A 114,324-nucleotide genomic window follows, 5' to 3' on the forward strand; every position below is an offset into this window, starting at 1 on the left:
CGGCGACCGGCGCGGCCGCCTTCTCCGGCGCGGGGGCATTCGGCTGGTTTTCGGGCAGCACCGCCCCAGGGGTGTTGAGATAAGGGGACGGGCTGGAAATGGGCGGGCCGACCAGGACTCCGAGGACATCGCCGATACCATCGACGATGTCTTCGAAGAATTCGGTCTTCAGGGGCTGAGTCCGGGCCACGGGGTCCTCGGCCCAGGCCGGAACGGCAGAAGCCGCGGCCAGGCCGAGCAACACTCCGATGATAAGCGGCCGCACCACCACGCTCGGCTCAATCCACCAATTCGATGGCGTAGTTCTCGATCACGGTGTTGGCCAGCAACCCCTTGCACATGCGTTCCACCGCGTCCTTGGCCTTGGCCCGGTCGGTCTCGGCCAGATCGAGTTCGATGTACTTGCCCTGACGCACGTCGTTGACGCCGCCGAAGCCGAGCGAGCCGAGCGCGTGCTGCACCGCCTTGCCCTGGGGATCGAGAACGCCGTTCTTGAGGGTGATGTGGACTTTGGCTTTCACGTCGGTCTTTCCGTTTCTTGACGAGTGGGAACGTAAAAGAGGCGAGTGCCCCTACTGCATCGGCGCGGGGTCCTTCAGGTCGCCGCCTGCTTTGCAGGCTTCCATATCGGTATAGCGACCTGAAGGGCCAAACGCCATCGGGGGCCTCATTGCATCAGTGCGGGGCCCTTCAGGTCGCCGCCTGCTTTGCAGGCTTCCATATCGGTATAGCGACCTGAAGGGCCAAACGCCATCGGGGGCCTCATTGCATCAGTGCGGGGCCCTTCAGGTCGCGGGGACCGCCCTCGGGCAGGATGCCGAGGCGGCGGGCCACTTCCTGATAGGCTTCCTCCACACCGCCGAGATCGCGGCGGAAGCGGTCCTTGTCCATCTTGTCGCCGGTACGGATGTCCCACAGGCGGCAGGAATCGGGGCTGATCTCGTCGGCCAGGACGATCTGCATGTCGTCGCCGTTGTACAGGCGCCCGAACTCGATCTTGAAGTCCACCAGCCGGATGCCGACCCCCAGGAACAGGCCGCACAGGAAGTCGTTGATGCGCAGGGCCAGCGACATCATCTCGTCCAGGTCCTGGGTGGTGGCCCAGCCGAAGGCGGTGATGTGCTCTTCCGACACCATGGGGTCGTTCAGCGCGTCGGACTTGAAGTACCACTCGACGATGCAGCGGGGCAGCGGCGTGCCCTCGGACAGGCCGAAGCGCTGGGCCAGCGAGCCGGCGGCCACGTTGCGCACCACCACCTCGAGCGGGATGATCTCCACCTCGCGCACCAGTTGCTCGCGCATGTTCAGACGGCGGACGAAATGGGTGGGAACCCCGATCTCGCCCAGGCGCAGCATCAGGTACTCGGAGATGCGGTTGTTCAGGACCCCCTTACCGGTGATGGTGCCGCGCTTCTGGTTGTTGAAGGCGGTGGCATCATCCTTGAAGTATTGGACCAAGGTGCCGGGCTCGGGTCCTTCGAACAGGACCTTGGCCTTGCCCTCGTAAATCTGTCTGCGTCTTGCCATGGAAAAAATCCAAATCAATGGCGCCCGCGGCACATCCCCCCACGGAGGTCGGATGGAGGAAACGCACGGACGGCGAAGGGGCGGCGGACGAGTCCGTCACCCGGTTCGAGCTTGGTATAGCAGGCTCGGTTCCGGGAAACAATGAAACGAAGCGGTAACGCGGGAGGCCCGCGCGCCCTTCACCCCTCGACGGAAGAGTACCCCACCTGATCGGGCCGTCCGGCGGCGAAGCGCCAGACCCGTCCCGTTTCCGCCAGGGACGGCGCCGGCAGGGCGATCAGCGAGGCCGATACCGTGCCGAAACCGTCAGGGCGGAGAAAGCACATGGCGGGCGTCTCCTCGCCATCGGGGCCGCAGCCGCCGGTGTCGGCCATCAGGGTCTGCCATGCCGCCCAGTCGCCCCCCTCCGCATGGGACGGATCGGGCATGGGCGCGGCCACCGCGCCGAAGCGGTCGAGATAGGCGGCGATGCGCGGGCTGGCGCGGTCGTCCAGGTCCAGGGCGCTCAGCATGTGCAATCCCGGGGCGATGGGATGGACCTCGACCCGGCGGCCATCGGCCCGCACCCAAAAGGCGTCGCGATTGTCGGCCACCACCATGTTGAAGGACCGGTAGGAATCGCCGTTCAGCTCGGCCAGGGCCTGGGCAGCGTCGGCGGCATCGGCATGCTCCAGGGCCTCCAGCACCAGTTCGCCCCGCGACCGCTTGCCCGGCGCCGGCCCCAAGGTACCGATGCGGTTGAGGATGGCGGCCATCACGCCGGTATCGTTGACGCCCAGCCAGGTGCCGCCGGCCAGCTCGTCCAGCCCGGCCACCACCTCGGGGCGGTCATCCCACCAGCGGCCCGGCGGCTTCCACGGCCGGGTGTTCATCTCGTCGCGATTGGCGGCGACGATCAGCGGCCAGTCGTGACCGGGGCGGCGAAGCAAAACAAGAGTGCACATGCGCAAAAATCCGTTTCTAGCGGCGCTTTCGCCCGTTATAACACGCCTTGCGTCCGCAGATTTCATCTGCTGGACGCCAGTTGTCACAAAGGATACGGAACGCGGCGCGCCATGACTGCCTTCGACGATCGCGAAAAAGCCTTCGAAGCCAAGTATCGGCTGGATCAGGAACAGGAATTCAAGGCGAAGATCCGCCGCGACAAGCTTCTGGGCCTATGGGCCGCCGAGCAGATGGGGATTTCCGGCGACGCCGCCAAGACCTATGCCCTGTCGGTGGTCGACGTGGAATTCGACGCCACCGACCGCGATGCCGGGCACAAGATTGCCCGCGACTTCATCGCCAGCGGCGTGGCGCTGGACGAGCACACCATCCGCCATCAGATGGCGGTGCTGCTGGAAGTGGCGCGCGAGCAGATGATCACCGAGATGAAGGCCTGATTCCGACAGGCTTTCGATCCACACCTCGTCCGCCGCGGCCCTCAGCCGCCGGCCGGAGCCTCGGCCAGATCGATCTCGTCGACCGGCACCGAGTCGGAATAGAAGCAATAGCCGTTGCGGCCCGAGTGCTTGACCCGGTACATGGCCACGTCGGCCGCCTTGCTGACCTCGTCCATGGTGTTGCCGTCATCGGGAAACACCGCGATGCCGATGGACGCCCCCACGTGACAATCGTGCCCCTCGTAGGGAATGGGAGTGCCCAGGGTCTCGATGATCTTGCGCGCCACCATGGCCGCCTCGCCGGGGCGGCCGATCTCCTCGACCACCACCACGAATTCGTCGCCGCCGACCCGGGACACGGTATCGGAACTGCGGACGCAATTGTTCAGTCGCCGCGCCACTTCGCGCAGGACGGCGTCGCCGGCTTCGTGGCCCAGGGTGTCGTTGATGGGCTTGAACTTGTCCAGGTCCACATAAAGCACCGCCATCCGGCCGCCGTGGCGGCGCACACGGGCCAAAGCGTGGCTGATGCGGTCGTTGAGCAGATTGCGGTTGGGCAGCCCGGTCAGGGTGTCGTGATGGGCCAGGCGCTTGATGCGCTCCTCGTTCTCCTTGCGCTCGGAGATGTCGCGCAGGATACCGGTGAACAGCCGCCCCTTGCCGTAACGCAGTTCGCTCACCGAGATTTCCATGGGGAAATGGGACCCGTCGGCCCGGTGCCCCAGGCTTTCCACCGACCGGCCCATCAGCTTGGCGGAACCGGCCATGTACTGGGCGAACAGCTCCTGATGCTGCTCCCGCAGCTCCGAGCCCATCATCACACCGATGTGCTGGCCGACCAGCTTGCCCTTGCCATAGCCGAACATGCGGTCGGCGGCCGGGTTGGCGGTCTCGATGATGCCGCGCTCGTCCACGGTGATGATGCCTTCGGCCACCGAGGCCAGCACCCCCTGCAGCCGCTCCTCGCGCTCGCGCAGCGCCTCGGCCGACTTGACGAATTTCGAGATGTCGCGGGCCTCGACCAGGAAGCTCTCCTCGGGTCCGGGAATCAATCGGACCCGGATTTCCGCCTCGAACAGGGTGCCGTCGCGACGCATCAGCTTCAGCGGCAGGAACTCTTCCTCGGCCAGCAATTCCCAGCCGGCCTCCACCAGGAAGCGGTAGTCGGTCTCGACGAATTCGACGAAGGCCATGCCCACGGCATCGGCCTGCGAACCCAGCCCGAGGACCCTGACGCCGGCCTGATTGATGAAGACCACATTGCCCTGGCGCAGGACGCAAACGAGCGCCGACACGAGCTCGAGCAGCTCGTGATCCGCAACCACCTTCCCAGCCCCGGCAACAACGGACGAGGGCACGTTTTCCCCCACGACAATAGTCTGGTGATGGTCCGTCGAATGGAGGGGGGTTGTCAATATCTGCGAGGATAATCGGTGATTTTAATCAACCTTTAGAGTCGAAACCCAACCGTACCGACAATTCCGCGAGCCGGGCGAAGGGCGACGCCCCCATCCGCAGGGAAAGGTCGCCAGCCCGGCGCACGCCTTCGCGGCCGAAGCGCTCGCGCACCGCCTCCTCCAGCCAGGCCTCGGCCTGGGCGTGGCGGGCGGCGGCCAGACGCCCCCCCTCTCCCAGCCAGCCGGCATGGGCGTCGATGGCGGCGACCAGGGAGTCCATCCCCTCGCGCCGGGCGGAGGAGACCATCAGCACCGGCGTCTCCCAGCCCTCGTGATCGCCGCCGCCGCCCAGACCCAGGGCTCCCTGCACATCGGCGCGGGCACGGACCGCCGCCGCGCCCATGTCGGCCTTGGTGACCACCACCACATGGGGAATCTCGGCGATGCCGGCCTTCATGAACTGCAGCGAATCGCCCGAACCCGGCTGGACGCAGAACAGCACGGTATCGGCCACGCCGACCACGTCGGTTTCGCTCTGGCCCACACCGACCGTCTCGATCAGCACCACGTCGTAAAGCGCCCGCATCAGCACCATGGCCGAAACGGTCAGCGCCGCCAGCCCGCCCAGGCGGTCACGGGCCGCCATGGAACGCACGAAGATGCCCTGATCCTCGGGATCGGTGGTCAGCCGGGTGCGATCCCCCAGCAGAGCGCCGCCCGAGCGCCGCGACGAAGGATCGACGGCGATGCAGCCCACCGTGCGCCCATCGGCGCGCCAGCCGCCGATCAGGGCGTTCATCAAGGTGGACTTGCCGACGCCTGGCGGCCCGGTCATGCCCACCACGTGGGCGCGCGGTTCGGCATAGGCGCTGTCCAGCAGGGCCACGGTGGCGGGCGCGTCGGGAAAACGCTCCAGTTCGGCCAGGGCACGGGCCAGGGCGGCCTTACCGCCCGCCCGGATGTCGTCAAGGGTCACGATCGGTCCTTTCGCCAGAGGCGGCGGCGCCAAAATTCGCGGCAATTGTGTTCGTCCCCGAGAGGGTGGTCAAGCGCGGCGCTCGGGCCTATAGTGCGGTGCAATGAAGACCGCGTCCCGCCCCATCGCCCTCTCGGTGGCCGGCATCTGCCTGGCCTCCCTGGCTGTCGCCCTGGTCGCCCAGTACGGGTTCGGCCTGCGTCCCTGCAATCTGTGCCTGATCCAGCGGGTGCCGTTCGTCCTGGCCGCCCTGCTCGGCCTGCTGGCGCTGAGGGACGGCCAGCCCGCCGCCCTGCTGCTGCGCCTCGCCGGCACTGCCCTGCTGATCAACGGCGGCATCGCCGTGTATCACGTGGGCGTGGAGCAGCATTGGTGGGCCTCGGCGGTCTGTTCCGGCGGTCAGCAAGGCGCCGTGGCGGTGGCCGACCTGCTGGCCGAGATGAGCAAGCCGGCGGAAGCCCAGTGCGATTCTCCGGCCTGGTCATTCCACGGCATCACCATGGCCGCCCTCAACGTACCGTTCTCGGCCCTGCTGGGCCTGGGTATTCTGTGGGCGGTGAAGCGTTCGGAGGCCTAGCCATGAAGACCGCGGATAAACGCATTCCCGGCGACCTGGACCATGCCGGCCTGATCGACCGCTTCCTGCGGGTCAATCAGGCGGGTGAGTTGGGCGCCGTGCGCATCTATGAGGGACAGAGGGCGATCCTCGGCCGCAAGGGGGGTAAGGCCGCTCCACTGCTCAAGCGTATGGCAGAGCAGGAACAGGAACATCTGGACGCCTTCAACCGTCTGATCGCCGAGCGCCGCACCCGGCCGACCGTCCTGTCGCCGCTGTGGCATCTGGCCGGCTTCGCGCTCGGGGCCGGTACCGCCCTGCTGGGCGAGAAGGCGGCCATGGCCTGCACCGTGGCGGTGGAGGAGACCATCGACGAGCACTACGCCCGTCAGGCCCAGCAATTGGGCGAGGACGAGGCGGCGCTGAAGGAGACCATCCTCAGGTTCCGCGACGAGGAGATCGAGCACCGCGACATCGGGCTGGAGCACGGCGCCGAGCAGGCTCCGGCCTATCCCCTGCTGTCGGCGACCATCAAGGGCGGCTGCCGTCTGGCCATCTGGCTCAGCGAGCGGATCTGACCCGCCACCCGGCCGGTTCGATCCGGGTGATCAGGCCGTTGCGCGACGGCATTTCGGGCAGCATCTCCACCGGCCAGCCCAGGTGATGCAGCGCCAGCGAGCGCACCACGTTGCCGTGGGATACCACCAGCACATGACCATCCGCCGCCAGGGGCAGGATGTCGGCCTCGAAGCAGGTGACGGAGCGCTCCAGGCAATCCAGCATGGACTCGCCGCCTTGGGGCCGGAACGCCACGTCGAAGGCCACCTGGCGGCGGACCGGATCGGCCGCCAGGGCCGCCTCGTCGTCGGCCACACCCTCGAACACGCCGAAATTCCGCTCGTTCAGCCGCTCCAGGCCCCTTCGGCGGCCGACCACCCGCGCCTGGGCGGCCTCCAGCAGCAGGTCGCAGGTGTCCACCGCCCGCGACAGGCGGGACGTCAGCACATGGGCGAAACGCAGCCCGTACAGGGCGCGGCCGGCCTCTTGCGCCTGGGCACGCCCCAGCTCGGTCAGCGGATGATCGCTGACGCCCGACAATACCCGGTCGCGATTGCCCTCGGACTGGCCGTGGCGGACGAGATAGATGGTCACGGCAACAACCCTTTCAACCGGGCCATGTAGAAGGCGTTGATGGCGTGGGCGTCCTCCACGCCGCCCTCGGCCACCATCCCGACGAAGCGGGCCGGCGTCACCTGGACGATGTCGAAGATGCCCTCGGACAATTGCGGTTCTCCCACTCCCGACAGTTCCGCCAGGAAATAGTCGAGGCGGGCATTGGACAGCGAGGTGTCGCAGAACGTCCGGCCCAGATGGATGGCGCCGGAGGCCCGGCCGCCGGTCTCCTCGGCGACCTCGCGCAGCACGGTTTCCTCCAGCCCATCCCCCACCTCGACCGAACCACGGGGAATTTCCAGCAGGAACCGGCCGATGGCATGACGGAAGACCCGCAGCAGGACGATCCGTCCCTCGAACAGCGGCAACACCGCCACCCCCCCGGCATTGTTGACGTAGACCACCCGATTGTGGGTGCCGAGCGAACCGTCGGGAAAACGCACCGCATCGCGCAGGGCCAGAATATAGGCATCCTCGGCCAGGACGCCCACCGAGGCCGAGGCGGGCGGCAGGCCCTTGGCCCGGTTGCGCCGCTCCACCACCCTCGAGGCGGCGGCAATGTCCGCCTCGTCGAGCAGGATGGCGACGCCGTCCCCCGGCCGGTGAAACAGCTCCGGCCGGGTCGCCATCAGGTCACGATAGCGGCGGTAATCGGCCCGCCGCCGCGATCCCTCCAATCCCATCAATGGCACATCAGCACGTGCAGCGGCGCGTGGGAGATGACGTGGCGGGTGACGCCGCCCATGATCAGCTGGCGCAGGCGCGAATGGGTGTAGGCCCCCATGACCAGCAGGTCGGCGCCGGTCTTGCGGACCTGCCCCAGCAATTCCTCGCCGGCATGGGAGTTGGGGGCGTGGATGACGGTGGTGGTCGCGGCGATGCCGTTCCAGGCCAGATAGCTCTCCAGCTCTCCGGCAGGGGCGGGACCGCCGGCATGCTCGGCCACGGTCAGGATGGTCACCGATGCCGCCCCCCTCAGGAAGGGCATGGCGAAGGCCACGGCACGGGCGGCCTCGGCGCTGCCGTTCCAGGCGATACACACATTGGTGCCGGGCAGCGGAGCCGGATCGGCCGGGCACAGCAGCAGCGGACGGCCACAGGCCATCAGCGCGGTGTTCAGGGTGATCTTGGCCGCCACCTCGGCCTCGCCGCCGGGATGGCCGAACACCACCAGGTCGGAGACCCGGCCGCGCCAGGTGACCACGTCCTCCTCGCGCCCGACCACCTCGACCCACTCGGCGGACAGGCCGTCGACCGGCGGCGCGTCGGCCAGCGGCGCGCCGTTGCGGGCCAGGGCGGCGTCGAAGGCGGTCCGCGCCAGCTTGGCGCGTTGGGCGGCCTGGGTCTCGGCGATGCCGATCATCTCCTCGACCATGGCCCCCGACATTCCCTCGCCCACCAGCGGCACCGCGTTGGTGGGGTCGCTGCGCACGTGCAATCCCGTCACATGGCCCGAGAAACGCCCGGCCAGACGCAAGGCGGTGTCCAGCGGAAGGGCGGCGGACAGCTCGTCCTCGACCGGGACGAGAATGGATTTGAAGGCGGACATGACGGCTCTCCTTGTCACGACATCCGGATATTATGCGCCCGATCCGGTGGGTTGGAAATCTGCAGACTCCGACGAGGGCTATACTCCCAGCGCGACCCTGCCGGCCGCCAGGGTCACGTCCTTGGGCGGCGAGGAATCGATGCGCGTCCAGGTGATGGCCCCCAGATCGTAGGACAGTTGCCGCTCCAGCACCTGGGGCGTGGCGTCGGAGACGTTGGCCTTGCGTCCGGCGATACGGAGCTTGGACAATTCGGCCGGGGCCTCCAGCCACAGGCCGTCGAAACGCACCCCCGCCGCCTTGGCCACCCGCTCGATGGCCTCGCGCTGCTCGGGCCGGGCGAACACCGCGTCGGCCACCGCCGAATGGCCGTCGGCCAGCAGGGCGGCGCAGGTGTCGTAGAGCCGCTCATAGGTCCGCTCCGTCACCTCGGGCGCATAGCCGTCGGGGCCGAGCTTCTCGTGGATGGGGACGCCCATCAGGTGCTTGCGCAGTGAATCGCTGCGCACCACCGCCGCGCCGGGCACCGCCAGGAAGGGGGCCAGTTCGCGGCCCATGCGCGACTTGCCGCTGCCCGAAAGCCCCCCCACCGCCAGCAGCCGGGGAGAAGGCGGCGCGAGATAGCGCCGCGCGGCGGCCAGATACGAGCGGGCGTCGCCGACCAGCCTCTCCCCCGCCTCGCCACTCGCCCCCGCCGCCATGGTGGCGCACACATGGGCGCGCACCCCGGCCCTGGCCGACAGATAGAGCGGCATGGGGGCGATGCCGGCGAAATCGGCGGTTAGGTCCAGGTAGTGGTTCATCACCCAGTTGGCCTGCCGCCGCGCTCCGCGATGGTCCAGGTCCATCAGCAAAAAGGCCAGATCGTAGATCACGTCGATGCAGGCGATATCCTCGGAGAATTCGATGGCATCGAACAGCGCCGGCCGCCCCTGCCACAGGCAGATGTTCCCCAGGTGCAGGTCGCCGTGGCACTGGCGCACCAAACCCGCCGCCCGCCGCGCCTCCAGCCGGGGGGCAAAGCGTTCCAGGGCGGCGAAGGAGAGCCGGGCCAGCTCCTCCACCTCGTCCACCGGCAGGATGGCGGGCGCCCCTCCTTGCCCCTGAGCATGGGCCAGCATGGACAGACGGTTGGTGGCGACGGTCCAGTCCAGCCCGGCCCGCCCACCCCGGTCTCTGCGTATCGGCGCCACGCGGTGGAAATCGGCGATGGCCTCGGTCAGGGCGTTGCAGCGCTCGCGGTCCAGTTCCCCCCGCCGGACCAGCCGGTCGAACAGGGTATCCTGGTCGAAGCGGCGCATCTCCACCGCCCAATCCACCGCCTCACCCTTGCCGTCCAGTTCCAGCCCGCCGCCGGAGGCACGGGTCAGCGCGCGGACACCAAGATAGAGGTCGGGGGTGGCGCGGCGGTTGATCTCCAGTTCGGCCTCGCAGGCTTTCCGGCGCGCCGCCAGGGTGGAGAAGTCGAGGAACGGCAGGCGCACCGGCTTCTTCAGCTTGAAGACGCGGTCGCCGGCCAGGAACAGGGTCGAGATATGGGTGTCGATACGCTCCACCGCCCGGCCGCCATGGCTGCGCGGGTCGGCCAGGAAGGCCTCGGCCTCCGAGGGGCTAGAGCCTGGGCAGGGTGACACCCTGCTGCCCCTGATACTTGCCCGACCGGTCGCCGTACGAGGTCTCGCACACCGAATCGCCCTTGAGGAAGATGAACTGGCAGGCACCCTCGTTAGCGTAGATCTTGGCGGGCAGCGGCGTGGTGTTGGAGAATTCCAAGGTGACGTGGCCCTCCCACTCGGGCTCCAGCGGCGTCACGTTGACGATGATGCCGCAGCGGGCATAGGTCGACTTGCCCAGGCAGATCACCAGCACGTCGCGGGGGATGCGGAAATACTCCACGGTACGGGCCAGGGCGAAGCTGTTGGGCGGAATGACGCAGACGTCGGTTTCGCGGTCGACCAGACTGTTGGGCGCGAAGGACTTGGGATCTACCACCGCCGAATCCACGTTGGTGAAGATTTTGAATTCGCGGCTGACGCGGGCGTCGTAGCCGTAGGAGGACAGGCCGTAGGAGATGACGCCTTCGCGCTGCAGCTTCTCGGTGAAGGGCTCGATCATGCCCTTCGTCGTGGCCATCTCGCGAATCCAGGTGTCGGGCATGACGGACATGAGGCGCTCCCCCTTTTCAACTCTCGCTGTCTTGTACTCCAGGGTCCGGGACGGGGCAAGGCTCGCCCCCGCCGTCACCGTCCGTCTCGCCCTCGGCGCGGGCGCGCCCCTGGGCCTTGCGCCGGGCCAGATTGGCACGCAGAGCCTCGGCCTGGCGGCGCTGGCGGGCGGCGGCCTCGGCATGGCCCCTGGCCGAGAATTTCGGGTTGGAATCATCATTCATGGCCGCCAGTTTTGGCCCCTGGAGAAAAGCGCGTCAAGAGCCCCGGAAAGACGCTTGCGTCGGCATATCGAGTGTGGCATAAAGCGCCCCTCTTCACGGGGTGGCCCGCCGCTCCTTGAAATTGCTGCCGTAGCTCAGTCGGTAGAGCATACCCTTGGTAAGGGTAAGGTCGATGGTTCGATTCCATTCGGCAGCACCATGAAAGGCCTCAGGGAAACCTGAGGCCTTTCGCCTTTCCGGGACACCGCCTTTGCGGGTTCCCCCTCGGGTCAGCCCGTTCCGGTCGCTCCGTTTTCCGGTTCCACATAGCGGTAGAGGGTCGAGCGGGAGATTTTCAGCTTCTTGGCCGCCGTGCTGATGTTGCCGTCGCATTGGGCCAGCACCCAGCGGACATAGGCGCGGTCCATCTCGTCCAGGCTCATCATGTGGTCGAAGCGGGGCGAGCCGGCACTGCGCCCCCGGTCGGTCGGCTCGCTGATCAGCGAGGTGACGAGATTTTCGGTGACGCGCGGCCCCTCCACCAGCATCAGCATGCGTTCGATGACGTTGCGCAGCTCGCGGACGTTGCCCGGCCAGGAATAATCCACCAGGCGGGCCATGGCGGCGGGCTCGATATCGCAGATCTGGGCCTGACTGCGGGCCATCAGATGGGCGATCAGCAGCGGGATATCGGAGCGGCGCTCCCTGAGCGGCGGCACCTTGATGGTCAGGACGTTGAGGCGGTAGTAGAGGTCCTCGCGGAACCGCCCGGCCTTGACCTCGGCCTTGAGGTCGCGGTTGGTGGCCGCCACCACCCGGGTCTCGGTGCGCCGCAGCGCCGTCTGGCCCAGGGGACGGAACTCGCCGGTCTCCATGACCCGCAGCAGCTTGGCCTGGCCGCTGGGCTGCAACTCGCCGATCTCGTCCAGGAACAAGGTGCCGCTGGAGGCCACCTGGAACAGCCCCTCCTTGTCGGCCATGGCCCCGGTGAAGGCGCCGCGGCGGTGGCCGAACAGCTCGCTTTCCAGCAGGTTGTCGGGCAGCGCCCCGCAATTGATGGGCACGAAGACGTTGCCGGCGCGCTGGCTCCACTGGTGGAGGGCGGCCGCGATCACCTCCTTGCCCGAGCCGCTTTCGCCGGTGATCAGCACCGGAGCGTCCTGGGCCGCCGCCTTGCGGGCCAGATTGATGGTGCTCAGCCAGGGCTGGCTCTCGCCCACCATGCGGTCGATGCCGCGCCCGCGCAGATGCTCCACCTGGGCGACCAGTCCGGCGCAGCGGTGATTGAGGCGGCGACGCTCGAAGGCGCGGTCCACCACGATTTCCAGCTCGCTCAGCTTGTAGGGCTTGGACAGGTAGTCGAAGGCGCCCAGCTTCATGGCCTTGATGGCGGTATCCACGTTGGCGTGGCCGGTCAGGATGATGCCCTCGATGGCCGGGTCCATGCGCCGCAGATGCTCGAACAGGGTCAGGCCGTCCATGCCGGCCATCATGATGTCCACCAGGGCGACGTCGACGCCCACCGTCTCGGCGATGGCCAGCGCCTCCTGGGCATTGGCGGCGGTGAAGGTCGCCCAGCCCCGGCGGCTCAGCCGCTCGCTGAGCAGTTGGCGGTAATGCGGCTCATCGTCGACGATGAGCAAGCGGGCGTCCGTCATCGCTCGACACTCCCCTCGGGTGCAATTATTGGCAGCGACACGCGGAACCAGGCCCCCCCGGCCGGGCGGTTGCCGCAGGTGATGGTCCCCCCCAGGGAGCGGACGATGCCGTAGCAGATGGACAGGCCGAGGCCGGTTCCCCTATCGGGCTCCTTGGTGGTGAAAAACGGATCGAAGACCTTTTCCATGATCTCCGGCGCCAGCCCCGGCCCGTCATCGGCTACTTCCAGGCGGATACGGCTGCGGAAACGGCCCAGCGACACCATGAGGCGGCCATTGGATTCCGTCGCCTCGACGGCATTCTTCAGCAGATTGAGCAGCACCTGGCCGATCAGGCTGGGATCGGTGCGGACCGGCGGCAGGTCGTCGTTGATGGTCAGGCGGATGTCGAGGGAAGCCCCCCCGGCCCGGTCGCTGAAGAAGGCCACCTTGTCGCGCACCAGGGCGCCCAGGTTGGTGGGCTCCAGGTTGACCACCTGATCGCGGGCGAAGGACAGCACGTTCTGGGTGATGTACTTGCAGCGGTAGGCCTGTTCCTGGATGGTCGCCAGCCCACGGCGCAGACGCTCGACGTCGACCGCCTCCCCGCCGCCGCCATCGCCGATGGTGTCGAGCAGATCCTCGGCATAGGCCGAGATCAGCCCCATGGGGTTGTTGATCTCGTGGGCGATGCCCGAGGCGAACTGCCCCAGCCCGGCCAGACGGGTGGCCTGGGCCAACTGGCTTTCCAGGCTGGAGGCGTATTCGGTCAGCTTGCGCTCGCGGGCCTGACGCTGGGAGATGTCGATGGCCAGACCGCGATAGCCGGCCAGCCGCTCGCCGTCCATCACCGGGCTGATCTGCATCTGGGCGGGAATTTCCTCGCCGTGCAGGCTGCGCAAGGCGGTCTCGATACGGCCCTCGGACCCGCTGTCGCCCACCTGACGCAGGAAGCGGGCCAGACGGCGGCGGTGGGGCATGGTCATCAGGCGGGCCAGCGGCACCATCTCGCCGTCGGCCGACAGGCCCAGACGGCGGCGCCCGGCCCGGTTGAGGTGAACCAGCTGGCCATTGCCGTCCAGGCTGAAGACGATCTCCGACAGGTTGTCCACCAGATCGCGGTAGCGGGATTCCGAGGCGGCCAGATCAGCGGTGCGCTGCTGCACCTTCTGCTCCAGCAGGTTGATGTGCTGCTGCAGATTGAGCGGCATGAACAGGCGGCGATGCTCGTCGTGCTCGGGGCCGCAGATATCGGCCGAGATCAGGCGCCACGAGCATTCGGCATGGCCGCGCCCCACGCATTGGTCCTCGATGCAGATCATCGGCGTGTCGAAGGCCACCGACGAGAAGCCCGAGGCATAGCCCGACACCGTCCAGCACACCGGATCGGAGGATGGCCCGAACAACCGCACGTGCTGTTCCGCCTCGTACGAGTTCTTCCACACCCCGGCCATGTCGTAATGGCCGGTTTCCGGATCGATGAGCAGGGCATGGGTCTCGACGCACACCACGCCTTCGAGCATGTGCAGCTTCGGCCCGGCCAGGACGAATTCCGATACGGCATCGTCGCCCATCAGGGCGTGCAGGTGCCGTGCGTCACTCTGGCCGCAGCTATAGCCGAAGCGGGTCAGGATCACCTTGGCGATGTCGACGCCCAGGGTGTCGATCAACTCCTTGCGCAAGGCTCCCATGGCGTCGGCCTGGACCAACACCGCACGGCGTCCACAAAATGAAATCAAGCCACGATCCGGATCAAAGCTGACCAGATCGGGCAACATCATATCCCGAGGTTGCACCTCATAGTTCCTCCCAAAAACATTATTCTTATTTTTCCGCGCATCGTTTTTCGGCGCGTGATTTGTCGTTTCTACACTGGCCTACTTGGTCGATTCAACATGCTCCATCATCCGAACCGCAATCAAATTCATGCTGGCGCGGATGTCCGGACACAACTCCGCCACCCGCAGCGCCAGATTGCGGGCAGCGGGGGGATCGAAGCGGCCGCCGGCGATCTCGGCCTCGAGGATATCCGCCATCTGGTCGATCTCTTCCCAGGTATAGTCCACGGCCACCTCCCTATTCCGGCGCGAACAGGTCGCGCACCCGGAAACGCTGCAGCTTGCCGGTGACGGTGCGCGGCATCTCGTCGACGAAGCGGATGCGGCGCGGACATTTGTAGATGGACAGGCTGCGCTCGAAATGCTGGCGCAGATTGGCCTCCAGCACCTCGGTCCCCGGAGCGAAATCGGCGCGGACCACGGCAAGGCCCAGGCGCACCAGCCCGTCCTGGTTGGTCACCCCCACGGCGGCCACCTCGGCGATGCCCGGCAGCTTCAGGGCGTGCTCCTCGATCTCGGCCGGGCTGACCCACTGGCCGGAGATCTTCAGCATGTCGTCGCCGCGCCCGTGATGCTCCCACCAGCCCTCGGCATCCACGGAAAAGACGTCGCCGGTACGGTACCAGCCCTTCTGGAAGGCCTCGGCGGTCTTGTCGGGGCGGTTCCAGTAGCCGGCGGCCACCGAGGCCATCTTCAGCCACAGGATGCCGGTGCGGCCGGGCTCGCGCACCGGCTTGCCGTCCTCGTCCAGCAGCTTGACCCTGGCCCAGGGCTGGGGGCGGCCCGATGAGCCCATGCGATAGGCCGAAGGCGTGTTGGCGATGGCGAGGAAGACGATCTCGCTGGTGCCGATTCCCTCCAGGATGGGCTGGCCGGTGGCCTGGAGCCATTCCGAGAACACCGATTCCGGCAGCCGCTCCCCGGCCGAGACGAAGTGGCGGATGCGGCGGAAGGCCGGGCGGCCGACCACGTCGCTGCGCAGCAAGTTGCGGTAGAGGGTGGGTACGCTGAGCAGGATGGTCGGCGCGTGGCGCTCGACCACCTGGGCCACCGCCTCGGCGTCGGGCCAGCCATCGTGCAGGATCACCGTGGCGCCGCATTTCAGTGCGCCGATCAGGCTGTGGCCCAGGGCGTAGGCGAAAAACAGCTTGGAAGTGGAGAACACCCGGTCGCCGGGAGCGACGCCGAAATTCTGCCGCAGGTGCAGGTCGCCGATCTCCACGTCGCCGTGACGGTGGATGGCGCCCTTGGCGGCGCCGGTGGTGCCCGAGGTATAGATCATGAAGGCATGGTCGGTGGGCAGCACCGCATGGGCCGTCAGTTCACCGGAATAGCCGTCGGCGAAAGCGGCCACGTCGTCCACCACCAGGGGCGGACGGTAATCGGTGCGCTCCAGGGCGGATTCGAACAGGGAACGCAGGCCGTGATCGGTCAGCAGGGCGGCGCAGCCGCTGTCTTCCATGGCGTGGCCGATATCGCCGGAGCTGCCCCGCGTGTTGAGCGCGATGGCCACCGCGCCGATCTTCATCACCGCCAGATAGGCGGCGACCAGTTCGGGCGTGTCGGCCATCAGCAGGATCACCCGGTCGCCGGGCCGCACACCGCCGGCCAGCAGGCCGTTGCCGACCCGGTTGATGCTCTCCGCCAGTTGCGAGAAGGTAACGGTGCGCTCGGCGGCCAGGATGGCGGCCTTACCGCCCAGGCCGGCGGCCTCCTGCCAGCCGGCGATCTGTTCGCTGGCGTTGTTGAGCGGGCTTTTGCGGCGATTGCATTCGGTCATGTCGGAGCCGTCCTGGGGAGAAAATTGGCCGGATCGCGAAGCGGGGACAATGCGATCCGGCCCAGTATGAGCCGGGAAGGATGACGGCTCAGAACGGGAAGTGGCGCTTGCCCATCTGGATGGTGATCCACTTGATCTCGGTCATCTCCTCCATGGACCACTTGCCACCCTCGCGGCCCATGCCGCTTTCCTTGATGCCGCCGAAGGGCACGTGCGGCTCGTCGTAGATGGTGCAGTCGTTGAGGTGGACGGCTCCGGCTTCAAGGCGCAAGGCCAGATCCATGGCCTTCTGCAGGTCGTTGGTGATCACCGCCGACGACAGGCCGTAATTGCTGTCGTTGGCGATCTCCAGGGCTTCCTCGGAATCCTTGGCGCGGATGATGGAGACCAGCGGTCCGAAGGTCTCGTCGCGGTAGACCACCATGTCGTCGGTGACCCCGGCCAGCACCGTCGGCTCGTAGAAGGCGCCGTCGGACTTGCCGCCGTTGAGCAGGCGGGCGCCCTTGGATACCGCGTCGTCCACGTGCTTTTGCACTACCGCGCACTGGCCCTGATTGATCAGCGGGCCGATGACGGTGTGGGGATGGTGGGGATCGCCCACCTGCAGAGTGCGGACCTTGGCGGTGAAGGCCGAGCAGAAGGCGTCGAAGACGGGCTCTTCCACGATGATGCGGGAATTGACCATGCAGACCTGGCCCTGGTGCAGGAAGATGCCGAAGCAGGCGGCATCCACCGCATAGGGGATATCGGCGTCCTTGAGCACGATCAGCGGGCTCTTGCCGCCCATTTCCAGGGTGCACTTCTTGAAGTGCCTGGCGGCCATCTCGCCGATGTGGCGGCCCACCTCGGTGGAACCGGTGAAGGTCACCATCTTGACCCGGGGATCGGCGATCAGGGCGTCGCCCAGCTTGCCGCCGGGGCCGGGAATGACGTTCAGCACGCCCTTGGGCAGGCCGGCGGCCTCCATCACCTCGGCGATCATCAGGCCCGAGATGGGGGTATAGCCCGCCGGCTTCAGCACGAAGGCGTTACCCGCCGCCAGGGCCATGGCGACCTTCTTGAAGGCCAGCAGGAAGGGGAAGTTGTAGGGCGCGATGCCGGCGATGACGCCCAGCGGCCGGCGCACGCTCATGGAGAACAGGCCGGGGGAGTCGGACGGCATGGTCTCGCCGAAGATGCGCCGGCATTCGCCCGCCGCGCTGCGCAGCAGGTTGACGCAGAACGACACCTCGAACATGGACTTGCCGAAGGTCGAACCGGATTCGTAGCGCAGCACCTCGGCGATTTCCGGAATGCGCCCGGCCAGCACGTCGGCGGCCTTGATCAGGATGGCCTCGCGCTGGTTGGCCAGCGTGTTGCCCCATTCCTTGGACGCGGCATGGGCGGCGGCCACCGCCTTCTCCAGATCGGCCAGCCCGGCCTGGTGCACGCGGGCGAAGGCCTTGCCGGTGGCCGGGTCGATGTTGTCGGCGACGGTGTTGCCCGACGAGGCAACCCACTCGCCGCCGATGAACAGCTTGTATTCCTTCATGATTCCTGTTCCTCCCTTAGTTCCAGATGCCGGACTTGCCCGGCGCGATGATACCGTTGGGGTCCAGCGCCCGCTTGATCTTGCGGTTGACCTCCTTCTTCACCGGGCCGTAGGTGTCGGCGACCTTGTCCATGAAGGCGGTGTTGACGCGGTAGGTGCCGTAGCCGTGCTTGGAGAACTCGGTCAGCAGCTCCTCGAAACAGGCATGAGCCGCCTGCATCTGGGCCGGGTCGGTGCGGTCGTAGAGCAGATCGACGATATGGTGCATGTCGCGCCAGCCGACGATGAACTCCGAGACGTAGTCGAAGCCGTACTTGCCCAGGATGCGCTTGGTCATATCCATCTGCTTCAGCGTCTCGCTGCCGCGCGCCTGACTGACCGGGGCGAACCACGCCGAACCGCCGCCGCCCCGCCAGTTGTAGAGGCCGAACTCGGCGGTGTTCATCTTGCCCTGCATCAGGTCGGCGCGGTACTTGAAGACCGGATCGTCGCCCACCTGCTCGGCGGTCAGCAGTTCACCCTTGCCCGACGACTTGACCACATGCTGGATGATGTTCCAGTTGACCTCGTTCTGCTCGGGCGTGCCGTACAGGCCGCAATAGACGTTCCACATGCCGACCTTGTGCTTCTTCACCATCTCCTTGACCACGGAATCGGGGATGGAGCCGGGGCCGTTGTAGTAATCGGCGCGCTTGAGGAACGAGCCCAGCTCCCACAGGGCATGGACGATCACCACCGCGTTGGGGATGACCATGGCCATGCGCAGCGGCCGCAGCGTCTCGACGATGTCGACGATGTCGGTCTCTTCCGGATAACGGATGACGTAGGGCTTGAAGGCGGGCGGGGCCGGCATCAGCCAGAAGCCCATCTTGGTGATGATGCCGTAATTGGACTGGGTGAAGATGCCGTCCAGATAGGGGCCGTAGCCCCACTTGAACACCTGGGCGGTGTTGGAGTTGGGCAGCCCGCCCATGCCGGTCTTCAGCACCTCGCCGGTGGGCATCACCACTTCCATGCCGCACGAGAACATGAAGTGCTCGCCATAGGGCGTGTAGCCGACGCCGCGATCGGCGGCGTTGCCCAGCGGGCCGGCGATGGAGGACGGCGCCGGGCACGACAGCCACAGCGGAATCTTGTTGTCCTGCAGGTAGTCATAGAGTTGCTGGAAGGTGACGCCGGGCTCGACCAGGGCGGTCCCCAGATCGGCGTCCACCTCGATGATCTTGTTCATGCGGCGCAGGTCCATGACCACCTGCCCGCGCGAGCCGGGCGCCGCCGAGCCGTAGCCCAGGTTGCGGCCCGTCGAGATCGGCCACACCGGCACCTTGTACTTGTTGCACACCGCCACGCAGCGCTGGACTTCCTCGGTCGAGGCCGGGCAGATGGCCGCCGACGGCTGGTGGTTGTCGTTGCTGTCGGGAATCATGATCTTGTTGTAGGACACCAGATGCTCGGCATCGGTGAAGACGTTGGCGGCGCCCAGAATCTCGCGGTATTCGCGGATGGCGGCGTCGAAGTTCTTTTCCGAAACGCCCTTGGGCAGGGCGACATACTTGCTGGCCATGTTCCTCTCCTGATTTCTTTATGGTTAGCCGGCCACCACGAAGGACATCCGGGCCACCAACGGGCCGCCCGCATCCGGACTTCCACCCGTGCCGCGCCCGGCGGCCATGCGGCCCAGGCCGTCGCCCAGGGCGATCTCCCAGTCCGCTCCGGCGGTGGAGCGCGGGGCGTGATGAATGGCGGACAGCCAGGTGGCCCGGCCGCGCGGCACCATTTGCTGGAACAGCACGCCGTCGGCGTCATCGACCAATCCCACCACCCGCCGCCCGGGAGCCGCCGCCAGCCAGCGGGCGGCATCGGCCAGGGTCTGGGGACCGGCCACGGTACGGACGGAACCGCCGGTCCAGTTGCGGACCGCCTCGGCGAAGGCTGGGCTCACCGACGGATCGGCCAGGACCAGGGTGGCGCCGGAGACCGGAGCGGTCATGGCCGCCGCCGGCAGCCCGCGCAGGGCGGCCAGGGTGCCGCCGCCCAGGGCGGCTCCCAGCACGGCGCGGCGCGACAGCCTCATTTCGCCCCTCCCGTCGCCGGGCTCTTGGACAGCATCTCGGCCACCTGCCGCAGCATGGCGTCGTCCACGTCGGTGGGGCGGAAGGCGGGCATGGCCCGCATGCCGTGGCGCACCACGCTCTGATAATAGTCGGGGTCGAGGTTGCGGCCCTTGATCACCGGGCCGACGCCGATCTCGTGACAGTTGGCGCAGATCTTCGAATAGACATGCTGGGCGTCGCGCCACTGCCCGGCGGCTTGCGCCCAGGCATCTCCGGTCGCGGCAGAAGCAACGAGACCGATGGCGAGCGCGCCGATCAGCACGGCTGCTTGATTTCTTTTCTTCTTCACTTGGGACCTCCCCCAACTTGCCGTTGCCCGACCCTCCATGCATTGAGGCCGGTTTGCGCAGCATGGCACTGCAAGGGTGATGCCAGATTCCCGATGGGCCGGGATCGCCATTCTCCGCGCCTGCCGGGCGGCAAGGAGTGTCGCGAAACGAGACATTGCGCCGAAACGGGACAGCCAAAAACGCGACACCCGCCCCCGCTGGCCGCCGCTCCGCCGGGAACCGGGGGATGGCATGGGGGTTGCTACCCAAGGGGCAACGCGCTCGACGCGACAACGGAACTCGATGGGGGAAACCATGCCGAATTCTCTTGGGCTGAAGCAGCCCGTTCTCGGAATCGTCACCGCCCTGGTGGCGGTCAGCCTGTCCCTGGGCATCTGCGCCCAGTTCGATCCCGCCACCTTCGGCAGTTGGGTGGCGTTGCTGATCATGAGCGCCATCCCGGCCCAGATCGTCATCGGCCTGGTGTGGCAGAGCGCTTATCCCGGCTTTCTCGGCCGCCTGTCCCAGCCGGTGAAGGGCGTGGCCATCCTGGGCCTGATGCTGGCGGCCGCCCTTGTCATGACGCCGACCATCCTGGCCCTGGTGGATGGCGGCTTCGGCGTGCCCAAGCCCTTCGCCATCATGTTCACCATCGTCTCGGTGTGCTGCGCCTTCTGGCTGGTGGCGGTGTTCCAGTGCTGGCCCATGGCCGCCATGAGCAAGCACCCCGGCGTCATCGGCCTCGGAGTCTTCGTCCTGGCCTATGTCACCGCCCTGATCACCTTCCGGCTGGGCTTCGATTTCGGCGCCATGAAGGACGCCCCCTTCTACGCCGCCGCCCTGGACCCCAAGGGAGCCTTTCCCGCCTGGAAGGCGCTGGCGTTCATCGTCACCACCGTCTCGGTGATCATGTGGTTCGTGCTGCTGGACTTCTGGCCGTCGGCCACCATCGCGGCGGCGATTCCCGCCCTGGGGCGCCAGCCGCTGTTTGGCCTGCTCAACGCCGTGCTGGTGCTGGCCGCCTCCTGGGTCGTCTGGACCCTGGGCATCAAGGTGATGGGCATGGACGTGGTGGATTACATGGTCCGCGTGCCGGTGTCGGGCCTGTTCGGCGAGTTCATCATGCTGGTCATGATGCAGACCGCGCCGTTCCAGACCATCCGCCAGCCGGTCAAGGGCCTGCTGCTGCTGGTCCTGGTGGTGGTGCTGGCCGTGGTGATGTACCGGGTCTATGCCGCCGCCGCCGTCATGCTGGTCGGCGCCATGCCGGGCGGCGCCCCCACCTACGGCCTGGATCTGTGGATCGCCACCGCCATGCTGTCGGTGACCTTCCCGGTGTTCGTGGCTCTGGGCGACGGCTTCGCCTTCTGGCCGCTGTCGCGCCCCGCTCCCGACGCCGCCCAATAGGCGCCGGGGCAAAAGAGAACCCCGGAGCGGTCGCCCGCTCCGGGGTTTTTCATGTCCGCGATCCGAAGATCAGGCCATGCGGATGATCGGCTTGATGGCCTTGCCGGTTTCGGCGTCCTCGACGGCCTGGTTGATCTTCTCATAGGGATAGAAGCTGACCAGCTTGTCGAAGGGGAAACGCCCCTGGCGGTGCAGTTCGATCAGTTGGGGAATGAACACGTCCGGGGTGGAATCGCCCTCGACGATGCCCCGGATGGAGCGCCCGGCCGTCATCAGGTGCATGGCGTTGAGCGTGATCTCCGTGTCCAGCGAGGCGGCGCCGACGATGCCGCAGGTACCGCGCGGCGCCAGGCTTTCCATAGCGTTGCGGATCACCGCCGGGATGCCGGTGGATTCGAAGGAGAAATCCACGCCGGTACCGGTGATCTTCATGATCTCGGCCACCACGTCCACGTCCTTGGGATTGAGGGTATGGGTGGCCCCCAGGGTCTTGGCCATAGTCAGGCGCTCGGGCACCACGTCGACGGCGATGATGGTGATGGCGCCCACCACGCGGGCCGCCATCACGGCCGACAGGCCCACCGAGCCGGCGCCGAACACCGCGATGGTGCGCCCCGGACCGACCTTCAGCGCATTGATCACCGCGCCCGCTCCGGTCTGGATGCCGCAGGCCAGCGGCCCGAGCAGTTCCAGCGGCGCGTCCTTGGAGACCTTGACCACGTTGCGCTCGTGGCACAGGGCGAAATTGGCGAAGGACGACTGGCCGAAGAAGTTGCCGTGGATGACCTCGGTCCCCTTGCTCAGCGCGCTGGTTCCGTCGGGACGCACGCCGGCGAAATTGTGGCCGAAGAAGTCGTGGCAATAGTTGGGAGCGTGCTCGTTGCAGCTGTCGCAATGGCCGCACGAGTTATAGGACATCACCACATGGTCGCCCACCGCGACCTTGGTGACGCCGCGCCCCACCTTCTCCACCACGCCGGCCCCCTCGTGGCCCAGCACGATGGGCTGGGGCACCGGATAGGTCTGGTCGCGCATGGCGATATCGGTGTGACAGACGCCGGTGGCGACCACGCGGACCAGGATCTCCCCGTCCCGGGGCTCGGCCAGATCGAGAACTTCCAGGGACATGGGGGCGTGCTTGGCCCGGGTAACGGCGGCATTGACTTTCATGGACGGTCCTCCCGTTTGGAGCTGTTTGTCCCCGGTCCGCTGCAATCTGGATGCCACCGCCTCCCGCCCCGCCAGCCGGGCGGAACCCGCCGTGGCAGGCCATCGGGACTGACTGATTTCGCGACACTGACCGAAAACGATCCACACCGGTTGCGGGAAGCGTTTCGACGCGCAGTGTACAGATGCAAGACAGTGTCGCCATTTGGAACAAGATATATCGATTCCAGAGACATTCCTTAAATAGATCCCGGAACGCAGAATCCGGATGTATCCGACCAATACTGTTATTTATTGCACCGCAACATCGAGAGACTTCGCGATTTCGCCAACACTGGCATAGCGGTTGCTACTCCCCTCGGGTCACCACCCGACCACGGTCAACGGTTCCGGTGGTGATCACGCCCCCCGCCCAATCGATGGGGGCCGGTCAAGAAAGGGGAGGACATGTCTTATCGCTTGAGAATGCTGGCCGTGGCGCTGGCGGTGCTGGGCCTTGGCGGCTGCCAGGACGACCAGCGCCACGGCGGGGTGGCGGCCGAGATGGCGAAGGCGGTGCGGCGCATCGACCATCTGCAGTCGGTGGCAAGCAACGGCAAGGCGCTGGTCGCCGTGGGGTCGTTCGGGGCGGTGATCGTCTCGGGCGATGACGGCGCCACCTGGAAGCGCCGGGACCTGGCCGAGGGCGGCGCGCTGATCAAGGTCGCCACCTGCGGCGACGGGTCGTTCGCGGTGCTGGATTTCGGCGGCCGGCTGTGGCTGGGCACGCCCGACGGCGCCACCTGGGCGCCCCGCGACCTGCCGCCGTCGGATGCCCATCTGGACGTGGCCTGCGCCCCCGACAACCGCCTGTGGGTGACGGGAGCGCGCGGCCTGCTGGTGACCAGCGGCGACAGCGGCAAGAGCTGGACATCCAAGTCCCTGGACGAGGACATCCAGTTGCTCAACGTCCAGTTCCCGACGCCCGCCTTCGGGGTGGTGACCGGCGAGTTCGGCCGGGTGCTGATCACCACCGACGGCGGCGCCACCTGGGCGCCGGGCGGCGGGCTGGGCGAGGATTTCTATCCCCAGGGCATGCATTTCCAGAACGAGCGGCGCGGGCTGGTGGTGGGCCTGAGCGGCGCCGTCATCGAGACCCAGGATGGCGGCCGGACCTGGGTTCGGGGCAAGGCGCCCGTCGAGGCGCCGCTTTACGGCGTCCTCGCCCTGCCCGGCGACGAGGCGGTGGTGGCGGGTGCAGCCGGCATCGCGGCGCGGCGGGCCGGCGGCGCCTGGACGCCCATCCCCGGCGTTCCCATGGCCGATCTGCGCGGCCTGGCCGTCACCGGGACCGGGCTGGTGCTGGCCGGCACCGGCACCTTGATGCCGATCCCCGCCACCAAGAGCAATTGAGGACCGCCCCATGAAAAGCTTCATCGAGACGCTGCCCGACCGCCTGTTCGCGCGACGCGGACTCGTCCTCACCCTGGTGCTGCTGGTGACCCTGGCCTTCGCGGCCAAGATTCCGGCGCTTCGCATCTACACCGATTTCGAGGGGCTTTTGCCCCAGCAGCATCCCTTCATCAAGGTCCACAACGAGATCAGGGGCCTGTTCGGCGGCGCCAACGTGCTGACCGTGGCCGTCGAGGTCAAGGACGGCACCATCTTCACCAACGACAACCTGGCGGCCATCGACCGGGTGACCAATGCCATCGACAACCTGCCGGGCGTCAACCACAACCTGGTGTCGTCCATCACCCACCGCACGGCGCGCTTCATCTCGCTGACCGAGGAAGGCAGCGTGCGCTCGGAGGTCTATTACAACCCGGCGCTCGGCGCCATGACGCCCGAGCAACTGGCGGCCATGAAGGCCAAGGTGCTGGTCGATCCCCGGGTGTTCGGGCTGATCGTCTCGCCCGATCTCAAGGCGGCGCTGATCAAGGCCCAGTTCATCGACGGTGGCCAGTTGGACTACCTGGGCATCTTCCAGGGGCTGCAGGACATCCGCGCGCATGAGAACAAGGGCGGCATCCGCATCCACACCACCGGCCAGCCCGCGCTGATCGGCTGGGTCTATTCCTATTTGCCGCAAAGCCTGCAGGTCTTCGCCTACACGGCGGTGATCGTGCTGGTGCTGCTGGTCGCCTATTTCCGGCGCTTCCACGGGGTGGCGCTGCCGCTGGTCGGCATCTTCATCTCCACCGTCTGGGGCCTGGGCTACATCGTGGTGCTGGGCTACCACCTGGACCCGCTGATGCTGGTGATCCCGTTCCTGATCGCCGCGCGCTCCATGAGCCACGGCATCCAGATCGTCGAACGCTGGTACCAGGAGCTGGCCCGGGTCGGCGACGGGCGCAAGGCGGCCGAGCAGACGCTACGCGAGATGTTCCATCCCGGCACGCTGGGCATCACCTGCGACGCCATCGGCCTCGCCCTGCTGGTCACCGGCTCGGTGCGGGTCAATTTCGAGCTGGGCGTGTTCACCGCGCTGTGGGCCCTGTCGGGCATGCTGAACGTGCTGGTCACCGTGCCGCTGCTGCTCAGCTACATGCCGACGCCCAAGGCGACGGTGCGCAAGCACTCGGTGCTGGGTGCCGCGCTGGGTCGCCTGGGCCATCTGGTGGCCGGGCGCCGCAGCGCCATGGCCATGAGCGCGCTCGGCGGATTGCTGGTCCTGGGCTCGCTGGTGGTGGCCAAGGGCATCACCATCGGCGAGTCCGAGCCGGGATCGCCGCTGCTCTATCGCGACCACGACTACAACCTGTCCTCGGCGGCGGTGAACGCCCTGTTCCCCGGCTCGGAGCAATTGCTGCTGGTGGCCAAGGCCGACAAGCCCGGCGGGCTGAAGGACCCCGAGGCCATGAAGGCCATCGAGGCCTTCAACAACCACATGCTGCTCGACCCCGAGCTGGGCGGCATCAAGTCGGTGCCGACCCTGGTGCGTCAGGTCAACAAGCTGATCCACAACGGCGACCAGCGCTGGGAGCAGATTCCCCACGACGCCCAGCTGGTGGGCGGCGTGCTGTTCGCCTACATGGCGTCCAGCCCGATCCCCGGCACGCTCAACGACTTCATCACCTCGGACTATTCCAAGGCCAACCTTGCCCTGTTCTACAAGGACCACAAGGGCGAGACCGTGGACCGCGCCATCGCCATGGCCGCCGAGGGCGCCAAGGCGGTCGCCGCCCTGGCCAAGGGGGTGACCATCGAGCTGGCCGGCGGCGTGCTGGGCGTCACGGCGGCGGTCAACCGCGAGATCTTCTCGGACAACCTGAAGGTCATCCCCATGGTCTTCGTACTGATCTGCTCCGTGGTGGGCTTCACCTACCGCTCGTGGCACGCCGGCCTGTTGATGTTCATCGCCATGCTGGTGCCCACCGCCATGACCTACGCCTACCTGTCGGTCAACCGCATCGGGCTCAACATCAACACCGTGCCGCTGATCTCGGTGGGCCTCGGCATCGGCATCGACTACGCGGTCTACATCATCGACCGCATCAGGGACGAACTGCACGAGCACCTGGACTTCCAGGCGGCCATCGGGCGGGCCATCGCCACCACCGGGCTGGCGGTGACCTGCACCGTCACCACCCTGGTGGGCGGCATCGTCGCCTGGGTGTTCGTCTCCGATCTCAGGTTCCAGGCCGACGCCGCCAAGCTGCTGATCTTCATGATCGTCGTCTGCGCCGTCTCGGCCATGGTCTTCGTGCCGGCCTGGATCGCCGCGTTCCGTCCGAAATTCATCACCCGTGAGGCCGATCAGGCCGCTTGAACCAACTCGCCCAAGGGGGGCGACAACAGGGAGGGAGTCCAATGAGACGTCGTTTGACCATAACCGCCATGGCCTTGATCTGGCCGCTGGTGCTGGCGCTGCCGGCAAAAGCGGACGAGAGCGATGGCTGGGTCGTCAAGAACAAGGTGGACGAGGAGGTGCGCTTCCGGCCCACCACCGGCCTGTCCAAGGCCCGCAGCATGGGCCAGAGCGATCTGGACAAGAAGCTCAACGTGGGCGGCCCGTTCAGCATGATGAAGATCCACGCCACGCTGCGCGCCTCCTATGACGGCGTCTACGACCTCAACCCCAGCGAATACGGCAGCCGCGCCGGTTCCTCGGTGAGTTTCGCCAACAACGACGGCTCGAAGGCGACGTCGTGGGGCGGCGGCAATACCCTGCCCATCGCCGACATGGTGCTGGGTGCCGGCAATCCCAACGAGGGCATGGCCATCGTCAACGGCTGGCGGCGCCCCGACAACGGCCTGATCTTCGCCACCCCGGTCCGTCCCTGCGACGTGGACAGCCGCGGTTGCATCAAAGACTACATGGATTACAGCAAGAACGACCTGGCGGCCCCCGAGCTGAATTCCCGCGCCGACGTGGTGCGCGAACTCTTCGTCGACGCCGAAGTGCCGGTGGGCAGCAACACCCTGGCGCTCCGGGTGGGCCGCCAGCAACTGGTGTGGGGCCGCACCGACCTGTTCCGGGTGCTCGACGTGGTCAACCCGGTCGATTACTCGCGCAACAACATCTATGACGAACTGCAGGACATCCGCATTCCCATGGGCATGGTCCGCGCCGATTACCGCATGGGCGCGCGCGGTCCCTTCGACGATCTGAACGTCCAGGGCCTGTGGATGTTCGAGAAGTTCCGCCCCAACAACCTGGGACAGGCCGGCAGCCCCAACAATCCCGCCGGCGCCGCCGGCATGTTCCGCGCCCTGAAGAACTGCTGGGACAACGGCTGCACCGTCGGCAATTACAACGGCGGCAACAACGCCCTCAACTTCGGCCGTCACCAGATCGGTATCCGCGAGGCCAACATGCCCGAGTGGAACCTGTCGAACATGACCTATGGCGGCAAGGTCGAGGGCGAGGTCAAGGGCATCGGCTTCTCGGTCAACGCACTCACCATGCGCTCGCAGATGCCGTCGCTCAGAGGCGGTATCGTCAGCCGCAACGGCCTGAACGGCAATTACGGCGTCTGGGACTACGCCCCGGCCTTCGACATCGAGTTTCCCCGCCTGAACATCTTCGGCGGCTCGCTCGACTTCACCGTCGACCCCATCGACACCGCCTTCCGCTTCGAGAGCGTCTACACCCAGGGCGAGGAGTTCGCCGACACCGCCCAGAAGCAGCTCTACAAGAAGTCCGACGTGGTCCGCTACGTCATCGGCGCCGACCGCAACACCTTCATCCCCTTCCTCAACGAGCGCCGCGCCTTCCTGATCAGCGGCCAGGTGTTCGGCCAGCACATCTTGCAGCATGAGCTCCACAAGACCCGCTTCAACGGCACCGTCGGCATGCCCGATTGGGACATGAACTGGATCGGCACCCTGATGGTCAAGGGCTGGTACATGGCCGACACCGTCAGCCCCCAGATGGTCTTCGCCCGCGACTTCCGCGCCGGAGCCAACGTGCTGGAACCCTCGGTCGAGTGGATTCCCGCCGCCGCCTGGCGCTTCCGCCTGGGCGCCAACGTCAAGTTCGGCGAGTACCGCAACACCTTCGGCAACAACGCCGACGCCGCCACCGGCGTGCCGTGGGACGGTCAGGCCTCCAAGGGCGCCTGGCTCGGCACCGAGCCCTTCGGCAACCTGCGCACCGGCATCATCGGCATGGCCCACGACGAAACCGAGATCTTCGCCAACGCAACGTTCCGCTTCTAGGAGGCACGGCCCGCTCGCCCGCACGGGTGGGCGGGCCGGCCCCAAACGATCAAGACAACCGGAGGAAACAATGAAGAACCGTATCGTGACCGTCGCCCTGGGCGTGGGCCTGGGACTGGGAGCCGGCATCGGCGCCGCCCAGGCATCCGAGACCGTCGATAAATCCTTCCTGCCCTACAAGGCGGGCTCTCCCACCCATCCGGTGATTAAGCCGGGCGCGGTGATCAACCAGGGCAACGTCGAACAGGCCAAGGACGCGCTGGACCCCGGCATGTACGACGCCATCAAGAACGGCTGGTACGAGGTCAAGGTCGGCCCCACCGCCTCGTTCGACGTCAGCAAGTCCTATGTGGAAGCCACCGAGAAGAACCTGGGCAAGGTCTCGCTGGGCGACAAGGTCGGCGAGATCAAGGGCTATGTGGCCGGCCGCCCCTTCCCCGAGGAGCCTCAGGCCTCCGACCCCAGGGCCGGCGAGAAGATCGCCTGGAACTTCAAATACGGCATCAACTGGGGTGATTCCGCCGCCAACAGCCCGACCTACTGGACCTATCGCACCATGGCCGACGGCAAGGTCGAGCGCGTGCTGAAGATGAGCATGCACTGGCTGAACTTCATGCACCGCACCGGCCAGGCGCCCATGCCCAACATCGAGCCCAACCCGTCCGAGATGTACCGCGCCACCTACGTCAAGGTGCTGGAACCCCAGGACGTGGCCGACACCCAGTTGCTGATCCATCGCTACGAGGACGACAGCAAGCTGGATTCCACCTGGCTGTATCTCGGCTTCCAGCGCCGGGTACGCAAGCTGTCCACCGGCCAGATCACCGATTCCTTCCTGGGCTCGGACATCATGATCGAGGATTTCGAGGGCTATAACGGCCGTACCTCGGACATGAAGTGGACCTTCAAGGGCACCCGCAACATCCTGATGCCCTTCTATAACCACAACGAGCAGGAGCTGGCCTCCGAATACGCCGAGCCCGGCTACAAGTTCGTGGCCTTCGGCGGCAAGGGCAACTGCTTCCCCAACACCAGCTGGCAGTTGCGCAAGGCCTACGAGGTGGACGTCACCCCGGTCGACCCCAACCATCCGGTGGGCAAGCGCACCATGTTCTTCGACGCCCAGACCATGGCGGCGTCCCGCACGCTGACCTATGACCGCAACGGCAAGCTGTGGAAGAACTTCACCATCGGCAAGGCCCACCCCGACACCCACCTGCCGGTCAACAAGGGCACCGGCATCGCCTTGGACGACATGTTCTCCATGGTCGACGTCCAGGCCCAGCACTGCACCACCGGCCAGTTCAAGGGCCAGGTGGACCCGTCCCTGTCGCCGGCCAACCGGTTCTCGGTGGACGCCATGCGTTCGGGCAACTGATCGCCCGCCCTTCCCAACGGGGCCCTCTTCCGCGGAAGAGGGCCCCGCGACCTTTCCCATCCGACGAGGCCCCATGTACCCGATCGTCCGCCGCGAAGCCTTTTCCGACTCCACCTTTCTGTGGGAAGTCCATGCCCCCGACGTGGCGCGGGCGGCCAAGCCGGGGCATTTCGTCATGCTTCGCCTCTATGAAGGAGCCGAGCGCATTCCGCTCACCGTCGCCGATTACGACCGCGAGCGGGGCACCGTCACCCTGGTGATCCAGGCCCTGGGCAAGACCACGCGCGAGATGCGCGACGATTACCGCCAGGGCGATTGCTTCGACGATTTCGTCGGTCCGCTGGGCCTGTCCCAGCATATCGGCAAGCCCGGGCATGTGGTGCTGGTGGGCGGCGGCCTGGGCGTCGCGCCGGTCTTCCCCCAGTTGCGGGCCTTCAAGGAAGCGGGCAACCGCACCACCGCCATCATGGGCTTCAGGACCAAGGATCTGGTGTTCTGGCAGGACCGCTTTTCCCGCTGGGCCGACGAGGTGATCATCTGCACCGACGACGGCAGCTTCGGGCGGCCGGGGCTGGTGACCGGGGCGCTGGAGGATCTGTGCCGCACCGATCCTCCCGATCTGGTGGTGGCCATCGGGCCGCTGCCCATGATGAACGCCTGCGTCGAGACCACCCGGCCGTTCGCGGTCAAGACCCTGGTGTCGCTCAACACCATCATGGTGGACGGTACCGGCATGTGCGGGTCGTGCCGGGTCACGGTGGGCGGCGAGGTCAAGTTCGCCTGCGTCGACGGCCCCGATTTCGACGGCCATCTGGTGGATTTCCCCGAACTGCACGCCCGCCAGCGCCGCTTCAAGGCGCAGGAGGCCGCCGCCAACACCGACTTCGCCCATGTGTGCAGCCTCGAGCAGCAACTGGTGGTCGAGGGCAAGCGCACCTACAAGAAGCTCTCGGCGCTGGAGCCCCATCAGGTGCCCATGCCCGAGCGCGACGCCGCCCAGCGGGCCCGCGATTTCGACGAGGTCAATCTGGGCTACGGCATGGCCGAGGCCCTGCGCGAGGCCGAGCGCTGCATCCAGTGCCACAAGCCGACCTGCATCGCCGGCTGTCCGGTGGGCATCGACATTCCCCGCTTCATCCGCCACATGCTGGTCCGCGACCTGGAAGGGGCGCTGGACGCCATCTACGATTCCAGCATCTTCCCGTCCATCTGCGGCCGGGTCTGCCCCCAGGAAAGCCAGTGCGAGGCGCAATGCGTCATCGCCAAGAACAAGAAGCTGGAGCCGGTGGCCATCGGCCGCCTGGAACGCTTCGTCGGCGATTTCGCCCGCCCGGCCAGGGCCGAGCCGCCCAAGGTCGCCCGCCGCCTGGGTCGGGTGGCCATCGTCGGCTCCGGCCCGGCCGGACTGGCCGCCGCCGCCGATCTGGTGCGCTTCGGCGCCGAAGTGGTGGTCTACGAGGCCCTGCACGTGCTGGGCGGCGTGCTGCAATACGGCATTCCCGCCTTCCGCCTGCCGCGCCCCATCATCGACCGCGAAATCCAGCGCCTCAAGGATATCGGCGTCCGCTTCGAGACCAACAAGGTGATCGGCAAGACCTTCACCATCGCCCAGTTGACCGGCGAGATGGGGTTCGACGCGGTGTTCGTCGCCGCCGGGGCCGGAGCGCCCGCCTTCCTGGGGATTCCCGGCGAGTTCGCCGGTCAGGTCTATTCCGCCAACGAGTTCCTGACCCGCGTCAACCTGATGGGCGGCGACCGCTTCCCCTACCGCGACACGCCCATCGGGTTGGGCAAGAGCGTGGTGGTGATCGGGGCGGGCAACACCGCCATGGACTGCCTCAGGGTGGCCAAGCGACTGGGCGCGCCGATGGTGCGCTGCGTCTACCGTCGCACCGAGGCCGAGGCCCCGGCCCGCATCGAGGAAATCCGCCACGCCAAGGAGGAAGGCATCGAGTTCCACTTCCTCCACTCGCCGGTGGAAATCCTGATCGACGACGCGGGCAACGTGCGCGGCATGAAGGTCGAGCGCATGGAACTGGGCGAGCCCGACGAGCGCGGCCGCCGCAAGCCGGTTCCCACCGGCCAGGTGGTGGAACTGGACTGCGACACCGTCATCTACGCGCTGGGCACCAAGGCCAATCCCATCATCGGTCAGGCCACGCCGGGGCTCGGCCTCAACAAGTGGGGCAACATCGTGGTGGATGAAGCCACCCAGTGCACCAACCTGCCCGGCGTGTTCGCCGGCGGCGACATCGTGACCGGCGGAGCCACGGTGATCCTCGCCATGGGAGCCGGGCGCCGCGCCGCCAAGGCGGTCGCCACCTGGCTGGACAGGGGCAAGGCCATGTGGCCGGTGGACGGCGCCGACGCCGAGGCCTTCACTGCCGGCGGCGCCGCCTGTCCCAAATGCCACCGTCCGGTAGAGGACGGCGAGGAAGGCTATGTCTGCTGCGCCGGCCAGGAACTGCAATGGCGCTGCCGCTCCTGCGCCAAGGTCTCCGAGGGCTTCGCCTTCCCCCATGGCCGCTGCCCCCATTGCGGCGGCGCTCTGGATGCCCTGGAACGCCCCGGCATCACCGGGGACGCGGCCCTGGCCGCCATCCGCGCCGCCTTCGAGATCGAACTGGGCGGCCGGAACTTCTATGCCCGCGCCGCCGAGCAGGCCGCCGGCCCAGAGGTGACCGCCCTGTTCGCCAAGCTGGCGGCCATGGAGGACGAGCACATGCGGACCCTGGCCCGCCGCTATCATGTGGACATGCCCATCGGCGGCATGGGCCTCGCCCAGGCGGTAAGTCTGGCCGGAATCGACGGCCCGGTGGACGATCCCGAAACCCTGTTCGCAGCCGCCATCGCCTTCGAGCTTCGTGCCGCCTCGTTCTTCGCCAAGCAGGCGGAAGCGGCCCAGGGCTCGCCCGAGGCGCTGCTTTACCGCGAGCTCCAGGCCGAGGAGGAGGAGCACGCCCAATTGCTGGCGACCGAACGGGACCGCTGGCGGACGGGCAAGGCGGGAATTCTGTGATGGCCGGGCAGGGATTCATGGCCCTGGGCCGTCTGCGCATCTCGGTCAAGGTCCTGCTGGTCACCGCCCTGTGCTCGGTGGTCACCCTGGTGGTGGCCATGGCGGGGATCGCCGGCATCGGCCGGCTGTCGGATTCCCTTTCGGCCATCGAGACCACCAGCCGGACGGTGATGGCCGCCACCCGGCTGAATCAGTTGGCCCTGACCCTTAACCGCAGCGAATACGTCCTGGCTTCCGACCCCACCCCGGACAATCTGCGCGAGACCGGCAAGCGGATCGAAACCCAGCGGCAGGAGCTCAAGGAAGCGCTGGTCGGACTGAAAAACCAGACCGGGCCGGAGCAGCAGGAATTGCTGGGCGCCATCGAAGCCGGCCAGTCGGCCTACCTCGCCTCCCAGGACGACACCATCGCCAAGGTGGCCCGGCACGGCGCCTCCGTCGAGGTGTCCGAGGGCCAGATGATCATCACCGAGGCCGCCATGACCAGCAGCACGGTGGCCGGGCGGTTCGAGAAGTCGGTGCTGGCCTATACCGCCGCCGCCGAAGCCTCGGCCGCCCGCATCTTCGAAAGCGCCGCCGAGGCCAAGAATAAGGCCCTGACCGTGATGCTGGCCGTGGCGGTGATCGGCACCATCGGCGGCTTCGTGCTGGGCGCCCTGCTCGGGCATCTGGGCATCGCCAAGCCGCTCAACCGGGCGGTGGACAGCCTGCGCCGCCTGGCCGACGGCGATACCGACGCGGCGGTTTACGGTCACGGCCGTTCCGACGAAATCGGCGCCATCGCCGAGACCCTGGAGGTGTTTCGCGGCAACATCCTGAAGAACCGCGCCATGGAGGCCGAGGCCGAGGCCGCCGCCCGCCGCGCCGCCCAGGAGCGGACCGCCATGATGGAAGGGCTGGCCGATTCCCTGGAGGCCACCATCACCGAGGTGGTTTCCGCCCTGTCGGGCGCCGCCGAGGCCATGCAATCCAGCTCGCTCACCATGTCGGATATGTCGAAGACCGCCTCGGCCCAGGCCGCCGCCGCCGCCGGCGCGGCCGACAAGGCGTCGCTGAACGTCGAGACGGTGGCCTCGGCCGCCGAGGAGATGACCGCCTCGGTCAACGACATCTCGCGCCGGGTCGCCCAGGCCGCCGCCATCTCCGACAAGGCCGTGGTCCAGGCGTCACGGACCAGCGACATCGTCACCGGTCTGGCCGACATCGCCACCCATATCGACGAGGTGGTGGGCATGATCAACGCCATCGCCGGCCAGACCAACCTGCTGGCCTTGAACGCCACCATCGAGGCGGCCCGGGCCGGTGAGGCCGGCAAGGGCTTTGCCGTGGTGGCGGGCGAGGTCAAGCATCTGGCCAGCCAGACCGCCCAGGCCACCGAGGATATCGGCCGGCAGGTGGTGTCGGTGCGCGCCGCCACCTCCCAGGCGGTCGACGCCATCCAGGGCATCGTCGCCATTATCGGCGAGATCAACCAGATCTCCACCGATATCGCGCGGGCCATGGAGCAGCAGCGGGCCGCCACCGGAGAGATCGCCGGCAGCGCCGAGCAGGCGGCCAGGGGCACCCAGGAGGTCGCCGCCAATATCGGAGCGGTCACCCGCGAGACCGAGGATGTGGGAGCCATCGCCGACCGAGTGCTGTCGTCGGCGCATGCGCTGTCCAGCCAGTCGGACACCCTGCGGCGGACCATCGCCGAATTCGGCGCCAGAGTCCGGGTCGGGAGCTGAGCCTCAGACCTCCTCGGGTCCGAGAGCACCGATCAGCGGCTCGAACTCCACCGCCGGCATGGGCCGGGCGAACAGGTAGCCCTGGCCGAAATCGCAGCCGGCGGCGGCCAGCAGGGCATATTGCTCCTCGGTCTCGATGCCTTCGGCCACCACCTTCATGCCCAACCGGTGGGCCATGACGATGATCGCCTCGGCGATGGCGCGGTCGCTGGAATCAGTGGTCATGTCGCGCACGAAGGACTGGTCGATCTTGATGTAGTCGATGTCGAAGCGCTTGAGATAGGACATGGCGGAATAGCCGGTACCGAAATCGTCGAGGGCCACCTGCATGCCGGCCTCGCGGAATTTGGTCAGCCGTTCCGTCACCTCGGCGTGCTGGCCGAGCAGCAGGCCCTCGGTGACCTCGATGGAGATGCATCGGGGCGAGATGTTGAGGTCGCGCAGATGTTCCGGCCATTCCAGATGGCTGAACCCGGAGAAGAACTGGCGGGGCGATTTGTTGACGGCGATCTGGAAGGGACAGGGCGACGACGGGCTGGCCAGCAATTCCCGGCGGCAGGCGTCGTCGAGCATGTAGCTGCAGCGGTCGCACAGCCGCCGCGCCACGGCGGCGGCCTGACGGAACACCCAATTGCCGATATCGCTGATCAGGCCGGTTTCCTCGGCGATGGGAATGAACAGGGCGGGGCTGACGAAGCCGCGCTCGGGGTGGCGCCAGCGCAGCAGGGCCTCGGCCTTGACGATGGCGCGGGTCTCCATGTGGACGATGGGCTGGTAGTAGACCTCGAACTGCCCGGCGGCCAGCGCGCCGCGCAGGTCGTTGGCCAGTTGCAGCCGGGTCTGTCCCGCCTCCCGCATGGATTCGGTGAAGCAGCACGAGCGGTCGCGACCGCTATCCTTGGCCTCGCGCACCGCCTGATCCACGTTACGGAACAGTTCCGCGATGTCGCGGCCGTCGGTGGGATAGACGGTGATGCCGATGCTGGCGGTAAGGTGGATGGTATCGACGCCCGAGCGGAACGGCTGGGCGATGATCATGCGGATGGCGACGACCATCGCCTCGAGCCGGGCGGTGTCCTGGCCGTCCAGCAGCGAGACGATGAACTCGTCGGCCCCCAGATGGCCCATGACGTCGCCCTCGGCCAGACAGGTGGAGATCCGCCGCACCGCCTCCAGCAGCAACTGGTCGCCGATGGTGTGCCCCAGGGTGTCGTTGACCTCCTTGAAGCGGTCGAGATCAATGAGAAGGACGCCGACCACCATGTCCAGGCTGTCCGCCCGGGCCAGATCATCGCTCAGCAATTCCAGGAAGCGCCGCCGGTTGGGCAGGCCGGTCAACAGGTCGTGGTTGGCCTGGTGCCAGATGATGTCCTCGGCCTTCTTCTGGGCGGTGATGTCCGAGGCGATGGCGACGCGGCGCTGTACCCGGCCCTTGGCATCGCAGATGGTCGAGATGGTCAGGCGTTCCGGATAGATCTCGCCGTTCTTGCGCCGGTTCCACACTTCGCCCGACCAGTTGCCGGTGGCGGTGAGCGAGCGCCACATCTCGGCGTAGAAGGCGGTGTCATGGCGCCCCGACTTCAAGATGCTGGGATTCTGGCCGACCAACTCCTCCAACTCGTAGCCGGTCAGGCGGCAGAACGGCTTGTTGACGCTGATGATCCTGCCGTCCGAATCGGTGATGGCGATGGCCTCGCTGGTGCCGTCGAACACCGACGCCGCCAGCGTCAGCTGTTCGGCATTGTCGCGAAGGGATTGCTTCTGGGCGCTGATGCGTTCATGGAACTTGTTGAAGCTGTCCTGCAACTGGCGGATTTCCGGTCCGCCCTCCACCGGCAGGGGGCTTAAGGTGCGGGTGCCGGTGGCCATGGCGTTGAGCATCTCGGTGGAGTGTTCAAGCGGCCTCAACTGGCGCCGGACGAACAGCCACAGCAACACGGCGATGAAGGCCGAGGCCAGGGCGGCGTCCTTGTAGATCTCGAATTCCAGGCGTCGGATGGAGGCGAAGGCGGTGGAGGTCGGCATGGTCGAGATGACCGCCCAGCCCGTGCTTTCGATGCGCTTGGACGAGCTGAGGGTTTCGACGCCCTCGGCATCGAAGGAAATGCCGGACCCTTGGTATCCCTCGGCGTAGCGGTCGAGCATGCGATTGACGCCCACCGCCGGGAGAGATTGGAGGATGCGTTCCTTCCGGGTGGAGGCGACGAAAAGCCGATCGCGGGGGGATACGATGTGGAACTCCCCGTCCAGCCGGCTTTGCCGCGGGATGATCTCGGTGAAGAAATCGCTGTCCGAAACCGAATTGGCCCCCGCCAGGACGCCGATGATCTGATTGGCCGGGTTACGGACGGGAACGGCGATCAGGACCACCGGCCGCTTGCTGAACCGCCCCAGACGCGGGCTGCTGACCGCGACATCCTCGCCGGCGATGACGGCCCGGAAATAATCCAGATCGGAGAAATCCGACCCCACCCGCCCCTTCAGCACGGGATAATCGACGAGGCCGGTTCCCTGGGGGGAAATCACCAACACGCCCAAATTGAACAGGCGTTCGATATATTTGAACTCGCCGAGCCTGGCCCCCAGACGCTCCGGGTCCGCCATCAGCTCCGGGGTGATCAGCGACGCCACGTCCTTCAGGGTATTGATGCGCAGCCTGGCCTCTTCCTCGAGGCTGTCGGTGATGTGCTCGACCAGGGCCGTCTGCTCGGCGGCGACCACCGCCTTGACGTCGTCGCGCACCTCTTCCACCACGTCATGAGCCAGCAGCCAGATGGCCGCCACGAACATTCCGATACTGGCGGCAACGATCTTGGTCTTGAGATCAAGGTTTTGAAAGAATGCCGACATCGCTATGATTTTCTGGACCCATCGAACTGGAATTTTTCTTATCACTTTTTAACTAGCTTCATCAGGTCGACCTACGTATGCCCTGCACCGGAGACCGGGTCCACGGCAGAGGTGTATTGGCGCAGGGAAGGCTCCTCACGGCGTCCGCCATGGCTGAATTCAACATCACATACGTGTCGATTAACCGGCACTACCCCATGTACGGCGAATTGGTCGCCTCGGTTCGCTCCGCCATCACCGAACTGGGGTATCCCTGCGATATCACCCACAACGCGCTCAAGGCCGGGGCGGTCAATATCTTGATGGGTGCGACCATTTTCGCGTCACGGTACCGACGGTTGGCGGAGCATCTGCGCGGCAGCCCCTATATTCTCTACCAGCTCGAACAATTGCACGACATCCACGGCTTGGCGCGGCAATGGCCGGAATATTGGGAGTTGCTGAGCAACGCGTCGTGGATATGGGATTATTCACCGGCCGGCACCCGGTACTTGCGCGAATGCGGCCTGCCCCACGTCAGCCACCTGCCGCCGGCATTCCATCCCAGCCTGGAAACCTTTCGTCCGGCTCCCTCCCCTGAACTGGATATCGTGTTCTGCGGCTCGCCGCATCCGCGCCGGGAGCGCATCCTCGACGGATTGAGCGCCGCCGGGCTGAAGGTCGTGCACCTGACCGGCGATTACGGCGAACCGCGCGACCGGATACTCGCCTCGGCCAAGATCGTGCTCAACATCCACGCCTGGGACGATTTGTGCCAGTTGGAGACCGTCCGGCTGTCCCACCTGCTGGCCAACCACTGCTTCGTGGTCTCGGAAACGGCGGACAATGATCCATACGAAAACGGCCTGGTCTATGCCGACTACCCGATGCTGGTGGAGACTTGCCGGGATTACCTGTCACGGCCGCAGCCCGTTCGGGCGGCGATCGCCGAGCAGGGCCATGAAGCAATTCGCAAGCTCAAGACGGTCGAATTGCTGCGGGCGGTGCTGGCCGAATCTTGATCGGCTGGCGATATCGCGCCCAACCCGTCGGCACCCGCCTATACCTGGAGTATGGAATGCCCCTTTAAAGAGACAAGGCATTTCAACCGGTTAATCAGAAAAAGGAAGATCAACCCACCTCGGGCAAAGGGAATAACGCCGGAAGGCTGCTTGACTGTCGTCCCATACGGTATGCAAATGCGACTCATTCGCATCACTAAGGGGACCTGAAAATGCCGATGGTTTGGAAACGCGCCCTGCTTGTCGTCTGCATCTCCCCGGTCGGTGCCCCGGCGGCATGGGCGGCGGAAGAAGCCACTTCGCAAGGCCACGGTTCCATGGTTCTCGACGCCCTGGTGGTTTCGGCGACCCGCACGGAAACCTCGGTGATGGAAAGCCCCGTCAGCGTCTCGGTGATGGGGGAAAGGGAAATCAAGCGCTCCAACGCGGCAAGCATCGCCGACGTGCTGCGCGACATCCCCGGCGTCAGCATCGACGAATCGTCCATCCCCGGCATGAAACGCATCAAGATCAGGGGCGAGGAAGCCCGGCGCGGCGCGGTGCTGATCGACGGCCAGGAGATCACTGATCATACCTCCTACGGGGCGCCCATCCTGGTCGACCCCGCCCTGATCGAGCGGATCGAGGTGGTGCGCGGCCCCCATTCGGTGCTCTACGGCTCCAAGGCCATCAGCGGCGTCATCAACATCATCACCAAGAAAGGCGGCGACAAGCCGTTCCAGGGCAGCGCCGGAGCGTCGTTCATGTCGGCGACCCAGGGCTACGCCGCCAACGCCCTGATGCAGGGCACCAAGGACGGCTGGGATTACCGGCTGTTCGTCGGCCGAACCGAAGAGGGCGACCGCCGTACCCCGGACGGCGACCTGCCCAATTCCAATTCCGACAACAAGAGCATCTCCGGCTACGTGGCCTACCGGGCGGACGGCCACAAAATCTCCCTGGCCGTCGACCGCTACGAGCTGTCCAGCGGTTCCACCACCTCGCCGTCGACCATCGGCACGGCATTCAGCAAGTTCCAGTTGGACATGCCGACCCGCGATCTGCAGAAGGTCGGGGCGACCTATGAGCTGGACAGGCCCAACGACTGGATCGCCAAGCTCCATGTCGACGCCTATTACCAGACCATCGACCGCCTGTTCACCCAGCAGGTGGCCGCCGGCCCGGTCATCATCGCTCAGGCGCCCGCCGCCAATTACGATTATTCCCACCGCGACCAGGACACCCAGGCGACCAAGGGGCTGACGGCCCAGGCGGACTGGACGCCCCATCCCGATCACCTGCTGATCACGGGCGCTCAGTATCTGCGCGACGACCTGGACAAATCCATGACCCGCAGCGGGCGCAGCGGCGTCGGCCTCGCCACCGCGGTCAACCGCTACGCCGATATGGAAGGGCATACGGAGACGGTTTCCATCTACGGCGAGGATACCTGGAAACTGCCAGCCGACTTCTCCGCCGTCTTCGGCGCCCGCCAGTACTGGATCAATTCGGGGCTGGACAGCCTGCGGAGCAACGACAGCGGCTACAAGACCCGCTCGACGTCGGATGCCGCCCCGATCTTCAGCGGCACGCTGCTGTATAGCGGGGTGCCCAACACGGTGCTGCGCGGCGGATTCGCCCAGGGCTACGTCTATCCCACCCTGGTCCAGGCCTTCACCGGATCGTATTTCGGCGCCTCGTCCACGGTGCGCCCCAATTCCGACCTGAAACCCGAGACCTCGGGCAACTGGGAGTTCGGGGTGCGGCACGGCTCGGGCGGACTGACGGTGGACGCGTCGCTGTTCCGTTCAAAGGCCAAGAACTATATCGCCTCGCTGTCCTGCGGCATCTACGGCGCCACCGTCAGCCCCTGCACGGCCGCGTCCGAGACCACCTACGTCAACCTGGACAAGGCCGAAAGCACCGGCATCGAACTGGCCACCGAATACCGTATCGACGGGCTGGGCCTCACCCCCTACGCCAACGGCGGCTGGATTCGGCGCAAGTACTTCTACCGCTCGGCCAGCAGCGGCATGACCGGCACCCCCACCGTCAGCGGCCGGATCGGCCTGCGCCACGAGCGCACCCTGTGGGACGGCGCCACCGGTTATGCCGACCTCTACATGCGCGGCGCATCGCGTTCCGACGAACTGAGCCAGGGCTCGTCCAACACCAGCGGGATCAGCATCACCCGTATTCCCGCCTGGCGCACCTTCAATGCCTCGTTCGGCGCCGACATGGGCGGCTACCACCTGGGTCTCGACCTGATCAACCTGACCAACCTGACCTATCAGACCAACCCCGACGAGGCCAACCAGCAGGGCCGCAGCGTGGTCGTCAGCGTCCGTGCCGATTTCTAGGGGTGGAGGCAGCGTCATGCGCAAGACCGTCAGCCGTGTTCTCCTCTCCGTCCTGATGGCTCTGGCGTCGGGCGCTGCCGCCCGTGCCGCCGACACCTCCCGCCTGGTGGTGATCGGCGGCTCGCTCACCGAGATCGTCTTCGCGCTCGGCAAGGGCGGTTCGGTGATCGGCGTCGACCAGACCAGCGTCTGGCCGCCCGAGGTCAAGGCGCTGCCGCAGGTGGGCTATTACAAGAAGGTCTCGGCCGAGGGCGTGCTGTCGCTGGCCCCCACCCTGGTCATGGCCTATCGCGACGCGGAACCGGCCAGCGCCCTCCGCCAGTTGGAGCAGGCGGGAATTCCGGTGGTGCTGTTCGAGCGCACGCCCCCCTTGCGGGCGCTCGAGGACAATATCGGCGCGGTCGGCCGCCTGCTGGGCACCGAGCGCGAGGCCGAGGCGCTGCGCCGGTCGCTGGACGGGCAGATCGCCGCCGTGGGCCGCACCGTGGCCGGGATCGGGAAGAAGCCCCGCGTCCTGTTCGTCCTCAACTATGACCCGTCCCAGACGGTGGTGGCCGGAGCCGGCACCATCGCCGGCCAGTTGATCGAGATGGCGGGCGGCATCAACGCCGCCGGGGACGTCACCGGCTTCAAGCCGCTCAACGGCGAAATGGTCACCGCCGCCGCCCCCGATCTGGTGTTGACCGTCGAGGAGCGCTGGGAGGGGATCGGCGGCGCGGCGGGCATGGTCCGCCTGCCCGGCATGTCCGCTACCCCGGCGGGAAAGAGCGGACGGTTCGCCCCCATGCCCGGACCGCTGATGCTTGGGCTCGGCCCCCGGCTGGGCGAGGCGCTGCGGCGCCTGTCGGTGCTGTTCCACGGCGAGGGAGTGGCTCTCCATGGACGCTGAGGTCCTGCCCCTGCCGGTCAAGCGCAATGGTGCCGCCGACCCGGCGATCCGACCGGGATGGACGCGTTCCGCCCTCGTCATGGCGGGGCTGTGGATCGGTCTGGCGGCGGTGGTGCTGGCCGGTATCGCCATCGGCCCGGCCAGGATCGCCCCGCTTCAGGTCGCCGCCATCCTGAGCGAACGGATCGGCCTGATCCTGCCGGTCGAGCACACCTCGGCCCAGGCGGCCATCTTGATGAATATCCGGCTGCCCCGCGTGATGCTCGGTCTGCTGGTCGGCGCGGCGCTCGGCATGGGCGGCGCCGCGCTGCAGGGTCTGTTCCGCAACCCCCTGGCCGATCCCGGCCTGTTGGGCATCTCCAGCGGGGCGGCGCTGGGCGCCGTGACGGTCATCGTGCTGGGGACCGCCTGGCTGGGCCGCTTCGCCGTGGGCATGACCGGTATTCTGATGCCGCTGGCCGCCTTTCTGGGCGGGCTGGCGGCCACCATGGCGGTCTATGCCATCTCGCGCCGTCACGGCCGCATCGAGCGGGGCGCCATGCTGCTGGCCGGCGTGGCGGTCAACGCCTCGGCCGGTTCCATGACCGGCCTTCTGGTCTATCTGTCGGACAGCGAGCAATTGAAAAGCCTGACCTTCTGGCTGATGGGCAGCCTGGGCGGGGCCGACTGGAGCGCCGTATGGGCCGCCGCCCCGCTGACCGTGCTGCCGCTGCTCCTGCTGCCCCGTCTGGCCCGCGCCCTCAACGCCATGCTGCTGGGCGATGCCGTGGCCGGTCATCTGGGCTTCGACGCCAACCGGGTCAGCCGCCTGTCGGTGGTCCTGGTCACCGCCTCGGTGGGCGCCGCGGTGGCGGTTTCCGGCGTCATCGGCTTCATCGGGCTGGTGGCTCCCCATCTGATCCGCCTGATCGCCGGTCCCGACCACCGAATGGTGATGCCCGGCGCCGCCCTGGGCGGAGCCATCCTGCTGGTGGGAGCCGACATCTTCGCCCGCACCGTCGCCGCCCCCGCCGACCTGCCCATCGGCGTGGTGACCGGCGCCCTGGGCGGCCCGTTCTTCATCTGGCTGCTGCTGCGCCGCGCCCCGCACGGGAGGGGAACATGCTGATCGCCTCGGTTTCCGGCGTCTCCCTGCGGCTGGGCGGGCGCGACATCCTCAACGGCGTATCGCTGGAGGTCCGGGCCGGCGAGGTCGTCGCCCTGGTCGGCCCTAACGGTGCCGGCAAGTCGTCGCTGCTGCGGCTGATCGCCGGCGAGACGCGGCCCGATCTCGGACGGATTTCGGTCTGCGGCGCCCCGCTGGACGGCTGGTCCATGGCGGCGCTGGCCCGCTGCCGCGCCGTGGTCCCACAAGACATCCAGCTCGACTTCGCCTTCACGGCGCTGGAGGTGGTGCTGATCGGCCGCTCGCCCCACGGCACCGGCCGCGAGGAAAGCCGCCATGCCCGGAGTATCGCCCTGGACTGCCTCGAGCGGGTGGGCGCCGCCCATCTGGCGCCGCGCTTCTATCCCAGCCTGTCGGGCGGCGAGCGCCAGCGGGTGCAGATCGCCCGCGCCCTGGCCCAGATCACCGGCGTCGAGGCCCCAAAGGGCCGTTGCCTGCTGCTGGACGAGCACACCTCGAATCTGGACCCCGCCCATCAGCACGGCATGTTCCGGCTGGCCCGCGAGGTGGCGGCAGAAGGCGTCGGCGTCATCGCCGTGGTCCACGACCTCAACCTGGCCGCCGCCTACGGCGACCGTATCGGCGTTCTCGATCAGGGAGAGTTGGTGGCGTTCGGCCCGCCCGAAGCGGTGCTGACCCCCACCGTGGTCGGCCAGGTGTTCGGCCTGGCCTGCGTCACGCTGCGCAATCCGTTGACCGGCAGCCTGACCCTGGCGACCGCGCCTCTGGCCCCCACCCCCATTCCGCAGGGATTGCGCGCATGACCTTACTCCTGCCCCTCGAAGACCATTTCGCCCGTCCGGGCGAGCCGCTGGCCGGCGCCTTCGCCGAGCGCAACCTGTTTCCATGGATACAGCGCCGGACCCGCCCCCTGGAGGACGGCCCCGCCATCGCCGCCCGATTGCTGGCCGAGCGGCGGCCGGGCAAGCGGGTGGCCTATCTCCACATTCCCTTCTGCGCCAACCACTGCCTGTTCTGCGGCTTTTACCGCAACCGGTCGGCCGAGGATTCCATGGCCGAATACGCAAGGCGGCTGGAGCACGACATCGCCATGGACCAGGCGGCGGCATCCGGCCCCCCCATCCAGGCCGTCTATTTCGGCGGCGGCACGCCCAGCGCCCTGGCGGCAGCCGATCTCGGCCGCCTGATCTCCGCCGTGCGCCGCCACCTGCCGCTGGCCCCCGATTGCGAGATCACCATCGAGGGACGGGTGGCGGGCTTCGACGACGACAAGGTCGACGCCTGCCTGGAAGCCGGGGCCAACCGCTTCTCCATCGGCGTCCAGACCTTCGATACCGGGCTCCGGCAGCGCATGGGCCGCAAGGCGACCCGGCACGAAGCCATCGCCTTCATGGAGCGGCTGCGCGACCGCGACCGGGCGGTGGTGGTCTGCGACCTGATCTTCGGATTGCCGGACCAAAGCATGGAGATGTGGGGCGACGACGTCATGACCTGCCTGTCCCTCGGTCTGGACGGCGTCGACCTCTATTGCCTGACGCTGCACGACAAGAGCCCGCTGGCGCTGTCCATCGCCAAGGGCTCGTTGCCGCCGGCCGCCGGGCTGGACCGTATGGCCGCCATGTACGGGGCCGGGCTGGAGATGCTGGACGACGCTGGCTGGCGTCATCTCAATCAGGCCCACTGGGCCTCGGCCACCCGCGAGCGCAATCTTTACAACCAGTTGGTCAAGGCCGGAGCCGATTGCCTGGCCTTCGGCGCCGGAGCCGGCGGGCTGGTCGCCGGACATCGTTACGTCATCCAGCCCGACGTCGAGCTTTACGGCAAGACCATCGATGCCGGCACCAAGCCGATCACCGTGGTGCTGCCGCCGCCCGCCAACCGCCCGGCCCGCGATCTGGTCATGGGCGGACTGGAAGGCGGAAGGCTGGACATCGCCCGGCTCGAGTCCCTGACAGCTCCCGGCTTCGCGGCGGCGATCGAGCCGCTGCTGGCCCAGTGGGCGGCGGCCGGGCTGGTCAACCGCCGGGCCACGGCCGTCACCCTCACCCCCGCCGGCTGGTTCTGGCACTGCAATCTGGTCGGCAGCCTGTTCGAGCTGACCGACCTGTTCATGGACGGCGGGACTGCTTCCGCCGCCCCCTCTCTTCCCCCATCAGAAGGAATGCGTTATGTCGGCTGATCACACCGATCCCTCCATCCTGGACAACCTGCGCGCCCAATTGGACGAGTCCCAGGACGGCGTCCTGGAAACCATCGCCATCGAACACGGCGTCACCCCGCTGCAGGTGTCGGAATGCCTGCCCGACCATTGCCGGGTGGCGATCACCGGCGAGGCCTTCGAGGAGGTCATGGCCGACCTCACCACCTGGGGCGAGGTCACCTTCCTGGTCCATACCCGCGACCTGATCCTGGAATGCAAGGGCGAGGTGCCGCCCGGCAAGGTGGCACGCGGCTTCTTCAACCTGGAAGGCCACGGCGCCATCGGCGGCCATCTGCGTTACGGCAATTGCGCCGCCATCCATTTCGTCAAGCGGCCCTTCATGAAGATGGACACCTGCGCCATCACCTTCTTCAACGACAAGGGCGATTCCATGTTCAAGGTCTATGTGGGCCGCGATGAGAAGCGCCGCATGCTGCCCGACCAGATCCGCCGGTTCGACGCGCTGCGCGACCGCCTCGCCGTGGCGCGGCCCCAGGCTCTGGCCGGTTAGCGGGAGGGCATGGGCATGACCCGCGACCTGCTGCTGTTCGGCGCCCGCACCGGGACCGGACTGGAACTGGCCCGACTGGCCCGCGCAGCCGGCTGGCGGGTCACCGCCATGATCCGGCCGGGGTCGGCGTCTCCCGAACTGACCGCCCTGGGCTGCACGGTGGTCGAGGGCGACGCCCTCGACCGCTCCCAGGTCAGCCGGGCGTTCGCCGCCTGCGCCCTGCCCCCGGTGGTGGCGAGCACCTTGGGCGGCGGCATGCCGGGCCGGGCCGTCGATTACGAAGGAAACGTCAACGTCATCGACGCCGCCAAGGCGTTCGGCGCGTCCCGCATGATCCTGGTCACCTCGCTCGGCTGCGGCGACAGCCGGGTCCACGCCTCGGAGCGGCTGTTGGCCGCCATCGGCGACGTGCTGCAGGCCAAGACCAGGGCCGAGGACCATCTGCGGGCCGCCGCCATCCCCCATGTGATCATCCGGCCGGGCGGGCTGGTGTCCGATCCGCCCACCGGCCAGGGGGCGCTGTATGCCGACACCTGCGTCCACGGCCGCATCACCCGTCCCGATCTGGCCGGTGCCGTGCTGCCCTGCCTGACCGACGCGCGGGTGTTGGGCCGCACCCTGTCGGCCATCGACAGAACCCGGCTGGCGGCCCCCGACGGTACCGTCGAGTTCCGCCTGACGGCGGCGGCCTGAAGGGAGATGACATCATGAGGGGCTCCCCCGCCCTGTCGCCCCCGTCGGGCGCCGACGCCGCCCCGCAGGGATCGGAATGGCGGGCTTTCGGCCGCCTGCTGCCCTTCCTGTGGCCGGCCGGACAGTCCGTGCTGCGGGCCAGGGTAGTGATCGCCGTCCTTCTGATGGTGGCCGCCAAGGCGGCCACCATCTCGGTCCCCCTTCTTTACAAGGAAGCGGTGGATTCCCTGGGCACGGCGGGCCAGTCCGCCGGCTGGGCCGCCGTGCCGGTGGGCGTGCTGGCGGCCTATGGCGCGGCGCGGGTGCTGGCCTCGCTGTTCACCGAACTGCGCGACTTCACCTTCGTGGCGGTGGGCCAGCGGGCGATCCGCACCGCCGCCCTCGAGGTGTTCCGCCACCTTCACCGCCTGTCGCTGCGCTTTCACCTCGACCGCCGGGCGGGCGGTCTGGCCCGCTCCATCGAGCGCGGCACCAGGGGGGTCGAATACCTGCTCAACTTCATGCTGTTCAGCATCTTGCCGACCATCGTCGAGATCGTGCTGGTGGCGGTGGTGCTGGCCCGCCTGTACGACGGCATCTTCGCCATCGCCACCGTGGCCACCATCCTGGCCTACATCGCCTATACCCTGGCGGTGACCGAATGGCGGACCAAGTTCCGCCGCGCCATGAACGAATGCGATTCCGAGGCGGCATCCCGCTCCATGGATTCGCTGACCAATTTCGAATCGGTCAAGCATTTCGGCAACGAGGAGCACGAGGCCCGGCGGCTCGACCATGCCCTGGTCCGCTTCGAGCGGGCCGCCATCGTCAGCAAGACCACCATGTCGCTGCTCAACATCGGCCAGGGGCTGATCATCGCCGCCGGTCTGGTGGCGGTGACGCTGCTGGCCGGGCGGGGCTACGTGGAGGGGAGCATGACCATGGGCGATTTCGTGCTGGTCAATGCCTATGTGATCCAGCTTTACCTGCCCCTCAACTTCCTGGGGTTCGTCTACCGCGAGGTCAAGCACGCCCTGGCCGATATCGAGGCCATGCTGGGCCTGCTGGCCCACCCCCCCGAGATCGAAGACCACCCCGACGCCCGGCCGCTGATCCTGAGCGGCGGCGAGGCGCGCTTCGAAGCCGTGCGGTTCGGCTATGAGTCGGGGCGCGGCATCCTGAAAGGCGTCGACATCCGCATCCCGCCCGGCCGCACCGTGGCCATCGTCGGGCCTTCGGGGGCCGGCAAGAGCACCATTTCCCGCCTGCTGATGCGGTTCTACGACGTGGACGGGGGGCGCATCACCATCGATGGCCAGGACATCCGCCGGGTGACCCAGGGGTCCTTGCGCGCCGCCATCGGCATCGTTCCCCAGGACACCGTGCTGTTCAACGACACCATCCGCTACAACATCGCCTATGGTCGTCCCGACGCGGCCGATGACGAGATCGAGCGGGCGGCGCGGCTGGCCCGCATCCACGACTTCGTCGCCTCGCTGCCCCAGGGCTACGACACCAGGGTGGGCGAGCGCGGGCTGAAGCTGTCGGGCGGCGAGAAGCAGCGGGTCGCCATCGCCCGGACCATCCTCAAGGCTCCATCCATCTGGATCTTCGACGAGGCGACCAGTGCGCTGGACAGCCACACCGAGCGGGAAATCCAGGATTCCCTGCGCGAAGCGTCCCGCCACTGCACCACCCTGATCGTCGCTCATCGGCTATCCACGGTGATCGACGCCGACGAGATCCTGGTGCTGGACGATGGCCGCATCGTCGAGCGCGGCCGCCATTCCCGCCTCCTGGCCATGGACGGCCTTTACGCCGCCCTGTGGCACAGGCAGCAGCGCCCCGGACAGATCCCGGATATGGAAATCCAACCCGAACTTGCCCAATGCGGAGCATGACCCCATGAACACCTCTCTTCCCGCCATTCCGCACGGGCTGACGCCCTGGGGCATGTTCCTGTCGGCGGACGTGATCGTCCAGGCGGTGATGGTCTGCCTGACCCTGGCCTCGGTGATCAGCTGGAGCATCGGTCTGGCCAAGGTGATGGAGCTGCGCCGCCATGGCCGCCGCCTGGGGCGGCTGCTGGATATCCTGGGCCGCTCGCGCACCCTGGCCGAGGCGGCGCGAGAGGGGGCCAACGCCGCGCCGATCGCCCTTGCCCTGAAGGAAATGGCCGCTTCCACCGGATTGCCCCCCGACGGCATCCGCGTCCGGACGGCATCGGGACTGGCCCAGCTGGAGGCCGATCACGGACGCCGTCTGGCGGCGGGAACCGGCATCCTGGCCACCATCGGCTCGACCGCTCCCTTCGTCGGCCTGTTCGGCACGGTGTGGGGAATCATGAACAGCTTCGTCGGTATCTCCAAGGCCCAGGCCACCAGCCTGGCGGTGGTGGCGCCCGGCATCGCCGAGGCGCTGCTGGCCACCGCCCTGGGCTTGGTGGCGGCCATCCCGGCGGTGGTGATCTACAACCTGCTGGGCCGCGCCGTCGCCGCCCAGCGGGCCGACTGGGCCAAGGCCTCGGGCGAGATCCTCCGGCTGCTCGGCCGCGACCTCGACCGCGGGCACGCCCTCTTGCGTCAGGCCGTCGAGTGATGGCCGGCGGCTTTGAATTCGGCGACGGCGCCGGAGAGATGCACGAGATCAACGTCACGCCGTTCATCGACGTGATCCTGGTGCTGCTGATCATCTTCATGGTGGCGGCACCGCTGGCCACCGTGGACACCGACGTCGACCTGCCGGGCTCCACGGCCGCCCGCCGCGAGACACCCGACAAGCCGGTCTCCCTGATCCTGGCCGCCGACCGCTCCCTGCGGGTGGACGGCGCCCCGGTAACGCCGGAGGCTCTGGGCGGAACACTGGACGGGCTGACCGGCGGCAATCACGAGACGCGGATACACCTGAAGGCCGACCGCAGCGTCGATTACGGCTCCATGATGGCGGTGCTCGACCGGTTGCGCGGGGCCGGCTACCTGAAAGTGGCGCTGGCCGGCCAGGAAGGCGGAGGCCATCCGTGATCGCCTTCCGGGCGCCCATGCCGGAAATCCGGCCGATCCTGTTGTCCGCTCCCCTGGTGGCGATCACCCATGCGGCGCTGCTGTGGGCGGCCATGCAGTGGACGGCACCGCGTCCCGCGACGATCCCGTCCCCTTCCTTCACCCTCGATCTGGAGGCGCCCCCCGCCGCCGTGGAAACGCCGCCGCCTCCCCGGCCCGAGCCCCGGGTTCAGCCTCAGGCCAAGGTCGAACCGCCTCCCCGCCCCGTCCGCAAGCCCGCGCCGAAGCCGAAGCCGGTCCTGACGGCGCCCCCCGCGCCGGTCGCCGAAATGGCCGAAGCCGCCGAACCGGTCGCCGCTCCGGTTCCGGCCGAGGCAACCGCGGCCGGCCGGCCGAGCCCCTCCAAGCCGAGCACCCCGACCGTATCCCAAGCCGAGATATCGCGCTGGCAGGGCACGCTGCTCGCCCATCTGGAGCGCCACAAGCGCTACCCCCGCGACGCCCAAATGCGCCGCCAGGAAGGCGCCGCCACCGTCCGCTTCGTCATGGATTCCTCGGGCCGGGTTCTGTCCGCCGTACTGGAGCGGGGCAGCGGCGTCGAATCCCTGGACCGCGAAAGCCTGGCCCTGATCGAGCGCGCCCAGCCCCTGCCCCACCCACCAGACGGAACCGGAGACCGGATCGACCTCGCGGTGCCTGTCCGCTTTTTCCTTCGATAGTCCCCCCCTCAGAGGAGTCCCGCCATGTTCATCGCCATGAATCGCTTCAAGGTCGCGCCCGGTCAGGAACAGACGTTCGAGACCGTGTGGCGGAGCCGCGAGACGCGCCTGCCCGAGATGGACGGCTTCGTGAACTTCAAGCTGCTGCGCGGCTCCAGCACCCCGGAGCACACGCTGTTCGCCTCGCATACCGTCTGGGAATCCAAGCGGCATTTCGACGGCTGGGTGGAATCCCAGGCCTTCGGCAAATCCCACCAGGGAGATGGCCGCCTGTCCGGAATCATCCTGGGGCATCCGGAATTTGAAGGTTTCGAAGTTCTTCAGGACCTCCATAGCGTGATGCCTAAAATGTGCGTCACGCTATAGGCCTTATCATTGTCCCTCGCCGGGCGGGCGCATCCGCGCCCTTGGCCGCGCCCTCAACGGGCGCTGGAGCGGCGGCCCGCCTTCGGGCTGGCCGTCGCCGCCCAACTCCGGCACACTCCTCCCGACGGGGACGCCTTCCCTGCCGGGACGGACACAAGGCCGAGAGCAATGAACGAGAAACAGGTCGGGTTGCTGATCATCAGCCCAATGATCATCGGAACAGCGGTATTGATGTACCGCCAGCAGGCCATGGGGTTGAAGTCGGTGGCGATGATCGCCGTGGTGGTGACCGGTATCGCCGCCTATCTGTTTCTGAATTTCTGAGGGTGCCCGGCCGATGGCGATTTGGTGTCGGTCGAAGACAGCGCCAGCCAGCCGAAGCGGTCCGGATGGAAGTAGATGTAGGCCATGTAAGCCGCGAAGGCGATCAGCAGGCCGACACCAATCAGCAGACCCAACAGATCCTTGTCGGACATGACATCCTCCGTCTGGCCGGTCCTGCACACGCAGTCCTTGAGGCCACGGATCATTGTCCCGCCAACGGGCGTTAAGGTTCGATACGGGAGAGCGTAAAGGTTTTTTTACGGCCGGCTTGCGGTGATGGCGGAAATCGCCCCATCCGCGGTCACTCCCCCCGCTTCAGACGGTATCCCACCCCGGGATCGGTGACGATCAGGGTGGGCGCCGCCGGATCGGCCTCCAGCTTCTGGCGCAACTGATTGACGTAGACCCGCAGATAAGCGGTGTCCTCGCCATGGGCCGGCCCCCAGACTTCCTTCAAAATCTGCTTGTGGGTCAGCACATGGTCGGGATGGCTGGCGAGGGCGGCCAGCAGCCCCCACTCCCGCTTGGACAGGCGCACCTCGGCACCGTTGCGGGTGACGATCCGCCGGCTCAGATCGATCACGACCGCCCCGGCCTCCACCAGATCGTCATTGCCCTTGGCCGTCCGCTGGCGCAGCACGGCGCGGACCCGGGCCATCAGCTCGGCCACCCCGAACGGCTTGACGATATAGTCGCTGGCGCCGCGATCAAGCGCCTCCACCTTGTCCAACTCCTGGGCGCGGACGGAAAGCACGATGATGGGCATATCGGAGATGTCGCGCACGGCGCTGATGACCTCCTGACCGTCGAGATCGGGCAGACCGAGGTCCAGAATCAGCAGATCGGGCTGCTGGCTGCGCGCCGCCTCGATGCCTTGGGTGGCATTGTCGGCCTCGATCACCTCGTAGCCGTTGGCGGCCAGCGAAATCCGCATGAATTTGCGGATTTGCGGCTCGTCGTCGATGACCAGAATGCGGTCGCTCATTTTCTCCCCTTCCGGTTCGGCCCTTCCGCCCCTACTTCGCCTGGGGCCAGCTTTGGTCCAGGGCGAGGTTGAGTTTCAGGACGTTGAGCCGGGCCTCGCCGAGGATGCCGAACATCCGGCCCTCGGTCCGGCTTGCCACCAGCGCCCGCAGTTCGGCCTCCGCCACATGGCGGGCCTTGGCGACGCGGGGAAGCTGGTACTCGATGGCGGCGGGCGAGACATGGGGGTCGAGGCCGGAGCCCGAGGCGGTGACCAGATCCACCGGCACCGGGATGCGGGCGTCGGGGTTCTCGGCCTTGAGCTGATCCACCAGGCCTTGTGTCGATTCGATGTAGGCCTTGGAACTGGGCGAGGCGTTGGAGCCCATGGAATTGGCGGCGTTGTAGGGGGCCGGCACCGTCTTGGTCGCATCGGCCGGATCGGCGGCGGTGGTGGCCGAGGGGCGCGGATGGAAGTATTCCGGCTTGTCGAAGGCTTGGCCGATCAGGGCCGAGCCCACCACCTGGCCGTTCCTCTCGATCAGGCTGCCATGGGCCTGGGCGGGAAACAGGGTTCCGGCGATGCCGGTCATGGCCAGGGGATAGCCCAGTCCCAGCAGCAGGGTCAGCAGCAGGGTCAACAGGGTGGCGGGAAGGATTTGCTTGATCATGTGTCTTACTCCGGAACTTCCGACGAGCCCGAGAGGGCTCGGAGGCTAGGCCAAAGGCCGCCGCGCCGGGTGGCGCGAGAGCCAAGGGCGGCGGAGGCCGCCCGCCCGGCGATTGAGGGGCTGGTCATTCAGGCGAGGCCGAGGACGGCGACCAGAAGGTCGATCGCCTTGATGCCGATGAAGGGAACAACGATGCCGCCCAGGCCGTAGACCAGGATGTTGCGGCGCAACAGCACCTCGGCGGCGGCGGGCCTGTACTTGACGCCCTTCAGGGCCAGCGGGATCAGCGCGATGATGATCAGGGCGTTGAAGATGATGGCCGACAGGATGGCGCTTTGCGGGCTGGCCAGATGCATGACGTTCAACGCCTGCAACTGCGGGTACGACACCATGAACATGGCCGGGATGATGGCGAAGTACTTGGCGATGTCGTTGGCGATGGAAAACGTGGTGAGCGAGCCCCGGCTCATCAGCAGTTGTTTGCCGATCATCACGATCTCGATCAGCTTGGTGGGGTCGCTTTCCAGGTCCACCATGTTGCCGGCCTCGCGCGCCGCCTGGGTGCCGGTGTTCATGGCGACGCCCACATCGGCCTGGGCCAAGGCGGGGGCGTCGTTGGAGCCGTCGCCGCACATGGCGACCAGACGCCCGCCCTGCTGCTCCTTGCGGATCAGCTCCAGCTTGTTTTCCGGCGTCGCCTCGGCCAGGAAGTCGTCGACACCCGCCTCGGCGGCGATGGCGGCGGCGGTCAGCGGATTGTCACCGGTGATCATCACCGTGCGGATGCCCATGGCGCGCAGCGTGGCGAAGCGCTCGCGGATGCCGGGCTTGACGATGTCCTTGAGGTAAATGACGCCCAGCAGGCGGCCGTCGCGGGCCACCACCAGCGGCGTGCCGCCGGCCTTGGCGACCTTTTCCACCGCCAGGACCATGTCCTTCGGGATGCCGCCGGGGGTCTTGCCGGCCTTCTCGTTGACATAGGCGATGACCGAATCCGAGGCGCCCTTGCGGATCTCGCAGGCGGAACCGCCGTTGATATTGACGCCGCTCATGCGGGTATGGGCCGAGAACGGCACGAAGGTCACGCCGTCGCCCAGGGTGGCTTCGGCGAAGCCGAAACGGCTTCGCGCCAGGGCGACGATGGACTTGCCTTCCGGGGTCTCGTCGGCCAGGGACGACAGGAAGGCGGCCTCGGCCAGATCGCGCTCGTTGACGCTGGGCAGCGGGATGAATTCCGCCGCCTGACGGGCGCCCAGCGTGATGGTGCCGGTCTTGTCCAGCAGCAGCACGTCGATATCGCCCGCCGCCTCGACGGCGCGGCCCGACTTGGAGATGACGTTGAAGCGCACCAGCCGGTCCATGCCGGCGATGCCGATGGCCGACAGCAGCCCGCCGATGGTCGTCGGGATCAGGGTGACCAGCAGGGCGATCAGGAACACCACCGGAATGACCGTGCCGGAATAGGCGGCGAAGGCCGGCAGGGTGGCGCAGACGATCAGAAAGACCAGGGTCAGGCCGACCAGCAGGATGGTCAACGCGATCTCGTTGGGAGTCTTCTGGCGCTTGGCCCCTTCCACCAGGGCGATCATGCGGTCGAGGAAGCTTTCCCCCGGATTGGCCGTGACGCGCACCACGATCCGGTCGGACACCACCCGGGTGCCCCCCGTCACCGCCGAGCGGTCGCCGCCGGATTCGCGGATGACCGGGGCGGATTCGCCGGTGATGGCGCTTTCGTCGATGGTGGCGATGCCCGCCATCACCTCGCCGTCGCCGGGAATGGTGTCGCCGGTCTCGCACACCACCAGATCGCCGGCCCGCAGGGCGGTGGCGGGCACCAGCTTGAACGTGGCGGCATCGGCGGCGGCCACCTTCTTGGCCTCGGTCTCGGTCTTGGTCCTGCGCAGGGACTCGGCCTGGGCCTTGCCGCGCCCTTCCGCCACGGCTTCCGCGAAGTTGGCGAAGATCACGGTGAACCACAGCCAGGCGGCGATCTGGCCGACCACGGCGGTGTATTCGCCGCCGATGGAAATATCGCGGACGAACAGCACGGTGGAGAGGACCGCCACCACCCCGGTAGTGAACATGACGGGATTGCGGACAAGGTCCCGAGGGTCGAGCTTGGCGAAGGCGGACAGCACCGCCGGCCGGAGGATCGAGCCGTCGAACAGGGACATTTCCTGCGGACGATGGATAGCCATGAGAGGTTCCCTTTTAGAACAGGGTACCGGCGGCGAGCGCGAAATGCTCGACGACGGGCCCCAGGGCGAGAACGGGGAAGAAGGTCAGGCCGCCGATCACCACGATCACCGCGATCAACAGGCCGATGAACAGCGAGCCATGGGTGGGGAAGGTGCCGGAAGACGGCGGCACGATCTTCTTGGCGGCCAGGGACCCGGCGATGGCCAGGGTCGGCACGATGATCAGGAAGCGCCCGATCAGCATGGCCGCCGCCAGGGTGGTGTTGTAGAACAAGGTGTTGCCCGACAACCCGCCGAACGCCGAACCGTTGTTGCCGGTGGCCGAGGTATAGGCGTAAAGCACCTCGCTCAGGCCATGCGGCCCCGCCGCGCTCATCCCCGCCAGCCCGGCCGGCAGCACCATGGCCAGGGCGCCGAAGCCCAGGATGGACAGCGGGAAGATCAGGATGCACAGCACCGCCAGCTTGACCTCCTTGGCCTCCATCTTCTTGCCCAGGTATTCCGGGGTGCGGCCCACCATCAGCCCGGCGATGAACACCGCGACGATGACGAAGACGATCATGCCGTGCAAGCCGCAGCCGACGCCGCCGAAGATCACCTCGCCCAGCATGATGTTGACCAGCGGCACCATGCCGCCCAGCGGCGTGAAGCTGTCATGCATGGAATTGACCGCGCCGGTGGAGGTGCCGGTGGTGGCCGCGGCGAAGATGGCCGAATTGGCGACGCCGAAGCGGACCTCCTTGCCCTCCATGTTGCCGCCCGGCGCCACGTCGGTGGAGGCAACGTCGACGCCCATGGCCTGGACCAGCGGATTGCCCGCCGCCTCGGCCCAGTAGCAGACGCCGATGCCAATGGCCAGCATCAGGGCCATGGCGATGTAGATGGCGCGGGCCTGACGCTTGTCGCCGATCATGCGGCCGAAGGCGAAGACCAGACCGGCCGAGATCAGCAGCTCGCCCGCCATCTCGATCAGGTTGCTGAGCGCCGTGGGATTCTCGAAGGGATGGGCCGAGTTGGCGTTGAAGAAGCCGCCGCCATTGGTGCCCAGGTGCTTGATCGCCACCTGTGACGCCACCGGCCCCTGGGCGATCACCTGCTTGGCGCCCTCCAGGGTGGTGGCCTCGGTGTAGGCGTCGAGGTTTTGGGGCATGCCCTGCCCGACCAGGACCAGGCAGACGATGACCGCCAGCGGCAGCAAGACGTAAAGGATCGAACGCACGGCATCGACGTAGAAGTTCCCCACCGTCTTGGCCTGCCGGCGATTGAACCCGCGCACCAGCGCCACCAGCACCGCCATGCCGGTGGCCGCCGAGGTGAAGTTCTTCACCGTCATGCCCAGCATCTGGGTGAGATAGGCCATGGTGCTTTCGCCGCCATAGTTCTGCCAGTTGGTGTTGGTGGTGAAGCTGATTGCGGTGTTGAAGGCGAGGTCGGGAGCGACCGCCGACATCTCCGCCGGATTGAGCGGCAGCAGCGCCTGCAGGCGCATCACGGCATACATCAAGAGCAGGCCGATCAGGCTGAACATCAGGCAGGAGACGGCATAGACCGTCCAATGCTGCTCCTGGTCCGGCTTGATCAGGCAGATTTTGTAGATCAGGCGCTCGACGGGTCCCAGCACCGGATCGAGCCAGGTCTTTTCGCCCGAATAGACGCGGGCCATGTAGGCCCCCAACGGGATCGCCCCCGCCGTGACCACGGCGAAGAAGATGACGACTTGCAGAATGCCTGCGGCGTTCACGGCCGGTCTCCTAGAACCGTTCGGGACGGATGAGGGCGTAGACCAGGTAGACCGCGAGGCCCGCCACGGTGACACCCCCAAGGATCAGATCGAGAGTCATGAATTCCCCTCCTTCAGACACGCTCGCAGGCATGGACGAACAGTGCGCCCAGGGCAAAGAAGGCAAGCACGGCGGCGACGAGCACCATGTCGAGCATCGCTGCTCTCCAGTTGAAATTTCAGGTGATGACAACCCTACGCCCATTGCGCATTAAGGTTCCAAGCGGGAGTGCATAAAGAACGCGTAAATGCCCGCACCGCCCGTGCCTCGGCGCGGTCAGGCGAGGAGCGGCCCGTAAAGCCACACCATCCAGATGGCGAAGCACAAGGGGGGGCCGAACGGAATGGGGTCATGGGCGGACGGCCCCCCTAAGAACAGCCGGCTTGCGGCGACCACGGACAATGCGGTCGCCGAGGCGAGGACGACGACCGACGGCAGCGCCTCCCATCCCATCCAGGCCCCGGCGGCGGCGATGAGCTTGGCGTCGCCTTGGCCGATTCCGTCGCGCCCGCGCCAGACGCGATAGCCGGCCGCCAGGGCGGACAGGGCGCCATAACCGATCAGGCCGCCCAATCCATGCGCCAGCATCTCCGCCGTTCCCGACGAGAAAACCAGCCCCGCTCCGGCCAGGGGCAGGGTCAGCGCATCGGGCAGGCGCAGATCGATCTGGTCGACCAGGGCGAGGGAAAGCAGCACCCAGGCCAGCAGAAGGGTGGCCGGCAGCCACGGCGCGGGAACCACCGCCGCCGACCACAGGCCGAGGCCGGTCTGCCCGCAAGCCGCCACAGGCAGCAGCCACGGCCGCCGCTTGCCGTCTCCCAGATATTGGACGACCGGGGCGACGGCCATGCCGAAACCCGACGAGACGGCCAGCAGGACGGAAGTCGACAGCGTCGTCATCACATCTCCTGCCGGTGGGCGCGCACCCGGAAGGGTCGCGCCCGGTTGCCGGTCAGTTGGGCGACGGTGGCGTGGACGACGCGCCCGCCCGTGGGGCTTTCGGCCTGGACCCTGATGGTGAGCGGCCGCCCGACCGGCGAGGGATCGTCGGTGATCTCCAGCGCGGTTTTGGCGCCGCCGGCCCTGTCCCTTTCCCGAGCCAGAACCTCGACGGAATGCTCGCTCACCCCCAGCATGGCCATGGCGGCGAGCGGCGTCGCCGTCTTCCGGTTGAACGTTCCCGGCTCTCCGAAGAACAGGGTCAGCGACGGGGCGATGCGCGCCAGGATGTCCGGCGTCATTCCCCGGATATGCCGCAATTCGTCGATGGTGCGGATCTTGCCGTTGCGCGGACCGATCTCGGCGCCCAGCGCGGCATACGCCGCGGCCTCGGCACCATTGAGGCGGGTATTGTTGTCGACATCGATCCAGTCGAGGATGGCCGCGACCAGTCCGTCGAGCTGCCGTCCCTGAACCCCTGCTCCCGCCAGCAGGCGGCGCACGGTATCCTCGTCGGCGCTGTTGATGGGGACCTTGCCCCGTTCGTCCTCGACGGCGATGGTCAGCACCAGGCCGTCGAAGCGGATCTGGCGCGCCGTTCCGTCCATGGACCAGCGGTTGGCCCGCTCCCCCATTCCCAGGCCGTGCAGCGCCATCATCAGCCCGGCATCGGCCGCCGCGTCCAGGCGCGCCCTCTCCAGGCGGGCCTGAACCACGGCGGCATCCCCCATGTTCGCCCGGACCACGAAAAGACTGAGGCCGGCGAAGAGGCCGGCGGCGATCATCGCCATCACCAGGGCGAAGCCCGCGTCGGCCCGGTGTTTCACCGACCCGGCTCCTTGCCCGACGTGATCGGCGTCACGGTCAGGATATTGCGGCGCAATTCGTCGGTGATCGCCTGGGCATCGTTGGCGTTGCGCACCACGTGGGGAGTGAGCAGCACCAGCAGTTCGGTCCGGTCGCGGGTGTTGTCGGTGGTGCCGAACAGCGGCCCGAGCAACGGCACGTCATTGAGCAGCGGCACGCCACTCTTGGTTCGCTTCAAATTATCGCGAATGAGGCCGCCCAGGGCCACCGTCTGGCCGTCCTGCACCGCCACCGAACTGGAAATCTTGCGTTGCTGGATGGTGGGAGAATCCAGGTTGGAAGAGGTCGTGGTGGAAACGTCGCTGACCTCCTGGGAAATGTCGAGCAGCACCAGACCGCTGTCGTTCACCCGCGGCGTCACCTTCAAGATCACGCCGGTGTCGCGATACTCTATGGAATTGACCACCGGTGAACCGGAGGTAACGGTGCTCACCGACGATTGAGTGGAGATCGGCACCTGGTCGCCAACCTGCAGCGAGGCCGTCTGGTTGTTGAGGACCAGCAATTGCGGCGACGACACCACATTGACGTTGGTAACGTCGTCAAGGGCGTTCACGACGGCCTGTATTCCGCTTTGATTGGACAGCAGATACGAGAAGCCGGGGAATGTCTGCTTGGGAGATTTCGTCGTTCCCGATGTCAGCGAGAAGTTGTTCATCCCCGTCTTGAAATACCACTCGACGCCATAGCGCAGGGCATCGTTGAGGGTCACCTCGGTGATCATCGCCTCGATCAGGACCTGCAGAGGCATCACGTCGAGCTTGCGCAGCGCCTTTTCGACGATCTCGTACTCGCGGGACGTCGCGTAGATGACGATGGCGTTGTTGGTGTCGTCGCTGGTCACCGAAATCGAGGCCCCGCCCTCCGCCAGGCGCAATTGCTGGCCGGCGACCTGCTGCGCCGGGTCGCGCTGGGGAACGGCCGCGGCTTGCGGAAAGGCGCTGCCGGTATTCCGCGTTCCCGTCGTTCCCACGACGGAGCCCCCGGCGGCCATGGACGAGCTCATTGCCGTGGAAGCTGCGGCCTGATTGCCGGCGGCGCCGCCGAACAGGCCGGACAGCACATTGGCCAGATTGGAGGCCCGGCCGCTTTGGACCCGGTATACGAACAGGCGGCGTTCGCCGCCTTCGCCTTCGCGATCCAACTCCTCCGCCCAATAGCGAACGTCGTCGATGTAGCGGGGCTGAGGTGAAATGACGACGATGGCGTTCAACCGGGTCAGCGGAACCAGCCGGACCAGCCCGGCGGATGGCGATCCCTCGGAATTGACGATCTGGTTCAACTCCTCGGTCAGACGGCGAGCATCGGCGCGCTGCAAGGTGATCAGCGAAAACGACATTCCGGCCAACCAGTCCACGTCGAACTGCTCGACCATCGCCCGCAGGGAAACCCGCTCGGTGGACGATCCGGTCACCAGCAGAACGTTGCGCGACGGATCGGCCTGGATGGAACGTTCCGGCACCATCGGGTCGAACAGCTTCTTCAGTGCCGTGGCGTTGACGTAACGCAGGGTCACCGCCTCGGTTCCGTAGCCTACGGTTTCCCGCCCCACCAGGGCTGGCTGACGGCTGGCTTCGGCCAACGGCACGATGGCATAGCCCTGGTCACGCCGGATCAGCCCCAGCCCGGCGGATTTGAGGCTGGTTTCCAGCGTGGGCAGCACCTCGTCCCGACCGATCGGCTGGGCGGTCTCGACCGTGACGTTGCCGGTGGCATTGGCCTCGACGACGTATTTGAGGCCGAGGATATCCCCGAGGACGGCCTTCGCCACATCCCGGACGTCGACGCTGACGAAATTGAGAGAGACCCGCCCGTCGGACGTCCCCGTCGCGGCGCCATGGGACCGCGACGGTGCGACGAAGCGCTGGTTGCCCAGCACGGTTTCGACCCGCGGCGGCGATGCGGCGGGAGCGGCCACCGCCGGCATTTCGGCCAAGGGCGCCTCCGCCGCCGCCACGGCCGGGGCTTTGGCGGGCGGCGGCACCTGACGCGCCTCGAAGCGGGAAGAAGAACACCCCACGACCATCAGGACCAGAAGGCAAAAGCCACCGAGCCGCCCCAGCCGGCGGAGCACCGACGCCATCACGGAGCCCCCTTGGGCCGCCCGCCGGCCGGAGCGGGGACCGTGCGGAGCCGTTTCGCATCGAGCGACAGCGTCCGGCTGACGCCATCCTTCTCGAACACCAGAGTCTTGGGCTCGATCCCGGCCAGCGTCCAACCTTCCAGCCTCTGCCCCGACAGCAGCCGCACCGGCTTTCCGGCCGGCGTCCGGACCACCGCCGTTGCCTGGGATTCCATGAGGCCGATCCCCAGCACCGCATAGCCGTCGAGGCTGGACCCCTCGGAAGCGCGCGGTGGCGCGGGGCGGCGGCTGGGGGTGAACAGCGGCCGCGCCGTGATCGCCGGCCATTCCGCCATGGGGAACACCGGCTGCTCCCTCCCGGCCGGCGGGCCGCGACGGCCGGAAGGCGGCTCGGTCTGGCCGGGAGCAGCCATCTGGACGGCGACAAGGGCGAGCAACACCGCGCTCGACAGCAGCAGGGGGCGATGGCGGCCGAGACGGATCGCCGTCGGCCGGCTGAGTGAAAGCGGAAACCACGAGCGTGGCGTCGAGCGGTTCCAATTCCCCAGTATCCGCCGGACGATCCGCGACAATGGAAAGAAAGTCGACGACAACATATGGTTCCTCGCTCTCAAGGCGGCGCAAACTGCGATAGAGTTGCTCGTGGGTCAGGCGGAGATCCGTTCTGACCCGAACCCAATGCTCCGGAACACCGTCATCCGTTCCCTGTATGGCTTTCACTGCTCCACCTTCTCCATTTACCGTGCCGGCCACCCGGTCTTTCAGGGCTTCGGCGGCCAGGGCGGCCGTCGAGGCGCGCAGCGCGTATCTTCCGGCGCTCCCAGCCTGGATCGACGCCTGAGTCCGCAAGGCGGGAAGTGCGTCGACGAGCCGCCGGTCACGCTCGATCCGGGCCGACAGGGCCTGCCTCTCGTCGTCCCGACGAAGGGCGCCACCGACCACCGGATCGATCACCGCCACCCAAACCAGGACGACGGCGGCGACCAGGAGGGCAAGGGCGACCACGCGGCGCTCCCGATGCGTCATCGCCTTCATGGCCGCTCCACCGGCTTGCGCCGGGCGGTGATCTCGAAAGGCTTGGCGCGCGACGGCGTCTGGATGGCGGCGGCAACAACCGGCCGCGCATCGGTCAGCAACGGGGCGGATTCGATCAGGGCAAGCACGTCCGCATCGCCGCGATTCCAGCCGGCGACCCGCACCGTCGCGCCATCCCATTCGAAGCGCCGGATCCAGACGTCATCGGGCAGGGACCGGCTCAGACCGTCCAGAATCGGCAGCGGCGAGTTCACCTCCTTGCGCCGAACCAGCTCGTTGCGCCGGGCTGCCTCCCGTTCGACCGAGGCCAGCAGCTTCTCCGCCGTCTGCACCATGGGTTTCGCCGCGTCGACCTGCTGCCGCAACGTTTCCACCGACAGCATGTCGCGAACCACGAACACCACCGGATTGAGCAGCAGCAGGGCGGCGACCAACGCCCGCAATCCGCCCGCCCACCGGTCTTTTGCCGCGCCCCCGCCCTCCCGCAGGGCCGGAAGGAAGTCGAAACGGGGCCGGCCGTCCCCGTCGGCCAGCATCAGGGCCGAAGGCGTCAGGCCAAGGGCTTGCGCCCGGTCAAGCGCCGTCCCGGCCTCCTCTCGGGGCAGTATGCCGACCAGGACGGTCTGGCGGGCCTGATCCCGGCTTTCGACGAAGAGATCGAACAGGACTTGGCCCGCCTCGAACGGCGCCAGGCGCTCGATGTCCAGGGCGATCAGCCGCCGCGAATCGGCCCCCGACAGCAGGGGCAGGTCCATACGCCGGATCAGCCCGGCATGGTTGGGCAGGCAAAGGGCGGCCTTGCCGCATTCGGCGACGGCGAGCGGGCCGCCCGTGGCGTCCTCGGCGTGAAACCCGTCCCCGGACAGGCGGATGATCGCCCGCGCCGGATCGCCGGGACGCCAGCGCTCCGGCACCATGGCCCGCAATTCGTCCAGCCACCAGCGGACGCCCCGCTCGATCAGGCGGCCCACCGTCCGGATATCGGCGTTGAGGAGCCCGGCGATATCCATCAGCGCCCCCTGCAGCGATCGCCGCCGCTGTCGAGGGCGCATTCGGTATCCACATCGGCCATGGGATGGACGACCAGATCCGGCCACCATCGCCGGTCGCCGGGGGGAAAGCGGACCCGGACGCGAATCAGCTCCGGCGGGGTGGGGCGATTTTGCCATCCGTCGCGCCACCTGGGAGCATTGTCGGGAGGAGCCGAACCGAAATAGGCGATGTCCAGGCTTTGCGCCCCCTGCAGCAGAACCTCATCCCGGTGCGACGACGGGTCGCGGGCGGTTTCGTACGCGCTGGAAAGAACAAGGGCGCCGCTGGACGCCAACCCGAGCGTATAGCGCCGCAGCGCCCCCGGTCCCGGCCCGTCGCCCGGCGGCGCCAGGAACGTGACGCTGGACGGTCCCCCCTGGAAATCCGTGACGAGGGCGCCGCCATCTCGGCGCGTGCTGGCAGAAAGGCCTTCCATCCGGTATCGCAACACCGTCTCGGCTCCTTCCGCCGCCTCGGCGCCGCGTGCCCGCAGGCCGGTACGGTCCCAGGCCCGATGCGCCCCACCCAGCCCCGCGACCACCAGCAGGCCGGCCATGCCGAGGAGCGCCAGACTCACCAGCAATTCCACAAGCGTGAATCCCGAATCAGCCGGCAGGCGCAAGGCGCAGACTCCTGAGCTCGACAGTCTTGCCCCATCCGGTCCGGGGGCGAACCAGCACGGTCACCAGCAGCAGGTCGCCGGCATCGCTTCGGGCGGCGCCGACGCGATAGGGTCCTATTCCCACACTCCAGGCGAAATCCCCGTCCACCCCCGACACGGCTCCGGCCCTGAGCGGAACTTCCGTACCGACGGCGGCAAGCCGGGACTGCGCCACCAGCAACCCCAGCCGCCGGGCCTCGGTCATCCGCGACCGCCCGGCACCGTCGGCCAGGACATCGAGCATCGCCCCCAAGGTGCCGGCCACCACCGCGACGGCCACCATGGCGTCGAGAACGGCGAAGCCCGCCTGACGGCGGCGCATCACGGCTCCACCCGGATGATGGTACCGGTGCCCGGCTCGGCCAGCACTCCCACGCGCCGGCCGGCGATAGCGATCACGAATCCGTCTCCCGCCGCCGTTCCATCCCGGAAGAAGCGTAGGCCGCCCGCCCCCGGCTCCAACCACACTCCGTCCGGCATTTCGCGCACCACGCCGCCGGGCAGGATATAGCCGCGGCCACCGCCGGCCGGCAGGACGGAGACGGCCATGCCGCGCCGCAGAGCCGCCGCCCGCGACAGCCGCAGATCGTGGATCAGGGTATCGGCGCTCTGGCGCAGGGCCATGATCTGTCCTGCCCGCTCCAGCCGCGGATAGGCCACCGAGCCGATCAGGCCGGCAATGGCGAGTGCGACCAGCATTTCCAACAGGGACATGACGCGATCCGCTTTCGCTAGTTGCCCACATCCTGCGCTTCGCCGGTTCCGCCCTCGGCGCCATCGGAGCCGAAGCTCAAGACATCGATGGCCCTGAGCTTGCCGGGATTGCGGTAGAGGTATGGGGCGTTCCAGGGATCGCGGAGGCCCTCGGCCTTGCGCAGGTAAGGCCCGTTCCAGCCGTTGGCGGTGGGCGTCGCCTCCACCAGGGATCTGAGCCCCTCGGCTTCGGTCGGATAGCGGCCGACGTCGAGATAGAACAGCTCGAGGCTGGCGACGATACTCTGCACCTGAATTTTCGCCGTCTGGGTCCGGGAGGAGCCGAGGTATTTGAGCACCTGCGGACCGGCGATGGCGGCCAGCAGGCCCATGATGGTCAGCACGACGAGCAACTCGAGCAAGGTAAAGCCCGCCTCGCGCCGGCGGCGGGATCTGTCGGTTCTGTGGGTCATGATTGGATCGCCAAGTCGTTGATGCCAAGAATGGCCGAGAAGATCGCCGCGATAATGCCGGCGACCGTCAGGCCGAGGATTACGGTGATCAGCGGGGTCATCACGGTGACCATGCGCTGGGTCGCGGTACTGACGTCGCGGTCGAGGACGTCGGCCAGCCGCCCGAGCATCAGGCCCAGCCGGGCGGTTTCCTCGCCGGTTCGCAGAAAGCTCAGTGCGATGGGCGGAAAGATGCCGCTGCTGGCAAGCGGCGCGGACAGGCCGCCCCCCTCCTTCACACCTTCGGCGACCGTGGCGACCACGCCGGCCATGTGGCTGTTGCTCAGGGCCCGGTGGGCGATGGAGAGAGCGGTCGGCAGCGGAACCCCGGCCTCCACCAGCGTCCCCAGGGTCCGTGCCAGCCGCGCCGTCTCGGCGTTGACGATCACCTTGCCCAGCAGGGGAACGCGCAGAATCTTGCGATCGACGGCATCACGCACGCCGGGGCGGCGCAGCGAACGCAGCAGCAGCGCCCCCGAACCGGCAACGGCGGCCAGACCGGCCAGGCCCCATTCCCGAATGGCCCGGCTGGCATCCATCAGGATGAGGGTGGCATAGGGCAGCCGCCCACCCACATCGGACAGCAGGGCCTCGAATTGGGGCACCACCACCAGCAGCATCACCAGGATCACCCCCACCGCCACGACCAGCAGGATGCAGGGATAGATCAGGGCCGATCCCACCGTCTGGCGGAGCGCCTCGCCCCGGTCGAGGGCTTCGGCCAACCGGCCGAGCGTCACGTCGAGCTTGCCGCTCGCCTCGCCCGCCTCGGCAAGAGCCGCCGCCATGGGGGGAAAGAACCCTCTCGCCTCGGTCATGGCGACGGACAGCGGAACGCCCGCCTTCACCCGGTCGCGAAGGATGGAAAAGGCGGTTTTCAGGACGCCGCCCGGCACGTGCTCGACAATAATGAACAGGGCCCGGTCAAGCGGGAGTCCGGCTCCCAGCAGCACGGCCAACTCACCGAGAGCGTGGGCCAGCCCCTTGCGCTGTGCCGCCGAAGCACGGCGCCCGCCGGCCCGCTCCACCGGCTTCGTCCGGCATTCCTCCGCCTCGATCGGCATCATTCCGTCGCGACGCAGCGCCTGCATCACCGCGGTCCGGGAGACGCCCTCGATCGTCCCGGTGGCGATCCGGCCGGTGGCGGGAATTACGGCGCGATAACGGAAGCCGGCCATTTTCCTCAATCCTCCCGCGTGACCCGGAGCACTTCGTCAAGCGTCGTCAGCCCCGCGCCGGCCTTGGCCATGCCGTCGGCCATCATGGTCACCATACCGGCGCCCATGGCCGCCTTGCGGATCTCGCGGGCCTCGCTCCGGGCCAGCACCAGCCCGGCGATGGTCTCGTCCATGGGCAGCAGTTCCATCACCGACAGCCGGCCGCGAAAGCCGCCGCCGCCGCATCCGGGACAGCCGACCGGGCGGTACATGGTGTCGACGGCGGCCGCCTCGCCCTCGCCGAGCCCCAACGCCCGCAATGCCCGGAGCGAAGGGCGACACGGCTCGCGGCACGCCGGACACAGGCGGCGAACCAAACGCTGCGCCAGCACCGCATTGAGTGTCGAGGTGATGAGATAGGGCTCGACCCCCATGTCGAGCAGCCGCGTCACGGCGCTGGCGGCATCGTTGGTATGCAGCGTCGAGAGGATCGCGTGACCGGTAAGCGCCGCCTGCACCGCCACCTGAGCGGTTTCCAGGTCGCGAATCTCGCCCACCATCATCACATCGGGGTCCTGGCGCAGGAACGAACGCAATGCGGCGGCGAAGGTCAGGCCGATCTGATGCTTGGCCTGAATCTGGCTGATTCCGGCCAGCCGGTACTCGATCGGGTCCTCGATGGTCAGAATCTTGCGCGCCGCCGTGTTGAGCGCGGCAAGCGAGGCATAAAGGGTGGTGGTCTTGCCGCTGCCGGTCGGGCCGGTGACCAGGACGATGCCGTGCGGCCGCTCCAGGATGGCCCGATAGGCCGGCAAAATCCCGGCGGTGAAGCCGAGGGCGTCGAAATCCAGCGACAGCGAAGAGCGGTCGAGGATGCGCAAGACCACTCCCTCGCCATGGATGGTGGGAGAGGTGGCGACGCGGAAATCGATCTCCTGGCCGCGCACCGCCATGCGCAACCGCCCGTCCTGGGGCAGGCGCCGTTCGGCGATATCCAGTCCGGACATCACCTTGACGCGCGACACCACCGCCGCTTTCACATGGTTGGGCAACGCCTCGTCCTCGCGCAGGGCGCCATCGATGCGGAGCCGCACGATCATGCGGTCCTCGGCCGGTTCGAGATGAATATCCGAAGCCCTGGCCTCCACCGCCCGCGCGATCAGGGCGTTGACCACGCGGACCACCGGCGCGTCGCTGCCAAGGTCCTTCAGCCGCTCGACATCGATTCCGTCGGCCGTCCCTCCCCCGTCCTCCCCTTCATGGTCGGCGATGGCGTAAAGCCGGTCCAGCACCGCCTCGACGTCGCTGGCCTTGGCCACCACCGGCCGGACAGGCCGGCCGAACAGCAACGACAGCGCGCGGGCGGGATAGGGATCGAAAGGATTGACCACCGCCACGTCGAGCGCATCGTCGGCCAGCCTCAACGGCACCGTCCGCGAATCGCGCAGAAAGCGCGCACTCGGCCCCCGGCCGACCACCAGCGCCTCGGCGGGAAAATCCGACGCCGACGCCACCGTCAGCCCGAGGGAATCGGCCATGGCCGCCGCCAGCGTCTGCTCGGGGATCAGACCCAGGCGGGTAAGCACCACATCCAGGCGCTCGTCGGTTTCGGCCTGGACCAGTCTGGCCCGCGCCATGGTCTCGGGCGGAGCCAGGCCACGCTCGAGAACCAGCGCCATCAGTCTGTCCCCGTCATTCGACGCCGCATCCATTTGCCGCCTCTCCCCCATGGGACATTCAACAATACTCAGATCATTGCTACAAATATAAACTATAGAATCACTTTGGAGCGCCCAAACATATGGGCGCTCCTCGTGCATACATGAACAAACATATGCAATACAGATGAAGATTTCTGCCTTAGCGCGTATAGCAATATTTCGTTATGGTATCGCCAGCGCCCAGACTGGTCTGCAGGTAGGTGACGAACGCCGCCAGGACGGTATTCTCACCCGACGTGCGCGCCGTGCGGTTGATCTTGATGCCGTCCTGGATGATCGCGTCGTAGCCCGACGTGTAGGAATGGTGGCTGACGCCGGAGAACGACCCGTTCAGGCAAATCTGCGACTTGGCGACAAAGCCGTAGTCATAGGTTCCGTCGGCCACCGAATTGTAGGTGGCGGTAATGTCCGACTTCTGGTCGACGCGGGAATCCGGCAGCTCCACGTAATACGGATCCGCCGCCAGGATTTGGCTGGCCGCCACGCCGTAAGGCGCATTCGGCACGTTGGCGATGACCGTCTTGGTGAAGTTAGTCGGCAGGCCGGCGGAAATATCCACCCCGGACTTGTTCGACCAAAGTTCGAGATAGCCCTGGGCATAGGTGAAGACGTCGCCGACCACGAGGCTGCTGTAGTAGTCATGAAGATAAATCGGCGAGGCGGCGTTGGCCGCCAGGAACAGATCGTACGGACCCGAGGTACCGCCGGCTATAATATCCGCCTGCAACTGTCCGGTCGACTTGGATGTCGTCGTCACATAGTAGCCAGGGTTGGCGGTCTGGAATTTCGTGATGATCTCGCTGAGCGGAGTCGAGAAATTCGCGGCGACGCCGACGGTAATCGTCTGCGCATGAAGACTGAATGGCGCAACGGCCAAGATCGCCGCCAGAATTACCCTCTTACCAATGAACATAACCCTCTCCTATCCAAGTTGAATACAGGCTGATCCAGACCGGCAACTCCGATCAAATGATCAAAAAAATAAACCCCGCCGCCATCACACCGCCCCATACAGGCAAAAACAGCACCCCTCTCAATTATCAATAATCAAAAATATATTTATCAGTCGACACCCGTGACCACCTCACTGATCCATATGAATAAAATTATGGCACAGCTAAATTTTTTAAATATCAATATTGATATAACGCACGACAAGCACTACCCGGCGACACAAGAATTAATTAGATCAAACACAAGAAACATCACACAATAATGCGAATCAATTGATAAATTGCCGCATGCGATCCACACAAGACATAATAGAATGCCAAATGTAGTGACCGCAGCACTTCAGCCTATTAAGGCATACATCGCGCATCCCGTCCCGCGACAAAATGCCACATACGCATTTTCCTTATGATTTACAACATTTGACCTTACTCAAACCAAGCAATACTTATCTTAATTCATGGATAGCCACAAATAATCAATCCGTCCTGCGGAAGTTGTCGCAACCAATCATTGCCATCCCCACCATTATCGGATGCACGCCCGAAAGCTAAATTACATACACATGACTAAGCAAATATAACAGGCAGATAAAGTCGACATAACACAGAAAGCATCGACTTACCTCAATACAGCCCACAATAAGTTTTAGACTTTCACCGCAACAACATTCATATAACTTTAGGACACGAGAAAAGTTCTTGCTGCAACGAGTGCATACGATCTATGAATCCTTCGTTATGTTGTTTCATTATATAACGAAGGTCCTAACACCATAGGGCGGCCAACGATCTCGGCTCCCTTGGTACCGGCCAGCCGACGCGGGCATCGAAGCGGACGCCCCCTTACTTGATGACGGAAAGGCAATGGACATGATGTACAGCCCCCCTCGCCGGCATAGGGCCCTCAAGAGTTCCCTCCGCGATCGCCTGCCCCTGACCATGACGGCGGCGGCGGCCCTGCTGGTCTTCTCGCCGCCGGCCCAGGCGGCGCCGCAGGGGGGAACGGTGGTCAGCGGCGCGGCGACCATCACTCAGTCTGGCAACACCACCGACATCAACCAGTCGACCGGCCGGGCGATCATCAACTGGCAGAGCTTCAGCATCGCCGCCCCCGAGACGGTGAACTTCCATCAGCCCTCGTCATCCTCGGTGACGCTGAACCGGGTGATCGGCAACGAGAAGAGCATCATCGACGGCGCGCTCAACGCCAACGGCAAGGTCTATCTGGTCAATTCGGCGGGAGTGCTGATCGGCAAGGGGGCCAGCGTCAACACCGCCGGCTTGGTGGCCAGCACGCTGAACATCCGGGACGAGGACTTCAATGCCGGCCGGAACGTCTTCCAGAGTACGGGCGGCACGGGCGAGGTCACCAATCTCGGCACCATCACCGTCACGTCGGGCGGCTATGTGGCCCTGCTGGGCAAGACCGTATCCAACCAGGGGGTGATCTCCGCGACCAAGGGTACGGTGACGCTGGGCGGCGGCAGCAAGGTCACCCTCAACTTCAACGGCGATTCGCTGGTCAGCGTCAGCGTCGACGAGGGCACGCTGAACGCCCTGGTCGAGAACCGGCAGGCCATCTACGCCGATGGCGGCACGGTGATCCTGACCGCCAAGGCCGCCGACGAGCTTTTGGCGGCCCAGGTCAACAACGACGGCCTGATCCAGGCCCGCACCATCGACGACCTCAAGGGCTCCATTCAGCTTTATGCCCATGGCGGCACCGCCAATGTCGCCGGGACGCTGGACGCCTCGGCGCCGATTGCCGGCGACGGCGGCTTCATCGAAACCAGCGGAAGCAAGGTGAAGATCGCCGACAGCGCCGTCATCACCACCCTGGCCGCCACGGGCAAGGGCGGAACCTGGCTGATCGACCCGGACGGCTACACCATCGCGGCCAGCGGCGGCGACATCACCGGCGCCGCCCTGAAGGCCCGGCTGGCGAGCAACGGCACCGTCACCATCGCCTCGACCAACGGTTCCGGCAGTGGCGGCAACATCGACGTCAACGACGCGGTGAACTGGACCACCGACAGCGTACTGACACTGACCGCCACCAACGCCATCAACGTCAACAAGGCCATCACCGCCGACAGCGCCAATGCCGGGCTGACGCTGAACGCCGGCGGCAACGTCAACATCAACGCCGCCATCGCCCTGACGGGCGCCAACGCCGCCCTGGCGATCAATTACGGCGGCTGGAACGGCACCACCGTCACCACCCCGGCCAGCGGCAGCGACTATGTCATCCGCACCAAGGCCAGCTATGCCGGAACCACCCTGGACGCCAACGGCAATCCGGTCGCCAAGCAGGACACCAGCGGTGGCGTCTACGGCAGCGTGACCTTGAGCGGCGGCAGTTCCTCACTGAACATCAACGGCAAGACCTACACGCTGATTCACAGCATGGCCGACCTGGCAACCGCCACGAGCGCGACGAAGACGTATGCGCTGGCGCAGGACCTGGAGGCCTCCGGCACCACCTATTCCAACACCGTACGCGCCACCCTGGACGGGACGCTGGCGGGGTTGGGACACACCATCAGCAATCTGACCATCAGTTCTTCGACCGGCGGAGCGGCCGTCGGCCTCATCGGCCAGACGACGACGGGAAGCCTTATCCGCGACGTCGGGCTGGTGAACGCGCAGGTCAGCACCAGCGCCTCGGGCGCCTTCGTCGGCGCTCTGGTCGGCAAGAATCTGGCCAATATCAGTGGAGCCTATAGCACCGGCACGGTGTCCGGCGGGCTGAACAGCAAAGCCGGTGGCCTGATCGGTCAGAATTCGCAGGCGGCCGGGTTGACCACTACGATTTCCGACAGCTTCTCCGAAGCCAACGTATACGGCAAAGGGGTCGGCGGCCTGGTCGGAGCGGGGACCAATCTGGCGTTCTACCGCTCCTATTCATCCGGAAACGTATGGTCCACCGCCGGCGGGGCCGGCGGCCTGATCGGGACGGCCGGCAATACGAGCATCTACAATTCCTACCATACGACCGGCTCCGTCAAAGGCGCGACAGACTCCGCCGGGAACAGCGTTACGGCAAATGTTACATATGCCTATAATAACGGCGGATTAATTGGAAGCTCGGCAAGCAGCACAATTCCGCAGTATATCGAGAATTCATATACCAGCGGCGATATAACTGGCTTCTCAAACCTGGGCGGTCTGATTGGAAGCATTACCGCAACGACCGCAAATTATACAATTAACAACTCTTATGCTTCGGTCAATGTTGTAGGTTCCCAGGGAACAACCGATACCCAACTGTCATACCCGGGTATCGGCGGCCTGATCGGATCCGCAACCTTGGGCAGCGGCACGCTCAGGGTCACCAACTCCCACGCGGCCGGTACGGTAAAATATGCCGACAGCCAAGGAACAGCCGCCGGCGGTCTGATTGGGGCCATCACCGCCTCCAGCGCCGCTGTCATCGATACGTCCTATGCCAACGTCAATGTGACGGGGGCCTCGGCCGGTTCGTCGGCAGGCGGCTTGATCGGAATGACCTCCAGCCGGACCACCATCTCGAACTCCTACGCCACGGGAAATGTGAGCGGCTTCCTCTCGGTCGGCGGACTGGTCGGAAACAACGCCGGCACCACCACCAATTCCTGGGCCAGCGGCAATGTCGTCGGTGCCGGCAACCAAGTCGGCGGGCTGGCCGGAGCCAACACCGGCACGATCACCAATTCACATGCAAGCGGCTCCGTAACGGGCGCCGGCGCCCAAACCTGGACCGGCGGGCTGGTCGGCTCCAACTCGGGAACCATCGATCATTCCGATTTCAAGGGTGTCGTGAGAGGGCCGAGCGGGGTGACGGGCGGGATTGCCGGCACCAACTTCAACAGCGGCCGCATCGTCGAAAGTTATTTCAACAGCACCCTCAATAGCGGCCTGGGCGTCGCCAGCGGCTTTGTCCCCACGGGAAACAGCGCCGGCGTGGTGGTTGGGGGCGGAGGCCTGACCTCCGAGCAATTCAGCGACGTTCAATATTATCTCGATGGCACCATCAACCAAGTCCTGGCCGATAGGCAGAAGCGGAGCGACGCCACCCAGCAGGCGAACGCGCTGGTGGCCGCTAATATCGGCAAGGCGCCGACCACGGCGGCCGAGGTCACCGGTGCCGCCGGCGGGCCGGCCAGTCGCCGGTCGTCGGTGGACGACAAGATCGCGGCCGACAGTTCATCGAGCTACTCGGTCAACATCAAGAGCGTCGAGGTCGACGGCGTCCGCTTCAACCTCGACGAGGGCGAAGCTTCCGGCAATCGGAAATGACCGCGGCCGCCATCCAGCCCAGGCCTCCTCTTCATAACGGAATTTCGATCATGAGAATCACCGCCTTCGCCGGCGCCGCCGTGGCGCTGTCCGCCGTCTCCATGGCGGCCTCCCCCGCCCTGGCGGCGGGAGCGACTCCCGGCTACAACGCCGGAACCGCCTTGCACGAGGCGGAAAAGCCCAAGGCGCCGGTGGATAAGCCGGCGCCGGTGCCGGTCCTGCCCCAGGAGGAGGAGGCGCCGTTCGCCTTGCCCGACGGCGGCACCGTCTTCGTCCGCGACTTCCACCTCGAGGGCGCCGACCCGACCGACGAGGCCGAGGTGCGGGCGCTGCTGGAGCCGTACCGCAACCGGGACCTGAGCCTGTCCGAGGTCTACGAGGCGGCCGCCAAGGTCACCAACCATTATCGCGGCAAGGGCTTCATGATGGCCAAGGCCTACGTCCCCCGGCAGGATGCCGGGGCGGGGGTGCTGTCCATCAGGGTGGTGATCGGACGCTATGGCAAGACGTCCCACGACAACTCCTCGGCAATTCACGATTTCCTGGTGGAAGGCACCTTCGACGCAATCGTCGAGGAAGGGCAGCCCATCTCCAAGGACGGGCTGGAACGGGCCATGCTGCTGGTCTCCGACATGCCCGGCGCCCAGATGCCCACCGTCGCCACCGCCGCCGGGGCCACGCCGGGAACCTCGGACTTCATGATCAAGACCGATCCGACCAGCCGGCTGACGGGATACGTGCTGGGCGACAATTTCGGCTCGCGCTATACCGGCCGCGACCGCCTTTCCGCCGGAGTGGACCTCAACGCCCCCCTGGGGCTGGCGGACAAGCTGTCGCTGAGCGGCATGACCTCGAAGGCCGCCGGCCTGCAGAACGGCCGTGCCGCCTATGCCTTCCCGCTGAGCTACAGCGGGCTGCGCCTGGAACTGGCGGCGTCGCGCACCACCTACAAGCTGGGCGATATCTACCATGACCTGGAGGCGACCGGCATCGCCACCGTCTGGGAGGGGACGCTGTCCTATCCGCTGATCCGGACCAGCGCCGAGAGCCTGTGGATATCGGTCAACGCCGCCTCCAAGCGGCTGCAGGACAAGCAGTTCGACGTTACCACCGCGTCCAAGCGGGCCGAGACGGGAACACTGGCGGCGAGAAACACCACCTCGGGCACGCTGTTCGGCTTCAACCTCGGCACCGACGTCTCGTCGTCGCTGACCTTCGGCAATCTGCGCTTTCCAGATTCCGGCCAGGCCCAAAGCAACAGGGCGGGCGTCGACACCATCGGCGACTACTCCAAGTTCAATCTGTCGCTGGGCGCCACCCTGTCGTTCACCGACGAATTGTCGCTGACCGGATCGCTGAAGGGGCAAAAGGCGCTGATGGGCAAGAACCTGGACGGCAGCGAGCAGATGAGCATCTCGGGTCCGGCCGGCGTCAAATCCCATGTGGAGGGCGTGATGGGCGACAACGGCTACCTGTTCAACATGGAGGCCAAGTACACCCTGCCCGGCATCGCCGACTTCAACCACGCCGTCGGCCTGTTCACCGACATGGGCCGGGCCTACATCCAGGATCGCGGATACACCAGCGAACGGAACGGCACGCGGCTTACCGATGTCGGCCTCGGCTATTACGGCAATTTCCAATACGACACCAACCGCTACCTGGTGGGAAAGCTGCTGCTGACCCATGCGGTCGGTCAGCAGGTGGACGTCGGGGAAAAGAACGCCCGGACCAAGCTGCTGGGGCAATTGGGCATGACATTCTAACAGGGAGATACGAGAAATGGAGTGGCTGTCGGGTGCCGTCGATTACGGCATCATCGGGTTCCTGCTGGTCCTGAACGTCGTCGTCGTCGCCGTGGCGCTGGAGCGGGCGATATTTTACCGCGGCGTCAGGATCGAGCAGTTCAAGGACATCAAGTCCATGGAACTGGTGTTGAGCGAAAAGCTGTTCGTCATCGCCTCGGTGGGCAGCAACGCCCCCTATCTGGGGCTGCTGGGCACCGTTCTGGGCATCATGCTGACCTTCTACCAGATCGGCCTGGACGCCGGGGCCATGGACACCGGAAAGATCATGATCGGCCTGGCGCTGGCGCTGAAGGCCACCGCCGTCGGTCTGGTGGTCGCCCTTGTGGCGGTGGTGCTCTACAACACCCTGCTGCGCAAGGCCAAGGTGCTGATGCTGCGGTGGGAGATCGCCAATGGATGACAAGCCGTTCGAGAGCATGAACGTCATCCCCTTCGTCGACATCATGCTCGTCCTGCTGACCATCGTGCTGACCACCTCGAGCTTCATCGCCACCGGCCGGATCGCGGTCCACCTGCCGCAGGCCTCGCAGACGGTGCCGGAGAAGAAGGAGGAGCGGCGCATCGAACTCAGGCGCGACGGTGAAATCCTGTTCGACGACAAGCCGACCACGCTGCCGGCCCTCAAGGGCGAGTTGGCCGGACTGGGGCCCGAGACCTCGTTCATCATCCGCGCCGACCGCGAGATCTCGTTCCAGAGCTTCATCGACGTGGCCGACCTTCTGAAGACCCTCAACTTCTCCAAGGTCGCCATTCAGACCGAAACCCGCCGGTAAGGACCAACACCGTGGGCAAGCGCTTCTCGTTCCGGCACGGCCTCGTGGCTTCCATAGCCCTTCACGCCATTCCCGCGGCCCTGTTCGCGCTTCCCGCCCCCATCCCCGCGCCCAAGCAGGACCAGACCCTGGTGGTCCAGCTTCAGGGAGAGATCACCAACCGGCAGGTGGAGCAGAAGCAGATCGAGGAACGGAACGATCCGCCCCCACCCCCACCGCCGCCGCCACGGGAAAAGCCCAAGGTCGTGCCGAAGAAGGCGGTGATCCCCGACACGCCGAAGCAGGAAGCCCCCTCGCCGCCGCCACCCGATCAGAAGGCCGACATGCCGGGCAACGCCGATCTGCAGCAGCGGCAGGAGACCATCCGCCACGAGGACCTGGAGCGGGAAATGCTCAAGGAATATGCCCGTGCGATCCAGAAGCGGATGCAAAAGCATCTCATCTTTCCGGACGAAGCCAGGAAGATGGATATCCTGACCACCGCCACCATCACCTTCGTGGTGACCGGAAACGGCGATATCCGTAAGGAAACTCTCCGGGTGATCAAGTCCAGCGGCTTCGCCAGCCTGGATGCCAGCGCCCTGTCGTCGGCACTGGCCAGCGCGCCGTTCGAACCGCCGCCCAAGGAAATGCGCATCGCCATCCCCATCGGCTTCCGGGCACAGAATTAGGATGCCGGGCCGGGTCGCCCGCCTGTCGATCGTTCTGCTGATCCTGCTGGCAGCCGCTCCTCCCGCCGCCCTGGCCGCCGACCATGCCGACCGGCCGCCGGATCGGCCCCTTCGTCACCACGCCCTGGATCGGGAAGCACTCCGGACATACCTGGAGGCTCTGAGGAAACGCCTGCAGGACAATCTGGCATACCCGCCAGAAGAGAAAACGGCGGGCATCCACGGCATCGTCACCATCGCCTTCACCATCACCGGAAACGGCGATATCAGCCCGGAAACGCTGAGGGTGACCAAATCGAGCGGTGTCGCGACGCTGGATGCCGCCGCCGTGTCGACGGCATTGGCGGCGTCTCCCTTGGCCCCCCCACCAAAAGAGATGTCGGTCGAACTCGCCCTCGCCTTTCTGGCACCCTGGCGGCTGCCCGATGGCGTGAGCGAGAAATCGGTCATGTCCAGCGGCACCGGCGTCTTCGTCGATTCCACGGGCATGGTGCTGACGGCGCGCCATGTGGTCGAGAATTGCAAGAAGATCGCGGTGATGAAGGGGCGTATGCTGTTCCCGGTCCTCGGCTCCGTCATGTCACCCAATTCCGACCTCGCCCTCCTCCGTCTGGCCGTCACGGTCGAGAACCCGGCGATATTCGAGGCGGACGACACGCTGCACGACGGCGAGCCGGTCTTCTTCCTGGGCGACAACAACCTGCGCGCTGAGGGCGGAGACGATCATCCGAAGATCAGCAACGCCCTCGTCGCCGACAACCAGACCGCCGCATCGGCCAGGGAAGTCTTCGCCATCAACGGGACCGGCATGCCGGGCTACAGCGGCAGCCCGGTGCTGAATTCCAACGGCCGCGTCATCGGACTCGTCCTGGGCAAGCAGTCGGACCGGCCCAAAAAGGGGAGCATGGTCGACCTGATATTCACCGTCCGGTCGGCGACGACGGCCTCGATCAAGAAATTCCTGGGATCGGCGGGTGTTCGCTACGGCACCAGCAATGTATCCGACCAGCACGCCGCCGCGCAGCAGACCGTCGCCCGCCGTATCTCGGTCGGCATCATTTGCCGGTAGCGATGCCAAGGGCAAAATGGATTTAGCCCGGCCGATGCGCTATCATGCTGGGCCATCCCGGCGATCTGATACCCGGGAAAGATCACGCCATGCATCTGCTGCTGATCAATCCGAAATTCCCTGAAAGCTTCTGGAGCTTCAGGTGGGCGATTGACCACGTCCTGCCGGGCAAACGGGCGGTCAACCCTCCTCTTGGCCTGGCGACGCTGGCGGCGCTGTGCCCCGCCCATTGGCGGGTCGAGATCATCGACGAGAATATCGAAGCGGTCCCCCTCACCACCACCGCCGACATCGTCGGAGTGTGCGGCATGGGCGTCCAGTATGCCCGCCAGCGCGAATTGCTGGCCCGTTACCGCGAGCGGGGGCACTACGTGGTGGCGGGCGGCAGCTTCGCCTCCCTGTGCCACGACGACTATACCGAGGAAGCCCATACGGTGGTGGCCGGCGAGGCCGAGTACGTATGGCCGGAATTCTGCCGCGACTTCGAGGCGGGAGCCCCCAAATCCCTCTACCACGAGACCGGAACCGTGGCCCTGGCCGACTCGCCGGTTCCCCGCTACGACCTGCTCAGGCTGGACGCTTATTCCAACGTCACCATCCAGTTCTCGCGCGGTTGCCCGTTCCGCTGTGAATTCTGCGACATCATCGTGATGTTCGGCCGCCGCCCACGGGTCAAGGGCCTGGACCAGATCGAACGGGAACTGGACCAGTTGCGCCGCTTCGGCGCCCGCAGCGTGTTCTTCGTCGACGACAATCTGATCGGCAATCCGAAGGAAGCCAAGGATTTGCTGCGCTTCCTGGCCGAGTACCAGAAGCGGCACGGCTATATGTTCAGCTTCGGCACCGAGGCGTCGCTCAACATGGCCCAGGACGACGAATTACTGGGGTTGTTCCGCGCCGCCAATTTCGGCTGGGTGTTCATCGGCATCGAGACCACCGACCCCGTCGGCCTCAAGGAAACCGGCAAGACCCAGAACCTGCGCGAGGATACCCTGACGTCCATCCGGCGCATCTACGCCCACGGCATCGACGTGCTGGGCGGCTTTATCATCGGCTTCGATCACGACACCCTGGATACCTTCGAGCACCAGTACCGCTTCATCACCGAGGCGGGAATCCAATCGGCGATGATCGGTCTGCTCATGGCCTTGCCGCGCACGCCGCTGCACGAGCGGATGCAAAAGGAAGGGCGCCTGCGGCCCATCGAAAGGCACTCGGACAACACCTGCCTGACCACCAATATCGTACCGAAATGCATGAGTGCCGAGGCCATGGCCGCAGCCTACCAGACGCTTTACGGCCGCCTGCTCACCGGTCCGGAAATCGGCCGGCGCATCCGCAACAAGGCGGTGCATCTGCGCGTCCCGATCTATGGCAGCGGCTATTCCATGCGCCAGCGGGTCGGCATCGTCAGCCGCCTGCTGGTCAAGGGCATCCTGTCGGGAGGAATCTCCACCCTGGTGCCATTCCTGCGCAGCTTCCCGTTTCTGACGCCGTCACGGATTCCCATGGTGATTTCCGATTGGATCATCGGCCTGTCCATGAAGGCGTTCGCCGAACGGCACCTGGCCGGTGCCGTCCAGCAACAAAAAGCCGACTGAAAGCCGCCTTCAATCCGGCTTGGGGCTTGGCGGCCCCGCCACCCGCGGCGGCTTCTTGCCCATTCGGCTGTCGTCGGTGAAGATCGATACCGGCGGCGGGGCCTTCTTCACCGCCGCCTTGGGCTTTTTCGGCTCGCGGCCGCTGCGCTTTTGTCCCTTGGCCATCTCTATTCTCCTGTTCGCATCAGGCGATCACGGGACCGCACTGGCGTGTTCCGGACGCGTGAGGCCGCATCCTTGAATCCCTGGCTCCACCGTTCCCGCTCGACCGGCAGCAGGTATGGATTGAGGCGATCAGCCTCTCCGTCCAGATCGGCCGGATCGGTATCGGCATATTGCCGTCCTACGCCCCACCCTCCGGCGTAGATGCGGCTGAGCTGGAACGACGTACTGTCGGACATGGGCCCCCTTTCCTCCGGCTATGACGTCAGGGCGCTGCAATAGCTCCGCCAGGCGGGAGCCAGATCGGCGGGCTCGTCGAAATCGATGCTCACCACGCTTTGATCAAAGCGGGTACCCCGACCGAAATGCCAGTCACCCGACGGATGCGAGGCGTTGAGGAACAAAGCCAGCTTGTTCATCCCCTCGATCCCCGGCGAGACGGGAAAGGTCATCATATTGACGGCCATGTCCGATACTCCTTCTGTCGCGGCTCAACCGAGATGGGGACGCAACCCGATCCAGATCGCGAGGATCAGGAGCAAGGCAAGCGGAACGAGAACCGGTGGAACCATCCATTCCTTCGCGGAACAGCAGGACTTCTGCATTGGGGCGTTCATTTTTCATCCTCCGCCGACGCAAATCACCGCCAGCGATGAATATATAATACCGTATGATAATATTGCAATTTACAGCTCGAAATAAATTCAAACGCTATTTTCCGACGATACGGAATAATATTTCTCAGGATTTTTAGCCATTATTGAGAAAGTATCCGTCCGATAGAAATCAACGGACATATCGATAGCCCGAGGGGAAGGGACGAGGTGAATTCGCGATGTATTCCGATCAGGCTCGATCCGATCTAAGTCCGCGCCGTCCGAGTGCCCTGGCCTTCGCCGATGCCAGGGAAAACAACGCCGGGAAGGCCCCGACATTAATTTACCGGTGGCGGCCATGATCGGCTGCGGCCACCGGACATGGCCGGGTGACCAAGCCGTCGGTTGACGTGGCGAGACGAGGCGGCTCAGAGTAGCGGAGAACTGTCGCCATGCCGCCAACAATCGGGGGTGGATGCGTTGGACGATCCATACAAAACACTCGGCGTTGCACGCGACGCCAGCCAGGAAGACATCCGCCGCGCCTACCGCAAGCTGGCCAAACAGCACCATCCCGACCTCAATCCGGGCAATACGGCGGCGGAGGAGCGGTTCAAGGCCATATCGGCTGCCAATGTCCTCCTGTCCGACCCCATCAAGCGCGGCCAATTCGATCGGGGCGAGATCGATGCCGCCGGACAGGCGCAGCCCTCGCGGCCGTCCTATCGCGACTATGCCGAGAGTGAGCACGGCCGCCGCTACGGTCCAAGTCGACAGGCGGGAGGATGGAGCGCCGAGGATATCAACGACATATTCGGCGCCATGTTCAACGAGGGGCCCCGGACCACCGGCAAGCACCGCATGCGCGGGCATGACGAGCACTACTCGTTGACAACGGATTTTCTCGACGCCGTCAATGGCGCGACACGGCGGCTGACGCTGCCCGACGGCCGCACGCTGGACGTGAAAATTCCACCGGGAACGGCCGATGGTCAGACCCTGCGCCTGCGCGGCCAGGGCGGTAAAGGGGCAAGTGGCGATCCCGATGGCGATGCCCTGATCAAAATCAGCGTCGCCCCGCATCGCTATTTCAGACGTGACGGCCAGGACATCCGGCTGGAATTGCCTGTCACCTTGGCCGAAGCCGTCCTTGGCGGTTCCATCGAGGTGCCGACACCCGGCGGCCCGGTGCGAATGCGCATCCCGCCCCACTCCGACAACGGAACGGAGCTTCGGCTGCGGGGGCGGGGCGTGCCGGCCCATGGCGGCCGGGCCGCAGGCGACCTGTACGCCACCTTGCGGTTGGTGGTCGGAACGCCGGACCCGGCATTGGAGGAATTCCTTCGCACCTGGAAGCCGGAACACCCGACGGACCCGAGGCGGGGGATGGAGGCGAGGCAATGATCACCATCGATATCCTCGTGACGCAACTGTCCGGCCTGCAACGTCAGGACCTGGAGCGATGGATCGCCAACCAGTGGATTCGACCCGATGACCACAACGGCGACTATGTATTTCGGGAGATCGATGTGGCGCGGGTCCGTCTGATTCAGGAACTGCGCGATGAAATGCAGGTCAACGAGGAGGCTCTGCCCATCGTGCTGTCACTGCTTGACCAGTTGTACGACCAGCGTCGCCGCATGCGGGAGCTTTGCGACGCGCTCCGCCGGACGGCTCCCGAGGAGGTGCGCCAGACCTTGGCCCGGCACCTGGCCGATCATATGCCCTGATACCGGGGAAGGGCAGCAGCGGGAGAGTGGCCGTCGACATCAAGGCATCGCGTGAAGACTCCGCACCGGCCGCCGGCGACGAGAGGAAATGGTGGTTGGCCGAACCTTCTCCTTCTACCGCGAAGGCCAATGCCGCAGCCCTCCCAGAGCCCGATTTATTTGGGGATCACGTCCAACAGAGCTGTGACGCGATGGTCCCATGTGTGGGCTCCGGAATAAATTTGCAGAGCCTTGTGAGTCATGGCCTGCGCCTCGACCGGCCGATTGACCAAATCCATGATCCGCTCACCGGCGGAACAGTCATTATAGTCGATCGCCACCGCCGCCCCCGGAGTGACGAATTCGGTCTCAATGAACGAGTTCACCTCAGATGCGACAAGGCATCCCCTGGACATCCCATAAAAAACTCGGATCAACGTACTTGACCTCAAATTAATGGTATCATTCAGCATTACTTTTGTATCATTCATTACATCAAGCAACCCACGAAACCCAATCGACCCCATGAATTCAATATTTGTATTATTACGCTTAAAATCATCGGATGCATTGCCATAATATTGAATTGGCAAGTGACGTAAGCACCTAAACATGCGGTGGCGGCGCAAGGTCCGGGCACGATAATCGAGCCTCCTTATGAGCTCGATTAGATTTGTTGTCGTTGCGACAATCTCAGTGCCCGCAAACAACCGCGCAACAATTTCATAAACATCACACTGGCCATCCATTATCTCTGAAACCGCTTCGTCGGCGAGACGGCAATAAAGAGGGTCCTTCAGCCCCATCTGTTCGCAGAATTCCTGGTTTGAGACCTCCGCCTCGATCGTGCCAGCAAAGATTGCCGGTATCGAACGCAGCCCCATGGGGCGCGGCTCGGCGACCGGCGCCCCTCCGGCCTGCGGAAAGAGGAAGCAGGAGGACGCCGGAACTCCAAGCTTGTCCATGACCGCGAGATGCTCCCGCTCCATGAGTCCGTAGTGCCGAAGTGGGCGAAGGCTTGGATCCGCGGCGATCCCCGCCTCCATTTCAGCGACCCCCTTTCCCAACAGGGCAGGGTGGTCCAGAAATAGGGAAATGTAGGGAGCCTTTATCCCCCCCAGCACGCCAAGTGCGCTGGGGTCGTTTGCCCGAGCAAGGGCGGGGGCAAAATTGAAGAGCAGCAGATAGCGCGGCCACCCCGCACCCAGTGCCACTATTTGAAGCAGCTTTATGTGCTCGGGATTATCTGGATTGATACAAATGCAGTCGTCACCCCGACGGTGAAGCGCTGCAGCAATATCCTCCATCATTACAGTCCAATAGCTATCAGAGACGCCGCCATAGACCGATGTATTGAAGAGAATCATCCCAAAAGAACTTAGATCTGCCATTCTTATCACCACTTTTATCAATTAAATAATTATGATTGATACCTGTGCTTCATATGAGACTCGCAAAATCCCACTATGGACAATGCCGCCGATGATACTGCTCATTGCTCCGGATTGCCGATGGTATGGGCGCTCACGCGATTTCCTCCACCCCGGCGACGGCCGTCAGCACTGAATATGCGCACCACCTCACGCATCCGTCACGGGCAAATTGTGCCGCATGAGAACTCGCGTTGGATGTCGGCCGGCACGTCGCCAAGGAGCGAAACAAATGCATCGGTGCCGCCGGTGAAGGGGAACGGCAGCCGGGGAACCTGCTGGTGTCGGCGTTGCCGGCATGGATGGCAAATCCCCCATCACCCAATGGCTTTGCATTGCCCGCTTGATGTGGCTCAGGCGCCCTCCGTCGCCACGGCGGGCTTACGGCCGCTCAATCGCAGGGCGTTCTGCAGCAGATTGAACCAGAAGTGGGAGCCCAGCGACGCCGCCAGGGCAGTCATCATCCAGCCGACCAGCTTGCCCACCCAGCCCAGGGCCGATTGCGGCTTGTCATAGGGAATGAGGTTGGTGAACTTGTCCAGGGCGTCCATTGACGCCTTGATGGACTTGCCGGTGCCGTCCGGAGCCGCCGGCTCGGCAGCCGCCTGCTCGGTTTTCGCAACCATGTCGACCAGTGCGCCCCTATCCTTGGTGGACATCGTCGCCAGCCCACGGGTGAGTTGGATGGAATCCACGTTGCATAGCCCTGCCGCCAACAGGGAGAACACGAACAGCACCATCTGGGTCTGGCGTTTGTACACACCCGACAGCCGCTCCATGGCGCCGTCGAACCACTGTTCCGCCGCCGCCTTGAAAGCCTCCGGGTCGTTGCCGGTCGCGCGCAGCAGAGCCGCGACCGGCGCCTTGACCGACACCCCGGCGAACCCGCCGTTCTGGCCGACCACGTCGGTCAACACCATGGCGAACAGTTTGGGATCGATGTAGCTAGGGCCGCGCCCGCCCCCCGGCTGCACCATCAACGGATGACCGTAGACACGTGCCGCCAGCGACCGCAGGTCCGGGTCGTCGAGCAGCTTGCCGATCCCGTCCTTCAGGGTCCCTGCGCGCCAGCCGAGAATCGTCGCCCCCAATTCGACCAGGGACGAGCCGATCACCGCCATCACCAGATAGATGAAGGCCAGCACGGCGGCGATGTCGACGATTGCGGTCCACGCCATGATGTCCTCCTCAACCGATGGAGACGCCGGAAACCTTGCGCACCAAGCCGCCGAGCAGCGGCATCGTCTTGAAGAAACCCAGCTTTCGCGAATCCAGGGTATAGGTCGCCGCACCGTTCTGCGTGATATCCGAACACCAGGCCTTGTGAGTGCCGCCGTCGGGCACCTCGCAGGCCTTGACCAGGGTGTTCTGGACCACGATGGCATCCAGGCCGGTATCCTTGACGATGCCCGCCACGGTGCGAAGGTCAAAGCTGGAGTCGGTCAGCCGGGCCAATACCTCCCGCTCATCCGACTTGAAGTTGCGGAGCCGCAGAGGATTGGCCTCGCTCAGGCCGCCCGGCCGCGGGCCGCCGCCGTCCTCGGGCGGAAAGGTATCGCCGACACAGTCGTCGATTTGGTCACGGCGGATCAGGTCGGCCAGGATGGCCAGGCGCGCCGCCTCGATTACTTTGTCACGGATCGACCAGAACGGGATCGTGTTCCAGGCCACCTTCAGCAGCCAGCGCAGGAAACCGCTGCCCACCTCCTGCTTCAGCAGCAACGGCACCAGCTTGTCGGCGCGGCTGCCGATGTGCTGGACCAGGGTTGAATAGGCCACCATCGACATCCGCGGCCAGTCCGGCTGCCCAATTTCGGTCCCAAGGACGCCGGTCAGCGGCACGATCGGCAAGTCCTGAAACGTCTGTCCCGCCGACGGGTTCATGCCATCGCCGCCGAACAGGACGTTGCTGTTGGGCAAGGTAAAATGGCTGCGCAGGAATTCCTGGCAGTTGCGCTGGCCGAGTTGGAAGTCATGGCGGCGAAAGCTCTCATCGAGGAAGCCGCCGAAGCCGCCCAGCAGCCCGCAGGCGATGTCCTTCGACGTCACGTCCGTGCTGTCCGTGCGTTTGGGCGCGATCAGGAAACGGCTGTAAATGTCGGGGGCGGCCGCAGCCACCAGTTCATCCGCTTTGAAGCGGGCCTGTTGCATGAAGGTCGGCAGCAGCGCCTTGATCACCGCCATCAGCCGGTCATCAAGGCTGTCGGCGCGGGGAAAGGCGTACCCCTCGGGAAACGGCGCAACCATGATCATGGCACGGTTGGCGGTACCGCCATCGCGTTGGTTGCGGTCGAGGTCATCCTTAACGGCGTAGCGCGCCAGTTCGAACGGCTCGTTGTTGATGGCGCCGCCATCGACGGTGACGAAGTCGAAGCGGTCGCCCACCGGCGACCAGTCCTTGGGCCAGGCTGGGCTGACCGTGGCGCCCTCGGTCGGTATCGGCCACTGCCGGCCCTGGTAGTCGTCCCTGGCAGCGTCAAGAACCCGAGCCGCCAGCCCGACCGGAAACGCACCGGTGGCCAAAGCGCTGCGACCGGCCTCGCCCCATTCGCTGTCCTTGCCGGCCTGATTGAGCCGATCTGCCACCAAGGTCTGGCCCGGATCCTGACCGGCCCATGCACTGGCCACCGCAGGATCGCCGCCCAGGCCGGTGACCTTGTAATGCTTACGGTCACCATGGTTGAGCATCCGATAGACGTCGCCGTTGGCGAACGCGATGTCGTATTCGATACCGCGCAGATTGGTCTCGGTGAGGTACAGATGGAGGGGCTCGGCCAGGAAGGGCATAGCCGGCGGCAGCGGCGGCGGTGAGGGAACCGCCAGGGCCTTGTCGCAGATATCGTCGAGCAGCCTGGCATTCAGCAGCGACAGGACCTTACCGTCCGCCAGATCCTCGTCCGACAGCAGGCAGATCCCGTCCGACACCATCGCCACGGCCTTGACCCAGGCCCGATACAAATCGGGCAGGGCAGGGTCGGCGGGGTTCGGGGCGGGTTGCAGGCCGCGGGCCAGGGCGATGGTGCCCAGTACCGCCGTCATCCCGCCCGCCGAGGCCCCCGACATGGCAACCAGACGGACCTTGTGGCGAGTGTCATCTCCGCTCCGTTCGGCCTCCCACGCCGCCAAGGCGCGGACCAGGAAGTCGAAAACCCCGGCTGTGTATGCACCCGCCGAAATCGCACCGGCCATGGTCAGGCCAATCCGAAATTCTCGTGCCATCCGCCCCTCCCCCTGCCTTTGGACCGGTGGCTATCGAAGATCAGCCATAAACCGGAGATTTGCAAGCAGCAACTAATAGAGGATTTCCAATGTAGCGTCGGGCGAGTTCAGCTACGAACAATTCACAAATGGTGGCAAATAATCTCATCCTCACTGTCCTGGCGGCTCACCTCCGGCTCCACACCAGTTCCCCTCTTCGGACGGGAACAGCGCCGCGCTGATGGGTTCGGGCGGGCTGGAGTGGCGTGGGTTAGCCACTCCGCCTTCCTTCCGTCCGGTTTCCTCTCCCCACTCCCGGACAGTTCCCGGAACGGCGGAAGCCTTAAGCCGCAAAGCCCATCAACTTGAATCGATGCCTACGGGGACGGCCGCTCCATCATTGACACGCGACCCAACCAAATGGTTGGATGTTATTCATAGCCGGGAGATGGCCTCCAATGGCCGCCACAAACCCGGCCCAACGGTCGAAAGGGAGCGAAGGATGTCGACATCTCATTTGGTTCTAGTGGCCGCCCTTATCGGGGCCACGGCGGCTCCGGCGATGGCCGCTGGAGAACGCGGCAGCGAGGCCGATGCCCAAATTCTTCTCGGCAAGGCGGTAGCCCACATCACCAAGGTTGGGACCGAACCCGCGCTGAAGGATTTCAGCGACAAGGGGGGGCCGTTCGTTGACCGTGACCTCTACGTGCTCTGCGAGGATTTCAACGGAAAAATCCTCGCCCATGGGGGGAATCCGACTCTGGTGGGGCGAGACACGAAAGGATCGGAACTGACGAGCCAGTTCATCCAGGTGGCTTCGTCGCCGTCAGGCGAAGGAGCCGTAAATTACGACTGGGCCGATCCGGTGACCAAGAAGGTCGCCAAGAAAACAACCATCATCAAGAAATCGGGACAGATATTCTGTGGGGTCGGGTTCTTCAAATAAGACGTCGTAAAACGAGGTTCCAATCATTAGTGATTGGAACCTCATCACCAAGTACTAACCTCTCCCAATGGAATTGCCTTACTATGGATATGATTGCACGTTGGATTCGCTCACTTCCACTCCATACAAAAATATACATGACTCCAATCATACTCATCATATCAATGGCGATTCTCGCGGTAATATTCAGCATCGGAATGAAAGGGTTATCCGACGCCTTGTCGGAGGTCAGGACATCCTTCGCCGCCGAACGCAAGATCGAACAAACACGCCTCCTGGCAGCCAGCATCGAGGCCGAACTCTATCGCCTCCTCAACTGGCAGGCGGCGGGAGTCGACAGCGGCAAGATCATGGAAGGTGAGAAGAATATCCGGGGGAAGATCGAAATTATATCCGCCGAGGGCAGTTCCCAGCCCGATATGAACGAGGCGATTGGACGCTTCTCGAAATCCACCAACGACGTCATGGATATCTATAAGGACGACACGTTGATGGCTCTCATGCTCATGAAGGCAAACGAGAAGCAGTATGACTTTCTTGTCCAGAAACTTGATCATGTCATCGATAGATCAGCCAAGCACAGCGACTCCATTCATGAAAAATCCATTCTAATCACCAATGCATCCGAAGCCAGATATTTTGCCATATCATTCCTGTGCTTCATTATCGGCGCCACCGTCATGGTCGTCATGTGCCGGCTCATCGCCAATTCCATCGTGGGAATGGCAGCCGCCATGAACGATCTTGCCAAGGGGCAACTGGACACGCCGGTCCCCTCCGCCGACGAGCGCGATGAAATCGGCCTGATGGCCCAGGCCGTCCTGGTCTTCCGGCAGAACATGATCCGGGCCGGGGAACTGGACCGCGAGCGTGAAGGCCAACGGGCAAGAAGCGAACGTCGCAGCGCCATGCTGGAAGATTCCACCAAAACGTTCGATACGGCGATCAACGAAACCCTTCAGTCCCTGGCGGCGGCCATCGAGCAGGTTCAGTCCACCGCCCGCAGCCTCACCACCAACACCACCAGCAATCGCCAACAAGCCGATTCCGTGGTCGACGCGGCCGGTCACGCGACGGAGAATGTGGGCACCGTCGCCGCGGCCGCCGAGCAACTTTCCCACTCCATTCGCGAGATCGAGCGCCAAGCCAACCAATCCACGCGGATATCGGATCAGACGACCGGCGAAATAGAGCGGATCGAGGGGTTGGTGCGCGGGCTGACCGATGCGTCGGAGCGGATCGGCAAGGTCGTCAACCTGATCGACAACATTGCCGGACAAACCAACCTTCTCGCCCTGAACGCCACCATCGAGGCAGCCCGCGCCGGCGAGGCCGGCAAGGGATTCGCCGTGGTCGCCAGCGAGGTCAGCGTGCTGGCCCATGGCACGGCCAGGGCGACCAAGGAGATTGCCGATCAGATTTCCAACGTACAAGCCATCAGCCGCGATACCGCCGCCGCCATCGCAAGCATCGCCACCCGCATTTCGGAGATGCACGACATCACCGCGACCATCGCCGCCGCCGTGGACCAGCAATCATCGGCGACCTCGGATATCGCCCGGAACGTACAGGAGGCGGCCGAAGGCACCCGGGCGGTCTGCACGACCATCGGCGACATGAAGCTTTCCATCGACTCGACGGGCACCGCCGCAACCGACCTGTTCGCCTCGGCCCAGCGCCTGGTCCTGGAAGCGGAACACCTGCGCGGCGAGGTGGATCACTTCCTTCTTGCCGTGCAAAGCGCCTGAGAAATATTCCGGAGCCTCGTCATCGAGAACTGCCCGTATGAAACGATTTCAGAACCTTCGAAAAGTTGAGAGCCGCCCTCTGCGGCTTCTTATTGGGCGGCAATACACAAAAGACGTCCATGCGGAGTTCTGGCCCTTCCACCGGCAGCTTCACCAATGACCCGGCCTCGACGGCGCCGCGCACCAGGCGGTCGGGTCCACAGAAGATTCCCAAGCCCATGATCGCCAGTTCCTGAATGACCGCCCCCTCCTGCACCTGATACGCCACGGAATAATTGGAGATTCCGGCGCTTCCCAGCATGTTGTGAACCATCTGGCCGAAACGGCCGGCCCGGCGGGGGGTAATGAACGGATAGGCGCTCAGCTCCGAGGGCCGCACACGGTCGCGCTCGGCAAGAGGATTGTTGGGCGGGGCGAAGAACGAGAACGGCTCGCTGCCGATCCGTTCGCACGGGAGATCGAGCACCGGCCCGAACGCCAGAAGAAAGCCAAGATCGGCGCGCCCTTCGATCAGGTCCTCGACCACCGTTTCATAGCGCTCCACGTTGACGGTGAAGTCGATCTCCGGATGGGCCTTGGCGTAATCGGCGAACGGCGCGCACAGCCAACCGGTCGCCACCGCCCGCTGGCAGGAAATCACCAGGGGCACCTGTCTGGTCTTTTTCGGCGGCAGGGACAGGTCCTGGGAAAGTGCGGCGGCCTTCTCGAGCAGATCGACTCCCCTCTCATAGAGGCGGCGCCCGGGTTCGGTCAGGATCGATATGGTTCCCCGCCGGCGCGTGAACAATTCGCAGCGAACCTGCCGCTCCAGCGCCTGGATGTGGTTGCTGACCGACGGGTGGGCGATTCCCAGCCGCTCCGCCGCCCCGACGAAGCTGCCGGCATCCACCACCGCGATGAAGACCTCCAGCCTGCGAAATGTCGACGGAAACATCCTGCGCCCCTTGACTGATATTCGGCTCCGGGCGCCTGAACACCCTTGAACAGCCTCATCATAACACGTCCCACCCCTGAACGTACAATCCAACCAGTTGGTTGACTTTACCGTCCAGCCATGGTCAGATATCCCCATGGATAGGTGGTCCCGGTTACAAATCTCTGATTTGGCAATCGAATTTGGATAGCCCACGACGCTTTGAAATATGACGGCTGAATTCGGCCGTATCGCGAGAAGGATTATAAATAGTCATGAAGATCACAAAACTTGAAATTATCCCGATTTCCACACCTTTACGCCGCCCCATCGTGATGGGTGGTGGAACCGTTACCGCTATTCACAGCATCATTCTTAAAATTCATACCGACGAGGGTCTGGTCGGCTTTTCCGATTCCGGCGACACCTCGTCGTGGTATCGTGGCGAGACTCAGGATTCCATGGCCGCCATGATCGGAGACTTCTTCGCGCCGCAGATCCTGCTCGGCGAGGACCCGACCAAGATCGAGAAGATCGTCGGCCGCATGGACATAATGGCCCGCGACAACAATCAGGCCAAGGCAACCGTCGACTTCGCCCTTCACGATCTGGTGGGGAAGATCCTGGAAACGCCGGTCTACAACCTGCTGGGCGGCAAGACCATCGACCGCGTCCCGCTTGGCCTGGTGCTGTCGGCGGGCAAGCCCGAGGTGCTGATTCCGGACTGCCTGGCCATCCTCAAGGAAGGCTACAGTTTCCTCAAGATCAAGACCGGCAACGCCACCCTCAAGGAGGACGTGGCCACCATCGCCGCAGTGCGCGAGGCCGTCGGATACGACGTCAATCTGTTCATCGACGTCAATGGATTCTGGACCTACGATCAGGCGCTGAACACCATCCGCGCGCTGGAGAAGTTTAACCTCTCCATGATCGAGCAGCCCCTTCCCGCCTGGGATATCGAGGGCATGGCCCGGCTGCGCGGCAAGGTTGCCACTCCGATCTACGCCGACGAATCGGCGCAGGAGCTTCACCACCTCATGGACATCATCAACCGGCGTGCCGCCGATGGCCTGATGATCAAGACCCAGAAGGCCGGCGGCCTGGTCAAGTCCAAGCGTTGGCTGACCATGGCGCGCCTGGCCAACATGCCGGTGATCTGCGGCTGCATGGTGGGCTCCGGTCTGGAAGCCAGCCCCGCGACCCATCTGCTGGTCGCGGACGACTGGATCGCCCGCTTCCCGCAGGAAAATGCCGGTCCGCTCCACATTCACGACGTTCTGAACAGCGGCTCGATCACCGACGATCTGGCCCTGAACGGCCCGCGCTTCGAGGGCGGCTTCCTCTATCCCAACGATGGTCCCGGTCTCGGCATCGACATCAACGAGGATCTGCTCCAGCGCCTGATCACGCCGGGCAAGTCCATTCGCGTCATCACCGCCTGACCCTCGCCCCATGGCCGCGCAGACGCGGCCATGGGCTCCCCACCCAGCGCCGGACTTTCCAAACCGACAGGTGAAACACACATGGCGACTTTTTCTTTGACCGGCGGCCTGAAGGGCTTGCGCATCCTCGATGTCAGCCAAGCCCTGGCGGGGCCGTTCTGTACCCAGATGCTGGCCGACCATGGCGCCGACGTCGTCAAGGTCGAACCCCCCGAGGGTGAAATGGCGCGCCGCGTCGGCCCATTCACCCAGGACGACACCGTGCGGGCCTATGGCGGCATGTTTCAATGCTGCAACCGCAACAAGCGCGGTATCGCGCTGGACCTGAAGCATCCCGAGGGCCGCGAGGTCTTTCTGAAAATGGCAGAATCCGCCGATGCCGTGGTCGAGAACTTCCGCGTCGGGGTCATGGACCGGCTCGGCCTGGGATACGAGACCCTGGCCGAGCGCAATCCGCGCCTGGTCTACACCTCCATCCGCGGATTCGGCGACCCGCGCGGCGGACGCAGTCCCTATGCCGACTGGCCCGCGGTCGACATCGTTTCCCAGGCCATGGGGGGACTGATGGGCCTCACCGGTCCGGATGCCCATACGCCGATCAAGGTCGGCGCCGGCCCCGGCGACGCCATCCCCGGCCTGTTCGCCGCCTACGCCACCATGGTGGCATTGTGGGAAGCCCGCACCTCGGGCAAGGGGCAGTATGTGGATGTCGGCATGATCGACAGCGTCCTGGCCTTCTGCGAGCCGGTCACCAACATCTACTCCTATCTGGACAAGGTTCCCGGACCGGTCGGCAACCGCAACCCCGAGATCAGCCCCATGGGCGCAGTCCGCGCCAAGGACGGCTGGGTCGCCATCGCGGTACCGCCCGGGCGGATCTGGGAGATCTTCTGCCAAGCCATCGGGCGGCCCGAGTTGATCAAGGACCCCCGTTTCGCCACCGAGCGCGCCCGGGTCGAAAACACCGACGAGGTCTATGCCGTCGTCGAGGATTTCACCTTGCGCCACACCAAGGCGGAGCTTTCCGCCATCCTGGGCGGCAAGGTCCCGTTCGGGCCGGTCTACGACGCGGCCGACATCTTCGCCGATCCCCACTACCAGATTCGCGACATGCTGCCCCAGGTCGAACAGCCCGGCTCGGCTCGGCGGGTCACCGTTCCCGGCGTTCCCCCCAAGTTGACCCGGACTCCCGGCGGTGTCCATGTTAGGGCGCCCCTGCTGGGGGAACATACCGACGAGGTTCTGGCCGCGTTGGGATTCGGCGAGGAACAGCTCACCCAATTGCGCAAGTCGGGAGCCATCGCCTGATTTGTGCATCCGGGGGGACCGGTGTCGCTCCTCTCTTCGCCGGTCCCCCGCAAGGCTTAGTTTCAGGGAGAATCACATGATGACCGAGGGCAAGGGACCACTGGCGGGCGTCCGGGTGGTGGAATTCGCAGGCATCGGGCCCTGTCCGTTTTCCGGGATGCTGCTGGCCCAGATGGGGGCGGAGGTCTTGCGGATCGAGCGGGCGGGGCACGCCGATTATCTCCCCATTCCGCCGCAGTTCGACTTTCTCAATACCGGCAAGACCCGATTGGCGGTCGATCTGAAAAGTCCCGAGGGACTGGCGCGTCTGATGGACATCATCGCCACCGCCGAAATCGTAATCGAGGGATACCGTCCCGGCGTCATGGAGCGCCTCGGCCTCGGTCCCAAGGACTGCCACGCCCGCAATCCCCGCCTGGTCTACGGCCGGGTGACCGGCTGGGGCCAGGACGGCCCCTATGCCGCCGAAGCCGGGCACGACATCAACTACATCGCCATCACCGGTGCCCTTCATGCCATCGGGCCGGCCGGCGGCCCCCCGGTACCGCCCCTCAATCTGGTCGGTGATTTCGGCGGTGGCGTCTATCTCTGCTTCGGCGTCGCCGCCGCCCTGGCATCGGCACGTTCCACCGGCAGGGGGCAGGTGGTGGAAACCGCCATGGTGGATGCGGCCGCCCACCTGATGACCTTTCTCTATGGCCTGCGTCAGGCGGGACTGTGGTCGCTGGATCGCGGCGACAACGAGGCCGATGGCGGCTTCCCGTTCTATGGCGTCTATCAGGCCGGCGATGGCGGCTGGCTGGCGGTCGCCGCCGCCGAGATGAAGTTCCGTCTGGCGCTGATCGACGGTCTGGGCCTCGATCGCGATCTGGCCAAGCGGGCGGCATCCCGACAGGCCTGGCCGGACATCCGCAGCCAATTGGCCGAAGCCTTCGCCACCAGATCGCGCGACGAGTGGTGTGATCTTCTGGCGGGAACCGACGCCTGTGTCTCGCCGATCCTGCACATGGACGAGGCTCCGAGCAATCCCCACGCCGTCGCCAGGGGCTTGTTCACCACGGATAACGGCGTGGTCCGTCCCGCGCCGGCTCCACGATTTTCCGAGGGCAGCAGCGCACCGTCCTTTGCCGAACCGGGTGCTCTGCTGGAACGGTGGGGGTGCCCCTGAAACCTCACCGGGGCGGCCTGGAGGAGGTCTCCGGGCCGCCCGACGACCATCACGTCCGGTGCCGGGACAGCAAGGCCGGCAGGGCGCCCTTGGCGACCTTGCCGATGGCCGTCCGCGGCAGTTCATCCAAGACCAGAAGGTGGCGGGGAATTTTGTAGCGGGCGATCCGCCCGTCGCAGTAATCCTGAATCGTCTCAAGGCTTACCGTCGCGCCGGAAACCGGGACGACCGCCGCGCAGACCACCTCGCCGAACTTGGCGTCCTTCATTCCGAAGACGGCCACCTCGGATATCTGGGGATGGGAGGCGAGCACCTTCTCCACCTCCATGGGAAAGATGTTCTCGCCGCCCGAGATGATCATGAAGTTCTTGCGCTCGACGATGGTGAAGAAGCCATCCTCCTCCTGGCGCGCCATGTCTCCCGTATAAATCCATCCGTCCCGGATGGCATCTCCGGTCGCCCTTTCGTCGCTCCAATAGCCGATCATTCCGCTGGTTTCCGCGGCAACGACGATTTCGCCGACCGCACCGATGGGCACGTCGTTACCCTCGGCGTCGATGATGCGGCTAAGGGTATTGAAGACCGGCCGCCCGGTCATTCCCGGATGATACCGGTGTTGCTCGGGCCGCAGGCACGAAATCAAGCCGGCATCGGTCGTTCCATATCCCTGGAAGAAGTCGGCCTTGAAGACCGTACAGGCTTCGGCCAGCAGTTCCGGAGCGATGGGCATGGCGCCGTAGTGAATCTTGCGCAAGGTGCCCAGATCGTATTTCCCCGATTTGGCAACCGGCGTCACCATGGCCAACATGGTGGGAACCCAGTGCGTCAGGGTGACGCCATGCCGGGCGACATCCGACAGAATCCGATCGGCATCGAAGCTTCCGCGATAACAGACCACCGTGGCCCCGACCATGAGGGCGGGGTTGAGGACGGAGGCAAACCCTCCATTGTGAAACAGCGGTACCGCCAGCTGCAGAACATCCGGCTCCCGAACCTCCATCTCGATGGCGATGGCCAGGAAGATGCGCAAGTATTTTTCATGCGACACCATCACCCCCTTGGGTGCCCCGGTGGTGCCGCTGGTGTACATGATGGCCGCCGCCGTGGCGGGATCGACCACGGGAAGGGAAAGCGCACGATCCGATGCGGCGATATAATCCTCCAGGTTGGCCGGGCCGTCGGGACCGGACCGGCCGGAGCGGATCAGGATGATGTCCGGCGGATTGGCCATGCCGGCCACGGCGTCGCCAAGGATGGGCAGGAATTCCGGTTCCACGAACAGCACCCCGGCCCCGCAATGGGTCAATACACCGACGATTTCCGTTCCGACGAAGCGGGTATTGATGGGAACGAGAATCGCACCGGCCTTGGCGACACCTTGCGCGATGATCACGAACTCGGGGGAGTTCTGCGAAAGAATGGCGATCCGCGCCCCCGCTCCCCGCCCGTCCGCGATCAACGAGCGGGCCAAGCTGGTGGAGAGGGCGTCGAGGTCCTGAAAGGTCAGGGCCTCATCACCCATCCTTACCGCGACCTTCCCCGGACAGCGGCGCGCATTCAGCCGCGAGAAGTCTCCAAGCGTCTTCATGAGTTGAAGCCTCCCAAGAACATTTTTCAATTTATTAAATAATAATCGAAGCCCCTATAGCAATACCCGATCATTCATTACTGATTATATTTATAATTGAAATAGTCTCGTGCTGTATAACCTATGCCCGCACCAAATGCATCTCTAAGTCACTCCGACTACTGAACAGCCGAACGCCTTGGTCGACCGAGAATAAAAACAAGAACTCCGAATCCATGGATCAGAGTCATCAACCCCACCAGGGCGGCCGGAGAAATTCCCACGACGGTCCCCGCCAGATTGGACGCGACCGCGGCGGCACACATCTGAAGAAACCCTCCCAAGGCCGATGCCGTTCCGCTCAGGTGGCGCGCCTCCGACATGGCGATGGAAATACCGCTGGCGATGCCCAGACCGTGCCCGAAGGACACCAGCAGCATCGGGGCGAACAGGTTGAACGCCGAAAGCGGCAGCAAGACGACAAGCCCCAACAGGATGCAAAGCCCAATGGCGGTCCCCCCTCCGCCCAACAGCAACGTCTTGGTCGGACCCAGCCGGGTACTGATCTTGCGGGCCACCGCATTGCCCAGAACGAACCCGGCGGGAGCGACCATTGCCATCGCCCCGTACTCCCCCGACGTCCGATGCATGGTGTTGACGACGATATAGGGAGCCCCCGCCATGAAGGCGAAATAGCTGCTGGGAATGAGCGCCGTCGCAATGGAGACCGGCAGGAACTTGCCACTTCGCAGAACCTCGCCGTAGGAGGACAGCAGCGAGCCCAACGACGGCTTCAGTCGCCGGAAATGGGTCTCCCGCAAGCCGATGACGCACGAGGCCATCAGGCCGAACGACGCGAGGCCCAGAAGCAGGAAAACGTAGCGCCAGCCGAACCATTCGCTGATATAGCCGCCGATGGTCGGAGCCACCATCGGGGCCGTGGCCGACACCATGACCACCGTGGACAGGGCGGCTGCGAATTTCTCGTTGGGAAAGACGTCTTGGATAATGGCCCGCGACATCACCATTCCCACGCATCCGCCGAATGCTTGGGTGAAGCGCGAGAATATGAGAAAATAGATCGAGTCGGAAAAGAGGCAAGCGAAGCTGGAAAGGCAATACAGCAAGATACCGCCAAGAACGACGATCCGACGACCAAAGATATCCGACAACGGACCATACAATAACTGCCCGATGGAAACGCCGACGAAATACAACGTCAGCGCCCACTGGACCACGTCCCGCCCGACCGAGAATTCATCGGCGATCACCGGAAGTGCCGGAACGAAAAGATTGACGGCCAGGGGACCGGCCGCGGCGATTCCGGCCAGGATGAAAATATGGGGACGCTTGGCGCTGTCGACGGTCACACGGTATCCAATCAAGAAAACGATCCAGGGGATGGAAGGAGGGGAGCATCATTGCCCCCACTCCCGCTCAGGCGACCAAGGCCCCGTCTTCGCCGTATTGGGAGGCGGAAACGAACCGTTCGAGATGATGGTCGGCGTCCCCGTACAGGCTGGACAGCACCAGCAGGCGCTTGAAATAGCGCCCGGCGCCATATTCATCGGTCATCCCCATGGCGCCGTGCAGTTGGATGGCCTGCTGGCCAATATAGCGGCCTGACCGACAAACCTGCACCTTGGCGGCGGAGATGATGCGCCGACGCTCCTGCGCATTGTCCAGGTCGGCGGCGATGGCCGCTCCGGCGGCGATGGAGCGGGCCAATTCCAGTGCCACACGCATATCGACGACGCGGTGCTGCAAGGCCTGGAACTTTCCGATGGGCACCCCGAATTGCCGGCGGGTCTGCAGATATTCCACTGTCATGTCGAACACCGCCGACATGGCCCCCACCGCTTCGCCGGCCAGGGCCGCGACACCGAATTCCTCCGCCCGCCGGGCGATGGCTCCGCCCTGTCCCAAGCTGCCGAGCGTCGCCGTCTTATCCACCCGCACGCCGTCCAGAACGATCTCGGCCGCCTCGCGACCGTCGACGGTAAGGACGGGGCGCCGCGTCACCCCCGGAAGGTCGCCGGATACCAGGAAGACGCCGATACCGTCCTCGTCACCGGCCTCTCCGGAGAGGCGTGCCGTCACCAGCAGCAGGTCGGCCTCGGCACCGGACAAGACCACCGCCTTACGGCCGTCGAGAACAAAGCCGTCCTTCGATGGCACCGCCGTGGTCGCGACCCGGGACAGGCTGTATCGCGACTTGGGCTCACCGAAGGCCGGAACGACGATCAGTGATCCATCCGCCACGCGGGGCAACAGATAGGCCTTTTGTTCCTCGCTGCAGTGATCGGCCAGCAATCGCCCCGCGACCGCCACCACCGGGATATAGGGATCGGTCAACAAGTGCCGGCCCATCTCCTCGGCAACGATCATGGTCTCCACGCCGCCACCGCCAAAACCGCCGAAATCCTCGTCGAACGGCAGCCCGAGGAGGCCCATGTCGGCGTAGCGGCCCCATCGGTCGGCCGCCGTCACCGCCTTCTTGTCCATGGCGGCGCGAAGATCGGCACTGAACCGCGCAACGCTGCCCTTCAGGATCGCCTGCTCCTCGTTAAGAATGAAATCCATGGGAATACCTCACAATCCGAGAATGGATTTGGCCAAAACGTTGCGCTGGATCTCGTTCGCGCCGCCGTAGATCGAAATCTTCCGCGAATCGAGATAGTTGGATGCCAGGGTCGCGGCGTAGTCGGGACCAACCGGCTCGCCCTGCCCCCAGCCGCTGCGCACCACGTCGTTGTCGTAGGGAATGATGTAGGGGCCGACCACTTCGCTCAGCATTTCGAAGATCTCCTGGCGCAGTTCGGTTCCCTTGATCTTCAGCAGCGAGGACTCGACACCCGGCCCCTTCCCTTCGCCTTCCTGCAGCAGACGGATACTGGTGTATTCAAGGGCCAGCAGCTCGATTTCCAGCGTGGCGATCCGGTCCCGGAAACGGGGTTTCTCGATCAGCGGCCGTCCATCCGATGTTTCGCTGGCCGCCAGCCGCTTGAGCCGGTTCAACTGCCGCTTGGCCAGCCCGATTCCGGCGATGCCGTGGCGCTCGAACCCCAGCAGGAACTTGGCATAGCTCCAGCCCTTGCCGTCCTCGCCGACCAGATTGGCCACCGGAACCCGGACATTGTCGAAGAAGCACTGATAAAGCTCCTGGCCGCCGTCGATGGTCTTGATGTGATGGATGGACAGGCCGGGACTCTTCATGTCGATCAGCATCATGGAGATGCCTTCCTGCGGCTTGACGTCAGGCCTTGTGCGAACCAGCGCGAACATCATCTCGGCGTAATGGGCCTGGGTCTGCCAGATCTTGGTGCCGTTGACCACGTAGGCGTCGCCGTCGAGGACGGCGCGGGTGGCCAGGGACGCCAGATCCGAGCCGGAACCGGGCTCGCTGAAGCCCTGGGCCCACCACAAATCCCCCTGGCGCATGGCCGGCAGGTATTTGCGCTTCTGCTCCTCCGTGCCGAACGCGATCAGCACCGGGCCGATCATGTTGATGCCGGCGGTCACCGGAGGAGCGGCGCCCAGGGCGATCTCCTCCTCGAAGATATAGCGCTGCAGGGCCGTCCAGCCCGTCCCGCCATGTTCCTTGGGCCAGCCGGGGGTAATCCATCCCTTGGCGTGCAGGGCACGATACCATTGGACGTAGTCCGCCTTGTCCAGACGCCGGCCCTCCTCGACGCGGCAGCGGGTTTCCGGGGACAGCTTTTCCCGGATGAACGCACGAACCTCGTCTCGAAAGACTTCCATCTCCGCCGAGAATGCGAATTTCATTCAGCCTCTCCTGCTCTACTTCGCTCCCCTCGGGAGAGCGGCTAGTGTATTTCCGATTGGGAGACGATCAGCACGTCCAGCGCCTGAACGCCTTGGCCGGCCGGATAGGCGACCAGGGGATTGATATCGAGCTCCCGCACCTCGGGCGCCGCCAGGATCAGTTGGCCCAGCCGAACCACGGTCCTGGCCACCGCCTCCACATCCACGGCAGGAGCTCCGCGCACGCCATCCAGCATCGCGGCGCCCTTCAGCGTCCTCAGCGCGGACAGCACTCCGGCTTCGTCGCAATCGGCGGGCAGGAAGACGACGTCCTTCAGAACCTCGATCCAGATACCGCCGAGGCCGATCATCAGCACCGGTCCCCATTGTTCGTCACGCCGGGCGCCCACCACCAGTTCCAGGCCGCGCTCGCCCATTTTCTCCACCAGGATGCCGTCCAGCACCAGGCCGGGGCAGGCCCGGGCGAGATCGGCCGTCATCTTGTCCCAGGCCGCGCGCAGCGCTGCCGGATCATGAATGCCGATGATGACGCCGCCGGCGTCGCTCTTGTGGGGCAGATCGGCCGATTGGGCCTTCAGCACGACCGGATAGCCGATGCCGCAGGCGACGGCCAGGGCGTTATCGATATTCTTGGCCAAGGCACCGGCGGGGATCGGCACACCGGTCTGGGCCAGCCACGACTTGCCCAGGTATTCGGGAAGCAGGCCGGGCCGAGGCAAGGGGCGGATCGCCCTCAGGGCGACGGTCATCGCCCGGTCCGCGTATTTCAGCAAATTCCCGTATCTGGTCATCTGGCCGATGGCCGCCAGGGCGCGGCCGGCCGAGCGGAAGAACGGAACCCCGGCCTCCCGCGTGATGTTGTAGGCATCCTCGGGCAGGGGCGAATCTCCGCCCAGCATGAGAACGACCACCGGCGTATCCACACCCCGGGCGGCGGTACAAACGGCGGTCAATTTCGCCTTGACCACATGGGGCGCCCCCATGAGCAGGCAGACCAGAATACTGCCCACGCCGGAATCCGCGCTCATGGCGCGGATGGAACCGCCGTACATCCCGCTCATGTCGCGCATGACCTGAGCGGTCAAGTCGAGCGGATTGCTGAGATCGGCGAATTCCGGCATGACCTCGGCCAGGGCGTCCACCGTGGCCTTGGAAAGGTTGGGGATGTCCACCCCAGCCGTCTCGCAGAAATCCAGGGACAACCCCTTGAACGCCCCGGAATCGGTGATGATCGCCAATCCCTTGGTCGGACGCTGGGAATAGGCGGTGAGGAGTTCGGCGGTATCGATGACCTGTTCGATGTCGTCGACGACCAGGACCGCCTCGCCGGTAACCAGGGTCCGCATGGTGGTGAAATCCGACGCCATGGCGCCGGTATGGGATCGGGCCGCCTCGCGCGAGCGCTCGCTTCGGCCGGAATGCAGCAGAATGATCGGCTTGCCCAGCGCCCTCGCCCGGCCGGCCAGTTCGAGGAACCGCCGGGGCTGGCGCAATTGCTCGGCGAACATGGCGATGGTACGGATGTGGGGATCATCCACCATCTCTTCCAGGAAGTCCTCGATCTGGACCACCGCTTCGTTGCCGGTGGAAACGGCATAGGACAGCGGAATTCCGCGAGCCTCCGCCGCTTCCATCAGGCACCCCATCATTCCGCCGCTTTGCGAAAGAACCGCCAGGCCAGGCCTGTGATTGGCCGGGTTGGGACGTACCGGCCCCGAGGTCAGCGGAATGCCGTCGACGAAATTGACCAGGCCGTAGCAGTTGGGCCCCAGCAGGGCGAGTCCCGCGTCGCGGGCCACCTCGGTCATGACCTGCTGCTGCCGGATGCCTTCCTCTCCGGTTTCGGAGAAGCCGGAGGTAAAGACCACGGCGGCCCCCACTCCGCGCCGGGCGCAGGCTTGCACGGCCTCGACCGTGGCCACCTGGGGAATGGCGAGCATCACCACATCGACTCCCGGCGGAAGATCATCCACGGACCGCACGCACGGCCGCCCGTTGATCTCGCTCCGCTTGGGATTGACCAGATGAATCCGGCCGCCATAGCCGAACCGCTCGAGAGCGCCGAGCGCCCTGGCCCCAATGGTTCCCTGGTCCTCGGAGACGCCCACGATCGCGATGGATTGGGGCCGCAGGAGTCGCCCGACCGGCACCCCGCCACGCGGAGAGGAAGCTACGCTCATGGCTGCTCAGTCCTCCCGGCGATAGGTGCCGAGACCGGGACGGTAGGACTTCTCGTCCAGGAACTGGCTGATCCCTTTCTTCATGCCCCGCTCGGGATCGAACAGGGTCGCCTGGGCCGCCTTGGCGCTGAGATAATCCTCGGCGCATTCCCACGACATTTCGGCGGAATGCTTGTAGGCCAGCTTGGCGGCATTGAGGACCACCGGGTTCTTTTCCATCAGGGAGCGGGCCAGGGTCCGGGTCCGCTCGCGCAGCTCGCCGGCGGGAACCGCCTCGTTAACCAGTCCCATCTGCGCCGCCTTGCGGCCGTCGAAAGGTTCACCGGTCATGATGTAATAAAGGCAGTCGGCCTGATTCATCTTGGCGGCGACGCAACGGGTGACGTTACCGCCGGGGATGATGCCCCAATTAACCTCGGACAGGCCGAACTGGGCATCCTCGGCGGCAATGGACAGGTCGCACGACACCAGGGGAACGAACGCGCCACCAAACAGCCAGCCGTTGACCATGGCGATGGTCGGCTTCAGGAAATACATCAGCTTATTGCGCTGCCAATAGAAGGCGGTCTGGCGGATACGCATGGTCTCATGGGGCGGCTTGCCCTCGACGTCACGGAAATATTCCTTGAGATCCATGCCGGCCGACCAGGAATCGCCGGCGCCGGTAAGCACCAGAACCTTGCAGCGCTCGTCGATCTCCAGAGCCTGAAGCACGTCCAGCATCTCGTCGTTGAGCGCCGGGCTCATGGCATTGCGCTTCTCGGGCCGATTGAAATAAACCCAGGCGATCCCATCCTCGAACTCGACCTTGACGTTCTTGCCACCAGGAACCGGGGCCTGATCAACGGCATTCTTGTGCTTGCTCATATGTATCCTCCAGCCTGCTTAATATTGCATATTGCTTTATGGGCACGCAGGCAGACCAAATATTTCCAGGCCATGACTGCACCGTGCTTTGTTGTCTTATTATGTTAGGGAACAGGGGCGAGAACTCGCAACACGTCTGCTGGCTACCTATGAAGTAGCCAAATACCTACAGCTTGAAGCCGAAACCCCATTGCCGGAGCGACTGGATCGCCACGGCCGGCATTCTTGGTGCCGTTCCCAATTAAAAAGGGGCCAGGACATGCCTGGCCCCCAAGTCGAGGCTCATCTGGGAGACATTGAGGCCCGGATGGAGGCACCGGAACCGTCACCCCGCCGGGAGCCCGCCGGCGGATCGGAAGAAACAGCTAGTCGAGAAGTACGTCGAGCTCAGGCAACACCTTGAAGAGGTCTGCGACCAGGCCGTAATCGGCGACCTGGAAGATGGGGGCCTCTTCGTCCTTGTTGATGGCGACGATGACCTTGGAATCCTTCATGCCGGCCAGATGCTGGATGGCGCCCGAGATGCCGACGGCGATGTAGAGGTCCGGCGCCACGATCTTGCCGGTCTGGCCGACCTGGAAGTCGTTGGGCACGAAGCCGGCGTCGACCGCCGCCCTTGACGCACCCACGGCGGCGCCCAGCTTGTCGGCCACCGCCTCGAGCAGCGGGAAGTTGTCGCCCGACTGCATGCCGCGCCCGCCCGAGATGATGATGCGGGCAGACGTCAACTCGGGGCGCTCGGACTTGGACAACTGGCTGCCCACGTAGGACGACAGGGCCGGATCGGCGGCGGCGGCCACATTCTCGACGGCGGCGGAGCCGCCCTCCGCCTTGGCCGCCTCGAAGCCGGTGCCGCGCACGGTGATCACCTTGGTGGCGTCCTTGGACTGCACGGTGGCCAGGGCGTTGCCGGCATAGATCGGGCGGATGAAGGTGTCGGGGGACACCACGCCGGTGATCTCCGACACCTGGGCCACGTCGAGCAGCGCCGCGACGCGGGGCGCCACGTTCTTGCCCCCCGTGGTGGCCGGCGCCAGGATGTGGCTGTAGCCGCCGGCCAGGCTCACCACCAGGGCGGCCAGGGGCTCGGCCAGATGGTTGGCGTAAAGGGCGGCGTCGGCCGACAGCACCTTGGCGACACCCGCCACCTTGGCGGCGGCCTCGGCCACGGCAGTGATGCCGCTTCCTGCGACCAGGACGTGCACATCGCCGCCGATCCTGGCGGCGGCGGTGACGGTGTTCAGCGTGGCGGCCTTGAGAGCGCCGCCCTCGTGCTCGGCTAGAACCAGAATGGTCATTCGTTCGTCCCTTTCCCGTCGTCATGCCCGGACTTGGTCCGGGTATCCACGGCCGTGCCGCGCCTCGATCCTGGGTGCTGCGGCACCGTCGTGGATGGCCGGGTCGAGCCCGGCCATGACGATGAAGTGTTAAATGACTTTGGCTTCGTTCTTCAGCTTGTCGACCAGGGCGGCCACGTCGGGCACCTTGATGCCGGCCTTGCGCCTGGGCGGCTCCTCGACCTTCAGCGTCACCAGACGCGGCGCCACGTCGACGCCCAGATCGGCCGGCGAGACCGTGTCGATGGGCTTCTTCTTGGCCTTCATGATGTTGGGCAGGGACGCGTAGCGCGGCTCGTTGAGGCGCAGATCGGTGGTCACCACCGCCGGCAGCCTGAGGCTCACCGTCTCCAGGCCGCCGTCCACCTCGCGGGTCACCGTGATGGCGTCGCCGACAATTTCCACCTTGGAGGCGAAGGTGCCCTGGGGGCGGCCCAGCAGCGCCGCCAGCATCTGGCCGGTCTGGTTGCTGTCGTCGTCGATGGCCTGCTTGCCCAGGATGATCAGGCCCGGCTGTTCCTTGTCCACCAGGGCCTTCAGGACCTTGGCGACGGCCAGCGGCTGGACCTCGTCGTCACAAGACACCAGGATGCCGCGGTCGGCGCCCATGGCCAGAGCGGTGCGCAGCGTCTCCGATGCCGCGGCCGGGCCCACCGACACCACCACAACCTCGGCGGCCTTGCCCGCTTCCTTGAGCCGAACCGCCTCCTCCACCGCGATCTCGTCGAACGGGTTCATGGAGAACTTGACGTTCTGCGTCTCGACGCCCGAACCGTCCGACTTCACACGAATCTTCACGTTATAGTCGATCACCCGCTTGATCGCGACGAGTACCTTGGTCATCACAGCTCCTTGGCCTTCTGGCGCAGCATGAACTTCTGGACCTTGCCGGTCGAGGTCTTGGGCAGACCGCCGAATACGATGGTCCTCGGCACCTTGAAGTGGGCCATGCGTTCGCGGCAGAAGCTGATGATATCGGCTTCGGTGGCCTCGGCGCCATCCTTGAGAGCGATGAAGGCGCAAGGCGTCTCGCCCCATTTCTCGTCGGGCCGGGCCACCACGGCGGCCTCCAGCACGGCGGGGTGGGCATAGAGGACGTCCTCCACCTCGATGGATGAGATGTTCTCTCCGCCTGAGATGATGATGTCCTTGGAGCGGTCCTTGATCTCGATGTAGCCGTCGGGATGGCAGACGGCCAGATCGCCGGTGTGGAACCAGCCGCCTTCGAAGGCTTCCTGGGTGGCCTTCTCGTTCTTCAGGTAGCCCTTCATGACGTTGTTGCCGCGCATGAAGATCTCGCCCACCGTCTTGCCGTCCTTCGGGCAAGGCTCCAGGCTGAGGGGATCGGCGACCATCAGGCCTTCCAGCATGGGGCCGCGCACGCCCTGGCGCGCCTTGATCTGGGCCTTCTCCTCGATGGAGAGCCCGCTCCACTTGTCGTGCCAGACGCACTGGACGGTGGGGCCGTAGCATTCGGTCAGGCCGTAGACATGGGTCACTTCCCAGCCCATGCGCTCCATGCCGGCGATGACGGGGGCGGGTGGGGCGGCACCGGCGGTCATCACCTTGACCGGATGGCTGATGCCGTCCTTCAGCGCGGCCGGGGCGTTGTTGATCATGTTGAGCACGATGGGAGCGCCGCAGAAATTGGTGACCTTCTCGTCCCGGATGGCGCCCATGATGGCGTCGACGCGCACGTGGCGCAGGCAGACGCTGGTGCCGGCGACGACGGCCATGGTCCACGGGAAGCACCAGCCGTTGCAGTGGAACATGGGCAGGGTCCACAGATAGACCGTGTTGTCGCCCATCTGCCAGGACAAGGCGTTGGACACCGCGTTGAGATAGGCGCCGCGATGGTGGTAGACCACGCCCTTGGGATTGCCGGTGGTGCCCGAGGTGTAATTGAGCGCGATGGCCTGCCACTCGTCGCTGGGCATGGTCCAGGGGGCATCGGCCTCGGCCTCGTCCAGAAGCTGCTCGTAGGTCTTCTCGCCCAGCAATTCGCCGCCCTTGAACTGCGGGTCGTCGATGTCGATCACCGGAATGGTGCGGCCCAGCGCCGCCAGGGCCTTCTTCACCACGGGCGAGAACTCGCGGTCGGTGATGAGGATCTTGGCCTCGGCATGGTTGAGAATGAAGGTGACGGCGTCGGCGTCGAGGCGGGTGTTGATGGCGTTCAAGACGGCGCCGGTCAGCGGCACGCCGAAATGGGCCTCGAAGGTCTCGGGCGTGTTGGCGCCCATCAGCGCCACGGTATCGCCCAGTCCGATGCCGCGCTGAGTGAGAGCGGCGGCCAGACGGCGACAGCGCACGAAGGTCTCGGCCCAGGTGCGGCGCACCGGCCCGTGGACGACGGCAAGGCGGTCGGGCCACACGGCGCTGGCGCGCTCGAGGAAGGTGAGCGGCGTCAGCGCCACGAAATTGGCGGCGTTCTTGTCGAGACCCAGTTCATAAGCATTGGCGGACATCATGGACTCTCCCTTCCGAGATTTTGGGACGGGTTCTAGCGGGTTCTCATTGCCCAAGTTTCTCTGGATTATAACGAATTGTTTCCGCTGGACGGGCCGGGCGGAGGCCCTTCGTGCGGCTCGGGATGGCGGCAACGAGTCGGTTTCGGGCTATTCCCACCGCACATCGGTGGCGAACAGGTAGCCGGCGCCGTAGACCGTCTTGATCAGGCGGGGCGATTTGGGATCGGATTCGATCTTCTTTCTGATGCGCGAGATGCGCACGTCGATGGCGCGATCGAAGGCGATGTCGTCCTTTTCCGGCTCGGCGCCCTGCAACTGCTCGCGCGACAGCACCCGCTTGGGGGCCTTCAGCAGGGCGGTGAGCAGCACGGCCTCGGCGGCGGTGAGCGTTTCCTGGCGTCCGTCGGCATGGGTGAGGCTGAGATCGCCGGATTCGAAGACCCATTCGCCGAACACCGCCCTTGTGGTGACCGGCCCGCCGCTGGCGGCCAGTTGCTCGCGCCGGCGGATGACGCCGTTGACGCGGGCCACCAGTTCGCGCGGCTCGAACGGCTTGACGATGTAGTCGTCGGCCCCCAGTTCCAGGCCGAGAACCCGGTCGGAGACGCCGCCGCGCCCGGTGAGGATGATCACCCCGAAGCGCACGTCCTCCCACAGCTCGCGCACCAGGGTCAGGCCGTCCATGTCGGGCAGGCCGAGGTCGACGATGCACAGGTCGGGCGGGTCGCGGCGGATGGCCTGGCGGGCCAGGGCTCCGCTGGCCAGCGGCGTCACCTGATAGCCGTAGCCTTCCAGCACCTGACGCAGCAGGGCGCGGATATCCGGCTCGTCATCGATGACGTAGATGCGCTTCTTCCCGCTCATTCCTTCACTCTGGCCCCTCATGCGCCGGGCGCCGCCGGTGGCGGCTTGGCTCCCGCGCCATAAGGCGCGCGGCCCCTCGGGCCTAGCCGGGTCTCTGCGAGCCCCGGCCTTCCCACCCTACTCAAGCCGCGTCCGACGGCTCCGTCGTCCGGGCGACGGCGGCGGCCAGGTCGGATCTGTCCCATGGCTTGCGCAATATGACCAGATCATCGGCCTCGGGGCTAGTGTCGAAGGAGAAGCCGCTGATCAAAATCACCCGGATGGCGGGGCGTTCGGCCCGAATGCGCGCCGCCAGCTCGGTGCCGCTCATGCCGGGCATGACGATGTCGGAGACCACCAGGGACAGGCCTTCGATCTGGCCGAACAGTTCGGCGGCCTCGTCGCCGCTTTCCGCCTCGACCACCGAGAAGCCCAGATCCACCAACTGGCCGCGCAGCACGGCGCGTACGTCGCAATCATCCTCGGCGATCAGGGCCAGTTGGCCCTGCCAGCGGGACGGCGACAGCGTCGCCTTCTCCTCCTCGTTCTCCACCGCCACCGGCGCGGCGCGGGGCAGCAGGATGGTGACGGAGGAGCCCATTCCCAGGCGGCTGTCCAGGGTGATGTAGCCCTTGGACTGCTTGACGAAGCCGTAGACCATGGACAGCCCCAGGCCCGAGCCCAGGCGCTTGGTGGTGAAGAACGGCTCGAACGCCCGGCTCATGGCCTCGGGGGCGAAGCCGATGCCGTTGTCCGAGACGCGGATTTCCAGGTAATCGTCGGGTTCCACGCTTTCGTCGAAGGTCAGCGGGTCGGTGACCTGACGCAGGCGCACGTCCATCTCCAGCCGCCCGCCGTCGGGCATGGCGTCCCTGGCGTTGAGCGCCAGGTTGATCAGGGCGTTTTCCAACTGGTTGGCGTCGGCGATGGCCCAGCACTCGCCACCCTCGTCGGGGATGGCGATGGTGATGGAGGAGGGCAGCGAGCGCGACAGCAGCACCGAGACCTCGCGCACCAGGGCGCTGACGTCCACCGGCTGCGGCTTCAGGGGTTGCTGGCGCGAGAAGGCGAGCAGGCGCGACGTGATGTCGGCGCCGCGCCGGCTGGCGCGCACCGCCGGCTCCAGATAGGAATCCAGCCCCTCCACCTCGGCATAGCGGTCGCGCGCCGCCGCCAGATTGCCCAGGATCACCGACAGCAGGTTGTTGAAATCGTGGGCCAGTCCGCCGGACAGCTGGCCCACCGCCTTCATGCGCTGGGCCTCCATCAACTGCGCCTCGGTGGCCTTTTCCGCCGAGACGTCCAGCGCCAGCACGAACATGGCGGTCACCGCCCCGTTGGCCGCCAATTGCGGAATCAGGGTGTTCCTTGTGGTGACCATATGGCCGTCGGGATGGGGGAAGGAGTAGGTGAAGGTGACTTCCTCGCCCGCCCAGGTGCGCTCCATGTGGGGCTGGATGGAGTTATGGGCGAAGCGGCCGATGGCCGATTTGAGGTCGCGGCCGATCAGCTTGCCGGCGTCCTGGCGGACCAGTTCCGCCCAGCCCCGGTTGACGAAGTGGATGATCTCGTCGCGCCCCAGATAGGCGATGGCGGCCGGGATGGCGTCGAGAATCAGGCGGCGGCGGGTCTCGGCCTCCTCCAGTTCATTGGTGCGCTCCCGCACGCGGGTATCCAGCGTCAGGATGTCGTCCTTGACGCGGCGCACCATGCCGTCCAGGGCCTCGGCCAGCAGGCCGATCTCGTCGTCGCGGCGGATGCCGCTCTGGGCGTCCAGATTGCCGGCCTGCACCTGCTCGGCGGTCTCGGCCAGCCGGTTCAGGGGGCGCATCAGCCAGTCCACCGCCAGATAGCCCATGGCGCCGGCCACCACCATCAGGGCCAGGGCGATGGTCACCAGCCGGTTACCCAGCACCGCCGACGAGCGCTTCAGCTCGTCCACATAGACCGACGAGGCGATGTACCAGTCGAAGCCCTTGAAATGCCGGACCCAGGAAATCTTTTCATAGGCGTAATTACCCGGATCGGAAGGCTTGTCCCACAGATAGGTCAGCGGCCGGTCGCTGTCGGCCGCCGCCATCAGTTCCTCGGCTATGGGCCGCCCGGTGGCGGGGTCGATCCGGGTGCCGAAATCCTGCCCCTCGATATTGGCGTTGGGGTGGATGATCATCGTCTTGGCCGCATCGAAGATGTAGACGTAGCCGGTCCTGGCGATGCGGATGTTGCGCAGCGCCTGACGCAGGTCGTCGATGGCCTCGGCCTTGCGGCGCTCCACCTCGCGGTCGATGTCGTCCAGATAGGCGCCGGTGCCGATCACCAGGCCGCGATGGGGCATGTCGATGAAGTAGGAGAGCTTCTCGCTGGTCCGCGTCTCGCCCAGGCGCTGCCAGGGATAGGTATGGAAGCCCTCGCCCTTCTCCCGCGCGATGGCGATGATGGTCGGCAGGATGGCGCGGCCGTCGGCGCCCTGGACGCGCGAGGCGTCGCGGCCCTGGAACTCGGGATCGGGATGGGAGCGGATCACCGAGCTGTAGTCGGTGACCCAGATGTAGTCGTTGTTGCCGTACTTGAAGGCGCGCAATCCGTCGAAGGCCAGCCGGCGGGCCTCGGCCTCGCTGATCTCGCCCCGGTCGGCGCGGGCGAAGACGTGGTCCAGATACGAGGCGGCCAGGGACACCACGTTCTTCAGTTGCGCCTTGTAGGATTCGACGGTCATGGCCCGGCGGTCTTCCAGGCTGCCGTCGATCTTGCCGGCCATGACGAAGACGTTGTCCAAGATGGTGCGGCTGGCGTTCAGCTCGATCTCGTAGGCCTTCTCCTCGATCAGCGGCACCGAGAAGACGTAGATGGCCGCCGCGAACAGCGCCACGGCGGCGAGAATGGCCGAGAACAGCCGGAAGAACAGGCGCGAGCGGATCATGGTGCGATCATTTCAAACCCGGCGCTCCGGCTCAACCGCGCTTTGTCTCCGCATGGCTGCGTCCCGGCTACAATTCGTAACGATTGGGGAAAAATTCGGCAAAGCTCCTTTGATAGGTGGGGTGACCAAAGAAAACCTCCGGAGGGGACATGTCCGACTCAACCACCTATGAACGGGTTCGCCAGAACCCGAAATTCCATGAACTGGTCAGGAAGCGCACCCGCCTGGCGGTCACCCTGTCGGTGATCGTGCTGGGTGCCTATTACTGCTTCATGATGATCGTCGCCTTCGCGCCCGAGATGCTGCGCACGCCGCTTTCGGCGGGCTCCAACCTGACCGTGGGCGTGCCGGTGGGCGCCGCCATCATCGTCGTGTCGTGGTTGCTGACCGGTCTTTACTCCCACTTCGCCAACGGCGAGTTCGAGGAACTGAACAAGGAAGTGGTGCGCGAGGTACTGGAATAATGAATAGCTTTATCATTGCCCCTCGCCGGGCGGGCGCCTCCGCGCCCTTGGCCGCCGCCTCAATGGCGGCTGTCGGCCGTACGGCCTCCCTGATTTCCCTCGCCGTGGCGGCCCTGCTGGTCGCCGCGCCCGCCCTGGCCGGTCCCGGTGATCTCGGCGGCTCCGAGAAGCAGCCGATCAACGTCACCGCCATCGCCATGTTCTTCGCCTTCGTGATGGGCACGCTTGGCATCACCTACTGGGCGTCCAAGCGCACCAAGTCGGCCGCCGATTTCTACACGGCGGGCGGCGGCATCACCGGCTTCCAGAACGGTCTGGCCATCGCCGGCGACTATATGTCGGCCGCCACCCTGCTGGGTCTGTCGTCCATGGTGTTCGCCACCGGCTTCGACGGCTTCATCTACACCATCAGCTTCTTCGTCGGCTGGCCGATCATCCTGTTCCTGCTGGCCGAGCGTCTGCGGAACCTGGGGCGCTATACCTTCGCCGACATCGCGTCCTACCGCCTCGACCAGTCCAAGGTGCGCACCTTCGCCGCCATGGGCTCGCTGACCGTGGTGTGCTTCTACCTGATCGTCCAGATGGTCGGCGCCGGCCAGTTGATCAAGCTGCTGTTCGGCCTCGACTATGCCGTGGCGGTGATTATCGTCGGCGTGCTGATGGTGGTCTACGTCACCTTCGGCGGCATGATCGCCACCACCTGGGTGCAGATCATCAAGGCCTGCCTGCTGTTGGGCGGTGGTGTGCTGCTGTGCGCCCTGGCGCTGTCCAAGTTCGGCTTCAGTCTGGAAAACATGGCCGCCAAGGCGGTCTCCACCCACAAATCGGGCGTCAAGATCATGGGGCCCGGCACAATGCTGGCCGATCCGGTCTCGGCGGTGTCGCTGTCGCTCGGTCTGGTGTTCGGCACCGCCGCGCTGCCGCACATCCTGATGCGCTTCTTCACCGTTCCCAATGCCAAGGAAGCGCGTAAGAGCGTGTTCGTGGCCTCGGGCTTCATCGGCTTCTTCTTCCTGATCGTCTGCGTCCTCGGTCTGGCGGCGGTCAGCATCGTCGGTGCCGACCCGCAGTTCTTCGAAGGCGGCAAGGTGGGTGGCAAGCTGCTGGGCGGCGGCAATATGCCCGTGATGCATCTGGCCAAGGCGCTGGGCGGCGACATCTTCCTGGGCTTCCTGTCGGCGGTGGCCTTCGCCACCATCCTGGCGGTGGTCTCGGGCCTCGCCCTGGCCGGCGCCTCGGCCATCGCCCATGACATCTATGCCCGAGTGATCCGCAAGGGCCACGCCACCGAGGCCGAGGAGATGCGCGTCTCCAAGCTGGCCTCGCTGGTCCTGGGCGTGCTCGGCGTCATTCTCGGCATCATGTTCGAGAAGCAGAACGTCGCCTTCCTGGTGGGCCTGACCTTCGGTATCGCGGCCTCGGCCAACTTCCCGGTGCTGTTCCTGTCCATGTACTGGAAGGGCCTGACCACCCGCGGCGCCCTGTGGGGCGGCATCGCCGGCCTGGTGTCGGCGGTGACCTGCGTGGTGCTGTCCAAGGCCGTGTGGGTGGTGGTGCTGAACAACCCGGCGCCCATCTTCCCCTACGAGCATCCGGCCCTGTTCTCCATGACCCTGGCCTTCTTCGTCACCATCGTGATTTCCAAGCTCGACGGCAGCGAGACGGCCAAGGCGGAGCGGGCCCTGTTCGAGGACCAGTACGTGCGCGCCCAGACGGGAATCGGCGCGGCTTCGGCTTCCAATCACTAGTGGTCCGATCCGGCCGGCGATGCCGCCAGCCGGTGAATCGGCCCGCCAAAGCAATCGGTTACCTCCCGCAAACTGCGAGCCCCGCCGGAGTTCTTCTCCGGCGGGCTTTTTTTTGAGCATTGCCCGTTGACAAGGCACTCCCGGCACCGGAAATATCGGCCCCGCGCGGGATTGCGGCGAGCGGCCCGGCATCAGGCTTCCTGGCTGGGGGATAAGGTCATGCGCATTTCCTTGACGGCTGTCGCGTTGTCGCTGATTGCTGCCGTTGCGTCGTCGGTTTCCGGCGCCCAGGCGGCGGAAGACAAGGTGCTGAACGTCTACAACTGGTCGGACTACATCGCCGCCGACACGCTGGAGAAGTTCACCGCCCAGACCGGCATCAAGGTCAATTACGACGTCTACGACAGCAACGAGGTGCTTCAGGCCAAGCTGCAGGCCGGCAAGTCGGGCTATGACGTGGTGTTTCCCTCGGCCTCGCCCTTCCTTGCCAACCAGATCAAGGCCGGCATCTACCAGAAGCTGGACCGTTCCAAGCTTTCCAACTACGGCAATCTGGACGCCCAGGTGATGGTGACCCTCAATCGGGCCGCCGATCCCGGCAACCTCTATGCGATTCCCTACGCCATCTCGGCCAGCGGCTTCGCCTACAACGTGGACAAGGTCGCCAAGGCGGCGCCGGGCATGGCCCTGGACAGTTGGGCGGCGCTGCTCGATCCGGCCCAGGTCTCCAGGCTGAAGGGCTGTGGCGTCAGTCTGCTGGACGCTCCCACCGAGGTGTTTCCCGCCGCCCTGGTCTATCTCGGCCGGAACGGCGCCTCGCTGGATTCGGCCGACCTGAAGGCGGCGGCCGAGGTGGTGACCAAGGTCCGCCCCAACATCAAGTATTTCCACTCGTCCAAGTTCATCAACGATCTGGCCAACGGCGACATCTGCATGGCGCACGGCTATGTGGGCGATCTGGTCCAGGCCCGCAACCGCGCCCAGGAAGCGGGCAAGGGCGTCAACATCAAGATCGTCATTCCCAAGGAAGGCGCCGTGGTCAATATCGATTCCATGGTCATTCCCGCCGATGCGCCCCATCCCGACAATGCCCACCGTTTCATTGACTTCCTGATGAAGCCCGAGGTGGCCGCCGGCTTCACCAACACCACCGGCTACGCCAACCCGGTTTCCGGCTCCAAGCACCTGATCAAGAAGGACATTCAGAATGATCCGGTGATCTTCCCCGCCGACGAGGTGGTGGCCAAGGAGTTCCAGGTTCCCCCGGCGGACATGGCGAAGGAGCGCGAGCGCACCCGTCTGTGGACCACCGTCAAGACAGGTCGCTGAGGGTATGTCCCAGGCGGCGGGCAAACGGGAGGTCGTGGCTCCCTGGAATGATCCCCAGGCGGTTCCGCTGATCCGTTTCGAAGGAATTTCCAAGCGGTTCGGCGATTTCGTCGCCGTCGAGCACGTGGACCTCGCCATCTTCAAGGGCGAGTTCTTCTCGCTGCTCGGCGCCTCTGGCTGCGGCAAGACCACGCTGCTGCGCATGCTGGCCGGCTTCGAGACGCCAACCACCGGGCGCATCCTCATCGACGGCCAGGACGTCACCACCGTCCCGCCCTACGAGCGGCCGGTGAACATGATGTTCCAGTCCTATGCCCTGTTCCCCCACATGAGCGTGGCCGACAACATCGCCTTCGGCCTGAAGCAGGACGGCCTGCCCAGGCCGGTGATCCGGGACAAGGTGGCCGCCGTCCTCGACCTCGTGCAGATGGGCCGCTTTTCGGGGCGCAAGCCGCACCAGTTGTCGGGCGGCCAGCGCCAGCGCGTCGCCCTGGCCCGCTGCCTCGCCAAGGAGCCCAAGGTGGTGCTGCTGGACGAGCCGCTGGCGGCGCTGGACAAGAAACTGCGCGAAGCTACCCAACTGGAGCTGGTCAACATTCAGGACCGCGTCGGCATCACCTTCGTCATGGTCACCCACGACCAGGGCGAGGCCATGACCATGTCCTCGCGTATCGGCGTGATGAATGCCGGGCGGATCGAGCAGGTGGGCGGTCCGGTCGACATCTACGAATATCCCGGTTCGCGCTTCGTCGCCGACTTCATCGGCGCCGCCAACATGTTCCAGGGCACCGCCAAGGGGGGCGAGGGGGCTTTGGCCGTCGCCTGCCCCGAACTGGAGCACGACCTGTCGGTTGCCGGGGCCGGCAAGGTGGCGGCCGGCGCACCGGTCACCGTCATGGTTCGCCCCGAAAAGGTGATGATTGTCCGGGACAGGCCCGAGTCCGGCCTGAACTGGGCCGAGGGCGTGGTCAGCGACATCGCCTATCTCGGCGACGTCTCCATTTACCATGTGCGCCTCGCCTCGGGCCGCAAGGTGCAGGCGCTGCGTACCAATCTGCATCACGGCGAGGAGAGCCGGCTGACCTGGGAGGACCGGGTGTTCCTGGCCTGGCATCCCGCCGATTCCCTGGTGCTGACCAAATGAAGAGCCTGCTGGAGGGCAGGGGAGGCCGCTTCCTGGTGGGGCTGGCGCCCTATGCCTGGCTGCTGCTGTTCTTCCTGGTGCCTTTCCTGATCGTCCTCAAGATCAGCCTGTCCGAGCCGCAGATGGGCATTCCGCCCTACATGCCGTTGGTCGACTGGGCCGAGGGGGCTTTCAAGGGCACCCTGGCCGGTTACCGGACCCTGCTGGGCGACGATCTTTATCTGCTGGCCTATCTTGGTTCGCTGCGGCTGGCCGGCATCTCCACCCTGGGCTGCTTGGCTCTGGGCTATCCCGCCGCCTATGCCATCGCCCGCGCCCCCCGTCACCGCCGGCAGGCGCTGCTGATGCTGGTGGCGCTGCCGTTCTGGACCTCGTTCCTGATCCGCGTCTATGCCTGGATCGGCATATTGAAGAACGAGGGGCTGCTCAACATGGCGCTGATGGGGATGGGCGTCATCACCGAACCGCTGCAGATCCTGGAGACCGACACGGCGGTGGTCATCGGCATGGTCTATTCCTATCTGCCGTTCATGATCCTGCCGCTTTACGCCACGCTGGAAAAGATGGACCTGTCGCTGCTGGAGGCCGCCGCCGATCTGGGCTGCCGCCCGTTCAAGGCGTTCCTGGCGGTCACCCTGCCGCTCAGCATGCCGGGGATCGTCGCCGGCTGCATGCTGGTGTTCATTCCGGCGGTGGGCGAGTTCGTCATTCCCGATCTGCTGGGCGGTCCCGATACCCTGGTGATCGGCAAGGTGCTGTGGGCCGAGTTCTTCGACAACCGCGACTGGCCGACCGCCTCGGCGGTGGCGGTAGCCATGCTGGTGCTCCTCGTGGTGCCCATCATGGTGTTCCAGCACTTCGAGGCCAAGCGGGCGGAGCGCGAGGAATGAACAATCGCGGCTTCGCCCTCTACACCGCGCTGGCGCTGGTCTACGCCTTCCTTTACCTGCCCATCGCGCTGCTGGTGATCTACTCCTTCAACGCCTCCAAGCTGGTGACGGTGTGGGGCGGCTTTTCCACCAAGTGGTACGGCGAGTTGCTGAACGACCATCAGGTGCTGGACGCCGCCTGGCTGTCGCTCAAGATCGCCTTCGTCAACGCCTGCCTCGCCACCCTGCTGGGCACCCTGGCGGCGGTGGTGCTGGTGCGC

102 protein-coding genes and 1 tRNA gene (2 of these 103 cut by a window edge) are annotated in these 114,324 nt (G+C 65.7%); 45 read left to right on the forward strand and 58 right to left on the reverse strand.

The features are described from left to right. The 4 genes from CP958_RS21560 to CP958_RS21575 all read right to left on the reverse strand — a co-directional run. Positions 1–268: the beginning of a hypothetical protein gene (locus CP958_RS21560; RefSeq protein WP_170959066.1), read on the reverse strand. The gene continues 284 nt to the left of window position 1, outside the view; 268 of the gene's 552 nt are visible here — the first part of the coding sequence; its start codon is at positions 266–268; the stop codon falls past the left edge of the window. A 10-nt stretch (positions 269–278) separates the two neighbouring features. After that, entirely contained in the window at positions 279–521 is a 243-nt protein-coding gene (purS, locus tag CP958_RS21565; RefSeq protein WP_096704274.1) for a phosphoribosylformylglycinamidine synthase subunit PurS, read from the reverse strand. 241 nt (positions 522–762) lie between these two features. Continuing rightward, positions 763–1,527: a phosphoribosylaminoimidazolesuccinocarboxamide synthase gene (gene purC, locus CP958_RS21570; protein WP_096704275.1), complete on the reverse strand. Its 765-nt coding sequence runs from the start codon at positions 1,525–1,527 to the stop codon at positions 763–765. Between the two features lie 179 nt (positions 1,528–1,706). Further along, positions 1,707–2,471 (reverse strand): NRDE family protein, encoded by a 765-nt coding sequence (locus tag CP958_RS21575; protein WP_096704276.1) that lies wholly within the window; start codon positions 2,469–2,471, stop codon positions 1,707–1,709. Between the two features lie 111 nt (positions 2,472–2,582). On the opposite strand from CP958_RS21575, the gene CP958_RS21580 reads away from it, so the two are divergent. Next, the gene (locus CP958_RS21580) at positions 2,583–2,909 is read left to right on the forward strand and encodes a DUF1476 domain-containing protein (protein WP_096704277.1); all 327 of its coding nucleotides are present in this window, start codon (positions 2,583–2,585) and stop codon (positions 2,907–2,909) included. 41 nt (positions 2,910–2,950) lie between these two features. Here the strand turns inward: CP958_RS21580 and CP958_RS21585 are convergent, their stop codons facing one another. Then, a complete protein-coding gene (locus tag CP958_RS21585; protein WP_242443058.1) occupies positions 2,951–4,204 on the reverse strand; it encodes a diguanylate cyclase in 1,254 nt (417 codons plus the stop codon). A 148-nt stretch (positions 4,205–4,352) separates the two neighbouring features. Next, positions 4,353–5,282: a methylmalonyl Co-A mutase-associated GTPase MeaB gene (locus CP958_RS21590; protein ID WP_096704278.1), complete on the reverse strand. Its 930-nt coding sequence runs from the start codon at positions 5,280–5,282 to the stop codon at positions 4,353–4,355. 103 nt (positions 5,283–5,385) lie between these two features. On the opposite strand from CP958_RS21590, the gene CP958_RS21595 reads away from it, so the two are divergent. Next, positions 5,386–5,859 carry a disulfide bond formation protein B gene (locus CP958_RS21595; protein WP_096704279.1) on the forward strand — a complete coding sequence of 158 codons (474 nt, stop codon included), beginning with the start codon at positions 5,386–5,388 and terminating at the stop codon, positions 5,857–5,859. Positions 5,860–5,861: 2 nt separating this feature from the next. Then, a complete protein-coding gene (locus tag CP958_RS21600; RefSeq protein ID WP_096704280.1) occupies positions 5,862–6,416 on the forward strand; it encodes a demethoxyubiquinone hydroxylase family protein in 555 nt (184 codons plus the stop codon). Here CP958_RS21600 and CP958_RS21605 read toward each other — a convergent pair. The 6 genes from CP958_RS21605 to CP958_RS21630 form a co-directional block, all read right to left on the reverse strand. Next, entirely contained in the window at positions 6,400–6,990 is a 591-nt protein-coding gene (locus tag CP958_RS21605) for a histidine phosphatase family protein (RefSeq protein WP_096704281.1), read from the reverse strand. The two genes, CP958_RS21600 and CP958_RS21605, sit on opposite strands and share 17 nt — an antisense overlap. Beyond that, a complete protein-coding gene (locus tag CP958_RS21610; protein WP_242443059.1) occupies positions 6,987–7,694 on the reverse strand; it encodes an NUDIX hydrolase in 708 nt (235 codons plus the stop codon). The genes CP958_RS21605 and CP958_RS21610 overlap by 4 nt, the downstream gene beginning before the upstream one ends. Next, positions 7,694–8,560 (reverse strand): universal stress protein, encoded by an 867-nt coding sequence (locus tag CP958_RS21615; protein ID WP_096704282.1) that lies wholly within the window; start codon positions 8,558–8,560, stop codon positions 7,694–7,696. The genes CP958_RS21610 and CP958_RS21615 overlap by 1 nt, the downstream gene beginning before the upstream one ends. Positions 8,561–8,638: 78 nt before the next feature. Beyond that, positions 8,639–10,192, reverse strand: a complete 1,554-nt coding sequence (locus CP958_RS21620) for a bifunctional aminoglycoside phosphotransferase/ATP-binding protein (protein ID WP_096704283.1) — start codon at positions 10,190–10,192, stop codon at positions 8,639–8,641. Next, positions 10,170–10,724 carry a dCTP deaminase gene (gene dcd / locus CP958_RS21625; RefSeq protein WP_096704284.1) on the reverse strand — a complete coding sequence of 185 codons (555 nt, stop codon included), beginning with the start codon at positions 10,722–10,724 and terminating at the stop codon, positions 10,170–10,172. Before dcd ends, CP958_RS21620 begins: the two co-directional genes overlap by 23 nt. 16 nt (positions 10,725–10,740) lie before the next feature. Beyond that, positions 10,741–10,947, reverse strand: coding sequence for a hypothetical protein (locus CP958_RS21630; RefSeq protein ID WP_096704285.1), 207 nt, complete (start codon positions 10,945–10,947; stop codon positions 10,741–10,743). Between the two features lie 123 nt (positions 10,948–11,070). On the opposite strand from CP958_RS21630, the gene CP958_RS21635 reads away from it, so the two are divergent. After that, positions 11,071–11,146: transfer RNA gene (locus CP958_RS21635), tRNA-Thr, on the forward strand. A 70-nt stretch (positions 11,147–11,216) separates the two neighbouring features. On the opposite strand, the gene CP958_RS21640 is transcribed toward CP958_RS21635, so the two are convergent. The 8 genes from CP958_RS21640 to CP958_RS21675 form a co-directional block, all read right to left on the reverse strand. After that, positions 11,217–12,584 (reverse strand): sigma-54 dependent transcriptional regulator, encoded by a 1,368-nt coding sequence (locus CP958_RS21640; RefSeq protein ID WP_096704286.1) that lies wholly within the window; start codon positions 12,582–12,584, stop codon positions 11,217–11,219. Further along, positions 12,581–14,344, reverse strand: coding sequence for a XylR N-terminal domain-containing protein (locus CP958_RS21645; RefSeq protein WP_096704287.1), 1,764 nt, complete (start codon positions 14,342–14,344; stop codon positions 12,581–12,583). The genes CP958_RS21640 and CP958_RS21645 overlap by 4 nt, the downstream gene beginning before the upstream one ends. 96 nt (positions 14,345–14,440) lie before the next feature. Then, the gene (locus CP958_RS21650; RefSeq protein ID WP_096704984.1) at positions 14,441–14,629 is read right to left on the reverse strand and encodes a hypothetical protein; all 189 of its coding nucleotides are present in this window, start codon (positions 14,627–14,629) and stop codon (positions 14,441–14,443) included. A 10-nt stretch (positions 14,630–14,639) separates the two neighbouring features. Continuing rightward, complete coding sequence (locus tag CP958_RS21655) at positions 14,640–16,181, reverse strand: AMP-binding protein (protein WP_096704288.1); 1,542 nt, start codon at positions 16,179–16,181, stop codon at positions 14,640–14,642. Between the two features lie 88 nt (positions 16,182–16,269). Continuing rightward, positions 16,270–17,712 carry an aldehyde dehydrogenase family protein gene (locus CP958_RS21660; protein ID WP_096704289.1) on the reverse strand — a complete coding sequence of 481 codons (1,443 nt, stop codon included), beginning with the start codon at positions 17,710–17,712 and terminating at the stop codon, positions 16,270–16,272. Between the two features lie 16 nt (positions 17,713–17,728). Further along, entirely contained in the window at positions 17,729–19,276 is a 1,548-nt protein-coding gene (locus CP958_RS21665) for an FAD-binding oxidoreductase (RefSeq protein ID WP_096704290.1), read from the reverse strand. 24 nt (positions 19,277–19,300) lie between these two features. After that, positions 19,301–19,786, reverse strand: coding sequence for a hypothetical protein (locus CP958_RS21670; RefSeq protein ID WP_096704291.1), 486 nt, complete (start codon positions 19,784–19,786; stop codon positions 19,301–19,303). Then, a complete protein-coding gene (locus CP958_RS21675; RefSeq protein WP_197706437.1) occupies positions 19,783–20,115 on the reverse strand; it encodes a cytochrome c in 333 nt (110 codons plus the stop codon). The genes CP958_RS21670 and CP958_RS21675 overlap by 4 nt, the downstream gene beginning before the upstream one ends. A 295-nt stretch (positions 20,116–20,410) precedes the next feature. Here CP958_RS21675 and CP958_RS21680 point away from each other — a divergent pair, with 295 nt between their 5' ends. Beyond that, positions 20,411–21,502 carry a hypothetical protein gene (locus CP958_RS21680; RefSeq protein ID WP_141400610.1) on the forward strand — a complete coding sequence of 364 codons (1,092 nt, stop codon included), beginning with the start codon at positions 20,411–20,413 and terminating at the stop codon, positions 21,500–21,502. Positions 21,503–21,571: 69 nt separating this feature from the next. Here the strand turns inward: CP958_RS21680 and CP958_RS21685 are convergent, their stop codons facing one another. Further along, positions 21,572–22,672 carry an NAD(P)-dependent alcohol dehydrogenase gene (locus CP958_RS21685; protein WP_096704294.1) on the reverse strand — a complete coding sequence of 367 codons (1,101 nt, stop codon included), beginning with the start codon at positions 22,670–22,672 and terminating at the stop codon, positions 21,572–21,574. Positions 22,673–23,116: 444 nt separating this feature from the next. On the opposite strand from CP958_RS21685, the gene CP958_RS21690 reads away from it, so the two are divergent. The 6 genes from CP958_RS21690 (at position 23,117) to CP958_RS21715 (ending at position 34,436) form a co-directional block, all read left to right on the forward strand. Further along, positions 23,117–24,061: a YCF48-related protein gene (locus CP958_RS21690; protein WP_096704295.1), complete on the forward strand. Its 945-nt coding sequence runs from the start codon at positions 23,117–23,119 to the stop codon at positions 24,059–24,061. A 10-nt stretch (positions 24,062–24,071) separates the two neighbouring features. Continuing rightward, positions 24,072–26,420, forward strand: a complete 2,349-nt coding sequence (locus CP958_RS21695; RefSeq protein WP_096704296.1) for an MMPL family transporter — start codon at positions 24,072–24,074, stop codon at positions 26,418–26,420. 41 nt (positions 26,421–26,461) lie between these two features. After that, positions 26,462–28,312, forward strand: coding sequence for a DUF1302 family protein (locus CP958_RS21700; protein WP_096704297.1), 1,851 nt, complete (start codon positions 26,462–26,464; stop codon positions 28,310–28,312). Between the two features lie 70 nt (positions 28,313–28,382). Further along, positions 28,383–29,690, forward strand: coding sequence for a DUF1329 domain-containing protein (locus CP958_RS21705; protein WP_096704298.1), 1,308 nt, complete (start codon positions 28,383–28,385; stop codon positions 29,688–29,690). A gap of 73 nt (positions 29,691–29,763) precedes the next feature. Further along, positions 29,764–32,709, forward strand: coding sequence for an NADPH-dependent glutamate synthase (gene gltA / locus CP958_RS21710; protein ID WP_096704299.1), 2,946 nt, complete (start codon positions 29,764–29,766; stop codon positions 32,707–32,709). Next, entirely contained in the window at positions 32,709–34,436 is a 1,728-nt protein-coding gene (locus tag CP958_RS21715) for a methyl-accepting chemotaxis protein (RefSeq protein ID WP_096704300.1), read from the forward strand. Before gltA ends, CP958_RS21715 begins: the two co-directional genes overlap by 1 nt. Before the next feature lie 3 nt (positions 34,437–34,439). On the opposite strand, the gene CP958_RS21720 is transcribed toward CP958_RS21715, so the two are convergent. Further along, a complete protein-coding gene (locus tag CP958_RS21720) occupies positions 34,440–37,286 on the reverse strand; it encodes an EAL domain-containing protein (protein WP_096704301.1) in 2,847 nt (948 codons plus the stop codon). A 149-nt stretch (positions 37,287–37,435) separates the two neighbouring features. Between CP958_RS21720 and CP958_RS21725 the strand changes: the two genes are divergently transcribed. From CP958_RS21725 to CP958_RS26545, 14 genes are all read left to right on the forward strand, one after another. Beyond that, positions 37,436–38,287, forward strand: coding sequence for a glycosyltransferase (locus tag CP958_RS21725; RefSeq protein WP_141400611.1), 852 nt, complete (start codon positions 37,436–37,438; stop codon positions 38,285–38,287). Positions 38,288–38,499: 212 nt separating this feature from the next. After that, on the forward strand, positions 38,500–40,626 hold the full coding sequence (locus tag CP958_RS21730) for a TonB-dependent receptor (protein WP_096704303.1): 2,127 nt from the start codon (positions 38,500–38,502) through the stop codon (positions 40,624–40,626). A gap of 16 nt (positions 40,627–40,642) precedes the next feature. Further along, positions 40,643–41,515, forward strand: a complete 873-nt coding sequence (locus CP958_RS21735; RefSeq protein WP_096704304.1) for an ABC transporter substrate-binding protein — start codon at positions 40,643–40,645, stop codon at positions 41,513–41,515. Beyond that, complete coding sequence (locus CP958_RS21740) at positions 41,505–42,623, forward strand: iron ABC transporter permease (protein ID WP_096704305.1); 1,119 nt, start codon at positions 41,505–41,507, stop codon at positions 42,621–42,623. The genes CP958_RS21735 and CP958_RS21740 overlap by 11 nt, the downstream gene beginning before the upstream one ends. Then, positions 42,617–43,444, forward strand: coding sequence for a heme ABC transporter ATP-binding protein (locus CP958_RS21745; protein WP_096704306.1), 828 nt, complete (start codon positions 42,617–42,619; stop codon positions 43,442–43,444). Before CP958_RS21740 ends, CP958_RS21745 begins: the two co-directional genes overlap by 7 nt. Then, a complete protein-coding gene (gene hutW / locus CP958_RS21750) occupies positions 43,441–44,820 on the forward strand; it encodes a heme anaerobic degradation radical SAM methyltransferase ChuW/HutW (protein ID WP_242443062.1) in 1,380 nt (459 codons plus the stop codon). Before CP958_RS21745 ends, hutW begins: the two co-directional genes overlap by 4 nt. Next, positions 44,810–45,352, forward strand: a complete 543-nt coding sequence (hutX, locus tag CP958_RS21755; protein ID WP_096704307.1) for a heme utilization cystosolic carrier protein HutX — start codon at positions 44,810–44,812, stop codon at positions 45,350–45,352. The genes hutW and hutX overlap by 11 nt, the downstream gene beginning before the upstream one ends. A 15-nt stretch (positions 45,353–45,367) precedes the next feature. Beyond that, a complete protein-coding gene (locus CP958_RS21760) occupies positions 45,368–46,045 on the forward strand; it encodes an SDR family oxidoreductase (RefSeq protein ID WP_170959067.1) in 678 nt (225 codons plus the stop codon). Positions 46,046–46,059: 14 nt separating this feature from the next. Next, positions 46,060–47,925: an ABC transporter ATP-binding protein/permease gene (locus CP958_RS21765; protein ID WP_096704309.1), complete on the forward strand. Its 1,866-nt coding sequence runs from the start codon at positions 46,060–46,062 to the stop codon at positions 47,923–47,925. Positions 47,926–47,929: 4 nt separating this feature from the next. Further along, positions 47,930–48,622: a tonB-system energizer ExbB gene (gene exbB, locus CP958_RS21770; protein WP_096704310.1), complete on the forward strand. Its 693-nt coding sequence runs from the start codon at positions 47,930–47,932 to the stop codon at positions 48,620–48,622. Further along, a complete protein-coding gene (exbD, locus tag CP958_RS21775; protein WP_096704311.1) occupies positions 48,622–49,044 on the forward strand; it encodes a TonB system transport protein ExbD in 423 nt (140 codons plus the stop codon). The genes exbB (CP958_RS21770) and exbD overlap by 1 nt, the downstream gene beginning before the upstream one ends. Next, the gene (locus tag CP958_RS21780) at positions 49,041–49,742 is read left to right on the forward strand and encodes an energy transducer TonB (protein WP_096704312.1); all 702 of its coding nucleotides are present in this window, start codon (positions 49,041–49,043) and stop codon (positions 49,740–49,742) included. The genes exbD and CP958_RS21780 overlap by 4 nt, the downstream gene beginning before the upstream one ends. A gap of 24 nt (positions 49,743–49,766) precedes the next feature. Further along, complete coding sequence (locus tag CP958_RS21785) at positions 49,767–50,108, forward strand: antibiotic biosynthesis monooxygenase (protein WP_096704313.1); 342 nt, start codon at positions 49,767–49,769, stop codon at positions 50,106–50,108. Positions 50,109–50,276: 168 nt separating this feature from the next. Next, positions 50,277–50,432, forward strand: coding sequence for a hypothetical protein (locus tag CP958_RS26545; protein ID WP_096704314.1), 156 nt, complete (start codon positions 50,277–50,279; stop codon positions 50,430–50,432). On the opposite strand, the gene CP958_RS26550 is transcribed toward CP958_RS26545, so the two are convergent. The 18 genes from CP958_RS26550 to modA form a co-directional block, all read right to left on the reverse strand. Continuing rightward, positions 50,411–50,584 (reverse strand): hypothetical protein, encoded by a 174-nt coding sequence (locus tag CP958_RS26550; protein ID WP_170959068.1) that lies wholly within the window; start codon positions 50,582–50,584, stop codon positions 50,411–50,413. The genes CP958_RS26545 and CP958_RS26550 overlap by 22 nt on opposite strands. A 149-nt stretch (positions 50,585–50,733) precedes the next feature. Next, the gene (locus tag CP958_RS21800) at positions 50,734–51,417 is read right to left on the reverse strand and encodes a response regulator transcription factor (protein ID WP_096704316.1); all 684 of its coding nucleotides are present in this window, start codon (positions 51,415–51,417) and stop codon (positions 50,734–50,736) included. 31 nt (positions 51,418–51,448) lie between these two features. After that, a complete protein-coding gene (gene kdpC, locus CP958_RS21805) occupies positions 51,449–52,066 on the reverse strand; it encodes a potassium-transporting ATPase subunit KdpC (RefSeq protein ID WP_096704317.1) in 618 nt (205 codons plus the stop codon). Between the two features lie 128 nt (positions 52,067–52,194). Further along, positions 52,195–54,264, reverse strand: coding sequence for a potassium-transporting ATPase subunit KdpB (gene kdpB / locus CP958_RS21810; protein WP_096704318.1), 2,070 nt, complete (start codon positions 54,262–54,264; stop codon positions 52,195–52,197). 13 nt (positions 54,265–54,277) lie between these two features. Next, the gene (gene kdpA, locus CP958_RS21815; protein WP_096704319.1) at positions 54,278–56,005 is read right to left on the reverse strand and encodes a potassium-transporting ATPase subunit KdpA; all 1,728 of its coding nucleotides are present in this window, start codon (positions 56,003–56,005) and stop codon (positions 54,278–54,280) included. 10 nt (positions 56,006–56,015) lie between these two features. Further along, positions 56,016–56,105, reverse strand: coding sequence for a K(+)-transporting ATPase subunit F (kdpF, locus tag CP958_RS26115; protein WP_141400612.1), 90 nt, complete (start codon positions 56,103–56,105; stop codon positions 56,016–56,018). 216 nt (positions 56,106–56,321) lie between these two features. Then, positions 56,322–56,945: an A24 family peptidase gene (locus tag CP958_RS21825; protein ID WP_096704321.1), complete on the reverse strand. Its 624-nt coding sequence runs from the start codon at positions 56,943–56,945 to the stop codon at positions 56,322–56,324. Then, positions 56,945–57,811, reverse strand: a complete 867-nt coding sequence (locus CP958_RS21830; RefSeq protein WP_096704322.1) for a type II secretion system protein GspK — start codon at positions 57,809–57,811, stop codon at positions 56,945–56,947. The genes CP958_RS21825 and CP958_RS21830 overlap by 1 nt, the downstream gene beginning before the upstream one ends. Next, complete coding sequence (gene gspD, locus CP958_RS21835; RefSeq protein WP_242443064.1) at positions 57,808–59,934, reverse strand: type II secretion system secretin GspD; 2,127 nt, start codon at positions 59,932–59,934, stop codon at positions 57,808–57,810. The genes CP958_RS21830 and gspD overlap by 4 nt, the downstream gene beginning before the upstream one ends. Further along, positions 59,934–60,530 carry a hypothetical protein gene (locus CP958_RS27165; RefSeq protein WP_242443065.1) on the reverse strand — a complete coding sequence of 199 codons (597 nt, stop codon included), beginning with the start codon at positions 60,528–60,530 and terminating at the stop codon, positions 59,934–59,936. The genes gspD and CP958_RS27165 overlap by 1 nt, the downstream gene beginning before the upstream one ends. A 435-nt stretch (positions 60,531–60,965) precedes the next feature. Then, entirely contained in the window at positions 60,966–62,021 is a 1,056-nt protein-coding gene (locus CP958_RS26555) for a PilN domain-containing protein (protein WP_170959070.1), read from the reverse strand. Next, positions 61,979–62,623 (reverse strand): prepilin-type N-terminal cleavage/methylation domain-containing protein, encoded by a 645-nt coding sequence (locus CP958_RS21840; protein ID WP_277948893.1) that lies wholly within the window; start codon positions 62,621–62,623, stop codon positions 61,979–61,981. Before CP958_RS21840 ends, CP958_RS26555 begins: the two co-directional genes overlap by 43 nt. Beyond that, complete coding sequence (locus tag CP958_RS21845; RefSeq protein ID WP_096704325.1) at positions 62,607–62,984, reverse strand: hypothetical protein; 378 nt, start codon at positions 62,982–62,984, stop codon at positions 62,607–62,609. Before CP958_RS21845 ends, CP958_RS21840 begins: the two co-directional genes overlap by 17 nt. Beyond that, complete coding sequence (locus tag CP958_RS21850) at positions 62,984–63,376, reverse strand: prepilin-type N-terminal cleavage/methylation domain-containing protein (RefSeq protein WP_096704326.1); 393 nt, start codon at positions 63,374–63,376, stop codon at positions 62,984–62,986. Before CP958_RS21850 ends, CP958_RS21845 begins: the two co-directional genes overlap by 1 nt. A 17-nt stretch (positions 63,377–63,393) precedes the next feature. Then, positions 63,394–63,828: a type II secretion system major pseudopilin GspG gene (gene gspG / locus CP958_RS21855; protein WP_096704327.1), complete on the reverse strand. Its 435-nt coding sequence runs from the start codon at positions 63,826–63,828 to the stop codon at positions 63,394–63,396. After that, positions 63,825–65,045 carry a type II secretion system F family protein gene (locus CP958_RS21860; protein WP_096704328.1) on the reverse strand — a complete coding sequence of 407 codons (1,221 nt, stop codon included), beginning with the start codon at positions 65,043–65,045 and terminating at the stop codon, positions 63,825–63,827. The genes gspG and CP958_RS21860 overlap by 4 nt, the downstream gene beginning before the upstream one ends. A gap of 5 nt (positions 65,046–65,050) precedes the next feature. Beyond that, on the reverse strand, positions 65,051–66,703 hold the full coding sequence (locus CP958_RS21865; RefSeq protein ID WP_242443067.1) for an ATPase, T2SS/T4P/T4SS family: 1,653 nt from the start codon (positions 66,701–66,703) through the stop codon (positions 65,051–65,053). A gap of 181 nt (positions 66,704–66,884) precedes the next feature. Beyond that, entirely contained in the window at positions 66,885–67,658 is a 774-nt protein-coding gene (modA, locus tag CP958_RS21870) for a molybdate ABC transporter substrate-binding protein (RefSeq protein ID WP_096704330.1), read from the reverse strand. Positions 67,659–68,568: 910 nt separating this feature from the next. On the opposite strand from modA, the gene CP958_RS21875 reads away from it, so the two are divergent. The 7 genes from CP958_RS21875 (at position 68,569) to CP958_RS21905 (ending at position 77,898) form a co-directional block, all read left to right on the forward strand. After that, on the forward strand, positions 68,569–71,976 hold the full coding sequence (locus tag CP958_RS21875) for a filamentous hemagglutinin N-terminal domain-containing protein (protein WP_170959072.1): 3,408 nt from the start codon (positions 68,569–68,571) through the stop codon (positions 71,974–71,976). A 50-nt stretch (positions 71,977–72,026) separates the two neighbouring features. Further along, positions 72,027–73,742 (forward strand): ShlB/FhaC/HecB family hemolysin secretion/activation protein, encoded by a 1,716-nt coding sequence (locus tag CP958_RS21880; RefSeq protein WP_170959073.1) that lies wholly within the window; start codon positions 72,027–72,029, stop codon positions 73,740–73,742. Positions 73,743–73,758: 16 nt separating this feature from the next. Then, a complete protein-coding gene (gene exbB / locus CP958_RS21885; RefSeq protein WP_096704333.1) occupies positions 73,759–74,184 on the forward strand; it encodes a TonB-system energizer ExbB in 426 nt (141 codons plus the stop codon). Beyond that, on the forward strand, positions 74,177–74,557 hold the full coding sequence (locus CP958_RS21890) for a biopolymer transporter ExbD (RefSeq protein ID WP_096704334.1): 381 nt from the start codon (positions 74,177–74,179) through the stop codon (positions 74,555–74,557). Before exbB (CP958_RS21885) ends, CP958_RS21890 begins: the two co-directional genes overlap by 8 nt. A gap of 11 nt (positions 74,558–74,568) precedes the next feature. Next, positions 74,569–75,228, forward strand: coding sequence for a TonB family protein (locus CP958_RS21895; RefSeq protein WP_096704335.1), 660 nt, complete (start codon positions 74,569–74,571; stop codon positions 75,226–75,228). 1 nt (position 75,229) lies between these two features. Then, complete coding sequence (locus CP958_RS21900) at positions 75,230–76,297, forward strand: TonB family protein (RefSeq protein WP_170959074.1); 1,068 nt, start codon at positions 75,230–75,232, stop codon at positions 76,295–76,297. A gap of 89 nt (positions 76,298–76,386) precedes the next feature. After that, entirely contained in the window at positions 76,387–77,898 is a 1,512-nt protein-coding gene (locus tag CP958_RS21905) for a radical SAM protein (protein ID WP_096704985.1), read from the forward strand. A gap of 9 nt (positions 77,899–77,907) precedes the next feature. Here the strand turns inward: CP958_RS21905 and CP958_RS26560 are convergent, their stop codons facing one another. Genes CP958_RS26560 through CP958_RS21915 form a run of 3 tightly spaced genes read right to left on the reverse strand, consistent with a single transcriptional unit; the run spans position 77,908 to position 78,527 of the window. Beyond that, a complete protein-coding gene (locus CP958_RS26560) occupies positions 77,908–78,063 on the reverse strand; it encodes a hypothetical protein (RefSeq protein ID WP_170959075.1) in 156 nt (51 codons plus the stop codon). Positions 78,064–78,065: 2 nt separating this feature from the next. Then, the gene (locus tag CP958_RS21910) at positions 78,066–78,299 is read right to left on the reverse strand and encodes a hypothetical protein (RefSeq protein WP_096704337.1); all 234 of its coding nucleotides are present in this window, start codon (positions 78,297–78,299) and stop codon (positions 78,066–78,068) included. Positions 78,300–78,317: 18 nt separating this feature from the next. Further along, positions 78,318–78,527 (reverse strand): hypothetical protein, encoded by a 210-nt coding sequence (locus tag CP958_RS21915; RefSeq protein ID WP_096704338.1) that lies wholly within the window; start codon positions 78,525–78,527, stop codon positions 78,318–78,320. 609 nt (positions 78,528–79,136) lie between these two features. Here CP958_RS21915 and CP958_RS21920 point away from each other — a divergent pair. Further along, positions 79,137–80,060, forward strand: a complete 924-nt coding sequence (locus CP958_RS21920; protein WP_096704986.1) for a DnaJ C-terminal domain-containing protein — start codon at positions 79,137–79,139, stop codon at positions 80,058–80,060. Beyond that, complete coding sequence (locus CP958_RS21925; protein ID WP_096704339.1) at positions 80,057–80,386, forward strand: chaperone modulator CbpM; 330 nt, start codon at positions 80,057–80,059, stop codon at positions 80,384–80,386. Before CP958_RS21920 ends, CP958_RS21925 begins: the two co-directional genes overlap by 4 nt. Positions 80,387–80,541: 155 nt before the next feature. Here the strand turns inward: CP958_RS21925 and CP958_RS21930 are convergent, their stop codons facing one another. The 3 genes from CP958_RS21930 to CP958_RS21940 all read right to left on the reverse strand — a co-directional run bounded on the left by CP958_RS21930 (position 80,542) and on the right by CP958_RS21940 (position 84,984). Continuing rightward, positions 80,542–81,756, reverse strand: coding sequence for a glycosyltransferase (locus CP958_RS21930; protein WP_096704340.1), 1,215 nt, complete (start codon positions 81,754–81,756; stop codon positions 80,542–80,544). A gap of 392 nt (positions 81,757–82,148) precedes the next feature. Beyond that, complete coding sequence (locus tag CP958_RS21935; RefSeq protein ID WP_096704341.1) at positions 82,149–82,973, reverse strand: hypothetical protein; 825 nt, start codon at positions 82,971–82,973, stop codon at positions 82,149–82,151. A 10-nt stretch (positions 82,974–82,983) separates the two neighbouring features. After that, the gene (locus tag CP958_RS21940; protein WP_096704342.1) at positions 82,984–84,984 is read right to left on the reverse strand and encodes a hypothetical protein; all 2,001 of its coding nucleotides are present in this window, start codon (positions 84,982–84,984) and stop codon (positions 82,984–82,986) included. A 511-nt stretch (positions 84,985–85,495) separates the two neighbouring features. Between CP958_RS21940 and CP958_RS26565 the strand changes: the two genes are divergently transcribed. After that, positions 85,496–85,939 (forward strand): cache domain-containing protein, encoded by a 444-nt coding sequence (locus CP958_RS26565; protein ID WP_170959076.1) that lies wholly within the window; start codon positions 85,496–85,498, stop codon positions 85,937–85,939. 164 nt (positions 85,940–86,103) lie between these two features. Beyond that, positions 86,104–87,687 carry a HAMP domain-containing methyl-accepting chemotaxis protein gene (locus CP958_RS21950; protein WP_170959077.1) on the forward strand — a complete coding sequence of 528 codons (1,584 nt, stop codon included), beginning with the start codon at positions 86,104–86,106 and terminating at the stop codon, positions 87,685–87,687. Positions 87,688–87,706: 19 nt separating this feature from the next. On the opposite strand, the gene CP958_RS21955 is transcribed toward CP958_RS21950, so the two are convergent. Next, complete coding sequence (locus tag CP958_RS21955) at positions 87,707–88,621, reverse strand: LysR family transcriptional regulator (protein WP_170959078.1); 915 nt, start codon at positions 88,619–88,621, stop codon at positions 87,707–87,709. A 254-nt stretch (positions 88,622–88,875) separates the two neighbouring features. On the opposite strand from CP958_RS21955, the gene CP958_RS21960 reads away from it, so the two are divergent. From CP958_RS21960 to CP958_RS21970, 3 genes are all read left to right on the forward strand, one after another. Continuing rightward, positions 88,876–90,042: an enolase C-terminal domain-like protein gene (locus CP958_RS21960; protein ID WP_096704346.1), complete on the forward strand. Its 1,167-nt coding sequence runs from the start codon at positions 88,876–88,878 to the stop codon at positions 90,040–90,042. 81 nt (positions 90,043–90,123) lie between these two features. After that, positions 90,124–91,350 carry a CoA transferase gene (locus CP958_RS21965; RefSeq protein WP_096704347.1) on the forward strand — a complete coding sequence of 409 codons (1,227 nt, stop codon included), beginning with the start codon at positions 90,124–90,126 and terminating at the stop codon, positions 91,348–91,350. A gap of 76 nt (positions 91,351–91,426) precedes the next feature. Continuing rightward, positions 91,427–92,518, forward strand: a complete 1,092-nt coding sequence (locus tag CP958_RS21970) for a CaiB/BaiF CoA-transferase family protein (RefSeq protein WP_197706439.1) — start codon at positions 91,427–91,429, stop codon at positions 92,516–92,518. A gap of 49 nt (positions 92,519–92,567) precedes the next feature. Here the strand turns inward: CP958_RS21970 and CP958_RS21975 are convergent, their stop codons facing one another. The 11 genes from CP958_RS21975 to CP958_RS22025 all read right to left on the reverse strand — a co-directional run bounded on the left by CP958_RS21975 (position 92,568) and on the right by CP958_RS22025 (position 108,489). Next, positions 92,568–94,106 (reverse strand): AMP-binding protein, encoded by a 1,539-nt coding sequence (locus CP958_RS21975; RefSeq protein WP_096704348.1) that lies wholly within the window; start codon positions 94,104–94,106, stop codon positions 92,568–92,570. Between the two features lie 158 nt (positions 94,107–94,264). Further along, complete coding sequence (locus CP958_RS21980) at positions 94,265–95,455, reverse strand: multidrug effflux MFS transporter (protein ID WP_170959079.1); 1,191 nt, start codon at positions 95,453–95,455, stop codon at positions 94,265–94,267. Between the two features lie 67 nt (positions 95,456–95,522). Beyond that, a complete protein-coding gene (locus tag CP958_RS21985) occupies positions 95,523–96,668 on the reverse strand; it encodes an acyl-CoA dehydrogenase family protein (RefSeq protein WP_096704350.1) in 1,146 nt (381 codons plus the stop codon). A gap of 9 nt (positions 96,669–96,677) precedes the next feature. Next, positions 96,678–97,871, reverse strand: coding sequence for an acyl-CoA dehydrogenase family protein (locus tag CP958_RS21990; RefSeq protein ID WP_096704351.1), 1,194 nt, complete (start codon positions 97,869–97,871; stop codon positions 96,678–96,680). A 41-nt stretch (positions 97,872–97,912) separates the two neighbouring features. After that, the gene (locus tag CP958_RS21995; protein ID WP_096704352.1) at positions 97,913–100,051 is read right to left on the reverse strand and encodes an acetate--CoA ligase family protein; all 2,139 of its coding nucleotides are present in this window, start codon (positions 100,049–100,051) and stop codon (positions 97,913–97,915) included. 6 nt (positions 100,052–100,057) lie between these two features. Further along, complete coding sequence (locus CP958_RS22000) at positions 100,058–100,918, reverse strand: p-hydroxycinnamoyl CoA hydratase/lyase (protein ID WP_096704353.1); 861 nt, start codon at positions 100,916–100,918, stop codon at positions 100,058–100,060. 365 nt (positions 100,919–101,283) lie between these two features. Next, positions 101,284–102,216, reverse strand: a complete 933-nt coding sequence (locus tag CP958_RS22005) for an FAD-binding protein (RefSeq protein ID WP_096704354.1) — start codon at positions 102,214–102,216, stop codon at positions 101,284–101,286. A 129-nt stretch (positions 102,217–102,345) separates the two neighbouring features. Further along, positions 102,346–103,098: an electron transfer flavoprotein subunit beta/FixA family protein gene (locus CP958_RS22010; protein WP_096704355.1), complete on the reverse strand. Its 753-nt coding sequence runs from the start codon at positions 103,096–103,098 to the stop codon at positions 102,346–102,348. After that, positions 103,098–104,726, reverse strand: coding sequence for an acyl-CoA synthetase (locus CP958_RS22015; protein WP_197706440.1), 1,629 nt, complete (start codon positions 104,724–104,726; stop codon positions 103,098–103,100). The genes CP958_RS22010 and CP958_RS22015 overlap by 1 nt, the downstream gene beginning before the upstream one ends. Positions 104,727–104,873: 147 nt before the next feature. Further along, complete coding sequence (locus tag CP958_RS22020) at positions 104,874–105,590, reverse strand: response regulator transcription factor (RefSeq protein ID WP_096704356.1); 717 nt, start codon at positions 105,588–105,590, stop codon at positions 104,874–104,876. A gap of 121 nt (positions 105,591–105,711) precedes the next feature. Then, the gene (locus CP958_RS22025; RefSeq protein ID WP_096704357.1) at positions 105,712–108,489 is read right to left on the reverse strand and encodes a cache domain-containing protein; all 2,778 of its coding nucleotides are present in this window, start codon (positions 108,487–108,489) and stop codon (positions 105,712–105,714) included. 149 nt (positions 108,490–108,638) lie between these two features. On the opposite strand from CP958_RS22025, the gene CP958_RS22030 reads away from it, so the two are divergent. The 6 genes from CP958_RS22030 to CP958_RS22055 form a co-directional block, all read left to right on the forward strand. Further along, the gene (locus tag CP958_RS22030; protein ID WP_096704358.1) at positions 108,639–108,953 is read left to right on the forward strand and encodes a DUF485 domain-containing protein; all 315 of its coding nucleotides are present in this window, start codon (positions 108,639–108,641) and stop codon (positions 108,951–108,953) included. Positions 108,954–109,015: 62 nt separating this feature from the next. Beyond that, positions 109,016–110,701, forward strand: coding sequence for a cation acetate symporter (locus CP958_RS22035; protein ID WP_096704989.1), 1,686 nt, complete (start codon positions 109,016–109,018; stop codon positions 110,699–110,701). A 219-nt stretch (positions 110,702–110,920) separates the two neighbouring features. Continuing rightward, positions 110,921–112,030 carry a polyamine ABC transporter substrate-binding protein gene (locus CP958_RS22040; RefSeq protein ID WP_096704359.1) on the forward strand — a complete coding sequence of 370 codons (1,110 nt, stop codon included), beginning with the start codon at positions 110,921–110,923 and terminating at the stop codon, positions 112,028–112,030. Positions 112,031–112,034: 4 nt separating this feature from the next. Continuing rightward, entirely contained in the window at positions 112,035–113,174 is a 1,140-nt protein-coding gene (gene potA, locus CP958_RS22045) for a polyamine ABC transporter ATP-binding protein (protein WP_096704360.1), read from the forward strand. Continuing rightward, complete coding sequence (locus CP958_RS22050) at positions 113,171–114,064, forward strand: ABC transporter permease subunit (RefSeq protein WP_096704361.1); 894 nt, start codon at positions 113,171–113,173, stop codon at positions 114,062–114,064. The genes potA and CP958_RS22050 overlap by 4 nt, the downstream gene beginning before the upstream one ends. Further along, on the forward strand, positions 114,061–114,324 hold the start of the coding sequence (locus CP958_RS22055) for an ABC transporter permease subunit (RefSeq protein ID WP_096704362.1). The gene runs 543 nt beyond the window's last position; the window shows 264 of its 807 coding nt (coding positions 1–264); it begins with the start codon at positions 114,061–114,063; its stop codon lies beyond the right edge, outside the window. Before CP958_RS22050 ends, CP958_RS22055 begins: the two co-directional genes overlap by 4 nt.

Source organism: Magnetospirillum sp. 15-1, assembly GCF_900184795.1.
Classification (GTDB): domain Bacteria; phylum Pseudomonadota; class Alphaproteobacteria; order Rhodospirillales; family Magnetospirillaceae; genus Phaeospirillum.

What these genes read in the sequence shown, in the direction of transcription:
- gltA (WP_096704299.1), top strand. Translation starts at nt 29,764, where the DNA reads ATGTACCCGATCGTCCGCCGCGAAGCCTTTTCCGACTCCACCTTTCTG.
- modA (WP_096704330.1), bottom strand. Translation starts at nt 67,658, where the DNA reads ATGTTCATTGGTAAGAGGGTAATTCTGGCGGCGATCTTGGCCGTTGCG.
- CP958_RS21630 (WP_096704285.1), bottom strand. Translation starts at nt 10,947, where the DNA reads ATGAATGATGATTCCAACCCGAAATTCTCGGCCAGGGGCCATGCCGAG.
- CP958_RS21600 (WP_096704280.1), top strand. Translation starts at nt 5,862, where the DNA reads ATGAAGACCGCGGATAAACGCATTCCCGGCGACCTGGACCATGCCGGC.
- CP958_RS21785 (WP_096704313.1), top strand. Translation starts at nt 49,767, where the DNA reads ATGTTCATCGCCATGAATCGCTTCAAGGTCGCGCCCGGTCAGGAACAG.
- CP958_RS21700 (WP_096704297.1), top strand. Translation starts at nt 26,462, where the DNA reads ATGAGACGTCGTTTGACCATAACCGCCATGGCCTTGATCTGGCCGCTG.
- CP958_RS21875 (WP_170959072.1), top strand. Translation starts at nt 68,569, where the DNA reads ATGATGTACAGCCCCCCTCGCCGGCATAGGGCCCTCAAGAGTTCCCTC.
- CP958_RS26565 (WP_170959076.1), top strand. Translation starts at nt 85,496, where the DNA reads ATGTCGACATCTCATTTGGTTCTAGTGGCCGCCCTTATCGGGGCCACG.
- CP958_RS21645 (WP_096704287.1), bottom strand. Translation starts at nt 14,344, where the DNA reads ATGATGTTGCCCGATCTGGTCAGCTTTGATCCGGATCGTGGCTTGATT.
- CP958_RS22030 (WP_096704358.1), top strand. Translation starts at nt 108,639, where the DNA reads ATGTCCGACTCAACCACCTATGAACGGGTTCGCCAGAACCCGAAATTC.
- kdpC (WP_096704317.1), bottom strand. Translation starts at nt 52,066, where the DNA reads ATGATCAAGCAAATCCTTCCCGCCACCCTGTTGACCCTGCTGCTGACC.
- CP958_RS21680 (WP_141400610.1), top strand. Translation starts at nt 20,411, where the DNA reads ATGCCGAATTCTCTTGGGCTGAAGCAGCCCGTTCTCGGAATCGTCACC.
- CP958_RS21865 (WP_242443067.1), bottom strand. Translation starts at nt 66,703, where the DNA reads ATGGCGCTGGTTCTCGAGCGTGGCCTGGCTCCGCCCGAGACCATGGCG.
- CP958_RS21880 (WP_170959073.1), top strand. Translation starts at nt 72,027, where the DNA reads ATGAGAATCACCGCCTTCGCCGGCGCCGCCGTGGCGCTGTCCGCCGTC.
- CP958_RS21960 (WP_096704346.1), top strand. Translation starts at nt 88,876, where the DNA reads ATGAAGATCACAAAACTTGAAATTATCCCGATTTCCACACCTTTACGC.
- CP958_RS21970 (WP_197706439.1), top strand. Translation starts at nt 91,427, where the DNA reads ATGATGACCGAGGGCAAGGGACCACTGGCGGGCGTCCGGGTGGTGGAA.
- CP958_RS21910 (WP_096704337.1), bottom strand. Translation starts at nt 78,299, where the DNA reads ATGTCCGACAGTACGTCGTTCCAGCTCAGCCGCATCTACGCCGGAGGG.
- CP958_RS26560 (WP_170959075.1), bottom strand. Translation starts at nt 78,063, where the DNA reads ATGGCCAAGGGACAAAAGCGCAGCGGCCGCGAGCCGAAAAAGCCCAAG.
- CP958_RS22035 (WP_096704989.1), top strand. Translation starts at nt 109,016, where the DNA reads ATGGCGGCTGTCGGCCGTACGGCCTCCCTGATTTCCCTCGCCGTGGCG.
- kdpF (WP_141400612.1), bottom strand. Translation starts at nt 56,105, where the DNA reads ATGACTCTCGATCTGATCCTTGGGGGTGTCACCGTGGCGGGCCTCGCG.
- CP958_RS27165 (WP_242443065.1), bottom strand. Translation starts at nt 60,530, where the DNA reads ATGTTGTCGTCGACTTTCTTTCCATTGTCGCGGATCGTCCGGCGGATA.
- CP958_RS21975 (WP_096704348.1), bottom strand. Translation starts at nt 94,106, where the DNA reads ATGAAGACGCTTGGAGACTTCTCGCGGCTGAATGCGCGCCGCTGTCCG.
- exbD (WP_096704311.1), top strand. Translation starts at nt 48,622, where the DNA reads ATGGCCGGCGGCTTTGAATTCGGCGACGGCGCCGGAGAGATGCACGAG.
- CP958_RS21735 (WP_096704304.1), top strand. Translation starts at nt 40,643, where the DNA reads ATGCGCAAGACCGTCAGCCGTGTTCTCCTCTCCGTCCTGATGGCTCTG.
- CP958_RS21615 (WP_096704282.1), bottom strand. Translation starts at nt 8,560, where the DNA reads ATGTCCGCCTTCAAATCCATTCTCGTCCCGGTCGAGGACGAGCTGTCC.
- CP958_RS21925 (WP_096704339.1), top strand. Translation starts at nt 80,057, where the DNA reads ATGATCACCATCGATATCCTCGTGACGCAACTGTCCGGCCTGCAACGT.
- dcd (WP_096704284.1), bottom strand. Translation starts at nt 10,724, where the DNA reads ATGTCCGTCATGCCCGACACCTGGATTCGCGAGATGGCCACGACGAAG.
- exbB (WP_096704333.1), top strand. Translation starts at nt 73,759, where the DNA reads ATGGAGTGGCTGTCGGGTGCCGTCGATTACGGCATCATCGGGTTCCTG.
- CP958_RS21900 (WP_170959074.1), top strand. Translation starts at nt 75,230, where the DNA reads ATGCCGGGCCGGGTCGCCCGCCTGTCGATCGTTCTGCTGATCCTGCTG.
- CP958_RS21595 (WP_096704279.1), top strand. Translation starts at nt 5,386, where the DNA reads ATGAAGACCGCGTCCCGCCCCATCGCCCTCTCGGTGGCCGGCATCTGC.
- CP958_RS21655 (WP_096704288.1), bottom strand. Translation starts at nt 16,181, where the DNA reads ATGACCGAATGCAATCGCCGCAAAAGCCCGCTCAACAACGCCAGCGAA.
- CP958_RS21765 (WP_096704309.1), top strand. Translation starts at nt 46,060, where the DNA reads ATGAGGGGCTCCCCCGCCCTGTCGCCCCCGTCGGGCGCCGACGCCGCC.
- CP958_RS22000 (WP_096704353.1), bottom strand. Translation starts at nt 100,918, where the DNA reads ATGAGCAAGCACAAGAATGCCGTTGATCAGGCCCCGGTTCCTGGTGGC.
- CP958_RS21915 (WP_096704338.1), bottom strand. Translation starts at nt 78,527, where the DNA reads ATGGCCGTCAATATGATGACCTTTCCCGTCTCGCCGGGGATCGAGGGG.
- CP958_RS21640 (WP_096704286.1), bottom strand. Translation starts at nt 12,584, where the DNA reads ATGACGGACGCCCGCTTGCTCATCGTCGACGATGAGCCGCATTACCGC.
- CP958_RS21995 (WP_096704352.1), bottom strand. Translation starts at nt 100,051, where the DNA reads ATGAGCGTAGCTTCCTCTCCGCGTGGCGGGGTGCCGGTCGGGCGACTC.
- CP958_RS21715 (WP_096704300.1), top strand. Translation starts at nt 32,709, where the DNA reads ATGGCCGGGCAGGGATTCATGGCCCTGGGCCGTCTGCGCATCTCGGTC.
- CP958_RS21825 (WP_096704321.1), bottom strand. Translation starts at nt 56,945, where the DNA reads ATGACGACGCTGTCGACTTCCGTCCTGCTGGCCGTCTCGTCGGGTTTC.
- CP958_RS21985 (WP_096704350.1), bottom strand. Translation starts at nt 96,668, where the DNA reads ATGGATTTCATTCTTAACGAGGAGCAGGCGATCCTGAAGGGCAGCGTT.
- CP958_RS22050 (WP_096704361.1), top strand. Translation starts at nt 113,171, where the DNA reads ATGAAGAGCCTGCTGGAGGGCAGGGGAGGCCGCTTCCTGGTGGGGCTG.
- CP958_RS21905 (WP_096704985.1), top strand. Translation starts at nt 76,387, where the DNA reads ATGCATCTGCTGCTGATCAATCCGAAATTCCCTGAAAGCTTCTGGAGC.
- potA (WP_096704360.1), top strand. Translation starts at nt 112,035, where the DNA reads ATGTCCCAGGCGGCGGGCAAACGGGAGGTCGTGGCTCCCTGGAATGAT.
- CP958_RS21950 (WP_170959077.1), top strand. Translation starts at nt 86,104, where the DNA reads ATGGCGATTCTCGCGGTAATATTCAGCATCGGAATGAAAGGGTTATCC.
- CP958_RS21690 (WP_096704295.1), top strand. Translation starts at nt 23,117, where the DNA reads ATGTCTTATCGCTTGAGAATGCTGGCCGTGGCGCTGGCGGTGCTGGGC.
- hutX (WP_096704307.1), top strand. Translation starts at nt 44,810, where the DNA reads ATGTCGGCTGATCACACCGATCCCTCCATCCTGGACAACCTGCGCGCC.
- CP958_RS22005 (WP_096704354.1), bottom strand. Translation starts at nt 102,216, where the DNA reads ATGACCATTCTGGTTCTAGCCGAGCACGAGGGCGGCGCTCTCAAGGCC.
- CP958_RS22040 (WP_096704359.1), top strand. Translation starts at nt 110,921, where the DNA reads ATGCGCATTTCCTTGACGGCTGTCGCGTTGTCGCTGATTGCTGCCGTT.
- CP958_RS21720 (WP_096704301.1), bottom strand. Translation starts at nt 37,286, where the DNA reads ATGTCGGCATTCTTTCAAAACCTTGATCTCAAGACCAAGATCGTTGCC.
- CP958_RS21665 (WP_096704290.1), bottom strand. Translation starts at nt 19,276, where the DNA reads ATGGCCAGCAAGTATGTCGCCCTGCCCAAGGGCGTTTCGGAAAAGAAC.
- CP958_RS21705 (WP_096704298.1), top strand. Translation starts at nt 28,383, where the DNA reads ATGAAGAACCGTATCGTGACCGTCGCCCTGGGCGTGGGCCTGGGACTG.
- CP958_RS26555 (WP_170959070.1), bottom strand. Translation starts at nt 62,021, where the DNA reads ATGCGCCCTCGACAGCGGCGGCGATCGCTGCAGGGGGCGCTGATGGAT.
- hutW (WP_242443062.1), top strand. Translation starts at nt 43,441, where the DNA reads ATGACCTTACTCCTGCCCCTCGAAGACCATTTCGCCCGTCCGGGCGAG.
- kdpB (WP_096704318.1), bottom strand. Translation starts at nt 54,264, where the DNA reads ATGGCTATCCATCGTCCGCAGGAAATGTCCCTGTTCGACGGCTCGATC.
- CP958_RS21745 (WP_096704306.1), top strand. Translation starts at nt 42,617, where the DNA reads ATGCTGATCGCCTCGGTTTCCGGCGTCTCCCTGCGGCTGGGCGGGCGC.
- CP958_RS21760 (WP_170959067.1), top strand. Translation starts at nt 45,368, where the DNA reads ATGACCCGCGACCTGCTGCTGTTCGGCGCCCGCACCGGGACCGGACTG.
- CP958_RS21860 (WP_096704328.1), bottom strand. Translation starts at nt 65,045, where the DNA reads ATGGCCGGCTTCCGTTATCGCGCCGTAATTCCCGCCACCGGCCGGATC.
- CP958_RS21685 (WP_096704294.1), bottom strand. Translation starts at nt 22,672, where the DNA reads ATGAAAGTCAATGCCGCCGTTACCCGGGCCAAGCACGCCCCCATGTCC.
- CP958_RS22010 (WP_096704355.1), bottom strand. Translation starts at nt 103,098, where the DNA reads ATGACCAAGGTACTCGTCGCGATCAAGCGGGTGATCGACTATAACGTG.
- CP958_RS21965 (WP_096704347.1), top strand. Translation starts at nt 90,124, where the DNA reads ATGGCGACTTTTTCTTTGACCGGCGGCCTGAAGGGCTTGCGCATCCTC.
- CP958_RS21695 (WP_096704296.1), top strand. Translation starts at nt 24,072, where the DNA reads ATGAAAAGCTTCATCGAGACGCTGCCCGACCGCCTGTTCGCGCGACGC.
- purC (WP_096704275.1), bottom strand. Translation starts at nt 1,527, where the DNA reads ATGGCAAGACGCAGACAGATTTACGAGGGCAAGGCCAAGGTCCTGTTC.
- CP958_RS21955 (WP_170959078.1), bottom strand. Translation starts at nt 88,621, where the DNA reads ATGTTTCCGTCGACATTTCGCAGGCTGGAGGTCTTCATCGCGGTGGTG.
- CP958_RS26550 (WP_170959068.1), bottom strand. Translation starts at nt 50,584, where the DNA reads ATGTCCGACAAGGATCTGTTGGGTCTGCTGATTGGTGTCGGCCTGCTG.
- CP958_RS21575 (WP_096704276.1), bottom strand. Translation starts at nt 2,471, where the DNA reads ATGTGCACTCTTGTTTTGCTTCGCCGCCCCGGTCACGACTGGCCGCTG.
- CP958_RS22015 (WP_197706440.1), bottom strand. Translation starts at nt 104,726, where the DNA reads ATGATGTCCGCCAATGCTTATGAACTGGGTCTCGACAAGAACGCCGCC.
- CP958_RS21800 (WP_096704316.1), bottom strand. Translation starts at nt 51,417, where the DNA reads ATGAGCGACCGCATTCTGGTCATCGACGACGAGCCGCAAATCCGCAAA.
- CP958_RS21580 (WP_096704277.1), top strand. Translation starts at nt 2,583, where the DNA reads ATGACTGCCTTCGACGATCGCGAAAAAGCCTTCGAAGCCAAGTATCGG.
- gspD (WP_242443064.1), bottom strand. Translation starts at nt 59,934, where the DNA reads ATGGCGTCGGTGCTCCGCCGGCTGGGGCGGCTCGGTGGCTTTTGCCTT.
- CP958_RS26545 (WP_096704314.1), top strand. Translation starts at nt 50,277, where the DNA reads ATGAACGAGAAACAGGTCGGGTTGCTGATCATCAGCCCAATGATCATC.
- CP958_RS21725 (WP_141400611.1), top strand. Translation starts at nt 37,436, where the DNA reads ATGGCTGAATTCAACATCACATACGTGTCGATTAACCGGCACTACCCC.
- CP958_RS21610 (WP_242443059.1), bottom strand. Translation starts at nt 7,694, where the DNA reads ATGGGATTGGAGGGATCGCGGCGGCGGGCCGATTACCGCCGCTATCGT.
- CP958_RS22020 (WP_096704356.1), bottom strand. Translation starts at nt 105,590, where the DNA reads ATGAGCGGGAAGAAGCGCATCTACGTCATCGATGACGAGCCGGATATC.
- CP958_RS21845 (WP_096704325.1), bottom strand. Translation starts at nt 62,984, where the DNA reads ATGCGCCGCCGTCAGGCGGGCTTCGCCGTTCTCGACGCCATGGTGGCC.
- CP958_RS21730 (WP_096704303.1), top strand. Translation starts at nt 38,500, where the DNA reads ATGCCGATGGTTTGGAAACGCGCCCTGCTTGTCGTCTGCATCTCCCCG.
- CP958_RS21890 (WP_096704334.1), top strand. Translation starts at nt 74,177, where the DNA reads ATGGATGACAAGCCGTTCGAGAGCATGAACGTCATCCCCTTCGTCGAC.
- CP958_RS21660 (WP_096704289.1), bottom strand. Translation starts at nt 17,712, where the DNA reads ATGAAGGAATACAAGCTGTTCATCGGCGGCGAGTGGGTTGCCTCGTCG.
- CP958_RS21930 (WP_096704340.1), bottom strand. Translation starts at nt 81,756, where the DNA reads ATGGCAGATCTAAGTTCTTTTGGGATGATTCTCTTCAATACATCGGTC.
- CP958_RS22025 (WP_096704357.1), bottom strand. Translation starts at nt 108,489, where the DNA reads ATGATCCGCTCGCGCCTGTTCTTCCGGCTGTTCTCGGCCATTCTCGCC.
- gspG (WP_096704327.1), bottom strand. Translation starts at nt 63,828, where the DNA reads ATGACCCACAGAACCGACAGATCCCGCCGCCGGCGCGAGGCGGGCTTT.
- exbB (WP_096704310.1), top strand. Translation starts at nt 47,930, where the DNA reads ATGAACACCTCTCTTCCCGCCATTCCGCACGGGCTGACGCCCTGGGGC.
- CP958_RS21850 (WP_096704326.1), bottom strand. Translation starts at nt 63,376, where the DNA reads ATGTCCCTGTTGGAAATGCTGGTCGCACTCGCCATTGCCGGCCTGATC.
- CP958_RS21940 (WP_096704342.1), bottom strand. Translation starts at nt 84,984, where the DNA reads ATGGCCGGTGCGATTTCGGCGGGTGCATACACAGCCGGGGTTTTCGAC.
- CP958_RS21670 (WP_096704291.1), bottom strand. Translation starts at nt 19,786, where the DNA reads ATGAGGCTGTCGCGCCGCGCCGTGCTGGGAGCCGCCCTGGGCGGCGGC.
- CP958_RS21990 (WP_096704351.1), bottom strand. Translation starts at nt 97,871, where the DNA reads ATGAAATTCGCATTCTCGGCGGAGATGGAAGTCTTTCGAGACGAGGTT.
- CP958_RS21935 (WP_096704341.1), bottom strand. Translation starts at nt 82,973, where the DNA reads ATGGCGTGGACCGCAATCGTCGACATCGCCGCCGTGCTGGCCTTCATC.
- CP958_RS21740 (WP_096704305.1), top strand. Translation starts at nt 41,505, where the DNA reads ATGGACGCTGAGGTCCTGCCCCTGCCGGTCAAGCGCAATGGTGCCGCC.